This is a genomic window from Bacillus sp. UNC437CL72CviS29 (genome assembly GCF_000482345.1).
GTDB classification, from domain to species: domain Bacteria; phylum Bacillota; class Bacilli; order Bacillales; family Bacillaceae_G; genus Bacillus_A; species Bacillus_A arachidis.
The window spans coordinates 190,021-303,417 of the sequence record NZ_KI535304.1 but is presented as its reverse complement, the minus strand read 5'-3'; the positions used below and the strand labels follow the sequence as shown (position 1 = coordinate 303,417).

Genomic DNA, 113,397 nt, shown 5'->3' with positions numbered 1-113,397 from the left:
CGTTGCTCCGTCAGACTTTCGTCCATTGCGGAAGATTCCCTACTGCTGCCTCCCGTAGGAGTCTGGGCCGTGTCTCAGTCCCAGTGTGGCCGATCACCCTCTCAGGTCGGCTACGCATCGTTGCCTTGGTGAGCCGTTACCTCACCAACTAGCTAATGCGACGCGGGTCCATCCATAAGTGACAGCCGAAGCCGCCTTTCAATTTCGCGCCATGCGGTGCAAAATGTTATCCGGTATTAGCCCCGGTTTCCCGGAGTTATCCCAGTCTTATGGGCAGGTTACCCACGTGTTACTCACCCGTCCGCCGCTAACTTCATAAGAGCAAGCTCTTAATTCGTTCGCTCGACTTGCATGTATTAGGCACGCCGCCAGCGTTCATCCTGAGCCAGGATCAAACTCTCCAATAAAGTTAGTTTGTCTAGCATCTAAAATAAAAATTGACGTTTCACGTTGTTTGTTTCGTTCAGTTTTCAAAGAACTTGTTCGCCGCTCATTTGCGACTCCCTTATGTTAACACCTTCTTTTGTCGATGTCAACAAAGTTTTTTATTTCTTTTTTTCGCTTTCTGCTGTCTCGCATCGGCGACGGTTATTAATATAGCATGTGGAAAAATGAAATGCAACACCCTTTTAAAACTTTTTTATAAAAAATAGCCAAGTTTCTTTATTTACGCCATATACTTAAATAAAATACCTTTTTATTCCCCACTTCATTCATATCTTTTTCACCATAATCGGCTTCATTACTATCTATCATTCTTTACAAAAAGAATTTCATTGTGCAGGAAGTACCATACCCGCTGATGGAAATTTCATTTATTAAGAAAAACGTTTCTTCTTAACGTTATCATTGCCTTTACAGTAAACCCACTTACAAGGAGGAGTACATATGGACTATACCGATTTATTAATCAAACTAGGTCTCTCTGCTATTTTAGGATTTGCTATCGGTTTAGAACGCGAATTAAAAAGAAAACCACTTGGTTTAAAAACTTGCTTAGTCATTTCAATTATTAGCTGTCTCCTTACTATTGTCTCTATTAAATCTGCCTATAACTTACCTCATACAGATCACATCAACATGGACCCTCTTCGCCTTGCAGCTCAAATTGTTTCAGGAATTGGTTTTCTAGGCGCTGGTGTCATTTTAAGAAGAGGAAACGACAGTATCGCAGGCTTAACTACTGCCGCTATGATTTGGGGAGCATCAGGCATTGGGATTGCTGTGGGAGCTGGTTTTTATCTTGAAGCAATTTTCGGCATGTGTTTTCTTATGATTAGCGTCGAACTCATTCCATTAACAATGAAGATTTTAGGTCCTAGGTCACTCAGGCAGCGAGATATCGCTGTCAAACTTGTTGTAAGTAATATGAACAATATACCTATTGTTATTGAAGAAATAAAAGCAATGGATATAAAAGTTAAAAATATGAAACTCAAAACATTAGAAAACGGATCGCACTTTTTACAACTTAAACTGTCTGTTGATCAAAAAAGACATACAGCTGACGTCTATTATGCGCTGCAACATTTAGAAAGTGTACAACAAACAGAAGTTGAAAGCATATAGCGTTTCTGATGAACCACTAAAAAACTCTCTTACAACATAGAGAGTTTTTCTTTTTTTCATAATGGTAACAATGTAGCTATACAAGGTGAGGAGGAATATAAATTTGAAATCACGCGCTAATCTAGTAGATGTATTTCGTGACTCCATTATTTTCCGCTTAATTAGCTTCATTATCCTACTAATTACTGTTTTTGGTCTTCTCATATATAAATTTGAACCTACTTATTTTTCTACATGGTTTGATGGAATCTGGTGGGCACTTGTTACAACTTTTACTGTCGGTTACGGCGATTACGTCCCGCACACACCTATAGGAAAACTTACAGGCATGCTTCTCATTTTATTAGGAACAGGTTTCTGTTCCTATTATATGGTGTTATTCGCCACCGAAATGATTAGTAAGCAGTATATGAAAATTAAAGGTGAAGAAGCAGCTTCCTGCCATGGACATATGATAATTGTCGGCTGGAATGAACGTGCCAAACAAGTCGTAAGCCAAATGCATGTACTAGAACCGAAGCTTGATATCGTACTCATCGATGAAACCCTTTCTTTGCTTCCGAAATCTTTCCATCACTTAGAGTTTATTAAAGGCTGTCCACATCATGATCAAACTTTACTAAAAGCAAATGTTCGAACAGCCCAAACTATTTTAATCACGGCAGATAAAGAGAAAAATGAAAACTTAGCTGACACACAATCTATTTTAAACATTTTAACTGCTAAAGGACTGAATCCAAATATCCACTGTATCGCTGAAATACTCACTTCTGAACAAGTTCAAAATGCGAGTAGAGCGGGGGCAACAGAAATTATAGAAGGAAATAAATTAACAAGCTACGTCTTTACTGCATCTCTTTTATTCCCTTCCATTTCAGGTGTATTATTTACACTTTATAATGAAATCTCGGAAAATAAATTGCAACTGATGAATGCTCCTACAGTTTATATCGGAAAAACTTTCGAAGCTTGCAGTGGCCTGCTTTTAAAACAAGACGTCCTACTGCTAGGTGTGCAGCGAGATGAACAATATCACATCAATCCCGTCCGCTCCTTCATTATTATTGAAAGCGACATATTTATCGTAATTAAACATGAATAAGATGCTTTTCCAGCTCTTTTACTAAAGCCTTTCCGATATCAATGTATTTTCTTTTTATATTTCCATCTGCATCTTGTGGCTCTGCGAATTGATCTACTCCACTTACTCCAGCTGCTAATGTATTTACTTGATCATCCAGTTCGTCTTGATATACATGCGAAAGAAGATACGGCGTGTCAAGGCGAACTACTACTCCAGGCACATCTAGCTCTCCTTCCGTTGCTGTAAATGGTACTCTTAAAAATTGATATCCCTCTTCCTCATCTATTTTATAATCAAAGCACCCTTTGTCGTAACCCCAATTGCCACCAATACTATAACCAAGCGGTTTTAATGTTTCTTCTAATTTAAAAAGGGCATATGTATGACCTTCTAAATTTGATTGAATTGGAATCAAGCTATTCATCCTTCCTAAACTTTTCCCTTAGCATACCCGATTCTTCTTTGTTCTTGCATGATATATCAATGATTCGACAAGCCCCATCCCAATTTTTCCAATAAAAAAAACTGTGGGGATTATCCCAACAGCTTTTTTCGCTTTTTTATCCAGCTACAATGGCTAGAGTGGTCGGCGGCTTCGCTTTCCCTATTTCAAACGCTCTTCTAATTCTGCTTTTAGTTCTTCGAATCCTGGTTTTCCAAGAAGAGCAAACATGTTTTTCTTGTATGCTTCTACACCTGGTTGATCAAATGGATTTACGCCTAATAAGTAGCCGCTCATCGCACACGCTTTTTCAAAGAAGTATACAAGGTAACCGAATGTGTACTCATTTAATTCTGGAATGTTTACGATTAAGTTTGGTACACCGCCATCGCTATGTGCAAGTAATGTACCTTCGTATGCTTTTGTGTTTACGAAGTCTACTGTTTCACCAGCAAGGTAGTTTAAACCATCTAAATCGTTCTCGTCTAATTCGATTTTTAGTTCATGTGTAGCTTTCCCTACTTTCAGAACTGTTTCAAATAGATCGCGACGTCCTTCTTGAATGTATTGACCTAATGAATGTAAGTCAGTTGAGAAGTTTGCTGAAGATGGGAAAATACCTTTTTGATCTTTCCCTTCACTTTCACCAAATAACTGTTTCCACCACTCAGCAAAGTATTGAAGCGCCGGCTCGTAGTTAACAAGCATTTCAATTGTTTTACCTTTGTTATATAAAGCATTACGCACAACTGCATATTGGTAAGCAGGATTTTCTTCCAGCTCAGATTTCGCAAAGTCATCGTGCCCAGCAGCTGCACCTTGCATCATCTCTTCAATATTTAAACCACTCACTGCAATTGGTAATAAACCAACTGGTGTTAATACAGAGAAACGACCGCCAACATCATCTGGAATTACAAATGTTTCGTATCCTTCTTCATCAGCTAATGTTTTTAAAGCACCACGCGCTTTATCAGTTGTTGCATAAATACGTTTACGTGCTTCTTCTTTTCCATATTTCTCTTCTAATAATTTACGGAAAATGCGGAATGCAATTGCAGGTTCTGTTGTTGTACCTGATTTAGAAATAACGTTAATGGAGAAATCTTTACCTTCTAATACATCCATTAAATCTTTCATGTAAGTGGAGCTAATGTTTTGCCCAACAAATAGCACTTGTGGAGTTTTGCGTTGTTCTTTAGAAAGTGTATTGTAGAAAGAATGATTTAACATTTCAATTGCTGCGCGTGCTCCTAAGTAAGAACCACCAATACCTACAACAAGTAAAATGTCAGAGTCACTTTTAATTTTCTCAGCACATTTTTGAATGCGAGCAAATTCTTCTTTGTCGTATTGAAGTGGAAGCTCTACCCACCCAAGGAAATCGTTCCCAGCTCCAGTTTGTTCATGGATTGCATGGTGCGATACTTTTACTGCATCACGTAAATAAGTTAGTTCACGTTCACTGATGAACGATAACGCTTTAGAATAATCGAACGTTACATGTGTGCTCATCTTTTTCCCTCCAATTATGTATATGTACTTCTGTATTCACTTTAGCGAAACTGAAGTTGTAAATCAAGCAATTGAAGAATTGTAAACGTAACCAATATTTATTTTTAAAAAAAAGTTCATTTTTCGCATAAAAATTCGTATTTCTTAGTATGGATGTATACACATCCTATAATGAAAATTTTTTATGTATAAAAACAACAAAGGAGAGTCATTCTATAAGAGAGTTAAGTTGTATAATGCGTACTCCCATTTTCGGATTTCGCTTTATACCCACCAATTTCATATAGGTGGATTCTTATTACTCGCGAATACTAAAGGCTTGCTTATGCTTCAAATTTAAGGAGGACTATTCAAGATGAGTACTTTACAACGTATTGCATTAGTATTCACTATCATCGGTGCCGTCAACTGGGGACTTATTGGATTCTTTCAATTTGATTTAGTAGCAGCTATCTTCGGTGGACAAGGTTCCGCACTTGCACGAATCATTTACGGTATTGTTGGTATTTCTGGGCTTATTAACCTTGGTTTATTGTTTAAACCATCCGAAAACCTTGGAACACACCCAGAAACACGCGAAGTTCGATAATAAAACATGGCTCCGCACTTCCCATCCGACATACGAATATGATTGCATGCAATCATATTTGCTAATATATATCATAACAAAATAAAAGAGGATTGCTGATTTAGCGATCCTCTTTTATTTTGTTAACTGTGATTCTTCAATCCACTCTGTTAACTTTTCGCGAAGCGTATTGAACCCTTTATCAGATGGTTTGGGTACGATAATTCTTCCTTGCTTTCGCTTTGCTGCTTTTAACGATAAACTCATTTTTTTGTGTTCTTCATCAATTGAAAGTACTTTTACTTCTACCATATCTCCGACCTTTAAAAAGTCATGAATATCCTTTACATATCCATTTGTAATTTCAGATATATGTACAAGTCCTTGCGTTTCGGCGTCCAATGCTACAAACGCACCGTAATCTTGAATTCCAGTCACTTTCCCTTTCACAACCACTCCTGTTGTGTATTGTTCTGACATATGAAACACTCCTATACGCTTACCATTTTCCCTGCTATTTGCAGGTAGCAAGACATCCACCGAGAAAACCAAAAAGATTAGCAGATGCAACTATTCATAAATATCCGATTAGTGAAAGCTCATTCTCAGTAAAAAGATAAATCTCCCTCGCTGAGAAAAGTTTCACTTTATATTAGTAAATTATACCACTAGCTCTCGTTTCATTCAAAATTCATGAAAAACTTTCCTCAAGTAAGTATAATTTTCAAATATTGGGATAGAATACTAACACATGGCTTTCTAGTATTCCCCCCCTTTTATGGACAAAACATATTCTGTTTTGTCCTTTTTTTATTTTCTACAAACCTCTATGTCCTTTTACTTTTTTCCAATCTATATGTGTAACATAGTGAACAATAATTTTACTCTCTCTAACTTCTCCACCATTTCTTTTACTCCTTCTATTTCTACATTTAACATTTCCGCTAAAGTTTCTACGGATAAACGACTGTTTTTCAAGACAAGCTAATAATTCTAATTTTTTCAGTCATCATATTCCTTCCTCCTTCCTTTTATATTTGAAAAGAAGATTTTTTTAGAGAATTATGTAAAAATAGAGTGAAACTTTAATCAGTAGAAATTTTCTTCATCTATCGCTGATTATTAACCATCACCAATTGTGCTTTAACGGATAGCCTGTCTTCACCTTTCTTCCTCACTTCTCTCTAACTATTTAGGTGTGGATTTTACGGCTCGTTAAAGCGGGGAAAAAGAAAAAGGGGCTGAAACCGTGAAACCAAAAGTATATATTGCTGAACGCGTTCCAAAGTCTGTAGAAACATATATCTCTGAGCATTGTGAATATGAAAAATGGGATAGTAATGAGAAGATACCTCGTGAAGTTCTATTAGAAAAAGTAAAAGATAAGCATGGTTTACTTAACTTTGGTGCAAAAATTGATGAGGAATTATTTCAAGCAGCTCCCCAACTAAAAGTTGTGAGCAATATTTCTGTTGGCTATGATAATTTCGATTTAGAAGCGATGCGGGGCAAAAATGTGATTGGTACGAATACCCCATATGTATTAGATGATACAGTAGCCGATCTTGTTTTCGCTCTTATGTTATCAGCGGGACGCCGCGTATGCGAGCTTGATTCTTATGTGAAAGATGGTAATTGGAATTCCGAAATTACAAAGGAGCATTTCGGAATGGATGTACATCATAGTACAATTGGAATTATTGGCATGGGCCGAATTGGAGAGGCTGTTGCTAAACGTGCCAAATTCGGGTTTGATATGAATGTTCTTTACTATAATCGTCGCCGTAAAGAAGACGCTGAACAAAAATTCGAAGCGACGTACTGTGATTTAAACACATTACTAGCGCAATCAGATTTCATTGTTCTTCTAACCCCTTTAACAGAGGAAACATACCATCTTATCGGCGAGAAGGAATTTTCATTAATGAAAGAAACAGCTATTTTCATTAATGCTTCCCGCGGGAAAACAGTCGATGAAAATGCATTAATTGATGCACTGAAACAAAAGAAAATCTTTGCAGCTGGCATTGATACATTCACACAAGAACCAGTGGAAAAAGATAATCCGTTATTATCGTTAACAAACGTCGTTACGCTGCCGCACATCGGATCTGCGACATTAAAAACGAGACACAAAATGGCAATGACAGCTGCCGAAAATCTAGTTGCTGGGTTACAAGGAAAGACACCTCCAAATATTGTACGTGGATAAAAAAGGCAAGATGGCCCTCCATCTTGCCTTTTTTTACTAACATAAACTTTTTTCTACTAGGAAATAATATGAAAAAAATCAATGGAGTGAAAAAAAATGAACCATGAGACAAAACATCCTTACTTCACTTTTTCCACTCGCGGCACTACCGTTCATTACGAGTTATATGAATACCAAAGTAAAGAGGATAGGCCAACTTTCGTACTCGTTCACGGTTTTTTATCGTCCTCATTTAGTTACCGACGACTCATCCCACTGCTTACAAAAGAAGGAACTGTTGTCGCTCTTGATTTACCACCATTTGGAAAAAGTGATAAGTCAAATCACTTTACATATTCCTATCATAATCTAGCAACTATAATTATCGATTTAGTGGAACATTTAGCATTGCAAAATATTGTGCTAGTTGGGCATTCAATGGGCGGACAAATCTCACTCTATGTCAATCGTATACGCCCTGATTTAATTACAAAAACAATCTTACTATGTAGCTCAAGCTACTTAACAAGGGCAAAGTTCCCGCTCATCTATACTTCCTATTTACCGTTCTTCCATTTATACGTAAAAAATTGGATTATACGAAGAGGCATTGTTCATAATTTAATGAATGTCGTTTATGATCACTCTTTAATTGATGATGAAATGATGGAAGGCTACTCAGCTCCCTTTTATGATAACCGTATTTTCCCGGCTTTAACTCGAATGATTCGGGACCGAGAAGGTGATTTATCTTCAGCTGAATTACGTAAAATTGAAACGCCTACCTTGCTTATTTGGGGTGAAAAAGACCGTGTTGTTCCCGTTCATGTTGGGCAACGGTTACACGAAGACTTACCAAACTCTACATTTATTTCATACGAAAATGCTGGACACTTATTGCCAGAAGAGAAGCCACAGCATGTATACGAAGAAATCGTGGCATTTTCAGCACAGTAACATCCATATATCGGCGGCTTCAGCTACTATATCAATCATTTCACGATATACAACATCAAAATTACTACAAAAGCAAAGGCTGTCGGAACACCCGACAGCCTATAATGAACAACTTCCACCTTCTTTTAATATGAGTAATTCCTCTGCTAATTTCTCACATTTCTCAATAGATGGTACTTCTTCAAAAGACATGAAATAAATATGCTGGATTTTTTTCGCAATATACTTCGGATCGTCAAACGCACTTACCACGTACACGACATCACTTGCTTCTGTTTCATAAAATTCCGGTCCCATTTGAAAAGGATCCCAATTCTTCACCATTTCCACCATCTTTTCATATGCGCCCATCTACTTCCCGCCTTTTCCTATTTTTCACTCTTTTCTTTATCGTATCATATCAGCTATGCTAGAAGAAGTGAGGAACTTTCACAAAATCATCGATTCAAGTAAAGGGAGGCAAATAATATGCAGCAATTTCATAAAACTGTAAATCGCCGGGGAACTCATAGCGTAAAGTGGGATACATATAAGAATGAAGAACTGTTACATGCATGGATTGCAGATATGGATTTTCCTATTCCAAAGCCAATTCAATCTGCAATGAAAAAACGCCTTGAACATCCTATTTTCGGTTATACAATGCCACCAGAAGAAATCACAGATACGATTTGTCAGTGGACAAAAAGTCAATACAATTGGGATATAAAAAAAGAATGGATTGTATTTAGTTCAGGAATCGTCCCTGCTCTCAGCACTAGTGTACAAGCTTTCACAACCGAAAATGATGCCGTACTGGTGCAACCACCGATTTATCCTCCATTCTTTGATATGGTCACAAAAAATAACCGTCTTGTATGCGAAAATCCATTACTCTTGCAGGACGGCGTATACACAATGGATTTTGAACATTTGGAATCACAATTCCAACAGGGTGTGAAACTTATGCTCCTTTGTAGTCCACACAACCCTGTCGGTCGCGTTTGGACAAAGGAAGAACTTACAAAACTTGGAGCATTATGTGAACAATATAATGTAATCGTTGTCACGGATGAAATCCATGCAGACATTATTTTCTCAAATCATACCCATACACCATTTGCTTCCTTATCTGAATCATTAGCGGCACGCACAATCACTTGCATGGCACCAAGCAAAACGTTCAACATTGCAGGACTGCAGGCATCTATTATTATTATTCCTAATAAAAAACTTCGCGATGCCTTTACATCTGTACAACACCGTCAAGGTTTTCATGGGTTAAATACATTGGCTTATGTAGCAATGCAAAGTGCCTATACAGAATGTAACGAATGGTTAGCAGACATCCGTTTATATATAGAAGAAAATGCCCGGTTCGCTCGTGAATTTATCAAGCAGCATATTCCTATACTTTCTGTCATTCAATCAGAAGGTACTTTTTTACTATGGGTTGACTGTTCTCGCCTTGATTTGTCTGAAAAAGAAAGAACAAAACAACTTGAAGAAAAAGGGAAGATCATCGTTGAACCAGGTGAAAAATACGGAACCGGCGGAGAGCAATATATTCGTATTAACATCGGTTGTCCAAGAAGACAACTTGAAGAGATACTGCACAGACTCCAGTATACATTTTCATAGTTAACTGAAAGAAGCTATCCTTTCAAAAGGTAGCTTCTACTTTTTCTTAGCGGCTGATGCTTTTTCTACAATAACCCCACAAGCAATTCGGTTCCCTGAATTTCCAGCAGGTTGCGTCATACCATCATCAGCGTTTTCAGTAATAATAATCGTTGCCCCATCTTTTCGATGAAGTGTCGTTTTCCCTTCTTCAAGCGATATATTAGGTGCTTCAATATCCGCCTTAATCGCACCTTTATCATCAGCAATTACATTCGGCAAATCGCCATTCTCTGCTCCCTTTGGATTCATAAGTCCATGTTTCTTTTTCTTATCTAGATTAAAATGATCACCCGCTGATATAAAAAGAGGTGCTTTACATTCCCCAATGTCATGAATATGTAATCCATGTGCTCCTGGCGTAAATCCCTCTGCCTTAATGGATATTTTCACGCCATTTGTTTTTTGAACCACCTTTGCGGTTCCAACTTTATCACCAGAAGCATTATATAACTTTACATCTATTTCTTTCGGTTTCCCTTTATCACAACCTGTCATAAGAAACAGCAAACAAAACCCAAATAAAAGCTGCTTTTTCATCACAATTCCCTCCAAAATACATTCTGCCCTTAGATTGTCCGAGCATAGAGGGAAACATACAAAAGCGAATTAGTGTTTCTTTTCCGCTAACAACTTTTGTTCTACTTTCTGCAAACGTTCTGCCTCTCTCTTCGATACACGAATAAACATACGCCAAGTTGCAATTGCACCGACTATAAATAAAACACAAACAATCCCTGGAATAATATATTCTGTTTTATCTTCTGGAAAATATAAAGGCATCATAAAGATCACACTCCTTTGTTTTTTCTACACTCTTACTCTATTCAGTAAATCCCTGAGCAAAAATACATCTATATCTGTGAATTCATCGAAGCAAACGATGTACACTTTCATCCTTTTGATTCATCAGAATTTTCTGTTACATCTTTTCAAATTATAACATCTCTCTAATCACACGCGCACCTAACTTCTCAAAATCATTCTCTGGCAGATGATTTCTTTGACTCCATCCCACTCTTTCCTTACTATAAAATTGAGGTGAAAAATATGAGCGAAACATTCCAAATTGGTGATATCGTTACTGGCATCTATAAAACAGGAAAATATATCGGTGAAATTACAAACAGCCGTCCTGGAAGCTACGTTGTGAGAGTATTAGCTGTTTTAAAACATCCTACGCAAGGTGATTTACATAATGTAAAGCAAGCTGATGTACCATTTTTCCATGAAAGACGTGCTTTAGCTTTTCGCGAACAAACAAATATTCCGCAACCAATGGTAAAAAAATATGAAGGGAATATCCCGGATTATAAAGAATCTCTGAAAATAGCATTAGACTCACAAGTGAATGCATTTCAAGAAGACGACTCTCCTTTTGCAAAGCGTAGTTTGCAGGTACTAAAGCAATTAAAACAAGATTACAAGCTATAAAAAACAAAGCGACCAAATTACACAGTTTGTAATTTGGTCGCTATTGTGTACTCACTTTCTTTAACACCTTTGAAAAATCAATAAGCTCACCTAAAGTCGGCGGAGATGGTTTTACTAAATATTCTTTGTCCTTTTCAACCAGCTTAAAAATATTATAGGTCGTCATCGCATCATCAAGTGCACAGTGATGCTTCCCTGTTCCTACTTTCCCATACGCTTCAATCGCTTTCCATAGTCCAGTTTGATTCCGCTCTCCAAAGAAACGTTTATACTCGAGCGATAAGTCTCTGCACTGCCCTGAAAAAGGAAACTCGACACCTACAGCCTCACAATTATGCTTCAGTACTTTCATATCCATATTGCCCCACGTTACAATTGTTGTTTGACAGCGTTTTTCATATTGCACAAGCTTCTCGACAAGTTCCAAAAAGGAAATCCCTCTGTCTACTGCTTCTTGATTAATTCCTAAAAATTTTTTACACCGATCTGTTAAACTTGGAAAAGCTTCTGGTCTTACATAAGATGAATACGTATTTTCCACTATACAATCAACAACCGATACGAGTCCTACCTCAATAATCTCTGGAAAAAAACCCTTTGGTTTTTTCCTATTTTGTGGCATTGTGAACTCAAAATCTAAAAACAAAAATTGTTGTTCACCCATACAATCCCTTCCTTATCATTCTATCTACTTTATCCTCCTACACGAACAGGCTCGAATGCTATTACATAAGATACATTCAGATTTGGATGTATCTTATGTATATGTCAAATAACCGCAAATATTTTCAAAAACAAGAAAAATTAACCGAAACAGAAAATAGGACAAAGCAAACCCTTCCATTTACATCCGACATTTTTCTACTTTATAATGGCTTTAAGTGTGTTTGTTCCATACATTTATGACACACTAAGAAAAGTTACCCGAAAGGAGATGGAATTTTTGCACGAAACAACGCAAGAAATTGCAAACTGGCAATATTACTTTGCAATCGCAGTCTTTCTAATTACATATGCCATTATTATTTCAGAAAAACTTAACCGTGCTGTTATCGCACTTCTCGGTGCTGCACTTATGGTGATCTTTGGAGTCGTTGACCTGCACACTGCTTTTACAAAACATATTGAGTGGGGAACTATCACACTACTGATCGGCATGATGATTTTAGTAAACATTACGAGTAAATCAGGTGTATTCCAATATGTCGCAATTAAAGCCGCTAAACAAGCACAAGGAAATCCAATTAAAATCTTAATTTCTCTTTCTTTGCTTACCGCGCTTGGCTCCGCATTTCTAGATAACGTAACAACTGTACTTCTTGTTGTTCCAGTTACTTTATCTATTACGCGTATTTTACAAGTAAATCCTGTCCCATATTTACTTTCCGAAATTATTTTTTCAAATATTGGAGGGACCGCGACATTAATTGGTGATCCACCAAACATTATGATTGGTTCTGCCAATAAACATCTAGATTTTAATGCTTTCTTATTTAACTTAGCTCCAATCGTAATTATCATTATTGCTGTTACCGCTACAATGATTTACTTTATGTATCGCAAGCAGCTAATTGCTGATCCTGTACAAATAAAAAAATTAATGAGTTTAGATGAAAAGAAATACATTAAAGATGCTGTATTAATGAAAAAATCTTTGACAGTACTTGGTCTTACAATTCTAGGGTTCATGACTCATTCTATTTTCCACATTGATGCAGCAGTAATTGCATTAACGGGTGCTACTGTACTTATGCTAATCGGTGTAAAAGAGCATGAAATTGAAGACATATTCGCTCACGTAGAGTGGGTTACAATTTTCTTCTTTGCTGGTCTATTCGTACTCGTTGGTGGACTTATTGATATTGGACTCATCAAAACATTAGCACAAAAAGTAATTGGTTTAACAGGTGGCGATATCTCCTACGCATCTATCCTTATTTTATGGGTATCCGGTATTGCATCCGCAACAATTGATAACATTCCGTTCGTTGCAACAATGATTCCACTCATTAACGATATGGCAGTCGGTCTTGGCCTATCACCTTCCGATGTGCAAATCGATGTACTATGGTGGTCATTGGCACTCGGAGCTTGTCTAGGCGGAAACGGTACATTAATCGGTGCTTCTGCTAACGTAATCGTAGCAGGAATCGCAAGCCGTGAAGGACACCGATTTAGCTACATGGAGTTCCTAAAATTCGGTTTTCCAATTATGATCGTGTCACTTATCATTTCTCACATCTACATTTATCTGCGTTACTTAATGTAGTCATAAAAAGCGACAGTGGCTCGTTCAGAATGTGAGGGGGATGGAGCTTCTTCCGCCGAGGCGCTCTTTGCCTCGGCGGAAGAAGCGAAGCCACCGAACATTCTTGCCACTGGAGCTGGATTCATTAAAAAGCGACAGTGGCTCGTTTAAAGATAAAAGGCTATCGCACGCAGCGATAGCCTTTCATTTTTATAATATACCAATTCTTTCTTCCCATATATCGATCTTCCAACAATACTCAACACGATTATCCCCAGTAAACCCTAATATTTCGTCGGCTCATTTCGAATCAAAAACAAGTGAATCGGAAGAAAAATAGAACATGTTATTACATGAATAATTGTAAATAAAACTGCGTTCGTTCCATATCGCTCTAAAATGGCATATATCAAATAAATCGACAGAACAAGCGATACCCCTGCTGCTAGCACATTTAAAATCGGAACAAAGTTCAAAATAAAACACAAAACATATATTCCGAATATTTTCCATCCTGCCTCTTCTTTCAAAAAGCTAGGTAATTTCTCCTTTGCCAAGTCTCCCCAAACTTTACTATTTAAAAATGGAATAAAAGCAAGAACCCCATCCTCAGCGCCATCATTTTTTGCCATTGTATAAAGTGAAAATGCCGTTAATACATACGCAATGATACCCCAAATTACAATAATCAAAATGAAAGTAAAACTAAGAGCAAAAAAACCTGCTAATATACTTTGATCCTCCATTGCTCTCCCTCCTTTCTATTCTTACCATATTTCTTATATCACTTTCGTATCACTTCTTTATATAATATGAAAGAGAAACCTGAAAGGAGAACAGTTTTATGCGCCCATTTGTAGAAGCATTACAGCAACAATTTATTGCACATCAAAATCCGGAAAAAGCAGAACCCATGGCTCGTTATATGAAAAACCACTTCTCGTTTTTCGGTATTCAAACACCGGAAAGAAGAAAGCTACTACATGAAGTCATACAAGTACATAAGCTCCCAAGCAACGAGGAATTTCAACTCGTCATCCGTGAACTTTGGACTTTGTCCGAACGCGAATTTCAAGCTGCCGCACTCGATCTATTACAAAAATACAAAAGGCACCTCGATGAAACTCATATTCCATTCTTAGAGGAGCTTATTACAACGAAGTCATGGTGGGATTCCGTTGATGGCATTGTCCCAACATTCCTAGGAAGCATTTTCTTGAAACATCCAGAAGCCATTCCTACCTATATTCCAAGATGGATTGCTTCAGAAAATATATGGTTACAACGCTCTGCAATCTTATTTCAGCTGAAATATAAAGAGCAAATGGATGAAAAACTTCTCTTCTCAATCATTGGACAACTCAAATCTTCAAAAGAATTTTTTATCCAAAAGGCAATTGGCTGGGTACTTCGTGAATATGCGAAAACAAGCCCAAATGCTGTATGGGAATACGTTCAAAATAATGAACTTGCTCCTTTAAGCAAACGTGAAGCAATTAAACATATTCGCTCTACTATGAGCATCGTTTCCGAATAAAGAATAGTAAAACAGGCGAAACTCTATCATATATATCGATTTAAGTCCCTGCCATGAAAACAAAAGAAGTGATGCTCTCATTTCCTCCCTTTGTTTTCACTTGGCATGAGGCGAAAAAAGCACTTTCCGCCTCTATCCATCGACGGATACTCTCGTCCATCTAAAAAGAAAGGCTTTTTCCTCTATTGTGATTTAAAAAGGAACATGATAGAATATGGTCATTATTATTAAATATAGTAGCGATGACGGACTTATAAGTACTTGCACAAAAAGCGATTCAGGGATAGTGAAAGCCTGAAAAAGCGAGGAAACGGCAGTCTTGAGCAATACGTGATAAAGTGGTTGTGCGTTTATACGCACATCAACTAGGGTGGAACCGCGGGTATATACAAGCTCGTCCCTAGGCAAAAATGCCTAGAGACGAGCTTTTTTGTATTTAAAAGCGCAAGCGGCTCGTTTAGAACAGGAGGACATTGGAGGCCCTGACGAAGAGGCGCTTTTTGCCTCACAGGAAGGAGCGAAATGACCGACTGTTCTAGCCGCTGGAGCTGGATATCTCTAAAAGCGCAAGCGGCTTGCTCATGAAATTGCTATCCAACAAGTACACCCTGTCATCGCCAATACGTTAACTTTTAAAAGGAGGATTTTATTATGTATTCAATGGAACAAGTTGTAAACTTAGCGAAACATCGCGGTTTTGTTTTCCCTGGTTCTGAAATTTATGGTGGCCTTGCAAATACTTGGGATTACGGTCCACTTGGTATCGAATTAAAAAATAATGTGAAAAAAGCTTGGTGGAAAAAGTTCATTCAAGAATCTCCATACAACGTTGGCTTAGATGCAGCAATTTTAATGAACCCAAAAACTTGGATAGCTTCTGGTCATGTTGGTAACTTTAATGATCCAATGATCGACTGTAAAAAATGTAAAGCGCGTCACCGTGCTGATAAATTAATTGAAGATGCTTTAGATGCAAAAGGTGTCGAAATGATCGTTGATGGTCTTACTTTCGATCAAATGGCTGACTTAATGAAAGAACATGAAGTAAAATGCCCAGATTGCGGCAATCAAGACTTCACAGAAATCCGTCAGTTTAACTTAATGTTTAAAACATTCCAAGGCGTTACTGAATCTAGTACAAACGAAATCTTCCTTCGTCCTGAAACAGCACAAGGTATTTTCGTAAACTTCAAAAACGTACAACGCTCTATGCGTAAAAAACTTCCATTTGGTATTGGTCAAATCGGTAAAAGTTTCCGTAACGAAATCACGCCTGGTAACTTCACATTCCGTACACGTGAATTCGAACAAATGGAACTTGAATTCTTCTGTAAACCAGGTGAAGAACTAGAATGGTTCACATTCTGGCGTAACACTTGTAAAAACTGGTTACTATCACTTGGTATGAACGAAGAAAGCATGCGTCTTCGTGACCACGGTGAAGAAGAATTATCTCACTACAGTAATGCAACAACTGATATTGAATTCAAATTCCCATTCGGTTGGGGCGAACTTTGGGGCGTTGCATCTCGTACAGACTTCGACTTAAAACGTCACATGGAACACTCTAACGAAGACTTTAACTATATCGATCCACAAACGAATGAACGTTACGTACCATACTGCATCGAGCCATCTCTTGGCGCAGACCGCGTAACATTAGCATTCTTATGTGATGCATACGAAGAAGAGCAACTAGAAAACGACTCTCGTACAGTTCTTCGTTTCCATCCTGCTTTAGCACCATACAAAGCAGCGATCTTACCGCTATCTAAAAAGCTATCTGAAGGCGCTGGAGAAGTGTTCGCAGAACTAGCAAAAGACTTCGTGGTAGACTTTGATGAAACTGGTTCTATCGGTAAACGTTACCGTCGCCAAGACGAAATCGGTACACCATTCTGTATCACATATGACTTCGACTCTGTTGAAGACAAAGCTGTTACAGTACGTGACCGTGACACAATGGAGCAAGTTCGTATGCCAATTAGCGAATTGAAAAGCTTCTTGGAGAAGAAAATTCAGTTTTAATACTGACACTGTTAAATAAGAAACTGGATTGGATTTTTCCTATTCAGTTTCTTATTTTTTAGAGTGTTTACTATGCCATATAGCAATAAAATAACACTTCTATCAATGGTAGGAGTGTTGCTGTATGTTAATATGGGATACATAAAGGGGCTTTTACAGAAGGTCTTTCCTACAACTTAGACGCATAGAAAAAGGGGCTTTTTTATGTCTAATTTATTATCGTTTTTTAAAAGATTTGCCTTAACAAAATTAGATTTTATTATTTTTACGGTTTTTTCATTTTGGAAACTCGTTCTCTTTTTTACCTCTCTATCCAATGAACCACAAGATATTGTCGTACGCTTAACGTTTTTCGAAATATTACTTGTACTGCCAATCATACATCTTTTCTCCAATAAATGGAGGATATTTAGCTTGTTCTTAATAGATATTGCGCTTAGCGTCCTATTACTTGCAAATGTGATCTATTATCGATACTTCCAAGATTTACTTTCCATCAGCCTTATTAAGCAATTTGGACAAGTATCTAGTTTAACAGATAGTATTTGGACATTATTTGAATGGAAAGATATTATCTATTTCGCTGACATACCTGTATTAATTGTTGTCTATATCATTATGAACAAATATAACTGGTTCTCCCGTTCGAAACAATTTGTCCGTCACCTTGTTGTGTTTTTAATGATTGTACTTCTCTTTTGCATTCCACTCCGCGAAAAGTATAAATATGTTGTGACGGCTGGAATTGCAGATGCACGTTTTTCAAATATGTGGGTGGCAGACCATCTAGGAATTATAAACTATCATATATTTGATATTTATAAGTACGTTAATAACATGGTCTTAAAAGAGGATATTTCAGACAAAAAAATAAATGAGCTAAAACAATGGTTCCATACTGAGAATGAGCAGGTTATACAGGGAGAGCATTTCGGAAAAGCAAAAGGACAAAACGTCATTCTATTTCAAGCTGAATCTCTCCAAAACTTCGTTGTCGATTTAAGTATTGCAGGGCAGGAGATTACTCCAAACTTAAATCGTTTGAAAAAAGAAAGCATATACTATCCAAATTTCTTTGATCAAACAGATCAGGGAAGAACCTCTGATGGGGAATTTACAACTTTAGTCTCTATGCATCCATCTCGCTTTAATGGAAGTATTTATTTTAACTTCGCAGATAATACATTTGAAGGTTTACCTTTTATTTTAAGTGAGCATGGATATTCAACACTTTCAGCGCACGGTTATGACGGTAATTTTTGGAACAGATCGTTCATGCATCGTAGCTTAGGGTTCGAACAATCTATGTTTTCTAAAGACTTTAAGCCTGCTGAGAATATTGGATGGGGAATATCAGATGTAGATTTCCTAAACCAGATGAAAGATGCGTTACCAACATTAGAACAACCATTTTTAAGCATGTTAATTACGCTATCAAATCATCATCCATATGACTTACCGCCGCACCATCGTGAATTAGAACTTGGAGATTTAGAAGGTTCTTTAATGGGGAATTATCTTCACTCTGTTCATTATTTAGATAAAGCACTTGGGGTTTTTATTGAAGGGTTAAAAGCGAAAGGAATATATGATTCTTCTATATTCGTAATTTATGGTGATCATGACGCTGGATTGCCACTAGAAGAATTAAATAAAATTGGATTAAACCAACAATTCGATCGTCAATTTGATAAAGTACCTTTCCTCATCCATAGTAGCGCACTAACAGAACAACAAGGTCTAGTTGATGAACAAGCCAGTGGTCACTTAGATATTTCACCAACATTATTATATTTATTGGGTATATCACAAAATGATCGCTATTTTTTAGGCAAGCCTTTATTTGACCAAAATACTGACAATCACTACGTTCCATTTCGAGATGGTTCCTTTGCCAAAGGAGATTATATTTTCTTAAATACAACTGGCTCCTTTACTCCAAAGAATGTTTGGAACTTTAAAACCGGAGAACAAGAAAATGGGTTATCCAAGGAAAATTTTGATCAGGTTAATTTTAGGCTACACGTGTCTGACTTATTCCTAGAAGGAGACTTAATTCCCAAAATCAAAAAATAAAAAGGAACCATCCCATAGTGATGTATGAAGCAGGAAGGACAGCCTTCTTACTTCATACACCACCCTAAAGAAGTTCCCCTCATTTTAATTTAGAAGCGTTCTCTTTTAATAGGGGACGCTTCTAATTGTATGACGATCAATTCGTCTATTCGCTATCTTTTTTCTTTAATAGCAACTGTACATCTTGAAATACAAAGCAGGTCATCATTTTCATCAATAATTCGTACATCCCAAACCATTGTTGTTTCTCCTTTATGGATCGGCGTACCAATTGCTGTTACGATTCCATCGCGTTTCGAGCGAATATGATTCGCATTAATTTCAAGTCCAAAACAAATACACTTTTCTTGATCAATTAAATTATACGCTCCTACGCTCGCTACAGTTTCTGCTAATGCAACTGATGCACCACCGTGCAAAAAGCCCAACGGTTGATGTGTGCGTCCATCTACTGGCATAGTTGCTACCACTTTCTCTTCTGTCATTTCTAACAGCTCAATCCCAAGTGCATCCATTAATGTTTTCGACATACTATTTCTCCCTTTTCCTTGTTTAAAAATGTATAATTTTTCCCATTTATTTTCAAACTATCCATAATATTCATCTAAGGAGGTTCCATCTACATGAAAAACAAATTCTGTATTCTATTACTCTTAGTCTCCTTGCTCATTATTGTACCAAATTGTACGAAAGCGGCCCAGCCTTCTAACTTGACAATCGATATAAAGACTGTCACGCAAAAAGGTAAGAAGCCTTATTTAGAGTATCAAATTAGCAGACCTTATTTTAGTAACTTTTACGATGAAAAATTTCAGAGCAAATTGAATACATACTACAAAACAACAACAGATCGCGTTAAAACAACATTAGCAAAAGAAGCAAAAAAATATTATAAAGAGGCTCAGGAATCCAATGCACCTTTTCATCCATATGTTGTAAATGTCGATTATAAAGTGACATTGCAAAATTCTCCTTTATTAAGCTTATACATAAACTATTACCAATATACAGGCGGTGCACATGGTTTATATACGTGGAAAGCAAATACGTTTGATTTAAAAGAAAAGAAGATACTCAGTCTAGCTGATTTATTTCAAAAAGACAGTAACTATAAAGATATTATTCGTACAGAAATCGTTAGACAAATTAAACAAAATGAAAGTATTTATTTTCCAGATGCTGCTGACAAAGTGATGAGTACAAAGAAATTCAACTACTTTTTAGAACCAGATAACCTTGTCATTTACTTCTCTTTATATGAAATCGCACCTTATTCAAGTGGAATCCCGCAATTTCGTATTCCATACACATTACTAAGGGATTCATTGAAGCCTACTTATCAAAACATTTTGATTGACAATAAATAAACGAATTAGCTACGATAATGTTAACTAAACATCAGCGGGAGGTTAACATTATGAAGCAATTACGCGTTTTGGATTTATCACTAGCAGCTATGTTTGTTGCGCTTATGGCAATTGGTGCGAATATCGTATCATGGGCACCCTTTTTACAAGTGGCTGGTGTTCCCCTTTCGATGCAACCATTCTTCGCAATTTTAGCGGGTCTTCTTCTCGGAAGCAGACTTGGGGCCTTATCTATGACTGTTTATATGCTTATTGGGGTTGCAGGAGCACCAATTTTCGCTAAATTCCAAGCTGGATTTGGCGCACTGTTAGATCCTACCGGTGGTTTTATTATCGCATTTATTATTGTTGCTTATGTAACAGGAAAACTAGTAGAACAAAGAGAAAAACCACAACTTGGGACATTTGCAATCGCATCTGCCACTGGGATTATCTTAACTTATATCATTGGTACAACTTATATGTATGCGGCTGTAAACCTCTGGATGGGCGGAAATATGAGTTACAAAGCGGCTTGGACGATTATGATGTGGTTTGCTGTTAAAGATATCATCTTTACAATCATCAGTGCTATCATTGCACCTCGTATATACTATGCGGTTCATAACTCTGTATATCAACGCAATTCTAGTTTCTCTCCAAAATAGAATACGTTGACCCTTAAACCATTTGAAGTAAATCATAAATTTAGAAAATAAGACACAAAAAGGATATCATCGAAATCGATGATATCCTTTTCTTTTAGAAACATCCTTGATTGCACTGATATAAATTTGATTTTTACATATAAATAAATTATGCTTGAAAAGAATTAAAATTGCATAAGGAATTGATTATAAATGGTAGGAACAGCCTCGCAAGACAAGGCAAAAAGATTTCTCATCGTAACATTATTTTTCACACTTGGGACAGCTTTAGGCAAACTACTTGGATTTGCAAAAGAAGTTACACTTGGAGCTTATTTCGGTACAAACTATGCTGTAGATGCATATGTGGTTGCTTTAAATATACCAACAATTGTATTCACTGGTATCACAGGCGCTTTTGCCTTCTCATTCATTCCTATTTTCATGGAACTAAAAGGCAAAGATCCTCTTAAAGCATATCGATTTATGAATAACTTTTTAAATATTATTTTACTCATTTTCTTTATTCCGCTTTTGCTCATTGAACTGCAACCACATTTTTTTATTAAAATGTTTGCACATGGTTTACCCGAGCAAACAGCAGTATTGTCAGCCTATTTGCTGCAAATTATTTTTCCAACTGTATTTTGTACATTTTTTATTGATATCTTCAATGCTTATTTAAACAGTTTACATAAATTTCGAATTACAAGTATACAATGGATTGTGTTAAATGGGATTACACTACTTATCTTTGTTTTGCTCGTACAATGGATTGGAATTTATGCACTTGCATTAGGTGTTATACTTGGAAATATTGTACAAACTATACTTGTCTACGTTGCTTCTAGACGCGAAGGATACCATTATAAATTTTTAATTGATTGGAAAGATCCTTCTTTAAAAAGGATGATGGCCTTAAGTATCCCTGCATTTATTACAAGTGTGTCTATTCAAATTAATTTACTCGTAGATCGAACGTTAGTTTCCGGACTGGAAGAAGGGTCTATTGCAGCTCTTAATTATTCTCAAAAGTTATATTTTATTCCACTTGGATTAATTGCTGCTCCTGTCTTAACTGTCATGTACCCAAAATTCGTTGAATATGTAAACCAGGAGAATTGGAAACCATTCATTCAGCTCATTGAAACGAATATTAAAGTACTGTTATTTTTATTTATCCCAGTCTGTGTTTATTTTACATTCTTTACTGAAGAAATTGTAAAAGTGATTTATAACTACGGTGCATTCGGAAAGGATTCTATTGAGCTAACAGCAACCGCACTACAATTTTATGCAGTCGCTGCTCTTATGCAACCTTTAAAAGATTTACTTGATCGCTTATTGTTTTCACTAAAACTGAATCGTTATATTATGTACGTATCTATCGTTTCTATGGTTGTAAATGTTATATTATGTATCGTACTCGTTCATTATATTGGTTTAGCAGGTGCTGCACTTTCAACCTCTATTGCATCAGTAAGTACAGTATTTCTGTTATTATGGATGTTGCAAAAGTATATGAAAGAGAAAGAACAGATAAATTTGCACTACACTCGCTTTTTATTGAAATGTACCGTTGCATCTTTTGTAAGTTTGTATGCTTCCAAACTACTGCTTCATTTCTCACATGATACAAAATTACTTATCTTATTAGCAATAACAGTCGGTGCTATCATTTACTTACTTATTACTTACATGTTAAGAGTAAAGGAGCTACAACAATTGCTATCGCTATTTTTAGGTAAAAGGAAGGATATAAATGAATAAAATTATGTACCTTTTGAATTATGTCGGGGATGGTGGGTCGGAAAAATATGTCCTCGATTTAATTCAATCTATTGATCCAAAACGTTGTGTTCTTGTATATTCTACTCCTGGCCCTTTCTTACATAAGTTTGAGAAATTAAACATACCCATATATCGTATAGAAATGCACCATCCTTTTGATATACAAGCTGCAAGAAAACTAAAAAAAATAATCGCAAAAGAACAAGTAGATATAGTTCACGCACAATTTTTACGTGAGAACTATATTGCAATTTTAGCAAAACTATTAGGAGCATCCATACGTGTCATCTGGACATATCATGTGGATGTTCCAATGGCACGTCCTTTAAGATGGTGCAATGCTTTTTTTACTCGTTACAATGACACGATTATTTGTATTTCACAGTTTATGAAACAACAGCTTCTTGAAAAAGGGGTTCAAAAGGATAAATTAAAAATGATTTACAATGGTTTAGAAGACCCTTATTCAAATGCATTACCCGCTCTTCATAAACCGATGAAAATCGCTGTAATTGGAAGGTTAAGCGAGGAAAAGGGGCAACCTTTTTTTATAAGAAGCTTACACAAGTTAAAAACACAATATCCGTCTTTACAATGGCAATGTAATATTATTGGAGACGGGCCACTAAAAAGTCAATTAGAAAACTTAATCACGACGTTACAATTAGATGATTCCGTTTCTTTATTAGGTTTTCAAGATAACATTATAAAAGAATACGAAGCACATGATATAATCGTGATTCCGTCAAAAAATGAAGGATTATCCTACGTTGCAATTGAGGCAATTGCCATGAAAAAACCCGTGATTGCGACAAATATTGGTGGGTTACCTGAAGTTATTGTTCCAAATCAATCGGGTATCTCTATACCATATGGAGATGAAGAACAATTAGCAACTGCACTAGCAAGATTATTACAAGATGAAAAACTATACCATTCCTTGGCAGAATGCGGACGCGAATATTATTTACAAAACTTCACTTTCTCTAAAATGCTAACAGAAGTAAACAATATTTATCGCATACCATCATCATGTTAAAGGAGACTATATATGATACACCTTACTCGATTTCATTATATACTGCTCAGCATTTTCTTTGTTACATTAGGGTTGTTATTCCCATCACCTTATACCGGGCTATTCATTTCAGCTTTATTAGCAGTCTCTGCTTTCCGAGATGAAAAGCTCGGTATTGCTTATTTACTATTATTCATTCCGATGCGTCCTTTTCTTACAGCCTATAACGCTGGATTCAAATTGATCGGTTCTCTCATTATTCTCTCTTTGTTATGTAAATTGTTTTTACAATACCGACATAATATTTCAAAGCTATTTTCATTTCATTACTTTGAAATTGCATATTTTGTATTTTGTTTATTCGGATCTATTTTAGGAATAGTAAATGGCGTTTCCCTTACAGCGATTGTAATGCAGCTACATACCCTGTTACTATTTTACTTTGTATTCTATATTGTATCGCGGCTTTCTTTCCATCATGATGATTTGTTATTTTTTGCAAAAATAACTTTCATCGCTTCCATTATCATTTCAATACAAGGTTTAATTGAAAAACTCTCTCTACGAAGTATGTTGCTTCCAGAGGCATGGAAAGAACTCGTATTAGCCCCTACAAATAAAATACGTATATACGGGATGGCCGGCGGTCCAAATGAATTAGCACTTTATTTAATATTAGCATTTCTCATATCACTCTATTTATTGCGAGATGCTTCAACCAAAATGAAATATATCGTCTATATAGGACTCACGCTTATCGCAACGACGTTATTATTAACATATTCACGTGGCGCTTTTTTAACAGTGATGATATTTGTAGTTCTTTATATCATCGTTTATAGACGTATACCGTATTGGAAATCACTACTTTCCGTACTGCTAATATCATCCTTGTGTGCTGCAGGTATCTCTTCTGTGACGAATTATTTAGAAGGAGATGCTCTCGGAGCTAAACGTTTTTCAGAAGCTTTATCCGAAGAAACTGTTGAACTAAGTAAGCAAGATGGACGAATCTATTATGTGAAAAAAGCAGTAGAAATTTTCAAGGACAAACCGATTACAGGATATGGTTTCGGTACATTTGGTGATGCAGCTACTCAAACACATTCTTCACCAATTTATAAGCAGTACAATATTACATGGAATTTTTATTCGGATAACCAGTACATTCAGATCCTTGCTGAAACGGGCCTCATTGGAGTCATCCTATGCGCTATATTTGCATTTGGTTTTTTAAGGCTTTTTTGGGAATATAGAAAAGAAGCACCATTTGGTCCCCTCCTCTTATATTTATGCGTCGGCGCTATCGTCGGAAGTGCTTTTTATAATATCTTAGAGAATGGAATCTTTATGATATATTTCTTTCTCACAGCTGGATGTATATTGAAAAAGAAAGAGGACTACTGATATTTCAGTAGTCCTCTTTCTTTTTATATTATAATTTTTTCTGTTTTCTTGATAACACGAAACCAAGTAACAATGTAACAATTAAACTAATAGAAGAAACGATTGCTCCTATTACAAACCCTGGAGAAGTATATTTTAATTCAACTGTATGTGGTCCTTTTTCTAAATCTAATCCAAGGAACGCATCATTTAATTTCAGTAATTTCGTCTCTTTTCCATCTACAGTCGCCTTCCAGCCCTTATCGTATGGAATCGATAAGAATAAATAATCATCTTCTTTCACATCAATTTTTCCAGATACAGTACGACTTGTGTAGTTTGTTACGTCAAATGGCTGCTGTTTTAATTCATTCACTCGCTGATCCAATGCATCTACATCAAGCCCATAGAATAATTGTTGTTCTAGCTCAATAGACTGATGGTTTACTTTTACTTCAACTTCTACTTTTTCATTTTCAAAATATCCCAAATCAAGGATACCGTTATTCCAATAATAACGCGGATACTCTGTAAATTTCTTACCAAGAGATTTTCCATTTACATATACTTTTGTAACATCAGTTGGCTCTACACGTAATTTCGTATACAACTGTTGTTTACCTTTGACATCAAATACATATTTAATGCTAGCTGTTTTACCATCTTGTTGTTTTATCAATTCAACTGGCTTTTGTTTCGTCTGAGCTATTTTTTTCTTTTCAGCAGCTAATTCTTGCTTCGTTTTTTCCTTCTCTACAACCTCCAAGTTATTATATTCTACAGAACTTGGTTCAAGTGGTTTATAGTAGCTAATATCTTGCCCATTTAATTTGCCAATAAATTTATTTTGTTCTTCAAAGGAATTTACATAGTTAATTTTTTGAACCTTTAACTTATCTTTTCCTTTTATATCAAATTCCTCTTTATTTACCATGTACCCAAATGGAAGAGCATTTTTATTCTCATATACATAGTTCTTACCTACACGATCAATTTCGGACCATCCATACTTGTTAAGTGGTTCATCTGAAATCATATATTTCATTCCGAGCAATGCATCTGTAGAAATAATGCCTTTACCATTTTGTAAAATTAGAGCCTCTAAATAACCATAACCTAACTCCTGCATATATAAGTTTAAATGGCCGTTTGCTACGGAGTTAAAATGCGTCACACCTTTATACCCAAAACGCAATGCGTCATTCCATGTAACGCCTCGCGTCGTTTCCATGCGATAAAGTCCTTTATCCTTTTCAGCGACTTTTTGAATTGTTTCTTCATATCTTGGATATGGTGAAGCATACTCTTGACGATTAATATAACCGTACTCATACCCCATTAACTTAACCATATAGACTGTATTAAGTGCAACATCAAGTGATACCACGGCTACTAAAGCAAATGAGATCATTGCTTTATTTTTTTTCAAGCGTACTTTTGCAATTAACAATAATGCATATACAACAATAAAGAACACATTTGTAATAATTTTATTCGATTGTATATAGCTTGGAGCTAAATTCCCAAGTAATAACAGCATAACTAGGTTAAAAAGAACAACCTTTTTTAAAGCCGGTATTAACTCCTCTTCAAACACCATAAATGTTCGAACTGCAACCAAAATGAGCATGAAAGAGAAAGTGAATGAATAACGATATGGGAAGTTCGTTGGTGGTTCAAAACCGTGCCAAGCTATATTTAAAAATGGAATTTCAAACGATAGAACCAAAAATAGTAAAACTGCTCCATATACAATCTTTTCTTTTAAAGCAATTTTCTTTGTTATAAAGAATAATGGAAGCAATAATAGTGTTAAAACACCAGCGTAAACATTTGGCATACCATTTACTGTTGTATCGACTACTCCGTTAAAGAATCGTGTATAGAATTCTACAAGATCAAAATTAAATGCTGTAGAAAATGGTAGCTTTGCACGTTCCACAAAGTTACTCTTTAAGTCCATATATGTTGGTAAGGTAATAAAAGCAGACATCCCTGCTGCTAAACCTGTTCCCATACAGAACCAAACAAATCTTTGTATGAATAACTTTATATTTCGAACATCGTACAGCACACAAAAACGTGCTACAAAATAGATAAACGTAAATATCCCTACCATAACAGAGATATAAAAGTTTGTAATAAATGTAAGTGCTAAGCTAAACGTAAATAATCCATATTTCTTCTGTGTTAAAAGTTTTTCAACCCCTAACAAAATGAGAGGTAGTAAATAAATCCCGTCTAACCACATTACACAGAATGAATACACAGTTACAAATGACATTAATGCGTAAAAAGTTGAAAATAGTGTAATTGTGATTTCTCGGCGCTTCATCATATGACTTAAATAATACGTCATTGTTACACCAGCTAGTCCAACTTTTAATAACGTCATTAACATAATCGCTTCCGGAATATGTGCACGATCAAAAAAGAGAATTAAAATGGAAAATGGACTTGCTAAATAATAGGCAAATACACCAATAAAATTAAGGCCCATTCCACCTTCCCAACTATAAAATATGCTTTTTCCATCTTTGAAAACATCATATAAGTACGTGTAAAATTGTACATATTGTGTATGTAAATCCGTTACAAGGATTGATTTTGATCCAAATGGCGCCACACCAAGTAACATGAAAACTACACCATAAATAGAAAAAGGAAGTAAGAAAGCAAATGTATATAAAACCTTCTTTTTCTTAAACAAATCTAACAGTGCTTGCATTATACTCCTCCATAACATTCTTTGTTAATAATTTATTACAAAAATATATGTATAAAAAACAATAGCCGGCATAAAGCCAAGCCATTTGTTTTTTAAGCATTTTGACCATTTTCTACATCGGTCTTCTTTCTAAAAATAACATACTTACTTGCAAAATAATTAAAGACAACAACAATAATATTTGCAATAACTTTTGTAATTAAATCATTTATACCTAACCATTCAATAAATGCTATCATCGCAAAGAGATCTATAAAATACGATAGGATACGAAATCCCATAAAATAAAAGAACTCCTTCAACGCATGAGTCAAATTAGCTTGTTGACTATTGAAGACATATTTTTTGTTTGTAATATACGCAAACAATACAGCTACAATCCACGCAATCGTTGTTGCTATTTTATAGTCCATTCCAACTAAAGTTGCACAAATGAAATAAGTTACAATATTAATCAGTGTTGTTAAACCACCAAAAAATAAATAATTAAATATTTCCTTCGTTTTATTATTCACACTTATAATCCCCTAGTGATTGGATTTTACTTTACGATCTTCTACACTATATAATTTTGCCATCTTTTTATCGCCATCTATATTTGTTACTTTGTCATCGTTATATTCATCTACAAAATATAGTGGACGCTGTTTTGTTTCGTTAAAAATACGTCCTAAGTATTCACCAATAATACCAATGGAAATTAATTGTACGCCGCCGATGAATAGAATCGCCGTCATCATGGATGGATATCCACTTACCGACTCACCGTACATAAGCGTCTTAATAATGATCCAAAGCATGTAGACAAATGCTCCGAATGAAACAGTAAATCCCATGAATGATGCAAGACGGAGTGGAGCTGTTGTAAAGGATGTAATCCCTTCAATCGCAAGATCCATTAGTTTAAAATAATTCCACTTTGTTTCGCCTGCAGCACGTGGATCACGGTCAAATAAAATTTCTTTCTTATTATAACCAATCCAGCTAAACATTCCTTTTGTATAACGCTGTGTTTCGCGGATTTTCTTTAATGCTTCTACACAACGGCGATCTAATAAACGGAAATCTCCTGTATTTTCCTGAATAGGGATTCTTGTCGTTTTCTTTAATAAGCCATAAAATTTACCCGCTGTCCATTTTTTCGCCCATGACTCACCTGCACGAGAGCGTCGTTTAGCGTATATATCATCATAGCCTTCTTCCCAGTATTTAATCATTTCAGGAATAAGCTCAGGTGGATCCTGTAAATCTGCATCAATAATAATTACAGCATCACCCATTGCATGATCAAGACCTGCAATCATCGCTGTTTCTTTCCCAAAGTTTCGTGATAAATCCACATATGAAATGCGCTCATCGTGTTCTCTAAATTCTTTAATAATATCTAATGTACGATCTTTACTTCCATCATTCACAAATAAAATTTCAAATTTATAATTTGGAATTCCTTGAAATACACCTGTTAACCGACTATATAATTGATCTAATACTTCTTCTTCATTATATGCCGGCACTAAAATTGTAATGGTCTTCAAAGAAGATACTCCTTTCTTTTTCAAGCTTTCTCATAAAGAATAATTTATAAGCACAGATTAGACATAGTAAACTGGAAGTTTGTCTTAGAATACCTCATTCTCCAATCCACTATGTCTAACCGTACATATTTATAAATGAACTAATTTTTTACAGCGTTTGTTTGTTCAGTTACAAGCTCTTGCATAATTTTTAGTAAATCCTCTTTTAGCTCATCATGCTGTAGGGCCATTTCAATTGTTGTTTGAATAAACCCAAGTTTTTCACCAACATCATAACGTTTGCCTTCAAAATCATATGCGAATACACGTTGAATCTCATTTAAACTTTGAATTGCATCTGTTAATTGAATTTCGCCACCAGCACCTACGTGTTGCTCTTCCAAGAAACGGAAGATTTCTGGTGTCAATATATAACGTCCCATAATTGCTAAGTTTGAAGGTGCTGTACCTTGAGCTGGTTTTTCAACGAATTGCTTTACTTGGTAGCGGCGTCCATCTTTTTCTAATGGGTCGATAATACCGTAGCGATGCGTTTCATCTTCTGGAACAGTTTGTACGCCAATTACAGAAGAAAGTGTTTTTTCATACTCATCGATTAATTGCTTTAAGCAAGGCTTTTCTGCTTGTACAATATCATCTCCAAGTAATACAGCAAATGGTTCATCACCAATAAATTTACGAGCACACCATACTGCATGTCCTAAACCTTTTGGTTCCTTTTGGCGAATATAGTGAATGTCTACCATTTTAGAGGAAGCTTGTACTTTCTCAAGCAACTCGTATTTTTTCTTTTCTAATAAGTTTTGTTCTAGTTCAAACGCATTATCAAAGTGATCTTCAATTGCACGTTTTCCTTTTCCTGTAACGATAATGATATCTTCAATACCAGCTGCTACAGCTTCTTCAACGATATATTGAATTGTTGGTTTATCAACAATTGGTAACATTTCCTTCGGCATTGCTTTTGTTGCTGGTAAAAAACGTGTTCCAAGACCAGCGGCTGGAATAATCGCTTTTCTAACTTTTTTCATGCTTATAACCTCTTTCTTTCGTTCTTGGTTTATATTCGCATTCATCCAAGTAGTATTTATTCTTCTTACTTTTCCCTGCCACATCATATTTATTGGATATATTTTGTTCTTATCCAAATACGCGCAAATTTCCACATTATATATCTAGTAATCTATGTGTCATATTACAAGCTTTACATGTTACTTTCTTCACTAACTGTAAAAAACACTCCGTACAAATTCTACATGATTGCCTCTTTATTCGTCAAGGTCACCTCATGCCCTCTATTTTACATTTGACACTTTATACATGTAATTGATAGTCAAACATTGTGTGACCAATTATGATTAACCATTAATAAAAAAAAGCCATTGATATATACATACTAACGGCTTTTTTCATTCGTTTATTATTCAATCGTTACTTTTTGTTTTTGTTCTTTATCGTTCATTGATTCAAGCTTTTTTTTCATGTTTTCATTTTCATACTGATAAATCGCAACAGTTTGTGTCAATTCTTTAACTCGAATAGAAGACCTTGATACAACTACAGTTAAGAAGAATAACACACATGTAACAAATATAAATCCTAAAAAGAAAAGCGCATTAATCGGCGTAGCAACCCCTAAAGCATGTGAAACAGCATCAATCGATTTAGGGAAAATCCCGATAATTAAAATACCAATTAATACACCATACCATGTTAGTACATATTTCAATTCTAATTTCTCTTTACGAACCAAGTTCGTAAAGATCATTAGTCCTACTATAACACCTAAAATAATTAAAATTTGAAGGCGAATTGTCACGAAACATTCTCCTTTCTCTTTGGTTTCAATCTATCAATTGTAATCGCAAGCGTTACTTTAATCATATAGTAGATCGCTTTGTAATTTACAATTGAAGATGTCCCTCCAATTCGTTCTCGCATAAGCACAGGAACTTCTTCTACTTGATAATTGTTTCTTAATACAGACACGATACTCTCTGGTTCTGGATAATCTTTCGGATAATATTCACAAAACTCATTAATGATCTTTTGATTCACCATTCTAAATCCAGAAGTCGCATCTGTAATTTGTTTTCCAGATACAATTTTAATTAGCTTTTCAAAGAAACGAATTCCTAATCTTCTTGTGAAAGAAGATTGAAAACCCTCTTTATTAATAAATCGTGAACCGATAACCATATCAACCTGCTTCTCCTCCATCGCCTGAAGAAGATCCCCTAAATATGCTGCATCATGTTGACCATCACCATCAAATTGTACAGCGATATCATATCCATAACGCTGGGCATATTTATATCCAGTTTGCATACCTCCACCAATTCCTAAGTTAATTGGCAAACTTACATAGTTAAAATTATTATCTTTACAGATTTGCTCAGTATCATCTTTTGAACAATCGTTAATGATAACATAATCAAAATCTGGAGCATTCTTTTTTATATCCTCTACAACGTGTATTAAGTTTGTCGATTCATTGTAGGCAGGAATAATAATAAGCTTTTTTTTAAACAACGGGAATTCCTCTCCTTGCTTTTCAAATTAGAACAACTTTACAAGCCAAAATACAAACGCATATGTTAAAAATAATATTGCCGCTTTACTTGCAAATATATCGACATCTGGTTTTTCAATCTTAAACTTAAAATGCTGTTGAACCAACAACAAAATAAACGGAATAATAGGAATAAAGTAACGACCTTGTATTCCCAAAATATACGGGCTTCCTACAGTTGTCCATGTCATATACAAGCTTAACATAACTAGCAATATTACACTAGCAATGCAAAATCTTAAACTCCATTTTTTCATCCAATCTAAAGTAGGAACTCCTTCTTTTTGATCAATGATTGCAATTATAACAAACACAATCGGATATAAATATAGAATCCCTTTTAAAGGTGTAGATAAGAAACCAAAGACATTATACATTTCAATCCACTCATCTAATCCATGATCAAATGAACGAATAAATACTTTTAATGCTTCAAGCGGGTGATGCAACATGTAGCTAATTTGCCTTGTCGCAGATACATCTCCACTATTTAATCCGTCACCAACATATTTCATTACAAATATGTTCCAACCCGCAACAAGTATTGCCGCTCCCCCTATTACACCAATATTAAATAACCAATATTTCTTTTTCGTTCCATGTTTGGCTACGCCACCAAATAACATAAGCAGTAGCAGTGGCCAATACGTAAACTTACAAAGTGTCATTATGATTCCTGATACCGCCATTGAGATAAATTCTGCCTTTGTAAGACCTTCATTATGAAACCATAGGCGCATTAGTAATGCGATGAATATAAAGCTAGATCCCATTAATACCGCATCAGCAGACAAACTTGCCGCATGGAACATGATAATTGGTGCTAACATAAAGAACATAAATGTACGTCTCATTACAGGCATTTTATACAATGCATATGCAGACATTGCAATGAATGCAAATAGATTTACTAAACGCCCTAATATATTTGCTGTCCAAATATTTGTATCAGCTAACATAGCTAGTTTAATCCCTATCGCTTGTGGGATATAAGGGATAAAAGTATATACCGCAGTTGTAGCTTGTGGCTCAAATACTTGCTGTTCTTTTGCATCTGGTCTGATACTAAATTGTTTAACATAATCAATTGCATCTGGATTGATTTTTTCATCCCTTTTAACAGGATGAAGATAAGTATCTAATATTTTTTGGGAAACAAAGTACCCTACATTCCCTTCATGTTTTGGTGTAATTAAATTCCCTTGGGCAACGTCCTGACTCTTTAAGAAATGAACCCATTCATCAGAGGTTTGATGAATAGGTGTATAAACAGCAAAAAAGCTCCCAAAAATCATTGCAATTAAAGTATACTCAACGACAATACGTTTTCCTACCCATACAAATAACGTCGCAATTAGTACCGATAGAGTTAAAAGTACACCCCATTTCCAATAAGGCACAGAAGATAACTTATAGTCAACAACTAATACTTTATTGTCTTTTGTTTCACCATTCACATTTAACATTTTACCTTCTATAGGAAAAGCTGTAGTAATATATATCCCTTTATTTTCATCAAATTTAATTTTTTCTAACACTATCCTTAAATCTGTTGCTTCTTTTTGAATTCTTTCAGGAAGAGGAATATAAAGTTCTCCATCTTCTTTAAACATATCTGATGTAACATTAATTTCTTCCGTCTCATTTTTAGTAATCAACTTCAATTCCCCAGTAAAATGGGCTTGTTTCACATCAGAATTCAAATGTAATGAAATTGCCTTTATATCTTTATGACTATTAGATAACTGTTGTGTAATCGTATCTCCCTGTTGCAGTTGAAATCCTTCTTTTGTATTTTTGAAATTGCCACCTTCTGATCTTAAAAGGCTAGATCGAGAACTGGCATACAATAACATTATTGTAAATATGACTAAAAAACTAATTAACCATTTGGTTCTTTTTTTCATCACCATCTTTAAATCTCCTTATGTTTATTGAATGCAAAAAATTGCAATACCCGCGATAATAATAATATTCCCTACTACTTTTCTTTTCGTAATTTTTTCACCAAGAAAATACCAACCGAATATTAAAATAATAACGTAACTAAGCGATTCTATAACAGGCGCTTGCTTTAATGTGACACCTTTCATTGCAATAACATTTAAACCAGCATTAATTACAAATAAAGAGTATCCAACTATTACATATCGGTTCACATATTCTTTCCACTTTGTATCATAAGTGACTAACGTTGCTTTTTTTAGTAAAATTTGGGAGTAGTTTGCTAAAATAACACCAAAAATATAAAGCAAAACAAATTTATTCATCTTTTACCACCACAACAATCCCTATAATAATAACGATCGCACCGAGAACGTTATTCCATCTTATCGTATCCCCAAAGAATACTACAGACCATAAAAGCCCCCATAAAATAATAACACCCCGATGTGAATACGCTTTAGATATTTCAAACGGTTTAATGACTTGTTGCCATATAATTGCATATCCAAACAAAAGGATAACAAGAACCATATAGGCCATAAGAAAAGAAATTGAACCGACTGAAAATTGTGCTGCCCATTTCATATACACCATTATGATAGAGTATAAAAAAAAGGCAACATGTAAAAATACATAATGCTTAATAGATGCTTTCATACACTCAACTCTCTTTTTTAAAAATGATAGTTATATCATCACTTATTTTACTAACTTTCATCCCCAAACTTTATTCATACAAAATAAAATTTTAACATAAATACTTAAAAATTTCATTCTGAACTTATATCGGCGCATTCCTTGCTTGTGTCTAAAATGTGACAATTTCAATTGTATACCCATGAATCATTCATATGAAAATTTCCTATTTCTATCTACTCAATAACAAAAAAGCATGAACATCTCCATGTCCATGCTTCTTTTATTATTGAACGCGATTCATAATATCGCTTTTAATATTCTCAAGCTTTTCTTCACTATGTTGCAGGGAATCCCCTTGCACTCCAAAGTAAAATTTAATTTTCGGCTCTGTTCCAGACGGGCGTAAGCAGAACCAAGAACCATCCTCAAGGTAATACTTTAATACGTTTGATTTTGGTAAATGAATCTCTTCAGTAGCTTCTTCCACAACTTTTGTTCTAACACTCGCTTTATAATCTTCAGCAATTGTAACCTTTAAACCTGCTACTTCTGTTGGTCGATTCTCACGGAAAGATGTCATCATATTTTGAATTTGCTCCGCACCATCTTTTCCTTTCAGTGTTAGAGAAACAAGTCCTTCACGGAAATATCCATACTTCTCAAATACTTCAAGCAATCCATCATATAATGTTTTACCTTGTAATTTATAATATGCCGCTACTTCACATGCAAACAATACCGATTGAACAGCATCTTTATCACGGCAGAACGGGCGAATTAAATATCCATAACTTTCTTCGTAACCGAATTGGAATGCATATTCTCCGCTTTCTTCGTATTGCTTAATCTTTTCACCAATAAATTTAAATCCAGTTAATGTATCAATTGTGTCAAGCCCGTAAGCTTTTGCAATTGTACGTCCTAGTTCTGAAGTAACGATTGTTTTTAAGACAACACCATTCTCTGGTAATATACCTTTTTCTTTCTTTTGAGATAATAAGTATTCCAGCATTAACGCACCTGTTTGATTTCCTGTTAATACTTGATATTCACCAGCATGATTTCGAATTGCAACACCAAGACGATCTGCATCTGGATCTGTCGCAATTAAAACATCAGCCTGCGTTTCTTCACCGTAACGAATTGCTAATTCAAATGCAGCATGCTCTTCTGGGTTTGGTGATTTTACAGTAGAAAAGTTAGGATCCGGCTGTTCTTGTTCTTTTACAACTGTTACATTCTTAAATCCTACTGCTTCTAAACCACGACGAGTAGGAATATTAGAAGTACCATGTAATGGTGTAAAGACAACCTTCAATTCTTCTCCATGTTTTTCCACTAATTCTTTATTAATAATCACTGTTTTTAATTGTTCTAAATATGCATCATCTACATCTTGTCCGATAATTTCTAATAGACCGTTTTGCTTTAATTGCTCAACATCCGCAATCTCTACTACTAACTCATCACTTACCGCATTTACGTACGAAATTAATTCATCCGCTTCTTTTGGAGGTAATTGTCCTCCATCTTCTCCATATACTTTATATCCATTGTATTCTGGTGGATTATGGCTTGCAGTAAGAACGATTCCACTATATGTATGTAAATAACGCACTGCAAATGAAAGTTCCGGTGTTGGGCGTAAACTTTCAAATACATATGTTTTAATGCCATGAGCACCCAGTGTCGCTGCCACTTCCATTGCGAACTCTGGTGATTTATGACGTGAATCATACGCAACGACAACACCGCGCGCTTTTGCTCCATCACCTTGTTTTTCAATAAATTGTGCTAATCCTTCTGTTGCTTTACGTACTGTATATACATTTAAACGGTTTGTTCCCACGCCAAGCTCACCGCGCATACCACCTGTACCAAACTCTAAATTTTTATAGAAACTGTCCTCGATTTTCTTCGGATCTTCCTTCATTTCTTCTAATTGTTGCTTTAACTCTGCATCTAAATTCGCAAAACTACTCCAGCGTTCATATTCTTTTGTCCAATTCATTTTCCTCTCTCCTTTCAGTCAAACATAATCTCATTATATGGCGAAAATAACGCTTTCCTCAATACTATTTTATATCCCTAGAAAATCTTACCTTATATACAAAACTATGTAATCTATGTAAACATTCTTTTCCTTTACGCATACTTTCTGCATGGAACGAAAAACTATACGTAATAAATATATTCTTAAATAGGGTGAATACAATGCAAGAATGGGCACTGACAAAAACAATGAAACAGCATATTCAAGAAACTATTAAAGATATTTCTTTTGCACTTCAAGATATGCAAACTGCACTGGACAATAATAATGAATGTATTTTATGTAAAGTTGAAGATATACAAAAATTATTACTACATATCCAATCAAAAACGGCATCCTACTATGTCAAAACGTATCTATCTCCCTATACAGACTGTTACATTCATCTACTAACAGCAATCAGGCACTTATCTCAAAAACGGCATGGTGCTCTTATTATTGTGGAAAGAGATCAACCGGTAGAATCATTTATCCAATCCGGGATAGAACTACAAGCACACTTAACCGTTCCATTGTTAGAATCTATTTTTTATCCTGGAAACTCTCTTCATGATGGTGCTGTTCTTGTGAAAAATAACCATATTATATCCGCAGCCAATATACTTCCACTATCACATCAAACACTTGCATCGCATCAAAAATTAGGGACACGTCATCGCGCAGCAATTGGGCTTTCCGAAGTAAGTGATGCCCTTATTCTTGTTGTATCTGAAGAAACCGGAAAAACATCTTTTGCCTTAGCTGGAATGTTATATGCATTTTCACTTTAAAATCTTATATTTCTTTTTACATATAAAAGGAATTTTCATTCTGCTAATTGAAGTATATACATTATGAGGATAGAAAGGCGATGTAGGAATCATGAAAAACACATTCTATCTATTTTTCACAATATTTTTTACATGCTTTATACTTGTAGGTTGTATCGATGCGAATAGCTCGAGCAACTCTTCCAATCAACCTCAAGAAACCGAAAAAAGTATTAAAAAGGCCGTTTGGAATCAATTATCCAATCAAGAAAAGCAATATATTATTGGTGATTGGGAAAATGCTACAATGACAAAAACAACATTTCACAAGCATAATAGCCATCAATCAAATGAGGAATATGAAGGAAAGACTGTTTATCTCGTTCATTTCCCATCTGATACATCTGCACCCAAAAACGTTGAAGTATATGTTGATATCGATACAAATGAAATTGTAGGATATAATAAATAACTTAAACAATATTGACCTCTAAAAACGACTTGCTCGTTCTTTTAGAGGTCAATATTGTTTAATACATAAAAAGAACTTTCAAACTTTTAATTATGTATCCGCTTCTAAACATAAGATACGTGATTTTACAATAGAAATGTCTGATAAGATAGAAATACCAAGTCAATTGAGGAGTTACATATATGCACAACAGTCTATTACAAAAAAGACGTTTATACTCTGAACAGCCACACAAAAAAATTTGGTGGTTAAAACCCATTCTAGCTCATTATCTTCTTTTAATTTTGGCCATTTTATTACCCTATTATAATAACTTCCATGAAGGAATGACGTTAGAACACTTCAAGCATGCTCTTATTAATTGGGATAGTCTTTGGTACATTGAAATCGCTGAAAATGGATATGAATCAAGAAAAGCTACTGCGTTTTTTCCATTTGTACCAATACTAATCAAAGTCTTTGGCAACCCCTATACTGTCATTGCAGTGACGCAGGTCGCATTTTTTATTTGCTTATATTTGCTGAAGGAATTTTTCAAGCGCTGTAACATGAATGATTCCCAAATAAAAGCAGGCATTTGGCTTTTCGCAGTTAATCCTTGTGCAATTTATTATGCCACTGTTTATACAGAAGTCTGGATCGTTCTTTTCTCCCTTGCTTCTCTTCACATGGCTATAAAAGAAAAATGGCTTTACGCTTATATATTTGCCGCCATTTTAACATCCACCCGAGCACCAGCTTTATTATTCGGCATTTTTCCATTTACCCTTTTTATTATGTCCATATGGAATAAAAATTGGAAATTGGTAAGAAATTCTCTATTATGGGGACTAAGTTGTACAGTTGGCTTAACAGGATATATGATTTACCTATATCGTGTATTCGGAGATCCGTTGGTTTTCTCAACGACACAAGCCGAAAACTGGGGTCATTACGCCGTTTTACCATGGATTCAAATCATTGAAGGCTTTTATGCAGCATTTACTGTAGACATAAGAGAAATAAGACAAGGGCTATGGATATCAGCAGTATTATTCGCCTTTTTTGGAATTGGATATATTTGGCGTTTGAAATCTCATTTAAAATGGGAAAGTATTAGCGCAATGCTCTTTGTATGTATCACGATTATTTTTATATTTAGTTTTGGTACACGCGGTCTACCGATGCATAGCACGCTCAGATATTTAAGTGTTTTATTCCCAATTTATGCTATCATCCCACTTGTTGTACCTAAATCAATTCAACGGATAATTATTATTTTCTTTGCGATTGTATCGTTTATGAGCGCATGGAATTTCACTCATCATATATGGAACCTGTAAGATAAAAAAAGCCGTCTCCAAAAGGTCTGTACATAACGACCATTTGGGACAGCTTTTTTCCAACTCTCTTATTCTTCTCCAAAACGCTCAACAAGCGTCGCAAGCGTACGAACCATTGCTCCTGTTGCTCCTGCTGGTCCTAAATCATGTGCGCTCGTTGTATCAGATGTTCCAGCGATATCTAAATGTACCCATGGTGTTTCTTCTGCAAACTCACCAAGGAATGTTCCTGCCATTACCGCATGACCTTCACGACCTGGTGAGTTATTTAAATCTGCAAATTTACTGTTACGGACGCGTTCTTTATCACGCTCGAAAATCGGTAATTGCCAAATTGGCTCATCCGTTTCCATTGATGCTTCTAACACTTGTTCAAACAACGTTTCATCATTTGTCATCGCACCCGTTGTATGGTTTCCAAGTGCAACGATGACACCACCTGTTAATGTCGCAACATCAACAAGATAGTTTGCACCAAGTTTCTTCGCATACGTAATCCCGTCTGCTAATGCTAGACGACCTTCTGCATCTGTATTTAATACTTCAATTGTTTTCCCACTCATAGATGTAATCACATCATCTGGTTTGAATGCAGTACCACTAACAACGTTATCAGTGGATGGAATAACAGCGACTATATTTTGCTCAGGACGAAGTTCACCGATAATTTCCATCGCTCCAAGAACAGCTGCAGCACCGCCCATATCACCTTTCATACCAACCATACCTTCGCGTGGTTTTAAAGAATAACCACCTGTATCATATGTAATCCCTTTTCCAACGAGTCCGATCACATCTGTCCACTCTTCTTTTCCTTTATAAATAAGAGCGATCATTTTTGGCGGCTCAGTAGAACCTTGATTCACGGCAAGTAATGCACCCATACCAAGCTCTTCCATTTCTTCTTTCTCAAGCACTTTATAATCCATGTCATATGTCTCAGCTAATTCAACAGCATACTCTGCAAGTTTTGTTGCTGTTAATACGTTAGGCGGCATATTTACAAGTGTACGGGCTGAGTTTGTCGCACGTCCGTGCACATATCCTACTGTTAATGCAGCTTCGATTTCTTTTGCATCTTCTACTGTAATAACCGCAAAGTTTTCTAACTCTACACTTTCTTTTTTATCTGTTTTATAGGTTTGTAAATCATATGTACCTAGGCAATACACTTCCGCTGCAATATGTGCAACATCGATTGCACCTAACTTATCTGTTACGAAAGAATCAAGTAAAATCGCTGCATCTTTTACCTTTGCAGCTTTTAATGTTTTAAATGCTTTACTAAGTGAAGCACGTAACGTTTCTGTTGTGTATGCTTCTTTTTTGCCAAGACCGACAAAATAGTAGCGTTTTGCATTTGTTTTTCCTAGGCTATGTACTTTAGAAATAACTTTTTTCTTTGAACTAAGCTCTTTCTCTTCTAATAAAAGTTGTAATTGTCCTTCAAATGCTTTATCCAGTTCTTGTACAAAACTACTCGTTACCTCTTCTTCAAATAAAGCAACAATTACCGCTTCGTGATTCACTAATTTTTTTTGTACTTGAAACATGCTCAACCCCCCTAAATTTCTCTCTTTTCATTATAACTTTATTTTCGATAAAATGCGACAATTCCAACTCTTTCCGTATTCAAATTCCATCCTGCAACTACTACGAAAGATTTCCCCCCTTCATTTACACCTCTAACACTATCTTAATGAAGAAATACAAATAATCCTTCCAAAACTTTCAACTACAGTCTCCAAAATAAAATAACGTTATATATAGTACTCAACACACTTAACAAAAAATATGGAATTATGATTCTCCTAAAATCACAAACTGATTACACAATGAAGTTTATGATTAGATGGAAAGCAAAAAAGAGTGCATACCTCTTATAGACAGGCACTGCAATCCTTTTTATAAAAATTTCGTATCATCCAATTTAGTCAAACTAATTACATTAAACTGGATATTTCAACACTGCAAATTGATATAAATAAATGATTTTATCTATATTATTTAAAGCAATTATCAGTACAAGTATACTTAGCGTTATAATTTTCAAATGATTTACTTCCTTAAATCCGTATGCTAGAAGTAACGGTAATATAAAAATAATATGTGACCCATAAATAAATGCTTCTGGTAATCCAAATCCAAAAATCCCATGTAGCAAAACATTAAATCCTAAGCACCCTACCAAAAATAGAACAAAACGATCTTTTAATATATTTTTTGCCATAACCCATAAAATCGTTCCATATACAGTTATAATTACAATCCATCCTCTTAATGGATGAGATGGTAACAAATTTAATTGTGGAAAATCTTGGTATGTTCGTAAAGGAACCTCAGAAATATTACCCAAAATTAAAGGTGATCCTAGAAGTGAATGAATAAACATCCCTATTTTAGAGCTTAAATATTCTTTTGAAAATTCTTGTTGAAGAGTAAAACGGGTACTACCTCCTATCGCTTCTTGCAAAGGTACTTGATACGCTAGCATTACCCATACAAATGCCGCAACTACAAGAATGATAGGAATGAATGTCCAAATAAGTTTCCTCTTCGTTCCTTTATATCCCAAAATACTCGCAATAAACCACATAGCTGAATTTGTTATTGTAACTCCAGCTGTAATAAAAGCAAAAAATATATTTAAAATATGAAAATTTTTAGTTGCTATTTTTTCTCTCATAATTAATGGATAGTACACAAAACAAATCGCAACTAAATTTACACTTTTCTATTTCTAGAAAATACTTTATTACCTTTTGAAAAATAATTAGAATTTTTCATACAACTTGTTCAACCTAAAAAATCATATCATAATCTTTTCATGAAAAAAGAGGCTACAAAAAAATATACTGAGCCAACCTAGTAAACATATACAACAAATCAATTTCATTCCAAACACAGTTGACAATACATTCCAAATAATAACCAATATATTTTCGAATAAAAAACAAAGGTAGTCTAGTGTTATTACCACTAGACTACCTTTGTTTTAAATATTGACCACGGAACACTTGCATCGTTTCGTCTTGATTTAACATCGTTAACTCTTCTTCTGTAAACTTACCTTTTCCCATTTTCACTACATATACATTTACTTTTTTCTTACCCCATTGACTATACACATCTTGAACCGTATCATAGTACAAATCGAGTCTATTTCCTTTTATAGCGCCACCTTTATCTGCTACCACACCATATCCATAGCCTGGTACAAAAAGGATGGTCCCAATTGGAAATACACGTAAATCAGCTGCAATTGTAGAATATATGTCCCTTTTAGCCTTTACACCTGAATATGTAATGCCATACTCTGGATGACCAGGGTTTTTACCGGTTGATTCTACACCTGACGTATAACCAGTTGCTGTCATTTCCATTACACGATATTTAGACCAGTCTTTCCCCTGTTCTAAAGCATTTATCACTTCTTTACTCGGAACAACTTGGTGCCCTCTTTCTGCTGCATGTACTTCTTTTACATTGCTTTCTTGATATGTTTTTACAAGCTCCAGTACAGACACTCCAGTGAACGCTTGCCATGTCACACATAATGCGACTACAAGTAAACAAGTCATCATAATGCGAATACCATATCGTTTTAACATTTTTATATTCCACACTCCTTCATCGTTCATCATTCCCTATACGATTAAGAAATATGCAGAAAAAAAATCTCCAGTAAACTGGAGATTAGAACATTTGATAACCACTTTTCCGAAGTTTCTTTATCACAACTCCTGATAAAATCGCCCCTATTAACCCTGTGGATAGAATAAAAAGATCGGCTTGTCCAAGATGCGAGACACTTGTTCCAAATGAGGAAAATGTTTCTTTCGGCTTTGAAAAGTAGTCCCAGACACTTGCTTTATTAATAATCAGCATACAAACAATTGGATAAATGATAACCATTACCCAAGTAGCACGTAAAATCATATTGAGTAAAAATCCAATTCCAAAGAAAAGTATAAAAAATAACATCATTGAAATAAGTAATACTGGAATACTCACTTTTTCCCACTCCTTCTATTTCTTATCTCCTGCCGTAAATACATGATAGGCTGTATATCCAAATTGATCTCCTGGATTTAATGTTGTATCCATCTTCAGAAGTGATTCTGTATGACCTTCCAGTAAATATCGAATTAATATAGAAGCATCTTGATTATATGCAATATCTTTTGGATGTAAAAATGCTACTTCAGACAATTCCTTTTCTTGTACAGTGATTTCTTCTCCTTCTGGTTCGAGTAAAAAAATAATCATATTATCGCTAATCTCATCACGAATAACTCCAGAACGAATTCCAATAACCCCTTTTATATGCGCCCGAATTCCTGTCTCTTCTAAAATTTCACGTTTAACAGCTTCATCAATCGTTTCTCCCTCATTTACAAAACCAGCCGGCAATGACCATTTTCCTTTTAGCCCCCCGTATTTTTTCTTAACGAAGAGCCAGCGACCATCTTTTGTAGTCACTAATCCACTTACAGCTAGCCAAACATTCCCACGCTTTCCCATGATGTAAAACCCCTTTCAGTCAAACGAACAGAATATTCATTCTTTTCTATGTATTATACTATATTTTTCAGTGAGAATAATATAATCTTCCCTTGTTCCTCAGTTACTACATTTCTTTCTACCCTTCTTAATTTCCATATATTTGATATAATGTGAATATAGGGTATTCTTTCCTCTGTAGAAAGACCTCGAATCCCTTCAAAATTCTGCTTTGAATATTACATCACACCTATTCATTGCGAAAGGAGTAAAAAGTAAAATGAGAAATCTATCACAAAAGTCCAGGATTGTATTTGTAACATTAGTTTCCGCATTACTCTTCTGCTCTTTCTTAATTGCCACTTCACTTTCACCACTTGCTGATTTGGGACCTAATGCAAATAAATTTAACTCTCTAGGCATGTGGAAATCAATCGGCATGATTTTACTATTTTATATTGTACCTCTACTTCTTTATATAGGAGGAATACAGGCAATGCGATTCATCATGGCTTTTCTTTGCGGTATGGGGCTATTCATACATCTCGTGATACTTACAGTCGTATTTATTACAATGCGCGTAAGTGACTATAACGCCTCCTCTTTCTTAGGAGTCATCATGCTTTGCGTAGCAGTATCCATCACAAATGTAATTTGGTTTTTTGTTGCTTTTCGTTCAAAAAGAACTTCTACTTATACACTGAATGCACGATAGAAGTTTAAGAAAAGCTTACATAACACAAAGAGCAGAAGCGACTCATAGCCGCTTCTGCTCTTTTCTACTATATATTAAAAGAACTTTAGTTTACCTTTTTTCAGAACTAATAAAGGTCCACCAAGTAAGAATAAGTAACGGTTATCGATTACTTTCTTCATGAAGGAAGCTTTCCATCCCGTTAACTTTTTTCCCATCACAACGCCCATTGCATCGTCATGTCCTAATGAACATACAGATCCTTTGTTATCGAAAACGAATTTCTTCATTTCGCCTTTATCACGAACTAGCACAGCTAAGTTGTGTGCAATGTTGTAACCTTGTTGAATTGCAATTTGTGCTGTCGGTGGATATGGACGGTTAATCTCTTCATTGATGATTAACGCTGCGTCACCAACCATGAATACATCTTCATGACCTGGAGCATGCATATACTCATCAACTTTTACACGTCCACGCATTGCTTCAAAGCCAGACTCTTCCACAATACCGTTACCGCGAACACCGGCAGCCCAAACAACAGTTTCAGATTTAAGTAACTCAGCATCATCACCGTTTGCAACTAGAATACCTTCTTCAGTTGCTTCTTTAATTGCTGTACCGATTCGGAATTCTACACCTTTTTTCTCTAATTGTTTTACCGCATACTCAACTAATTCTGGATCGAAACCAGGAAGCGCTGTTGGAGCAGCTTCTACACAGATAATACGTGCTTTTTCACGTGGAACATCATATTCTTTGCAAAGTTCAGGAATACGATTTGCAAGCTCACCTACATACTCGATACCTGTAAATCCTGCACCACCAACCACAATTGTTACTAGCTCATCACGTTTTTCTGTCGCATATTGAGAGAACTTGTATTCCATATGCTCACGAATTTGACGAGTCGCATTAATGTTAGTAATAGAGAATGCATGCTCTTTCAAACCTTTAATACCGAATGTTTCAGATTCAAAACCAAGGCCGATTACTAAGTAATCATATGTTAACTCACCATTTTTTAAGATAATGCGCTTTTCAGCAGCCTTAATTTCTACAACTGTATCTTGCACAAAGTTTACTTTGTTTGTATCAATAACGTCTTCAATATCGAGACGGATTTTATCATGGTGTAATGTACCAGCTGCACTTTCATGTAACCAAGTTGCTTGGTAGTGATAGCTGTTGTTGTTTACTAACGTAATTTCAGCTTCACTTACAGATAATGTTTTTTGCAGACGAACAGTCGTAATCATCCCGCCATAACCTGCACCTAAAACTACGATTTTTGGAGTTTTCACCGAATCACAACCCTTTTCTTTATATAATAAGTAATCAAAATCAAAAATAAAATCAAAGTGCTAAACACTCAATTTGTCAAGAATGTGGAATTCCTCACATTCTCAAGCATAACAAAACGTATTCAAAAAATCGTACGAAATTTGTCATAAAAAATTAACATAATACTTTCCTATATTAGTCGGTTTTATTTCATAATTCAAGCGCCTAGAGAATTATCAATATTTTAAAATAACATAGCGTTTTCAAGGGTTTTTTAACCTTTTTTTCATCTATTTTCCTACTCGGTATATTTTATACATTTTCATCCTATCTATGCAGAAGCTTACATATAATTCAGTCATTTCTTGCAGTATTCTAAACTGAAATATGTTATCATTTTTATTGTAAATTGCAATATTGTTTGCAGGATTTCCGTATACATATGAACAATATATGGAATCAATATCTAAATTCCATCTATAGGGGGAATAAATAGTGACAGAAAATCAAAAAGTTTACGACATAACGATTATCGGTGGAGGTCCAACAGGATTATTCACAGCGTTTTATGGCGGCATGAGACAGGCAAGTGTAAAAATTATTGAAAGCTTACCGCAACTTGGAGGACAATTATCCGCACTATACCCTGAAAAATATATTTATGACGTAGCCGGATTCCCAAAAGTACGTGCGCAAGAACTTGTTGATAATTTAAAAGAACAAATGAAAAAGTTTGAGCCGACTATTTGCTTAGAAGAAGCAGTTGATACACTTGAAAAACAAGCCGATGGCGTATTTAAGCTTGTAACAAATAAAGCAACACACTATTCTAAATCTGTCATTATTACAGCTGGTAACGGAGCTTTCCAACCACGCCGTTTAGAATTAGAAGGAGTAGAAAAATTCGAGAAAAAAAACCTTCACTACTTCGTTGATGATATGAAAAAATTCACTGGGAAACGCGTCGTTGTATTTGGCGGCGGCGACTCTGCTGTAGACTGGACAATGATGTTAGAACCAATCGCTGAACAAGTAACAATCGTTCATCGTCGTGATAAATTCCGTGCTCATGAGCACAGCGTAGAAAGCTTAATGAACTCTCGAGCAGACGTAAAAACACCTTACGTTCCAATTGAACTAATTGGTGAAGACAAAATTGAACAAGTTGTTCTGCAACATGTGAAAACAGAAGAAAAGGTTGTTATTGACGTTGATGATGTCATCGTAAACTATGGTTTCGTTTCTTCTCTTGGTCCAATTAAAAACTGGGGCTTAGACATTCAAAAGAACAGCATCGTTGTAAACTCTAAAATGGAAACAAACATCTCTGGTATTTACGCAGCTGGTGACATCTGTACATATGAAGGAAAAGTAAAACTAATTGCATGTGGCTTTGGTGAAGCACCAACAGCGGTAAACAATGCCAAAGCTTACTTCGATCCAAATGCAAAACTGCAACCAATGCATAGTTCTAGTATGTTTTAATATATAAAGTGAAGCGGACTCCTTTCATACAGAAGGAGTCTTTTTGAATAAATTAACTCCTAGCCAACCTTCACAAGTAACACTAGCAGTGTATTCAAATTATGAGTCCGATGAAACCGGAGCATATAGATACACAATTGGCATGCCAGTTTCTTCATTGGAAAATATCCCGAAAAATATGACACCTCTTGCAATCCCTGCTTGTACATATGCGTTATTTACAACTCGAAAAGGTCCAATATCAAAAGTTATCGCAGAAGCATGGCAAGATATTTGGAACTGGTCAAAAGAAAACAACCGCGCTTTCACGATAGACTTTGAACGATACGGTGAACATCTATTGATCCAAATGATGCCCAAATTGATATTTATATTGCACTAGCTAAATTCATCGATTTACACTCTTTCCACAAAAAATGCAGCGAATAATCGCTACGTTTTTTGCATGATTACACTACACTTTTATTATATCGGCGCCCTTATATACCCTATCTCATCAAATCTTACAAAACTGTCATGTTTTTGTAAGATAAAACGATAGTGCCTCACTCCATTTGCCTGCATACTAAACGTATAATAACAAACACTAGCTTATGAGGTGACCTACATGAACGGAAACAAATTATTATCCGCCTTTTCCTACTGGAGTATTTTCTTTGCACCGCTTCTTTTCCCAATCATCGTTTGGATTTTCGGTGACAGCGAGACGAAAGCTCATGCAAAAAAAGCTTTATGGACACATATTATTCCAAGTATTGCAGCCTTTATATCGATGATTGTATTAGGAATTATGGGACTTGGTTCCAATGAGCCCGATGTAACACTTGGTATCGGTGCTATTATCACTGTATGTATTTGCGGTATCATTAGCCTGTACTTCTTTATCTGGAATATCATAAAAGGAATCCAAGTTATGAAATCCTAACAAGAAAAACCATCAACTACTCCAAGGGAAGAGAACGTCTGATGGTTTTTTTATTTTCTACCGGAATCACATTCGCTTCTTCTTATCTTGCCTTAAAAAATCCACTGGGCAAATGTGCAATTATTGTCTACAATGAAAAAGTGCAGTATAGAAATATTAAAAACTGTATAAAACGATTGTTAATAGGATTTTATATCCATTCAAAATGGTTACATAGAAAGGAAGCAATATGGAGGAACTACAACAAAACAAACCTGCTCCAGCAGAAAGTGGAACACCTTTATTAAAAAATACAAACTTCCTATTCCTCTGGGCAGCTACTCTATTTTCAAGTTTTGCCTTAGCCTTTTTTACATTTTCTCAAACGTGGTACATAGCAAAAACATTAAATCTTGAGGCCTCACTAGGCGTTGTCTTTGTTGCGCTTAGCGTACCAAGGCTCGTCTTTATGATTGTTGGGGGAGCTGTCGCAGATAAATTCCCGAAAAAAAATATTATGTTTTACTCAAATATCGTTCGTGCACTTCTTGTCGCAACGATTTTAACTTGGTTTATCGTTGGTCATGTGACCTTATATACATTTGCTTTGTTTGCTTTGTTGTTCGGATTAGCTGATGCCTTCTTTTGGTCAGCAGACGGTTCCATTCTCCCTGAACTTGTAGAAAAACATCGCTTAACACAGGCGAATTCACTTACACAAATGACGAACCAAGCATCAGTAATTTTAGGACCTGTACTTGGTGGGATTCTCATTAAGTTTAGTAATTATGAGACCATCTTTTCCATTACCATTCTGCTCCTCATTATTGCTGCTATACTCGTCCAAAAAATACAATTTACAGTACAAGAAAAAACAGATAAAGATAAAGGTATGTTTACATCTATTAAAGAAGGAATTTTATACGTAAAGGAATCGCCTTTTCTTTCAACATTTCTCATCTGTAGTGCCTTTTTAAATCTATTTTTAATCGGTCCAATGCAAGTTGGTTTCCCGCTATTTGTCAAAAACGTTCTTCATGGTGACTCGCTTCAATTTAGTTATTTAGAAGCTGCTGTTGGAGCAGGCATGGCAATCGGTGCCGTCATTGTTGGTCTTAAGAACATTAATCGTAGACGCGGCTTATTTTGTATCATTATGATGCTGTTATCTGGCGTTTTCTTCCTATCTATTAACTTCAGTACAGCACTTTGGCAAGCACTACTCGCAGGCGCCTTCTACGGTATTACAATTGCCATGGCCATCGTTCCATTAATGGCGATGATTCAATCTACCGTCAAAGAAGAAATGATGGGCCGTGTCATGAGCTTAATGATGCTTTCATCCATGGGCTTCATCCCGCTTTCCTATGCATTCACATCACTCGCACTTGCTGCTGGTATTCCGATTGTGACGATTATGAAAAGCGGCGCTATCGCAGTTATTATCTTCGTATTATTTGTTGCGATTCGCGTTCCTGTTGTACGAAAATTTGATTGATTAAGAGGAGTCATGTATTACACGCATGACTCTTTTTTGAATGGATCAAATAACGTCACCTTCGTGTTCCTTCTTATAGCCGCCCCCCATTCTAACTCAATATCTAAAAATAGATCTCGCATCGTACTATACAAAAGAGCCTTAACATCTTTCCGAATTTCCCCTAACTTATACGCTCTGACAACACTTTTCACACGCCAGATAAGCTTTTCCTGAATATCTTCATCAACAAGCAGCTGTTCCAAAAATACACCTTGCTCTAATAATCCGCTCTTTTTATAAGCCAGTTCTACTTTACTCCAAAGCACATTAATTGTTTGTGGATTCCGTGACATTGGTACAATCGCATGTACAAACTTAGCCGGAATATCATGACGACAATATGTCTCATCAAGCTCATACGTTGTTTTTTTCTTTTGTACTTCTTTAGAAGAGTTTTTAAAAAGAATCGTTTCCCTTTCTTCTCGCACCTCTTCCTTCTTACACCCATCTACATTTTCCACATTTTCACATGCGGTCATTTTCATACGGCCATCCATGCGGTCAATGGCAGCTTTACGAAACACATACAAATTTGCACTATATCCCCCGCGCTTATGTCTCTCTTTCGTAGGGATCCTTTCAATAATCCCGAGTTCTTCTAATTTCGCAACAGAGCGACGCACCGTACGAATACTTTTTCCTATTTTAGTCGCAATTGTTTCCATTAACGGACAAGCGACTCCGACTGTTTTTTGTTTTTCATTAATTGCATATCTCCCTAACAAACGAATTACTAAAAAATCTGTTTTATTTATATCAGCTTGATAACGTACGAAAATTTGCTGCTGATATACATTGAATTCTTCTTTACTTTGAAATTCGCTATATGTTTTCATTAAGTTATAGAAAGTTCCCATTTTCATCACCCCATATATACATAGGTCCCATGAAGCAAAATGGGCGTTTTCAAAAAATTTTCTTAATGAACTGAGGTAGAAACCATGATTGTAATTAGTGCCTGTTTAGCTGGTATTGCTTGTCGTTACGACGGAAATGACAATCTAATCTCAAAAATAGAAGAGCTATTGCAGAAAGAAGAAACCGTTCTTGTCTGTCCAGAAGTATTAGGTGGATTACCAACGCCACGCCCCTCAGCAGAAATTATTGGTGGCAATGGTGATGATGTACTAGACGGCAAAGCAAAGGTGATAGATAAAGAGGGGAACGATGTAACAGAAGCCTTTGTCCAAGGCGCTTATAAAGCATTAAAAGAAATAAAAGATCTACATCCCGAATACATCATTTTAAAAGAACGTAGTCCGTCTTGCGGAAGCTCCACCATTTATACGGGCGAATTTAATGGAAACAAACAAGAGGGTTACGGTGTAACAACTGCATTGCTTCGAAGACATGGCTTTACAGTCATTTCAGAAGAAGATTTTGAAAATAAGTAAAGGAGCTGGCCCATACCCCAACTCCTTCTTCATTATTTCACACCTAATTTTTCTTTCACTTTTGCAGGCAGCTCGTCTTTTTTCACTTCTTCCCAAGCTGTCACACCTTTTTTATCGGAGTAGTATACATGTAGAAACGCTTCTTTGCGAAGATTTTTTTGCGCATTAAATTCCATTGTTTTTTCTTTACCCTCTTCATCAAATCCCGCTAATTTATATTGGTAATTTGTATATGGTGTACCATTATCAGATTTTCCCTTGTATTCTTTTCCATCAGCCGTAATTTGAACATAATACGTATCTTTTCCCATACGGTTTAAATCACAACCAACTAACAAGCTAGCAAATACAACTAAAATACTAAAAAGTGCAATATATCTTTTCACGTCTTTCACCTCATGTGTTTTTTATTATACTGCTATCATAATCCCTTTTCATTTAAGGAGAAATTCAAAAACGTGACATGAGCATTACACTTTTGTAAGATTACACACTAAAAAAACAAAAAAGAAGATAACCAACTACTGTACCTAGTCGATTATCTTCTTTTTTGTATATCAACGACGTTTTCGTATCTTAATTAGGAAGCCGATTTATTAATTGTATAACGTTGTTCAATACGTTGTTCAATTTTTTCCATCTCTTGTTTATCATTTAATATCTTTTGTTTATTTTCTTTTACCAATTCTTTAAACGATCTATGAAGTAATTTACAACGTTTGTTCGCCATAATCATTTCTCCTTATTGTCTGTGTAATCACAGATATAAAATAAAATTTTTCGATTACCATAAATTTTTTGTCTTTATTTGTCGAAAAATTATTCTTAATTCAAGAATACTATAACTTCCGAGTTTTTAAACCTATTTGTTTGAACATTATGTGAATTTAATGAAAACAATTATTTCACAACTAGTTTGTAAAATAATAAAAAATAACCTTCTCACTCATTTGTGAGAAGGTTATGATTAACACTCTTCTGGCTTACCAGCATTCGAAGCTGTACGGAAAGATGATCCACATCCACACGATGCGATTGCGTTCGGGTTATCGATTGTAAATCCACCGCCAAGCATCGATTGCTTATAGTCAATTTTTACTCCTTTAACAATCGGAGCACTTTCTTTATCAATAACAAATTCAACACCATAAAACTCAAGAACTGTGTCATCTTCATTTGGTTCTCTTTCAAATCCTAAGCCGTAAGAAAGACCACTACATCCACCGCCATGTACAGCAAGGCGAACGTATTTCTCTCCTTCTTCAGCATCTTTTAACATATCTTTAATTTGAAATGCCGCTTGTTCTGTTACATCAATCATGAAATCCACCTTCCTTTCATCTCTCGTTCTATTATACATCTTTACGCTTCTATCTTGTACTCATACACTCCGCGGCAAATTACTTCCGCTGGACCTTTCATCAAAACGTTCCCTTCTTCTGTCCAGGCAATCATTAAATCTCCGCCCGCTAAATGAACCGTAATTTCTTCACCACGCTTCATTTTTTCATTCAATACTGCTGCCACAACTGCTGCACATGCCCCTGTGCCACACGCCTGCGTCACACCTGATCCACGTTCCCAAACGCGGAAATTCATTTCATTTTCATTTACAACTTCAATGAATTCAACATTCACTCGTTCCGGGAACATCTCATGCGTCTCAAGTACTGGACCTAATGTTGTAAGTGGTGCTTCTTCCACATCATCAACGAAAATAACCGCATGCGGATTCCCCATCGAAACAGCAGTAAACGCATAGCGATGATTATTGTATAGGAAATCTTCACGAATAAAAGGCATTTCTCCCTCTCCAAGCATCGGTAACTCTGCACGAGTTAAACGAGGTGCTCCCATATCAATTTTAGCTAAGGTAACGATACCGTCTTCTACTGTCACTTCAGCCGTTACGATTCCGGCCAATGTTTCTATTGTAAAAACATTCTCCTCTACTAGTTTATGCTCATACGCATATTTCGCTACGCAGCGCAGTCCATTCCCGCAGCTTTTTCCTTCTGAGCCATCATTATTAAACATGCGCATTTTCACTTGTGCTACTTCTGATGGACAAATTAAAATCATTCCATCCGCACCAATTCCAGTGTTGATATTTGATACTTTTTCCGCTACAAGAGATAGTGCCTCTTCTGGAATTTGTTCTTCAAACATATTTACATATATATAACTATTCCCAAGACCATGCATTTTTGTAAAAGAAAATTGGTTCATCCTCATTCACTCCAAAAAAAATTTGTTGTTCTAAGTATAAAATGCATGCTTTTGGAACACAATAAGAACGTCCCCCGTTTCTCATATTTGACAACATTTTGATGGCCTTTATATAAGAGCCGTTCTTACACACATTGTGTAAGAAAAAAGCCCTTCTCGGAAAGGGCCTTTTTTTATTCATACAAACGTCCTTGCAATTGCAGCACTTAATATCCAGCTCAGCTGCAATGACCTCTTCTGTCCATGGTACACCAATGACAAAAGCAAGCAATGAAAACATGTAATCTAATATAAATTGCAGTGACACATCTGGAAAACCGAAAAGACCAGCGAGTACCTAAATAATATTTATTCTGTCACCTCTAAAGCTCAAATTCTTTGTTAGCATTTCCTCTAAAAGAATTTTCACTCTGATGAAACAAATAAAATAGACGTTGCTCAAGTGCAACGCCTTAAAACATTGGGTTTTCATCTAAATAATCATATACATTTTTCACAAGCTCTTCTACCGTTGTCCCTTGTACAACTTCACCATTCACCAGTGCAAAAGGACCTTCAAAACAAATACCACAATACCCCAGACAACCATATTCCATGACATCTAAATTCGGATCTTTTTCTAATTTTTCTAACGCTGCTTGTGATCCACTCGCAAGGTTACCTACACAAAACTCGATTAATGGCTTAATCAAAACTATCCCCCCTGTACCTCAAAAAAATAAATCTATACTAAGAAAACTAAGCTGTTTCTTGTTGTTTCCATTACACCTACTACAATATTTCGTTGCTTCACTACTTCATTTCAAATCGAAAGATCTTCTCTATATCAATTCACTTGGATTTCCCAACATATAAATCACTGCTATGAAATCAGAAAAAGATCTCCACTCATTTCCCTCTTCTGGTTTCACCCGAAGGAAATGGCAGCTTCTATCGTTTTTTCTAACCTATCTGTTGTTTTTCCAACATACAAATCAAAACAGTTTGTCCACTTTTCTTCTTATTGTACAACAGAGTACACATTCATGCATTGTTATTTGTTCACAAATTCGATATAATTTGAGTGAGTAAAGTCAAAATATTTTTTCAATATATAATTGTATGATTAGGGGATATTTCAACAGAAAAGGGGTAATCCATCATGAAACACCTCGTATTACTGGGCGGTGGCTACGGTGGCATGAGAATTCTGCAACGGCTTCTTCCAAGCAATCAACTTCCAGATGATGTCCAAGTGACATTAATCGACAAAGTACCATACCACTGTTTTAAAACAGAATATTACGCATTAGTAGCGGGTACAATTTCAGAAACGCATATTCGCATTCCATTTCCTGAACACCCGCGTCTCAACATTCAATACGGCACTGTAACGAATGTTGACCTTGAAAACAAAGCCGTTCATCTTGATGGAGGCGAAGTTGTCGAATATGATGACTTAATTATTGGTCTTGGCTGCGAAGACAAATATCATAACGTACCAGGTGCGAAAGAATATACACATAGCCTTCAATCAATTGAACAAACTCGTAAAACGTACGAACAATTAAATGGTTTGGAACCGAATGCAACTGTCGCTGTTGTCGGTGCTGGTTTAAGCGGCGTTGAAGTTGCAAGTGAACTTCGGGAAAGTCGTTCTGATTTAAAGATCTACTTATTTGATAGAAAGGATCGCATTTTATTCCCATTCCCAGAAAAATTAAGTAGATACGTAGAAGAGTGGTTCGTAAAGCATAATGTTACGATTATACGAAACTCTGACATTACGAAAGTAGAACCAAATGTTGTGTACAACCATGATGAACCGCTTAAATGCGATGCAATCGTATGGACAGCAGGTATTCAAGCAAACAAAGTTGTTCGAAACCTTCCAGTCGAGCAAGATAGTAGCGGACGGGTTGTATTAACAAAATATCATAATATTCCGAACAATGAGCATGTTTATGTTGTAGGAGATTGCGCTTCTCTTCCACATGCACCATCTGCACAACTTGCTGAAGGCCAAGGTGAACAAATTGTCCAAATATTATTAAAACGTTGGAACAATGAGCCACTTCCTGATGAACTACCTGTTATTAAATTAAAAGGCGTTCTCGGCTCTCTCGGTAAGAAACATGGATTTGGATTATTGGCAAATCAACCATTAATGGGCAGAGTGCCTAGACTTTTAAAGTCCGGTATTCTATGGATGTACAAACATCATAATGGCTAAACAGAAAAACAAGAGCGGGTCGCTCTTGTTTTTTCTATTTTTCTCCTTTTTTGATACGATATGAATATATAAAAACAAATTGAATTTATATAGAATCAGAAAGGAGAAAATTATGTTTTTATTAAAAGACGTAACATATAAAGACATCTTACATATTCCTTACTTAGAGATCCACAAAGAAAAAACCACCTGCATCATCGTTGAAAGTGGCAGCGGAAAAAGTACGTTACTTCGCCTGCTCAATGATCTACAATCACCAACAACTGGCGAAATTAAATATAACGATACCCCCATTTCGTCTTATCCGCCTATTCAATTACGTCGTGAAGTCGTTATGCTAGGACAAACTCCTCCAATATTTGACGGAACAGTAAAAGATAATTTGTTAATAGGGCTTCGCTTTTCGGAGAAATCTTTACCACCTGATGAAGCACTACAAGAAGCTCTCGCAATTGTAAGCTTAGAAAAAGAGTTAACAGATATCGCTTCCTCATTATCCGGTGGTGAAAAACAAAGACTCTCCTTAGCTCGTGTTTTACTTATGGATCCGCCCGTTTATTTATTAGATGAGCCAACATCTGCATTAGATGCTGATACAGAAAAACGCGTCATGAAAAATTTCACTACATTTGCGAAACAAAAAAAGAAAACTGTTATCTTTATTACCCACTCACAACTACTTCCAGAAGAAATAGCAGACGACATTATTGAAATTAATAAAACAAAAGGTGCTATTAGAAGGGAAGTGCACGCATTTGAAGGGCGTTATTGAATTACAACTTTGGCAACTTGCTGCAGCATATATTTTCATTATCATTTTAATCGGCCTTGTAAAATTAAAAGGAATACCACGTGAAAAACAAATTACGATCGCTACATTCCGTATGACCATTCAACTTGTGCTTGTTGCATACGTACTTACATACATATTTGAAAATAGTAATCCATTTTATACAATTGCTATTATTACTTCTATTACTACATTTGCTATTTTTAACATTTATAAGCGAGTTAATATCCCTATGTCAAAAGAGTTAAAACGTGTGGCCGCACTCTCAATGATTGCAGGATCAATCGGGCCACTTTTATTATTTATCTTTGTCATTATTGGACACGACCCTTGGTATGCTCCGCAATATATCGTTCCAATCGCTGGAATGCTCATTGGTAATGCCATGACCGGTGTGTCACTCGGTGCAAATACATTCTTAAAAACTATGAAATCACAACGTGAGCAAATTGAAGGTGCACTGATGCTGGGAGCAACCCCAAAACAAGCAGCTACCCCACTTATAAGCGATGCTTTCGACTCAGCTATTTTGCCAACGATTAATTCTATGGTCGGAATGGGAATCATTAGTCTCCCAGGTATGATGACAGGACAAATTTTATCAGGAATTTCACCGTTTACCGCCATTCAATATCAAATTGTGATTATACTTGGTATTTCCGGAAGTACAGCTTTTTCTGTCATTATCTTTTTACAACTTGGGTATAAAACATTTTTTAATAGGCGGTGTCAGTTAAAAAAGATGGAATCTTAGAGGCGAATTTCATGAAGAAACATAAGAACTGTCAAAGCTGTGGCATGCCATTTTCAAAAGATGAAAATGGTGGCGGTACAGAAAAAAATGGAGAAAAAAGTACAACGTATTGCAGTCATTGCTATGAAAATGAAAAATTCGCCCTTCCGCATATTACAGTAGGCGAGATGAAACAGCTTGTTGAAAATAAATTAGAGCGATGGAAAAATAGTTAATATAAAAGAGTTCACATCTTATTGTGAACTCTTTTATATTAACTATCTCCTTATTGATTACAGTATTTATTTTCATATTTGCATTCTTCATACTTCTATTTAAGATCCCTGATTAACATTCTAAGTATTTTAAACCAATTTATGGATATTATAAGTAATGAATCTTTAAATTTGTATCGTTCTATAATGGAGGTATATATAATGTATTACGTTAAATTAATTCAAGGACAATCATTCTACGCGTTTGATCATCGCTTCTTATTAGATCAAGAAGAGCAAGTTACACAAAGAATTTTTAAATACTTGTGCAAAAATGAGTTTTTTGAAGTACGTAAAGACGAGGATACTTCCACAGCATAATAATGAGTAGCTAAGTAGTGTATAACTTCATCTACAAACCGACCTCTATAGTAACTACTACAGAGGTCTTACTATTTTATATCCGCACCATCTTAATTTTTGAAATAAACTACCCTTCCCACTTCTTCCGACATTCCTCTATCCCACTAAGCAAATACTTCTTCGTCATATCTGCCCGCTTCCAAATGGAAATCGTTCGTTTCTTTCCCTTATTATGACGTATCCGCTCTACCTCTTGTAGCAAAGGCATCCATTTATCAGTGGACGATTTCATCATATATTGTAATCCTTCATCTTTTGAAACAATTGTTTTATGCTCTAACGTATACAAAATACGGCCCATCGTTACAACGGCTGATTCTACCCATTCTTCAATTAAAAACAAATATGTACGTGATGCCTTTTCACCCCAGTATTGCTCTACGTTATATTTCATTGTTTCTACAACCCTATTCCATGAGACCTCAAACGGAAGTTCACTTGCTTCTTCTCCAGTCACAGTAATTCCATGGTTCTTTAACGTCCACCACGTCACAGCATTCACATCCCAGTGACCTACGTTAACTTTCCCATCAGCACAATAGACATACTGCTCTATCTCTTGATTATTCTTTCCTAAATCAGCAAGCGGGATATACATACCGTCCATCCGTCCTCCGAGCTTATTTTTACTCAATTTTTTATGTAAATCACTTATTTGCAACTTCTCAAATTCACTGACTGTCTCCCTCGTTACCGTTACAAAATCAACATCACTCGTCCCCAAATGAAATGCACCTAGAGCGATTGAACCGTATACGTACACCCCAATTAATTTTTCATTTAAGAAAATATCTTGTAATCCCATCACATATTGCTCCATTAGACTCGTTACTTCCTCTGGCAACTCCTGTTTCACTACACCCTTCACATGCATCCTCCTTAATAAAATTACCTTTAATAACTATTTTTTCCATATAGATATATAAGAAAAGCCTTTGCAACCACAAAGGCTTTTATATTATAAATATTTCTCAATTTCTTCGTATACGTCCTTCAAACGAGGATTTCCTTCTCCAACGATTTCACCGTTTACAAGAACAACCGGATAAAATAAATCCTCTTCAATTACCCGCTCTACAAAAGCTTGCTTCTCAGCATCATCTTGCTCTTCTTGAATATCAACGTATTCAAACTTAAATTTATCATCTTGTCCTTCATATTTACGACCAATTGCCGCTTGTAGCCATTCAAATGTTTCAGTCGAAGATGGCATTCCAACGCAGCTCGCACAAATTACTTTTGCCCCATATACTTGAACATTTACCATTCTTTCTCCCCCACTTCTCTGTTCTAACAGTACGCCGAGATGACTTACCTTATAAACACATCTCTTTACAAGCTCATTTCTCATCCCCTATACTGAAAAAACACGTTGTAAACATGATACAATATTTTGACATTAAAACAAGAACAGAAAAAATAGATTTTCCCCTGTATCTTGATTATAATAAAATGGATGAAAGGAGTCGATAAAAATGGAAAACCCAAATATGCAAGAACAAGTATTAGAAGTATTAGATAAATTACGCCCGTTCTTACTTCGTGATGGCGGTGACGTTGAATTAGTAGATATTGAAGAAGGTATTGTAAAACTACGCCTTATGGGTGCATGCGGTAGCTGCCCAAGTTCTACAATCACATTAAAAGCTGGTATCGAACGCGCACTACTTGAAGAAGTACCAGGCGTTATCGAAGTAGAACAAGTATTTTAATCTAAAAGCGGATGCGGCTTGCTTAGAATGTGAGGGGGATGGAGCTTCTGACATAGAGGCGTTTTTGGCCTCGTCGGAAGAAGCGAAGCCACCGAACATTCTAGCCGCTGGAGCGGGATAATCTAAAAGCGGATGCGGCTTGCTTAGAATCGCTGAAACTAAATATCCATAAAAAAGAGACCACCATTGGTCTCTTTTTTATAAATTCCTATTAGGACAACCAATCCAACTTTCGAATCCCGAGCTTCTCAACAGGCAAACGGAGGAATTCATAAAAATGCTTCATAAATTGCTCTGAACGGTTCACATCGTGTAAAATGTCTTCTAAGCGATCTCGGTACATATTTTTTTGTTCTTCATTTCCCGTCAGATAGTACTGTTCCACCGTTTCAAAGTAATGAAGTGGAAAGAGAAGGCGCGCAAATAGTAGGCGCCAGCCAAAAGAAGAGAGGGCATAGTTTTTCTCATAATCCGATACAAACTGGAAAATTGTTTGTTCCCAATCTTTCTTCTTTTCCGTGAATACGTATCGAATCCATTCCGCTAAATCCCTGCTTGGATGATCATATACCCAATCGATGGGGATTTTTAATTTATTGGTTTGCTGCCATAATAAAGGGGTAAAGCGTTCTTGGCAGATCGTTGCTGCGTCGGCAAGCTGAGGTGTATCATCTATTTCTGTATCTACAACATATTGAATTGCATTTTCAGCAACGCCTAAATAATATGGGAAAGACTCGATAAATAGTTGATCAAATACATCTGACGGCTGATTCATAAGTTGTGATTGCCAAAATCGCTCTAATTGATCGAGCCTTTTTTCCCATAATGACTTCCATTCACCAATGCGACTTAATTGTTCTATTTCTTCTGGAAAAAAGGCGCCTCGTTTATGAAATAAAGAAAGCTCGTTACCTAACGAAGTAGCATGTCGATCAAGCAAACGCATACCTTTTAATAAACAGTAATTTTTTTCTTCTATCTCACTTACATAGTAACCGTGCACCGTCGGAACGAAGGTTGCAACAGTAATATCCCCTTGCTGGTTCATATAATCGCTTAATTTTTTCATTTCAACAAGTACATCTTCCTCCATATCCCCAATTGGAAGAAGTACATAAATTTTATTACGAATCCAAAAGCTTTTATAGGGGCCAAGAGGGATTAATTCTTTGACATGCATTTGATAATGCTCATAAATATGCTGAATCATCATAGTCGCCACCTATGGTTTTTCTATATATATATGAGCTTGTGCTCGCCTTTCATTCCTATGCACATGATAAAGCAGTAAAACGTATACAAATAATAAAAAGAAAAAAAGGTGATAACATGAAAGAATCGAATCAACTACAAGAAAGAGCATTACAACTACTACAGGAACGTGGTGTAACAATCGATGATATTGCGGAGCTTGTTCATTTTCTTCAAAAGAAATACCATCCAAATTTAGAAATGTCAGAATGTCGTTACAATGTAGAACGTGTATTATCCAAGCGTGAAGTACAAAATGCGCTCATTACAGGAATCGAGTTAGACGTTCTTGCCGAAAAAGGAATGTTGAGCGAACCATTACAAGACATTGTAAAGCGTGATGAAGGTTTATACGGAGTGGATGAAGTAATCGCCCTTTCCATTGTAAACGTGTACGGCTCTATCGGTTTCACAAACTTTGGATATATCGATAAATTAAAACCAGGTATTTTAGAATACTTAAATGATAAATCATCTGGAAAAGTTCATACATTCCTTGATGATATTGTAGGTGCTATCGCTGCAGCCGCGTCTAGTCGTTTGGCGCATCGTGCCGAGCATGCAGAATAAGGTAAAACCCTAAAAATAAGAACCCACCCCTTTACACAAAGAGGTGGGTTCTTTCATTTACATAAATTGCAATCCTATATACAATTCATGTAAAATATTTCCGAACGTTCAAACAGGGGTGTTCTGATGTTTAAAAAGCAAATCTTTTCTTGGCTTTTTCTACTTTTCGCACTGGTTGCCTCCGTCACATTCTTTCTATGTCTCACATGAACACAGCGCCTTACACCTTCACTAGAAGGCACTATTATGACAAATAGTATCTTATCTATCATTTTAGCACTCATTAGATAAAAAGGGTTGGTTCGTACAATAAGTGGTACATGCTCTATAGCCATGCTCTCTTACATTATGTTTTTCGGTTATGTTATACGTTTAATTTGGACAGGGTCATAACACATTTGTTAACAACGGCATTCATCTAAATCATACTCCATGAGCAGGAACTCTCTCCCCCTGCTCATAAACAAAACATTTTTTTGAAACCCAACGTTCTCATACAACGTAATCGCCCTCTTATTAAAAGCAGCAACGCTTAAACGAATTCTTTTGGGCTGGAACGCTTTTAAAGCAAATTGGAAACCAACTTTCAAGAAAGATTTCCCCATTCCCTGTCCCGTTAGATGTGGCTTCATGCCAAGCCCAATGTCTACAGTATCCTCACCTATATATAACTTCGCATCCCTTCCCCCTGGTACTTGCGCATTTTCTCCAAAACAAAAGTAACCTATCAATTCCCCATATTCATTACAGCAGCCATAATATGTTCCATCTAATAGTTCTTCTATTGTCTCTTCACTTCCTGAAAAATTATATAACGAATACGGTTCTTCATACTGCCATGTATTGATTTCTTTTGCTTCTTCTCCTGTTAGTTTGTGGATATTCATCTTCTTTCTTCATTCCTTTCTAAAAAACTCCTTACTAACAAAGTTCTACATAAATCCTGAAATTCACCTTCCATTTTCGAAAAGTTTGTAAATTTTCAAAATACAAAATTGGAAATCTTTTGTTAGCGTGTTACGATTAAAGTAATTATTCTAAATGAGGTGGAATCGAAATGCCCCTACAGTTATGTAAAGGACAGAAGGTAGATTTAACAAAAACAAATCCTACATTAACTCATATAAAAATAGGTCTCGGCTGGGATCTTCCTACAAATTCACATGCATTCGATTTAGATGCTGCTGCTTTTTTATTGGATTCAAACGGTAGACTAACAACTTCAGAGCATATCGTATTTTACAAACAGCAATCTTCTCTGCAAGGCACGATTATACTTTCAAAAGATAATCGTACAGGTAAGGGTTCTGGAGATGATGAAGAAATCTCCATTTCACTTTCAAAGATTCCATTACATATCGAACGAATTATGTTCACTATTACCATTCACGATGCATTGGCACGCATGCAAACCTTTGGCCAAGTAAAGCAATCCTACGTCCGTATTATCAATACAACGAATAATGAAGAAATGTTTCGTTATAACCTTACAGAACAATTTTCATCTGAAACTGCATTAATCGCCTGTGAAGTTTACCGTTATAAGGGCGAGTGGAAGTTTGGAGCTATCGGTAGAGGAATACAAGGAGGGCTCACAGAACTTTCTCATCAATTCGGATTATCTCATATAACACCTAACCTTTTTGAAAAAACAAATAAACAGATTAAACCTTCTTCTAGTCAAAAACATATTAACCTTTCCAAAATTGAACTAAAAAAATCTGGAGATACGATCAACTTACAAAAAACGGACAAACCTCTTGGCGAAATTGCAGTGAATTTAAATTGGAGTAAGCAAAGTGCTCCAAAACAAAAAGGATTTTTCTCATCTTTAGCGGCAAATCTCTCACCTCAAGTAGATTTAGATTTAGGCTGTTTGTTTGAATTTAAAGATGGTTGGAAAGGCGTTGTACAACCGCTTGGAAATACGTTTGGTTCATTTCATAGTGAGCCTTACATTCATTTAGATCAAGATGATCGCACGGGGGCTTCAAATACAGGAGAAAATTTACGCATTAACGGAAACATGATTCATGAAATAAAAAGAATATTAATTTTCTCTTATATTTACGAAGGCGCAGCCAATTGGTCACAAGTTGACGGTGTTGTTACATTAAAACAAGAAAATGGACCAGACATTGTTGTAAAAATGGATGAACACCGTAATGGCCTGAGTACATGTGCAATTGCAATGCTTGAAAATGTAAATGATGAGACATTCAAAGTACAAAAATTAGTGAAATATTTTAAAGGACACCGAGACATGGATCAACATTATAAATGGAACATGAACTGGGTCGCAGGCTCTAAATAAGGTGGTGACAATATGCAGCATTTTTCCTATCTATCCCTTGAAGAAAAGCAGAACCTTTTCTACCAAGAACCCATTACATTTTCAAAGGATTCCGCGAAAGATCAACTAGCTTACGCATTAGGTGCTACTCTATATACACCTGGAACAAAGAGAACCATTGCAGATGACATCGTTAGAAAAAGGCTCGAAGGTACGACATCGATTGTACTTTGTTTAGAAGATTCTATTAGTGATTGGGATGTGAAACTTGCCGAGCAAAATGTTGTCATACAGATGCAACTACTAGCTCATATGATGGATACCGGCAAGCTTCATCCATCAGACATACCACTACTCTTTATTCGGATTCGTGAACCAAAGCAAATGGATTCGCTCGTTCATGAACTAGGAAGCGCCGTCCATTGTATAAGCGGTTTTGTGTTTCCTAAGTTCACTCCGGCGAACGGAATGTCTTACATTCGTGAACTACAGGATATAAACGAAACCTATTCACTTTCACTTTATGCGATGCCTATTTTAGAGTCTTCTGAAATTATTTATAAAGAAACTCGTATTGATACATTACTAGCAATTAAGGAAATCTTAGATTCTTACCGTGATTTTATTTTGAATGTCCGAATTGGGGCGACCGATTTCTCAGGGCTATTCGGCATTCGTCGTAACAAAGATACGACAATCTATGACATTTCGATTATTCGCGATTGTATTTCTGATATTATTAATATTTTTTCTAGAAAAGCAGATGAATATGTTATATCTGGACCGGTGTGGGAGTACTTCGGAAACAATCCGCGCGTACTCAAACCACAGCTCCGTCAAACACCATTTCGTGAATCATTTGGAAACGCCGGGCTTACAATGCGTGAGAACATGCTTCATCGGTACGAGGACGGATTAATTCATGAAGTCTTGCTCGATCAGGCAAATGGATTAATTGGAAAAACGGTCATTCATCCTTCTCACATTAAACTCATTCAAGCTATGCATGTTGTAACGTTAGAGGATTATTTAGATGCAAAAGCTATTTTCGAAGCGGCCCAGACGTATAACGGCGTGATGAAAAGCAGCTTTTCTAACAAAATGAATGAAGTGAAGCCGCATTATAATTGGGCACGTAAAACACTTCTGAAATCTAATATTTATGGGGTGCTACATGAACAACAAACTTTCATCGATCTCCTTACCGAAGAACCAAAGCAAAACATACACGTACCACATTTTAAATAAAATAACGGTTCATATAGATGTGCTACATAATCCATACTTATTATCGCCAGATCAACTATTCCAAATGGCTGCAAGAATCAATAAAAAACGTGGTTTTTTATTCGTAAGCACCATTTTAGGAAAACATCTTCCCGTTCCACCTGCAATCTCTTTAGCTGGAGGCTGTGCTCTTGCTGCAAGATATATGGAGGTACTGCATCATACAAATCATCCATATCAAAAAGAAATTCTCAATCTGATTTCTTCTAAAGACCGTACGAATCATGAACTGGAAGCAATTTTGCAGTACCAATTCCCTTTAGATAAAGAAGTCTTATTTATCGGATTTGCAGAAACAGCTACCGCATTAGGTCATTCGATGTTTCAATGTTTTCAAAATGCGAAATATGTTCATACAACAAGGGAAACAATCTCACAAATCGATTCTGTCATTACATTTGAAGAAGAACATTCTCATGCGACATCTCATCGTTGTTATGTGGACAAAAGCTATTTTCAAAATGAACAGCCTATCGTCCTGGTAGATGATGAAATAACAACAGGAAAAACCGCCCTTAATATCATCAGATCCATTCAAGAAAAGTTTCCAAGAAAAGAATATATTGTCGCTTCTTTATTAGATTGGCGCTCAGATGCACATCGAAAGCAATTTACAGAGCTCGAGCAAGAACTTGATATTACGATTCATGTAATCTCTCTATTAAGCGGCTCAATTGACGTAATCGGTAGTCCGATCGCTAGTTCTTCTTCGCATGGTGAAATGATTGATAAATCAATAGAGTCCAAGATAAAAAAACATATACTTCCATGCCCTACTTTACCGTATACATCTGTACATCATGATATCAGCTACATAAACTACACCGGGCGCTTTGGCATTTCATCCGATGATCAAAATCATATCCACTCTTTTGCTAGAAAGATTGGATATGATTTAAAGAAAAAACGAAAAGGTAAACAGACACTCTGCTTAGGAACCGGTGAATTTATGTACCTTCCAATGCGGATTGCCGCTGAAATGGGGACAAATATTTCGTATCAATCAACAACGCGTAGTCCGATTCACCCGTACGCAGATGATCTACAATATGCTATTCATAATCGTTTTTCCTATGAAAGCCCCGAAAACAAAGCAGTTACAAATTATTTTTATAACATCCAGCCCGGAGATTACGATGAAATTTTTCTTTTTATAGAGCGTAATTTGCAAGGAGATGCTTTTCATCCTCTTCTTACACAATTACAAACGGTTATTCCGGTCATTCATATCGTTTCATTTAAGAGCTTAACAGAAAGCGAGGGTGAAGAAATATGACTGAGATTAAAACAATACAGCTTATCGGCAGCTATGCGAAAGAAGATGCTATTTTTCTATTAAAAGATATTAGTGATGCCATAGAAGAAAGAACAACAGAAGACAGAGAACAAGCAATTCAATCGGGCACACATTACTCTGAAATGCTTCCGATTGAATATAATCCATCTAAGCCTTATATGGATTTATTTTTTGCTTCACTCGAGCAATACAAACGGAAGCTAGCCATTGCTATCGGCGTTGTAGCTGAGCAAATTATAAAGACGAAAGGAAAGAATCTTGTACTCGTATCACTAGCAAGAGCCGGTACACCAATTGGCGTTTTAATAAAACGGTATATTCGTTATCAATATCATCTCGAATTGCCACATTATTGCGTTTCTATTATTCGGGGACGCGGCATTGATGAGAATGCACTTCACTATATTTTACAGCAGCATCCAAATCAAACGATTCAGTTCATTGATGGCTGGACTGGAAAAGGTGCCATAAAAAAAGAACTGCGCCAAGCAGTACATACATTTAACGAAAAGAACCATGAATATATTTCGGACTGCATGGCTGTACTTGCTGATCCAGGCCATTGTACTTCTATATATGGAACACGAGAAGATTTCCTCATTCCAAGCGCTTGCTTAAATGCGACCGTATCAGGATTAATTAGTCGCACAGTTTTAAATGAAACATATATTGGCCCAAATGATTTTCACGGTGCCAAGTATTATAAAGAACTAGAAACAGAAGATTTATCTAACTTCTTTATTGACGAAATCACAGCGTTATTCCCTTCTATTAGCGCTGATGTAACAAAGCAACTAGAGCACGTTATTACTACCTATACAGAGCCATCTTGGCAAGGTATGCAAGATATTGCCTCTATTCAAAAGTATTTTGGAATAGAGGATATAAATTTAGTGAAGCCAGGAGTTGGAGAAACAACGCGTGTTTTACTAAGACGGATGCCATGGAAAATTTTAATCCAGGGCGAAAACAATCCAGACTTAAAGCACATTTTACTTCTAGCACAAGAAAAAAATGTTCCAGTAGAGCTCTATAAAGATATGACTTATTCGTGCTGTGGGCTCATCACACCTCTTGGGAGGAAAATTTCATGATTTTTGCAAGTGACCTTGATCAAACGCTCATTTATTCTCGGAAATCATTTCGTGCTTCTATAGACGATGAACACATTCAACTGATTGAAACGTTAGACAACAAAGAAATTTCTTTTATGACACATACAGCTATCTCGTTATTAAAAGAACTGCAATTACAAGCTCAATTCATCCCTGTTACAACTCGAACCATTGAACAGTTTCAGCGCATTACACTATTTCAAACAGAAGTCGTTCCGGAATATGCGATTACAAGCAATGGCGGTAATATCCTTCATAACGGTAAGTTAGATGCCACTTGGAAAAACATACAAACGGAGCGCTTAACAACATGTATGGAAAAAGAAGACGTTCTAACAGAATTTCAAAATATTTCTCATGAAGAATGGGTTCTTTCACAAAAAACAGCTGATGATTTATTTCACTACTGCATCATTAAGCGTGACAATATTCCATACGACGAATTACAGTCATTCACAACTTGGCTCGATCAACAAGGATGGACTCATTCATTACAAGGCAGAAAATTATATTTTGTGCCAAAGCCTGTGAACAAATGGGATGCTGTCCAATATGTACAAGAAAAACTTCAGGCAAAAACCGTAATTACTGCTGGTGATTCCTTACTTGATCTATGCATGTTAGAAAGGGCAAATCATGCCATTGCTCCTCTTCACGGTGAACTTGAAACAAAACAAGGAAGTTTATTACCTCACATTGTAAGAACAAATGAAATTGGTATATATGCAGCAGAGGAAATTGTGGATAAAGCACTCCAAATGATCCATAATTCTCTTCCTACTGCGTAATCTATACATGCTTCAAGAACTGGCATCTTTGCTACATAATAAAAAAAGGGGCGATTATACTTGAGTACAATTACATTACGGAAAGAAGCAGTACGCGTTGTATTAGAGAAAAAGAGATTAACAGGCGTTGTCGCAAAAGTTGCGCTCGTATTAGACATTTCTGGGTCTATGCGAACACTTTATAAAAATGGCACTGTACAAGAAGTTGTCGAACGCGTTCTTGCGGTTGCAAGTCAATTTGATGATGATGGCTCACTAGATATTTGGGTATATGATAACGAATTTTCAAGATTACCATCCATTACTGAAAAAGACTTTGCTGGTTATGTTGAAAAACATATTTTAAATAACCCTTCCATTCATAAATTTGGCCGAAATGAAGAGCCACAAGTGATGGAAGATATCATAAAAAAATATACGATTGAAGAGAAAAGCGAAGAGCCTGCCTTTGTTATATTTATTAACGATGGTGGCTGTAAAAAAGGAATTCAAAAACCGGTTGTATTCTCTTCTAACCAACCGATTTTTTGGCAGTTTGTTGGGATTGGAAATGGAAAATTCGACGTTCTTAGAAAGCTAGACGAAATGGAAGGGCGTTTCATTGATAACGCAAACTTCTTCCACATTCGCGATATCGAAAAAACAACAGATGAAACATTGTATAATAACCTGTTGAATGAACTTCCGATGTGGATAAAAGAAGCGAAGGAGAAACGAATTTTATTATAAACATACTAAGAAAGACCGCTGTGAAGGCGGTATGTTTGATTCGATGAAGAAAACAACAGATGCTGGTATTTTTGAATTTACAGGAATTGAAACATTAGAGCACACATTCTATACGCGTGTTCCTTCTGTGGATGAAGACGTGCGAGAAGAATATCTTGAAGAAGTGAAAGCAGTCGTGAATCGCGTATTTTAATAAGACACTCCACCTTATACGAAGGTGGAGTGTTTTTATTTTATGGTGAGCTTAGGAAGATATCTTTGTAAAATGTTTTCTAACTCTCTCATATCCTCTTGCCTAATGAGTAAGTTTACATTGTCATGCCATTTTTCTTGCCCGCGATATAAGAAGATATTTTCTTGCGGATTTTCCCATGTGGATGTTTTATATCCTTTTAATTCTGCATAGGAATAGTAATTCATCCCATCAATCACACCTTTTTCATATACCTTGACGTCTTTAATTAGCTGTATCACAAAAAGGATCATAAAACAAACAGCTACAGTATAAGCTCCTATTTTGAGTAAAAACAGTTCGAAACTATCAATTTCTCCATCTATATAACGAACGTATGTAAGTATAAGTTGTACAAAGAAATAAGCTGGACCAAACAACACGAACCATCGGCTTTTTTTACGTGGGTAAGTAGCAATAATCTCTCCAATATCCTCTTGTACACTTTTTATTTTATGTATTTTCCATATAGCAAAGCCTAAAATACACAACGTTACAAGAAAGATAATAATCGAAATGATATACATTTCTCCCCCTCCAATCTCTATTCTACCAGTAATATTCTCTCCGTATATCCTTATAACATAATTTTACCTTTTATATCCATATACAAAATATGTAATTATGCATATAAAAAATCAGGCAACCTAAACGATTGCCTGCCCACTCTTACATCTTCTCAATCCACTCCGTCAAGTTATGCACAACCGCTGTTGGCTGCACTTCATATTCTGTTAACTTCTCCACAGTTGTGACTCCAGTGTGGACAAGAAGTGTATGCATACCAGCATTTATCCCCGCTAAAATATCAGTATCATAGTTATCCCCAACCATTAGCGCTTCTTCTTTCGCCATACCAAGTACTTTTAGTGCTTGTTCCATAATAATAGATTCTGGTTTTCCGATGAAAATTGGCTCTACACCTGTGGATACTGTAACAACAGATGTTAATGAACCGTTTCCTGGTAGTAAACCCCGCTCAGTTGGAATAGCAATGTCTCCATTTGTTGAAATAAATGTCGCACCATTACGTACTGCTAGACATGCTTTCGCTAACTTTTCATATGTAATTTCGCGATCTAATCCAACAACAACAAAATCAGGATTTTCATCCACAAGCTTGAATCCTTTTTCCACAAGTGCATCATACAATCCTTCTTCTCCAATCATATACACAGACGCATCTTGTTTACGTTCATAAATAAAGTTCGCTGTTGCCATGCTGGTTGTAAATACTTGCTCTGGCTTAGCTGGAATATCGAAACGAACAAGCTTTTCTGCTACTTGTTCTGGTTTACGTGTTGAATTATTTGTTACAAACAAATATGGGAGACCACGCTCCTGTAATGCTTTTACAAAGTCACTAGCTTCTTCAATTTGTTCTTCACCGCGATACATTGTACCATCTAAGTCGATTAAATAGCCTTTATACATCCATCTGTCTCTCCTTTTTGTCTAGCGTTCATACCTTCTTATATTAACCCCTTTTTCCAAAGAAAAAAACGCTTCGTCTAAAAGCGTCCCATAACGTTCATTTTTTCTCTTGTATGTGATACGAACAGTGACAGTCACCATCACACATATTTGATAATACCTTCACATTTCCATCAGAAAACAGTCGCTTATACATATTTTCTTCCTCCACACAAAGCTGTGGATATTTTTCAGCAACAGCCTTTAATGGACAATTTTGTTTTTGTAATATGTATGAGTTTTCTCCCTCCTGCTTCACTTGTACCATATATCCATGCTTCTCTTGAATAACGGCAACTTCCCGAAGCTTCTGCCATACATTTTCTTGACGACTGATTCGCCTTTGTAATTGCTCTTCAATCCGATCCGTCCTGGTCTTTAAAATAGCATCTACAAGGGTTTCACCACCAATTTGCTCTAAATCCTCTAACACACCTAAAGCAAATTGCTTATAATCCTTTGGAAAGGAATCTTCTCCTTTTTGACTTAGGGCGTATACATATGTTGGTCTGCCCACATGTTGACGTACCATTTTCGACTGAATGATTTCTTCTTGCTCCAGCTTACTTAAATGACGACGTACTGCCATCTCTGTAATCTCCAAAGTTTCAGATAATGCTCCAACCGTTTGTTCTCCATTTATTTTTAAAAGCTGTACAATTTCTTCCTTCGTTGTACGTGCTTCCCCCATTTCTCATCCTTCTCCCTTTTTAGCCGTTTCTATCGATAAAAAAGATCCCCAAAAAGGCTAATGGGGATCTTATCCATACACTTATTCTGCTATGAATGCAGATACAGGTCCTAGTTCCTTTTCTAAGTAACGGCGAATATTCGCAGGGTATTTCTGTACCACAGCGATTTGTTTTTGAATCGTCGTATATAATTCTTCATGATTCATTTGAATATAATCTTGCATAAGCATTTTCCGAAGAAGAATCACTTCTTTTATTCCTGCTCCTTCTTCTCCACTTATGACTTTTTCATCCATTAAAATATCAATAATATCTTCATAACTTCCTGGATCACGCATAATAAATCCATCAATCATTGCATTTCCAACATCTAATATGCAATCAATGATAAGATGCGACATACGCTCTAATGCGTAATATTCAAAATCATTTTCATATTTCTTCTTCTCTTGAAATGTATCTACTACTTGTTCTAAACATGTTAATATTTGCTCTATTTTTTTTCTGTCTACAAAGTACATGAATGTCACCTACCTGGAAATTAAAGCATTTACATTTTAATTGTAACCGTTTCTTCTGAAAAAATCGACAATTTTTCGAATTCACCTTTCACGCGTTATTTGTTATAGTTATAACTGTATGATTTTTGAAATTGGAGGAATGCCACCTTGGAACGTGAACTCGCATTAGAAATTGTCCGTGTAACAGAAGCAGCAGCCTTAGCATCCGCACAATGGATGGGCCGCGGAAAGAAAAACGAAGCAGATGATGCAGCAACTACTGCTATGCGTAATATGTTTGATTCAGTAAACATGGCAGGTACTGTTGTAATTGGCGAAGGAGAGCTTGATGAAGCACCAATGTTATATATTGGTGAAAAACTGGGAACAGGTAACGGCCCAGAAGTAGATATCGCCGTTGATCCATTAGAAGGTACAAACATTGTTGCAAAAGGTCTTGCAAACGCAATGGCAGTTATTGCAGTCGCAGATAAAGGAAACCTTCTTCATGCTCCGGATATGTACATGGAAAAAATCGCGGTTGGTCCAAAAGCAGCTGGTAAAATCAGCTTAGATGATCCAATTGAAAAAACAATTGAAATTGTAGCAGAAGCAAATAATAAAAAAATCCGTGACCTAACGGTTATCGTCCAAGAACGTGACCGTCATCAAGAAATTATTGACCGTGTTCGTACAAAAGGTGCACGTGTAAAATTATTCGGTGATGGCGATGTTGGCGCGTCAATCGCAACAGCTCTTCCAGGAACAGGTATCGATTTATTCGTTGGTGTTGGCGGCGCTCCAGAAGGCGTTATCTCTGCAGCAGCATTAAAGTGCCTTGGAGGCGAAATGCAAGCACGCTTAGTACCAATGAACGAAGAAGAAGAAGCACGTTGCCGTAAAATGGGATTAGAAGACCCTCGTCAACTTCTTATGTTAGACGACCTAGTATCTGGTGATGATGCAATCTTCTCAGCAACTGGTGTATCTGCTGGCGAGTTATTAGATGGTGTAAAATTCCTTGGCGGAGACTTAGCAGAAACATATTCTATCGTTATGCGCTATAAAACAAGAACAGTACGCTTTATTAAGACGCATCACCATTTAGATCATAAACCTCACTTAAACTTAGATATTTAAAAAAGGAGCTTTTGTAGTATGGAAGAACGTTTCTTTCTTTACGACGATACAGTCGATACAAAAACGCGTTTCGTTAGCTTTATGGGAGAAAATGAGCGCCACGATTTAGCGCTTTTATACTCCGATCGTCATTACGGTAAAACAATCGTCCTTGATATGCAACGCAATAAATTTGCAATTATTGGCACTGACGATTTAAACGAACCAGGCTACTTAGAGCACGCTTTTTCTGTATCTGAAGAAATTGCAGAAGAACTGCGCTCATTCTTATTCGAACTTATATAGTATTATGCACCAGCTATTATAGTAGCTGGTGTTTTTTTACGTAATTTATTTTGAATTTTCAATCTTTCGTGTTATACTTATGAGCAAATCTATTTGGAAGAAAGGACGTCTACTACGTATGCCAACATTTACTTTGTAATGGAGCAGCAATTGAATAGCATTACTCTCAAAAAAGCTACATGCTTTTTCAAGGGAGTAGTCTGTTCATTTCCCATTACAAAGGAACGTAACGCATCTGTAGTATGATGTTTTACGGAGGTTCCTATAAGGGGAACCTCCTTTTATTTTTGTCTATTTCTTCTTTATTCATACTGCAAGACATCCAAATAGCTGTATTACGTTCCTTTACCCAATATATACGAGGTGAAGGAAAATGCAGAAAGTACAACTTTCTTGGAATTTATATGAGAATGAATTTGAAACGACAGTCGAAAAGCATTGTAAAAATTGCGGGCATACCACCCTTTTTACTGATACGAACATTCGTAGACATAACGCAAACGGAAAGAACATTTACCGCTTTGCGATTTATAAATGCCAAAAAGGGCATACCTGGAATAAGAAACTCCACATTTATAAGTCGTTTTCTGAACATGTCGAAACAATCGATGTGTTTCAACAGAAACAAGCTGAAACAACGACTACCATCTCGATTATGCAATATAAAGAAAATGGCACGACAGAAATAGCCATTGTATTAGAAACAGTCGTGGGCTCTCATCGTATTGATAAAGCACTAGCTGCGTACATTTCAGATTTGAGCCGTACGGCAATTGTAGACAAAATCAAAAACGGATACATCCAGTTGAATGGTCAGAAGATGAAATCAAATACAACACTTTCTGAAGGTGACCTCATTTCAATTTGCTTGTAAAAAAGAATTCCTCTTACGCCTACCGTAAGAGGAATTCTTTTTACTTCTTCACTTTTCGTAACACAAAGTATGCACAACCAAAATTACAGTATTCGTATAAGTACTCCGATAATGTACTAATTTTCGTATCATATGTCGCACGTTGGTTACTATCATCAAAAAATCCGCGCAATCTGAGTTGATCGTAACCCCAGTCACCAACGATATAATCATATTTATTTAAAATTTCTGCATAGCGCTCTTTAAATGCTTCTTCACGAAAACCGTTACGATAGTCTGTAATTACTTCGTACTGAACATTATTTATGTTCATCGTAGCATAACTCTCCTGCTTTTGCTCCATCATAAACTTCCTTTCTAAGCATTCTTCTTTTTATCGTATCACAAAGCATAGCAACCAACAATTTCAAATACAAAAAATTGAAAAGTAGTAAATGCTATGGAGAAGGAGGTGATATCTCGTGAAAAAACAAATTGTACTCTCCCTTCTCACTCTTTCCTTATTTGCAGGCTGCCAAACAGCAAATAAAGCTGAAATGGAACGTGAGGAAGGCAGCCGTGTTCTTGTTTCCAATAAAGATGACATGTATCATACAGAAAATACAAATACGAGGCTTACAAGAGTCGGATACTCTTCTAAGCAAAAGGATGAAGTATCTAACAAACAAGTAGGGGCGATTAACCGTGAGAAAGTAGCAGAAATGATTACAAATATGACTGTAAATCTGCCTGATGTAACAAATGCTGCTACACTTGTCACTGATGATGAAGTATTTGTTGTATATCGTGCCAATACAAGTAATCCCGCACTTGTAACAGATCAAGTGTATAAAACCGCTTTGTCCATCGTTCCTCGCTATTATAAAGGATATGTATCAACAGACCAAAAGTTGATTTCGCAAATTCAAGGACTTCAGTCTGGTACGTTAAATGATAAGGAATATGAACAAAGTCTTGATATGTTAAAGCGTGAAATGAGTAAAAATCCGCATATAAATAACACTCAAAATCCCACGCTAAATGACATGATTAAGAAATAAAAAAGATGGCGGCTGCCTACTTGAGACAGCCCCATCTTTTTTATTTCTTACGATTATCTGCATATACCGCCATAGCATCACACATAAACTGTGCCAATCCTTCTCCAAACTTATCAATATTTTTTGTAAAACGTTCATCATCCACATACATTTGTCCTAATCCTTTGAACGCCTCTAATGAATATTGACCAAAGTCTTGCAAGTACTCATACCATACATGAATTGCTTCTTGTGCTTCTTTAGAATCAGGCGCACCATTCCGAAGCTCCGCTAGCTTTCTATAAATGTTATTAAAGTCTTCTTGCTTTTCCTTAGTCATACCAGCAGCTGTCTTATTTGCTTTATCTATAGCCTTGTCTCCCCATCGTGCGCGAGCTTCCTCTTCATATGGATTATGACTAAAATCGAAGCCTTCAAATTTTTCTTTATTCGTCATTTCAATCTCTCCTTTTGTATGCTTAATTGTCTTATCAATTGTCGCAATCACCTTATCCAGCCTAGCACGCTTCTCAAGCAACATTTTCCGATGCATCTGAAGCGCTTCTTCCCTGTCAAATGAAGGACTACTGATAATTTCTTTAATTTTCTTTAAAGGGAAGCCAAGTTCTTTAAAAAATAAAATTTGCTGCAATCTCTCTAGATTTTCATTGGAGTACAGACGATATCCCGACTCTGTCGTCTCGTCTGGGGTTAGAAGCCCAATTTCATCATAATGATGCAGTGTGCGCACACTAATACCAACTAAATCGGCTACTTCTTTTACCCGCATTTTCATTGTTTCGCCCCCCTCAGTACATACAATAAAGTATTACGCAACGTGAGAGTCAATAGAAAAACTCTTTTTTGATAAAAATAAACGATTTCTTTGATTCGCTGTATAATAGAAGAGTACATACATGAGAAAGTGGTGAAAAATATGATTTCAAATGCTGTAATTGGTAGTATGATTCTTCAACTAGCAATATCGGTTCTCGTTCCAATTATTGTACTGATTTATTTTCGAAAAAAATATCATATAAACTGGAAAGTAGTTGGAGTTGGTATTCTTATTTTTATTGGATTTACCCAAATCCTAGAAACGCCATTCCACCTATTCATGCGCGGAAATCCAGCAACAGCTAAGATTTTAGAAAACCCATTTATCTTTGCGATTTACGGCGGACTTACCGCTGGTATTTTTGAAGAATTAGGACGTTTTGTCGCCTTCTTCTTCCTATTAAAAAAATCCCAAGAATATAAAGATGGTCTTGCGTACGGAATTGGACACGGCGGAATGGAATCCATCTTAATTGGTGGTTTCGCTGGACTCCAAACTCTTACCTTTGCAACATCCATTAACAACGGAAGCTTCGCTCAAATGGTTGAAAAATTACCTGAGCTAAGTCGTGTACAAGATGCTTTAATACAAGCACCTGCTTACTTGTATTTACTCGGCAGCTTAGAAAGAATTATGGCACTTGTCCTGCAAATCGCCTTCACGATGCTTGTCATATACGCAGTAAAACAGAAAAAATATATTTTCCTCGTATATGCTGTGCTATTCCATGCCTTCGTAGACTTCTTTGCAGCTCTTTATCAAAGACAAATAATCAACGTATTTGTTACAGAAGGTATCATCTTTATTTTTACAATTTGCGCTTTCATTCTGATTCGTAAAATGAAGGACAAATTAACAATTGAACCGAAAAAAAGCTAAGTCCATGCGGCTTAGCTTTTTTGTATAGAGGACTTTTTTTCCTATTTGTCGAAGTATGTATGGTCAACTTGAAAAAATGAGGGATAGATTTTGAAAAAACTTATCGTAGTGCGTCACTGCTCAGCAACTGGACAAGAACAAGAGGCTGAATTAACAATTGCAGGAAAAAAACAAGCACACTTCCTTGCTGATTTCCTCATACAAAATAACCTGCAAATAGAGTCCATTGTTTCAAGCCCTTTCACTCGCGCCATTCAATCCATTACGCCATTCGCATCACAGAACAATTTACCAATCAAAGAAGATGAAGGATTAACAGAGCGTATACTGAGCAGTGCTCCAATGAAAGATTGGATACACAAACTAGAATATACCTTTACAAATATAGATATTGCCTTTTCAGGCGGAGAGTCAACAAAACAAGCGATGGAACGTGCCATATCGCTTATTAACGATATTTTAAAACAAGAACATTATGTAACGCTGCTTGTTACACACGGAAACTTGTTAACGCTTATTTTAAAACACTTTGATGAACGTTTTGGTTTTAATGAGTGGAAAAACTTAAGCAATCCTGACGTTTACGAAATTACAATCTCTGAACAAACAACAATTCACAGATTGTGGGGGAAGACCGTTGAAAATCGTTACACATGATAACATTGAACAGGAACATATTTGCTGTGCCATGTCAGACAAAAAAGTAAAACGTGGTGTCGAGCTCAAAAAAGCATGGCTAAAAAATCGATTTGAAGAAGGACTTGTGTTCAAAAAGCTAGATGTGAAAGGAAAAGTGTTCATTGAATACATTCCAGCTGAGTATGCATGGGTGCCTATCTCTGCACCAAAATACACATGTATCAATTGCTTTTGGGTCTCAGGGCGTTTCAAAGGGCAAGGATACGGCGCACAGCTCTTAGAAGAATGTATCCAGGATGCTAAAGCGCAAGGAAAGCATGGAATCGTTGTTATTTCTAGTAAGAAAAATAAACCCTATTTATCAGACGGTGGCTATTTAAAGAAAAAAGGGTTTCAATTATGTGATACAGCACCGCCTTATTTTGAATTACTTGTATACAAATTTGATCCAAGTGCTCCTTCACCCCATTTTACAGCAAGCGCCAAAGATATGAAGATTCCAAATCAAAACGGCTTAGTCGTCTATTATACAAATCAGTGTCCTTATACTGATTATTACATTCATCAAGAATTAACCAATATAACGCAACAATATCAAATCCCTTTTGAATGCATTCAGTTGACATCGCGAGAAGATGCGCAGCATGCTCCTTGTGCCTTTACAACATACGGAGCTTTTTATAACGGAAAATTTTTAACACACGAAATTTTAAGTGCGAAAAAATTTGAAAAGTTGATGATGAACATAGAGCAAATCTAGAAAGGGGTATTAACAAAATATGTACGAAGAAGTAATCTCTTTATTACATAAAACAAATGCTTCCTACGAAAAATTTGAACACGAACCAGTTCTCGATTACGAAACAGATCGTGTCATTCGTGAACGGCTTGGCTTACAAGGAACTCCTAGTAAAAGTTTATTTTTAAAATCAAAATCTGGATCCTATTATGTGTTCTTCACATTAGAAGGAACTCGTCTCGAGAGAAACGAAATGAAGGAAATCACAGGAGAGCGCTTATCAATTTGTTCACCTGATGAACTAAGAGAACAAACGGGTTGTATTCCCGGATGCGTCGCTCCTTTCGGCTATTCACAGGATGTAACGATTATTGTGGATCATTCCGTCTATGCCTACGATAAAATTCTAATTACACCGGGTGTCCCAGAATTTACAATTGAATTATCCACAGAAGAATTGAAAAAGATTTTATCCACATGTCAAAATACTGTTTTAGAATATAAGAAAGAGAGCTGATTTCAGCTCTCTTTCTTAGTGAGCACTAGATCCAGACATATTTAGCACAGCTACTCCGCCTATAATAAGCACTAATCCCACTGCCGTTTGCCACGTAAAGACATCTTTCCATACAAGTACACCAATGAGTGCTGTTAAAGCTGTTCCTACCCCTGACCAAATCGCGTACGCCGTACTAAGTTGTATATGCTGCAATGCTTTAGACAGGAAGAAAAATGCTGAAGCAAACCCTAACACTACTCCTATGCTTGGCAACACTTTTGTAAAACCATTGGATACCTTTAGCATCGTTGTCCCAAATACTTCACTTACAATCGCAATTGCTAAAAATAGAAAAGCCTTCATACTATTTTCCCCCTAAAAAAAGATCCCTCTTAGCAATCTCACTAAGAAGGATTCTTTCTCATTATTTTGCTTCTGCAGTATTTTCCTTCGCAGAACGTACTTGCTCATCTGCATGGTAAGAAGAACGAACAAGCGGGCCAGCTTCACAGTGGCTAAATCCTTTGCTAAGCGCAATTTCTTTTAGCTCTGCAAATTCTGCTGGTGTGTAATATTTAATAACTGGTAAATGCTTTTTAGATGGTTGTAAGTATTGTCCAAGCGTTAAAATATTCACATTGTTCGCACGTAAGTCGTCCATTGCTTCAATTAAATCTTCTCTTGTTTCACCTAGCCCCACCATAATACTAGATTTAGTTGGAATATCAGGTTGCATTTCTTTTGCACGACGTAAAAACTCTAATGAACGATCATATTTTGCTCTTGCGCGAACTCGGTCAGATAATCGACGTACTGTTTCAATGTTATGGTTCAAAATATCTGGTTTTGCATCCATTAACATTTTTAAGTTTTCTTCTACCCCGCCCATATCAGATGGTAACACTTCAATAGACGTGAATGGATTATTACGACGAACAGCGCGTACTGTTTCAGCAAAAACAGCTGCTCCGCCATCCTTTAAATCGTCACGTGCAACCGCTGTTATAACAACGTGTTTTAAACCCATTTGTACAACAGAATCTGCTACGCGTTCTGGCTCTTGTAAATCAAGCTCTGTTGGTAAGCCTGTTTTAACCGCACAAAAACGACAAGCACGTGTACAAACCGCACCTAAAATCATAAATGTTGCTGTTTTTCTTACAGCCCAACATTCGTGAATATTTGGACATTTCGCCTCTTCACAAACGGTATGAAGCTGCTTAGAACGCATCATTTTCTTTAAGCCTGTATAGTTTTCATTTGTATTTAACTTAATTTTCAACCATTCGGGCTTGCGCTTATATTCTGTTTGTTTTGTCATGTTATCAACTCCGCACAATATGAAATAGTTTACCGTGTTCGCTTCTTTCAATGTAACATATCTATTCTAACGTATGAAAGCGATTTGCTCAAATGAAGATTCCAAGAATTTTTACCAATGATTTACTATAATGAAATATCTCGTATATCCCACACTAAAGAGAGTGATGTTGTGAAAGGAGTTTATTTTCATGCTTCGAAAGATTGCCCTATTTCTTTCTATTTACTTTTTTCTTGGACAAGGTATTGCCTATGGTGAAGTGGATCAAAAACAAATATACGAAAAACGCATGACACTGTATAAAGAAACTGAAAAAGATACCAATATTCCATGGTATTATGTAGCTGCAATTGATCAATATGAACGCAATATTCGAAGCGTAAGGAAAGATATTCCGAAAAAGCCTGATGCGATCATTTCGATTTACTTCAAACCAGAAGTGTGGGCTGGCCCTGCCAATAGTTCAACTAATGATACTCTCCCCCATACAATTTCTCTATTTGGCGGTATTGGTTTAGATGGAGATAAAGATGGACTAGCAGATGCAAATAACGACCGAGATCTTTTACACACAATGGCAACTATTATTAAAAAACAAGGTACATCAGAAGATCGTATGAAAATTATGCTATGGGAATATTATAGACGTGCAAAAACGGTTGAATTAATTACCAAGTATGCTCGTATTTATAAGCACTATGGCCGTATTAACTTAGAAGGAAATGCTTTCCCTCTTCCTGTCAATAGCGATAATAGTTACCGTAGCACATTTGGCGCTGGGCGTAGTTTTGGCGGAAGACGTATTCATGAAGGCACCGATATTTTTGCAGGCTATGGCGTACCAGTAAGATCTACTTGCTACGGCATTATTGAAACAAAGGGTTGGAACCGCCTTGGCGGCTGGCGCATCGGCATTCGCGATTTATATAACAATTATCATTATTACGCACATTTAGGCGGGTTTTCAAAAGAAATACAACTTGGACAAATTGTCGAACCAGGAAAAGTCATTGGCTTTGTCGGTAGCACAGGTTACGGTCCCCCTGGCACAGCTGGGAAGTTCCCTCCACACTTACATTTTGGATTATATAAGGACAACGGATATACAGAGTGGGCTTTTGATCCATATATGCATTTAAGTTTGTGGGAGCGAAAAGAACGTGCGAATTTAAAAAACAACCGTAGCTAATCGCTACGGTTGTTTCCTTATAAATCCACGATATCTTTTCAAACTTATTCATCCGCTTTCTTCCCTTTACTATCTGGCACAAAAACTCCGCCGCTTCCATAATAAGATGGTACCTCACCTTGTACGATCCGCGTCGCAATTGGAATATTTTGTTTCACTGTAATTTCTTTTGTACGAAATGGGATAATTACCTGTAGCGTAACATTCACTTCCATAACAACTTCAATCGCCGTATTGTTAATTCCATGTAGTTTTACATTTTGCTTAATATCCGTACTTACATGACCAATTGTTGTAAAATCAATTGGAATATCTGGCCCTAAATTACCAAGAAGTGCATTATCCGTTATGCGTCCAAGAGGAACAGACATCGACACGCCGCTCTCTTCCGGCAGACCGAGCGCCTTCATATCCCCCTTCTCTACTTGATGCAAATATTTTTCTATGTATGCAGTAGTCGATGTCAAAATCTCATTTACTTGTTTTGTATTTAAATCGATTGTAGATACTTTTCCATTCTTATCATTTTGTACTTTCATTAATGAATCGACATCAAATCCTTCATTAATTCGATCCTTTACCGCTTTTGTCATCACAACCGTTGCCATTTTATGTGTCTGCATTTCCCCATACTTAATCAATGTAGGTTGAATACTTTTATTCACAATCCAGAACCCTTGTAAAGTTAACAATAAAAAAAGGATAAACGAAATGAGTAGTACATGCCGAAAAGGAAGCGGTCCTTTTCGAAACCGCGAAGCTTTTGGACGAAATGTACGCATAACAAAACCCTCCTTCTTATATCATTTCTATGCAAGAAAGAGGGACGATATATGCTTATATCATTTTTAATAACGCATCTTTTCCAATTGTTCCTGCTGGAATGCCTAAAGCTTCAGCTCCGGTCGTTACCGATTCAAGCGGCGCTTCAAGAAGCTGTTCAATCGTTCTCACCCCAACTGCGCGGCCAGCAATAATTCCTCGGTCTCCTAACTTCTCGTTTAGTAGACCAACATCTAAAGCACCACACATAATATATCCTTTATCGCTCATAACAGCCAGCAAATTTGTTTTCGGAAGCTTTACACTAACAGCTATAAACGTATAGTTATCAATGATAATTGGTTCAACATTCACCATAGTTCACACACTCCCCTCTTTCTTATCTTTATGAAAAGAGAAAAATGGGTGTTACAAATTAACTAGCCTATAATTTAATTGAAGAATTATGAGTTATCAACATCTCCATTAACACATCTCTTAATAACTCTGGCATATAATATTGCTTTTCAGAAAGTGTGGATAGTTCTGGGTATAAGTACCCAAATGTAAACATGTCAATCGTTCCGACAGTGTATATACGCTCTAGCTCTAAAGATTCTCCATTGATTAATACATCTTCGAGTAAAATTTTATTTCCAGGAATTTTATCTGGGATAACTTCGAGGCCATCATAAATCATTTTTCCCATCACTTTTCCGCGAAAGCCCAGACCTTTCACTTCAAGCTGTTCCATATTTGGACGACGTGCTTTTAAAATAACTTCTCTTAATACTTTACCAGACACTTGCAATGCACATGGATTAATAGGATGTGGACAAATGCGGTGGATATCCCCTCGCGTTACAATCCCTTCTTTTAACCCTTCTAATAATACACCCGCATTCACCATGCCAACTTCAGCATTACACCACTCTTTTAATGCGCTTGCCAGCATACTAGCAAATGGTGTTTCCTTAAACCAATCAATTGGTAATGGCTCCTTCAATTCAATTACAGGCTCTGCCATTATGCTTTTACTTTCTTCTTGTAACATCTCAATTGTGGATAACGGTTTGCTATAAGCACTTAAACGCTCTGTTTTAATCGCTCTACCATCCTTTTTCAACACCTGCCCGGTTTCCTTATCCACAGTAAGCTGCACATGGCCGACGTAACGTCCCCACTTTTCACAACAACAAAGCAAAGTTCCATTCACGAGAACACTACGCTCAAATAGGTGATGTGTATGCGCTCCTAAAATTACATCGATATCATAATTCTTCGCCATATACTCATCGGCACTTTTCCCAAGATGCGAAAGTACAACTGTAATATGCGCTTTATCTTTTACTTCTGCCAAAATGGATTCTAAATGTATCATCGGATCTTCAATATGCCAACCTAGCATTTCATAAAAATCAGGATAAGCTACCGTTAAACCGATAAAAGCTACCATAATTCCTTCTGTAGTTGTATGGAGAGTATACGGTTTCGCCCAATCAGGACGCGTTCCATCTCTTTCAAATAAATTAGCTACAAGTACCTCAAAATTCGCTTCACCATATAAATGTTCAAGATGGTCTTTCGCTAATGTAATTCCTTCATTATTTCCTATCGTTACATAATCATATAACGCCTCGTTTAACAATTTCGTATTGCCTTGTCCATTCGTTGCTTCCGTTATACGATGAAAACGATCCACATGATCGCCAATATCTAATGTAAAAACAGACTCTCCTGCTTTCTGTCTACGCTTTTTCTCTTCTTGTACAAACCGAGAAATCCGCGGCCAGTTTTCAAAATGACTATGTATATCATTTGTATGATAAAGGTGAATGATTGTTTCTTTATTGATATCCAGAGAAAAAACCTCCTCTCAGTTCCTTACTGCCTTTTACGCTATGCGCTTGCGATAATCCTGTAAATACTTTTCGCCTTTTCTTGCTATTTTACATTGTACTCTCATTAAAGGAAAAAGCAAAAGATTCTCCTCGGTCTCATATACAACATAATTATCATAAAAGGATAATAACTATCCATATTGATTTAACGCTACTAATTGTTGTTTATCGTCAATCGATCGATATATTTGCAATCAAGTAAAAAGCGCCCTGTAAACAGGACGCTTCGGACGTATATGTTATCTTTAATTATGACTAATATTAGCGGTTGGGTATAATGTCGTTCCTCCAATTGAAACTTTTATTTCATTTGTTAATGGAACATTTTGTTCATTAATAATTGTTCTCCACCATTCCCATGCAAGACCTGTACATTCTCTCGCTACGACTTTTACATTTTTTGAATTCGGCGGAAGTGGTATGACTGTAGAGTAATGAGCCGTTTTGTCTCTGCCGTTTCCTTCCCAAGTCTTATGTATTAGTACTTCTTTTCCATTTTGATCATATGAGAATTCATCCCAAGATACGTCAAATTGAGCAACATATGCCCCATAATGATCAAGCGTCATTTTAGCACTGGAATATTCTGTAGTTGTAGTCTCAATATAATCTGTATTGTTATGAACAGCAGCAGTTGCGTTATCTTTTAAGAAAGTGCTTGTATATGAAATTGGGTATGCTGGGTTTTTAGGGCTTAATTCTGCATTATCTTTAATAATATTTCGTATTTCATTAAAATCTTTTGTAACAACTTTGTTATGCTCTTTTGCATCTCCGCCTAATACTACAGCGGTAAAGGTACTGTCTTCAAAAATATCTTTGTACTGTCCACTCGTTTCAACACTGTTATCCTTAAGTAAGGCTTTAAAAGCAGCTTGTACATCTTTGCTCTTAGAAGTTGTTTCTAATTTCACATAAACTGTTCTGCCATAAGCTACATTTGACACCATAACAGGCGGAGCCGTATTACTTACCCCTTTACGAGTTAACTCTGGAAAAGTAACGCTATTATCAAAAAGGTCGGATGGATTGTTAGGTAGTTCTGCACTTACGGTATAGAATATTTGCTTATATGCCGCAACCATCACTTTTTTCTCTCCATTTGCAATCGCATTAAAGTCAATGTTCAGCCCATTATCAAGATATTTAGCGTTAACATTAAGAGCACTTGCTATTTGAGATTTACTATAAACCATAGATTCTGTATACTGCATTCTTGCAGGTAACGTATGTGTTGTTGAATACTTTTCATTCCAAGTAGATACTAAATCATCTACTGCTCCAGACACATTACTATATGTTGGATTTTGGACAGTTATTGTATTTTCTTTTCTCATACCAGGTAAGTCTATACTAATATTCAAAGGTTTTCTCTTAGCCACTAATAAACTAGGTTGATTATCTGCAAAAGCTTTATTTGCAAGTTGTACTGCTCCTGGATAAGTACGATTAGCCACAGAATCAATAATCGAAATATCTACTGGTGAAGTTGTAAGTGATTTTTTCTCACGTTCAACTACTACAAATTTACCATTTGAATTTATACTTTCCTTCGGAACAAAACTCTCTACTTTATCACCATTTACTGCTAAAACCTCTTGATTATTATACTTTAGATTTGCTATGCCAGTATCAATGTCACTAGCTTGTTTTGATGTATTAGCTGAGTTACTTTTAGGTGTTTCAGCGAAGGAAATAAACGAATAATTAATAGTGCAAAAGCCGATTAATAAACTTGCTAGTAATTTTGTTCCTTTAGAATTACTTGGAATTTTCACAATAATCCCTCCTTTTTATTATGAAAATTATATCACGCAATTTTAATATTTGTATATTGATAAAATTTTTATTATTCACTCAAAATGGATAGTTTTTCAGTGTCTTCCATGCACCCGATCCTTTTTACTTCTTAACATAAGCCTATAAAGCAAAACCTTTATCATACAATTTCGATATTTTTATATTGATAAAAATTTTTTATTCACTCAAAGTAGACAGTTTTTCAGCCGCTTTTCACATGTCGAACATCATCGCAAAGTCTTTATCCCGCATTAACAAGCAGTAAAGGCTGAAGAAGAGCGGGGAAGAAAACTGCCCGTAAAAGCCCGATCGGTTCAACTAACCCTCAGTAAGAAAAACATCACTGAGGGAAGTTTCACTTTATATCATGTCAAAGCGCCGATATATTTGCTCCAATAAAAAAGCGCCCTGTAAACAGGGCACTTCTACTTTTAAATTAACCGATAGAACCTTCCATCTCAAACTTGATTAGGCGGTTCATTTCAACTGCGTATTCCATTGGAAGTTCGCGAGTGAATGGCTCGATGAAGCCCATTACGATCATTTCTGTAGCTTCTTGCTCAGAAATACCGCGGCTCATTAGATAGAATAATTGTTCTTCTGATACTTTTGATACTTTCGCTTCATGCTCAAGTGAAACGTAATCATTTTTGATTTCGTTGTAAGGAATTGTATCAGATGTAGATTGGTTATCCATGATTAACGTGTCACACTCGATGTTAGAGCGAGAGTTTTTCGCTTTTGGTCCGAAGTGTACGATACCACGGTACGTTACTTTACCACCATGTTTTGCAATCGATTTAGAAACGATTGTTGAAGATGTATTTGGTGCTAAATGAATCATTTTCGCACCAGCATCTTGATGTTGGCCTTTACCAGCAATCGCGATAGATAATGTTAAACCACGAGCGCCTTCGCCTTTTAAGATAACTGCTGGGTATTTCATCGTTAATTTAGATCCGATGTTACCGTCAATCCATTCCATCGTTGCGTTTTCTTCACAAACCGCACGTTTTGTAACTAGGTTATATACGTTGTTCGCCCAGTTTTGGATTGTAGTGTAACGGCAATATGCATCTTTCTTAATGATGATTTCTACTACCGCACTGTGCAGTGAGTTTGTTGTGTAAACAGGAGCTGTACAACCTTCTACATAATGTACATGTGCGCCTTCATCTACGATGATAAGCGTACGTTCGAATTGTCCCATATTTTCAGAGTTAATACGGAAATACGCTTGAAGTGGTGTTTCAACTTTAATACCTTTTGGAACGTAGATGAATGATCCACCAGACCAAACTGCAGAGTTTAATGCTGCGAATTTGTTGTCAGTTGGTGGGATTACTTTTCCGAAATGCTCACGGAAAATATCTTCGTTCTCTTTTAATGCGCTATCTGTATCTTTGAATACGATTCCTAGAGCTTCTAGATCTTCTTTCATGTTGTGGTATACAACTTCAGATTCGTACTGCGCTGATACACCTGCTAAATATTTTTGCTCAGCTTCTGGAATACCTAATTTATCAAATGTCGCTTTAATTTCATCAGGTACTTCGTCCCAAGACTTCTCAGATTTCTCAGATGGTTTTACATAGTACGTAATTTCATCGAAATCTAAGTCGTTTAAGTCGCCGCCCCATTGTGGCATTGGCATTTCATAGAACTTATCCAGTGATTTTAAACGGAAGTCTAACATCCACTGTGGTTCTTCTTTCATACGTGAAATCTCTTCAACGATTTCTTTTGTTAAACCGCGTCCAGCACGGAAAATCGAAACGTCTTTATCCTTGAAACCATATTTGTAATCGCCGATATCTGGCAGTTGCTTCGCCATGTTGGTATGTCCCTCCTTAGATAACCTCGTGTTTAGGACCCTCTTACATTACTTATCCTCGTTTAAGCCTTTTTCTAAAGCTTTCCAAGCTAATGTTGCACATTTAATACGTGCAGGGAACTTGCATACGCCTTGTAATGCTTCAATATCTCCTAAATCTACGCTGTCATCATACTCTTTTCCTAGCATCATGTCAGAGAAAATTTTAGAAAGCTTTAGTGCTTCTTCAATTTTCTTTCCTTTTACTGCTTGTGTCATCATCGAAGCTGAAGACATGGAGATTGAGCATCCTTCTCCTTCAAACTTCGCTTCTTGTACAATTCCATCTTCTACCTTCATCGTAAGTTGAATACGGTCGCCGCAAGTTGGATTGTTTAAGTTAACGGTAACACTATCTTCTAACACGCCATGGTTACGCGGATTTTTATAATGATCCATAATAACTTGACGATATAACGTATCTAAATTATTAAATGACATTTGTGAAATACTCCTTTGTTTTCGTTAGCGCTTCAACAAATGTATCGATTTCTTCTTTTGTATTATATAAATAGAAGCTTGCACGTGCTGTAGAAGAAGCTTTTAGCCACTTCATTAGCGGCTGTGCACAGTGATGACCTGCGCGAACCGCAATACCTTCTACATCTAATACTGTTGCTACATCATGCGGATGTACCTCATCAATATTAAATGTAACAAGACCAGCGCGATGCTTTGGACCATAAATTGTAACGCCATCTACTTCTGATAGTCTTTCTAAAGCGTACTGCGCTAATTCATGTTCATGCTTTTCAATATTATCAAGACCGATTTCTTCTAGAAAATCAATTGCCGCTCCAAGTCCGATCGCATTACCGATAATCGGTGTACCTGCTTCAAACTTCCACGGAAGCTCTTTCCACGTAGAATCTTGTAAGTCTACGAAATCAATCATTTCGCCGCCAAATTCAACTGGCTCCATATTGTCTAGCAATTCTTTCTTACCATATAATACGCCGATACCTGTAGGCCCGCACATTTTATGAGCGGATAATGCGTAGAAATCACAATTTAAATCTTGTACATCTACTTTCATATGAGGTGTACTTTGCGCACCGTCTACGACCATAATTGCACCGTTTTGATGAGCGATTTCTGCAATTTCCTTTACAGGGTTAATCGTTCCAAGTACGTTAGACACATACATGATAGAAACGATTTTTGTATTCGGTGTAATTGTTTGACGAGCATCTTCAATAGAGATTGTTCCGTCTGGTTGAAGCGGAAGATATTTTAAAGTCGCGCCTGTTTTCTTCGCAACTTGTTGCCACGGAATGATGTTACTATGGTGCTCCATGTAAGAGATGACAATCTCATCGCCTTCTTTTACATTTTCCAGGCCATAGCTCGCTGCTACTGTATTTAATGCAGTTGTTGTTCCGCGCGTGAAAATAATTTCTTCCATTGATTTCGCGTTAATAAACTTGCGAACTTTCTCACGTGCACCTTCATACGCATCGGTAGCTTTTGTACCGAGCGTATGAACACCGCGATGCACGTTAGAATTATATTCTTTATAGTAACGTTCTAACGTTTCAATGACTTGAATTGGTTTTTGAGAAGTTGCTGCACTATCGAAATAAACAAGTTGTTTGCCGTTTACTTTTTGATCAAGAATTGGAAACTGTTTGCGTATTTCATGAATATCCATTAGCGAACTTTCCTTTCAATTACCTCAACAAGCTGTGCTTTTACTCCTTCAATTGGAAGCTCATTTACTACAGGTGCTAAGAATCCATGGATGACTAAACGTTCTGCCTCTTTCTTCGGAATACCACGGCTCATTAAGTAGTATAGTTGTACTGGATCTACGCGGCCTACAGAAGCTGCGTGACCTGCCATTACATCGTCCTCATCAATTAGAAGAATTGGGTTTGCATCACCGCGTGCTTTTTCATTTAACATAAGAACACGAGAAGATTGTTGTGCATTTGATTTAGATGCACCGTGTTCAATCTTACCAATTCCGTTAAAGATAGATGTTGCACTATCTGTTTGTACACCGTGTTTTAAGATGAAACCTTCAGAGTGTTTACCGAAATGAACAACTTTTGTTGTAAAGTTTTGCGTTTGGTTACCACGGCCAATTGTTACTGTTTTTGTATCAGCAAATGATCCGTCGCCCATTAAGTTCGTTACGTTCTCTGAAATTGTATTTCCGTCATTCATAAGACCTAATGCCCACTCAAGACGGCCGTCACGACCAACAACGCCGCGGCGATTTACGTAAGATGTTACATCTTTCGCTAATAGATCAACTGCACCAAATTTCACTTGTGCACCTTGTTCTACAATTACTTCAGCCACGATATTTGCAATACCTGTAATATTTTCGTTTGCTACGTAGTTTTCTACGTATGTTGCAGAACTGTTAGCATCAGCTACAAATAATACGTGGTTATATACGTTTGCTTCTTCGCCGTCTACTAAGAATACAGCTTGAAGTGGTGTTTCAAGAACAACGTTTTTCGGAACATATACAAATGCACCGCCGTTGATTAATGCTGCATGAAGTGCTGTTAAACGATGTTCATCCACTTTCACGCCGCCCTGCATTAAGTACTTTTGTACTAGTTCAGCATGCTCAGTTGCAGCTGTTACGATATCTGTGAAAATAACACCTTTTTCTTTTGCTTCATCAGCTAAAGAAACAAATGCAGTTGTACCAGTGCGTTGTACAAGTACACTATTATTTTCATCGATTAAATTTTTCACTGCTTCTGGAAGTTCTGCTAAAGAACTTACAGGCTCTTGCTTAGGAGTAGCGCCTTTTCCGATAAAGTCCCATTTATCAATTTTTGTTTTATCAGGCGTTGGCATTGGAAGTTCAGTTGCTTGTGCAAGAGCTTGTAAGCGGAACTCAGTCAACCAAGCAGCTTCGTTTACTTCGCTTGCGCGCTGACGGATTGTTTCTTGATCGAAAGGTAATGTACCGATTGTCATGTTTATGCTCCTCTCTTACGCTTCTTGCTCTGCTGTTTCGTCTTCAATACCTAATTCTTTTTTGATCCAGTCGTAACCTTCAGCTTCTAAACGTTGTGCAAGCTCAGGGCCACCAGATTTAACAATGCGACCGTTCATCATAACGTGAACGAAGTCTGGAGTGATATAGTTTAATAAACGTTGGTAATGCGTAATCATTAGGCAACCGAACTCTTCGCCGCGCATTTCGTTAATACCTTTAGATACAACTTTTAATGCATCGATATCAAGACCAGAGTCGATCTCATCTAAGATTGCGATTTTTGGCTCAATCATCATTAATTGAAGAATTTCATTACGTTTTTTCTCACCGCCAGAGAAACCTTCGTTTAAGTAACGTTGTGCCATTTCTGGATCCATTTCTAGGAATTCCATATTTTTATCTAATGTACGGATAAATTTCATAAGAGAAATTTCATCGCCCTCTTCGCGTCGTGCGTTAATTGCAGAACGTAAGAAGTCAGCGTTTGTTACTCCGCTAATTTCACTTGGATATTGCATTGCTAGGAATAGACCCGCTTGTGCGCGCTCATCTACTTCCATTTCTAATACATCTTCACCGTCGATTACGATGCTACCTTCTGTTACTTCATATTTTGGGTGACCCATAATTGCAGAAGATAAAGTTGATTTACCCGTTCCGTTAGGTCCCATAATTGCGTGGATTTCTCCACCTTTTACTTCAAGGTTTACACCTTTTAAAATTTCTTTACCATCGATTGATACATGTAAGTCTTTAACCGTTAATGTAGAACCAGCCATCTCAATACCTCCATTAATCCTATATATACATTTTAAAAATTCCTAAAACGTTCACATTCTCATTTTATTCTCATTCTAATTTTATATCAAATAAAATGATATCGCAAACACTGAAAAAAAGTAACAATTTTTTCACAAATGTACATAAGTATTTCCCTCACATCCTACTATGATACACCTTTCTTCTTATTTATATAAAGAAAAAAGGACTGGAAATTTCCTAGCCCTTTCCTACGCCTATTCACTTACTGGAAGTACTGCTCCCTTGTACTCTTTCTTAATAAAATCTTGAATTTCTTTCGAGTGTAACACTTCTACAAGCTCTTTAATTTCTTTTCTATTTTCGTCACCTTTACGAACGGCAATAATATTTGCATAAGGAGACTCTGATCCTTCAATAGCAATTGCATCTTTTGTTGGGTTTAATTTTGCATCAATTGCATAGTTTGAGTTAATAAATAACGCATCACCTTCATTATTTTCGTATAACTTTGGTGAAAGCCCTGGCTCAACATCTGTTTTAAACTTCAAGTTCTTTGGATTCTCGACAATATCTTTGACTGTTGCTTTAACGATATCTACACCATCTTTCAGTTTAATGACGCCGCCTTTTTGCAATAATGCAAGCATACGACCACGTTCTGCTACGTTATTACTCATAATTACCGTTCCGTCATTTGGAAGGTCTTTTAAACTTTTATACTTCTTAGAATAGATTCCCATCGGTTCTAAATGAATTTTTCCTGCACTTACAATTTTATATCCTTTTTCTTGAATCTCTTTATCTAAATAAGGGATATGTTGAAAATAATTCGCATCAATGTCTTTATCAGCTAACGCTTTATTTGGTAATACATAATCTTGGAATTTTTTAATTTTTAATTTAATACCTTTTTTCTCTAAAATAGGCTCTGCTTTTTCTAAAATAACAGCATGTGGTACATTAGATGCTCCCACAACAAGTGTCTTTTCATCTTTCCCGCCGCAAGCAGCTAATGCAAATACAAAGACTGCTATAAAAATGGATAATATAATTTTCTTCATTAGGTTTCACCCTCTTTTTTGTAATTTTTAGAATTTTTATCGTATATGAGTTTTACTAGGTACAAAATAAGAGCTGGCATTTACCAGCCCTTTTTATAACCTATTATTCTTTTACAGGAACAACAGCTCCCTTATATTCTTTATTAATAAAGTCTTCGATTTCTTTAGAATGTAACACTTCTATAAGAGCTTTAATTTCTTTTTTATCTTTATCGCCTTTACGAACGGCAACTACGTTTGCATATGGAGAGTCATTTCCTTCAATTGCAATCGCGTCTTTCTCTGGGTTTAATTTTGCATCAATCGCATAGTTTGAGTTAATTAAAACCGCATCGCCTTCTTTATTGTTATACACTTGTGGTAATAAACCAGGCTCAATATCTGTTTTGAACTTCAAGTTTTTCGGATTTTCTGCAATATCTTTCGTAGTTGCTTTAACAGGATCTAGACCATCTTTAATTTTTAAAATACCTTCTTTTTGTAAGATTGCTAAACCACGTCCATGGTCAGCAACAGAGTTACTCATAATAATTGTTGCTCCGTCTGGAAGGTCTTTTAAGCTTTTATATTTTTGAGAATATACTCCTATTGGCTCTAAGTGAATTTTCCCTGCTACTTCAAAATCATATTTTTTATCTTTTATTTCTTTTTCTAAGTATGGAATGTGCTGGAAGTAGTTTGCATCTAAGTCCTTATCTGCTAATGATTTATTCGGAAGCACGTAGTCTTGGAATTTTTCAATTTTTAATTCAATTCCTTTTTTCTCAAGTAAAGGTTTTGCCTTTTCTAAAATAACAGCATGCGGTACGTTAGAAGCTCCCACAACAAGTGTCTTTTCATCTTTATCTTTCCCACCACAAGCTGCTAGCCCAAAAATTGAAGTTGAAATAAGTGCTGTAAGTAATAATTTTTTCATGATATAAACACCCTTCCCCGTTTTATTTTATCGTTTATCAATTCGAGTTGTAACAAAATCACCAATAAATTGAATCAAGAAAACAACGAGTAATACACAAATTGTTGCTACAATGGTCACATCGTTATTTCCACGCTGGAATCCTTCTAAATATGCCAGTGTACCAAGCCCACCAGCACCTACAACACCAGCCATTGCTGTATAACCTACTAGAGCAATTGTCGTTACCGTAATACCAGATACAAGCGCTGGAAGCGATTCCGGAATCAATACCTTCCAAATAATTGTGCTTGTTTTCGCTCCCATTGCCTTTGAAGCTTCGATCACGCCTTTATCAATTTCACGAAGTGCGATTTCAACCATCCTTGCATAAAACGGTGCTGCTCCAATAATTAAAGCCGGTAGTGCTGCGCTTGCTCCAAGAATTGTTCCAAGAAGAATCTTCGTAAATGGAATTAATAAAATAATTAAAATGATAAATGGAATAGAACGAAAAATATTTACAAATGCTCCAATCCCTGTGTGAATCGCTTTGTTTTCCCACAAATTATCCTTTGCCGTCATGAAAAGTAACAATCCTAAAATAAGACCGAAACCAAATGTCGCAAGTGCTGCGATTGCCGTCATATATAATGTTTCACCTGTCGCTTCTAGCATTTGATTCCAATCTACATTTGCGAGTAACTTATCCATGTGCAATCACCTCCAGCTCTACTTGATCTTGATGTATTCCTTGAATTGCTTGCTGGATCGCTGTTTCCTCACCGTTTAAATGAACGACTAAACTGCCGTAAGAGCCGTTATTCGTTTGTGCGATATTCCCTTGCAAAATGCTAACTTCAATATCACTGCGTTGCATTAGCCTTTGAAGTACGGGACGTTCTACCGCTTCACCAATAAACTGCAAGCGAATTACTTTTCCATCTGGATACTTTTCTATTAAACTCTCAATTGTTTCATTTGTATCTTCTGAATCAGTTAGCTGCTGTACAAATCTTTTTGTAATATCCTGTTTTGGATTACGGAATACGTCAAGTACAGGACCACTTTCTACAATCTTCCCTTTCTCCATTACCGCAACGCGATTACAAATTTTTCGAATTACGTGCATCTCATGTGTAATTAGTACAATTGTCAAACCGAGGCGCTTATTAATATCTAATAGTAAATCTAAAATTTGATCTGTCGTTTCTGGATCAAGAGCCGAAGTTGCTTCATCACATAGAAGAACTTTTGGATTATTCGCTAACGCTCTCGCGATACCGACACGCTGCTTTTGCCCACCGCTCAATTGAGATGGATATGCGTCTCCTCTTCCTTCTAATCCAACAAGACGAATTAACTCTTCCACACGCTTTCTTCTTTCCGCTTTATCAACACCCGCAATTTCAAGTGGAAAAGCGATATTTTCACGTACAGTTCGTGACCAAAGTAAGTTGAAATGTTGAAAAATCATTCCGATTTCTTGTCTTGCCTTGCGAAGTTCATTACCAGTAATTGCTGAAATAACACGATTAGCTATCGTGATCTGTCCGGAAGTTGGTTTCTCTAATTGATTAAACAACCTAATCAAAGAGCTTTTTCCAGCACCACTATATCCAATAACACCAAAGATTTCGCCTTTCTCTATTTGTAAATTGGCATTATCCACAGCAGTGACATCACCGCTTTTTGACTTATATATTTTCTTTACATTTTCTAATAAAATCATGATGTTCACCCCTTTTTTTATTTAAAAAGCGTAAGCGGCTTGCTCAGAACAAGAGGGTGTTGGAACCCCTGACGTAGAGGTGCTTCTTACCTCGCAGGAAGAGGTGAAACGACCGACTGTTCTAGCCGCTGAAGCTGGCGCGGCTCGCTCAGGTTCACTCTACAATTTTTTTATTTTTTCATGTGAGTAATCTTTCGCTCTAGCTCCTCTTATTATTCGAATGTCCTCCTCATTCAAACAACAAAAAAACCTTTCTGCCCCTAGAATGAGCAGAAAGGTTTATATGCATATATCAACATGATCCCTTCCTCTCATCTCTCAAAGCATTTGCTTTGCAGGAATTGGCACCATTTCAACATAAAAGTTGACGGTTGCCGGGCTTCATAGGGCACAGTCCCTCCACCTCTCTTGATAAGAGAAATCAGATTAAATTTTCGTCTGATTTGAAATTTATTAAATTGTCTATATTTTATGACTTGAATTGTATCAACATACAATCACTATGTCAACAAAAAAAATCGCAAAAAGTAAAACTTCAGAATATTAAGCACCTACTCGCATTGGTTTACATATGTGAAATACTGATTCTAATAATAGCATCGTACGATACGTTCCGTTATATTGAACACATCCGCTATTCACCAATGTTTGTAACCTAATATTCCCAGTAACTAACCTCCGTAAGTTTTCTTCCTGAAAGCAAATCAATTGTTCTGTTCCGCGCGCCTCTTTCAAAACTTGTATATACTCTCTTGAAATCTGAAGTGAGCACCTCTCGTCTCCTAAACGAAAATTGATTGTTTTTTCCCCTTGCCGAAGAAGCGGTTCTAAATGGTATTGTGCATTAGCATATGTTACAAATGATTGAAGCAACGAATATAATCCCATTCTAGTCACATCCTTCATATCACTTTCTACTAATACCATTCCATCTTCTCAAAGAGCAATCCTGTTACTTTCTCTCGACAAATAACGTACTACTTCTATCTTTCAGGCATATTTCCCAAGAAATATGTCGAGGCGGCAAAAACTTTGCCGCCTACTGTAATTCTTTATATAAATATTCAACCGAATGAAATGCATATATTTTCTTTATAAGTGTTCCCCGCTCAAATACGAGTAAACAAGGTACACTTTCTACTTCATACTCTTGCGCTAAATGAGGTGCATAGTTTAAATCTAACATTCCTATTTCCAATTCAGATATAGTAGCTTCTACCACTGTTAACATCTTCTTTGCTAATTGGCATGTTCCACACATCGGTGTATATACATATAATACTGTTTTTTCTTGGTCTGCTATTAGAGCTGTTACTTCAACACCTGTCCAGTCAATCACTTCTATCATTCCTTACCGTAAATATTCTGTATAAACGTCAATGTCAGCTCCCCATAATACGTTCGCTAAATGATTAGAAGGAGCAGTTGCCACTTCACGATACGAACGATCAATGTAAATATGCTCAGCTTGCGGGAATTCTTTCCGAAATTGTTTTCTAAGCTTCTCTCCTGCGGCATCAGCATCCACTAGTACATATACATCTTTATCAAAAAACTGATCAATGAGTTCATCCATTTTCGACAAACCAATTGTACCATTTGTACAAACAATTTCCACTGGTTCCCGAATAATAGATTCAATCTTTCTTCTATCTGATTTTCCTTCGACAATAATGACTTTCTCTACATAGACCATATGTCATCACCCGATCACCATATACTATAAAAACAACCTTACTTTAGTATATAGTATATTCGATATTTTCATGTTGTTTCCTGTTTATTTTTGCAAAGAAAAGCGGAAGCGGCTCGCTCAGAACAGGAAGACGTTGGCGCTTCTGACGAAGAGGCGCCCTTTGCCTCACAGGAAGGAGCGAAACGACTGACTGTTCTTGCCGCTGAAGCTAGACATCAAGAAAAGCGGAAGCAGCTCGCTCACAGTGCAAAATAAAAGGGACAGCACATAGGCTGTCCCTTTTATTTCGATTAAAATTAGTCTTGGTTTGTCATTTCTGCGTATTGTTCTGCAGATAATAACTTCTCTACTTCACTTGCATCAGAAAGTTCAACTTTAACCATCCATGCACCTTCGTACGGAGATTCGTTAACAAGTTCTGGTTGATCGCTTAATTCTTCGTTTACTGCCACAACTTTACCACTTACAGGTGCGTATAATTCAGAAACTGTTTTAACAGATTCTACGCTGCCGAATGGCTCGTCAGCCTCAATTGTTGCACCTACTTCAGGAAGTTCAACGAATACGATATCGCCTAACTCACTTTGTGCGAAATGAGTAATACCGATAACAACTTGGTTGCCTTCAGTTTTTACCCATTCGTGTTCTTCAGAGTAACGTAAATGATTTGGAATGCTCATGACTGTACCTCCAGTGAATGTATTAATTATGTAAAAATACCTTATTGGTACTTTTTCCACACACTTTCAAACTGCTCTTCGTTAAAACCAAGTGTTACATTCGTACCATCTGTTACGATTGGACGTTTAATCAACATGCCATCAGATGCTAAAAGCTCAAACAATTCGTCTTCACTTGCTTCCTTTAACTTATCTTTTAAGCCAAGTTCACGGTAACGCATTCCACTTGTATTAAAGAATTTTTTTAATGGCAATTCACTTTTCGCATGTAAATTACGCAAATCTTCTTTTGACGGTGGATTTCCAACAATATGAATCATTTCATATGCTACATCGTTTGCCTCAAACCATTTTTTCGCTTTTTGACATGTGCCACACTTTGGATATGAATAAAATGTTACTGTCATAAATTCACCTACTTTTTGCTAACCTTTATCTTTATCATATAGAAAACATTCTATTATTTCAAACGATTCTTCTCCAAACTTTAACTTATTTCGTCACAATTTTCTTTTCCCCTGCAAATTTTCCTTATTTTCCGCCATTTTTATATTTAAAATATTTTCCTCTCAATTTATCGTGTATGTTAAACACGAACATATATCTTAAACAAACGTTTATTTGATAGATTAAACACCATAAAGTGAAACTTTAATCAGCGGGGTTTTCTTCATCCTCCACTGATTATTTGCCCTCACTAATTGGGGTTTTACTGGAAGTTTATCTCCCATCTAACCTCTTTGCTTGTGCTGAATGTTGAAGTGGGAGTATGACTGCCCACGAATAGCAGGATAAACACGAACATACATCTTAAACAAACGTTTGATTAAATAAATCAAACAGAAGAAGCTCCTAAATCAAGAGCTTCTTACTGCCTACTCAAATAATCCGCAATCGTTTGAAATACATATATATACATATTATGAATGCTTTGTTCTGAAATCGTATCATTGTATAAATCGGTACCCCAAATTTGTCCCTCACCACTTCCAACGTTTACAAATCCTTGTGTATACATCATTGCTCCATTTCTTGGCGCATTATGATAATCTAAATCTTTTTCAGTAAAAATGAAATAGGGCCGATCCTTTAAACCAATAAAAAACACTGGCTTTTTCAACCCTAAAAATAGATCTGTATATTTTTCTTTTGATGCTTCTTCAAAATGTTCTTTCATAACGAGAAATCCGTCAACTTCTTCAGATCTCTCCTTCATTTCATCTAACTTTATTTTCTCAAACTTTATATTTCTAAACGTATCCTTTGGTACCTCACCCACAACTCCAATAGCCAATGCCCTTCCGCTATACTCTTGAACAGGTGGTATATCCTTATTTTGTGCACACCCCACCCCTATTAGACATAACAATATAAGAAAACAAAAATTCAGCAAACGCTTCATTCTTACTCCCCCCATCTCAAAAGTCAAGTGACAAAAATGTAAGGCAAATTCAAAAAAATGTAAGTAAAATCGATAGCTCATTTTGATTTTCTATATTATAATCAATTGGATTTACTTACATTACTAAACACTAGGAGATTTTCATGAAAAAATATAAACTTTCATCTTTTCTTCCCTTAAGTTATATACTTCTACTCGTACTCGTAAGTCCGCTTTACGATGTACTAAATAAATCTGGCGTTCATGCCGTCGACGTTACGACTATAGTTGATGATTGGATTCCGTTTGTAAAAGTATTTATTATTCCGTATTTACTTTGGTTCCCATACTTATATGGAGCACTCATTTACTATTGTTTCGCTGATCGTAAACAATATTATGTAACATTAAGCAGCGTTATCCTTGGAAAACTAACATGCTTTTCGATTTACTATTTGTGGCAAACAACAGTACCCCGCCCTACAGTAGTAGGGACAGATGTATTTTCTGACTTAGTTCGTTATATTTATAGTATTGATCAACCTGTAAACTGTTTCCCTAGCATCCACGTTCTCACAACATTTGTCATTATGTTAGCTGCTTATAAGCGAAGAGAGCAGCATAAGTGGGAATATTGGATCCTTACGTTCTTTGGTACACTCATTATTTTATCGACATTATTCACAAAACAGCATGCCTTCTTAGATGCAGTTTCTGGCATGGCATTGGCGAGCACATTGTACCTCGGTGTGCAATTATTATTAGTTAACAGAAAAGAAACTGTTACAATCCCAGTAAAACAAACCTATAAAATGTAACAAAAAAGCAGACTGTGGCTTCTTCAGTCTGCTTTTATCTATATAAAGGAGATTTTCAATGTAATATGTTGTTTGGCAATTAAGATTGTGGCACAGTCATATCGCCTGAATGAATTCGGCCTGCTTTTTTTAGCGCAATGTAAATGATATAAGAAACAGCTACTGGAATTACAATGTAAGTGATAACCATCGCTGGTACAACATCAAATCCTTGGCTGGAAATTAAATTAATTGGTGCAATCAAAGAACTTAATCCAAGACCTGCAATTTCTTTACCTGCTTCCAAGTGAAAAATTAGTGCAGATACAGGACCCACAATGGCGCTGGCAACGACAGTTGGGACGAGAATCATTGGATTTTTAGTAATGTTCGGCAACTGTACTTTCGGAGTACAAAGCGCTTGTGCTAAAATACCACCCAAATTGTTTTCTTTTGCTGAGATAACAGAGAATCCGATAAATTGAGCTACACATCCTGCAAGTGCTGCACCGCCTGCAACACCGTCTAGGCTAAGCGCAATTGCTAAAGCAGCTGATGATGCTGGAGAAATAAGTAATAGTCCCCAAACAACTGAAAGTACAATAGAAGCAATAAATGGGCTACCAGCTGAGCTATCTTTAATAAACGCTCCAACTATATTTAAAACAGGGCTAATATTTTGAGCTAACCAAATACCAACTATGCCTGAGCCTAGTATTGCCACAAATGGAACGAGCATCATATCTAAAGCAGTTTTCCCGCTTAATCGTTTACCGATATAGACCGCTAGAGTTGCTGTTAATAATGCACCGATCGGTTCACCAGTTTTAATGATTAGACCAGCTTCAGTAATCGAAATCGATCCTGCTCCAATCGCCCCGGCGACCATCGCTGAGAAAATGACAAGCCCGTTTGCTCCAAGCATGAAAGCAATCCCTGCTCCAATTGCTGGTGCCATAAGTGATTTCGCGACAACACCAATTGTAATTAACATCGGAATATCAACAATTCTTCCTATATTTTCTATCAGTAAACCAATTCCAAGTGATACGAAAATACCTTGTGCAATTCCGGCAGAACCTTTAAAAACACGAGACATTATATAGTCCTTCATCTGTTTCACCTTCTCCTAGTTTAGTAACCGATTGTTTTCATATAGTCACGTAAAATATCATTGGATTGTGCAAATCGGCTTTCCTCGGCTTCTGTTAAGTTTAGTTCAACGACTTCTTTCACACCATCTCTTGTAATAATTGCTGGTACACCTGTGCAAATATTATATTCACCGTACTCACCATCTAAAATGGCTGAAACAGCGATTACACAATGATCATCATTAAAGATAGAGCGTGCGATATAAGCTAGTGAATTCCCAATACCGTAATAAGTAGTTCCTTTACGTTTATAAATTTCCCAACCAGCTTTAGCAGTTTTCTCAACAATTTCATCTAAATCAATTTCGCCGAAACGCTCTTTTTGTTCATCTAAAATTTGCAAGATTGGTTTCCCGCCAACTGTAACATGAGACCAGGCAACCATTTGAGAGTCACCATGCTCACCTAATGAATAACCGTGAATACTACGAGGATCCACTTCAAGCATTTCAGATAAAATTGTTCTCAAGCGTGAAGAGTCTAAAGATGTTCCTGTACCAAGCACACGGTTTCTTGGTAAACCAGACACTTTCCAAACTTGATAAGTAATAATATCAACTGGATTTGATGCGATTAAGAAGATGCCATCAAATCCACTTGCCATTACACCTTCTACAACACTTTCCATAATCTTCGCGCTTGCTCCCAAAGTATCCAAGCGACTTTGTCCTGGTTTTGGAGCTGGACCTGCTGTAATAATAACAATATCCATATCTTTGCAGTCTTCATAAGTACCTGCATATACTTTTGTTCTTGTATTTGTAAAGTTAATGCAGTGTGATAAATCCATCGCTTCTCCAACTGCACGTTCATAATTTATATCAATTAATGCTAGTTCTTCACAGATACCTTGATTCACAATTGAATATGCGCAGCTTGATCCAACTAATCCAGTGCCAATAATTGCGATTTTTCTTGTGTTTCTATTCATAAGAACCTCTCCTAAATCATTATGTAATGTTTTTGTTCTTTACACTTTTTATTATAGAGATTCGCACTATAGAAACCATGGATACTTTGTGAAATATTGAACAATCTTTTTGTACTTTTTGTGACATACCCTAAAAATTTTTCGTCATATTTGTTACAACTAGAAAAATATTTCACACATATGCATTGATATATACAAATACGAAAAAGCGAGTGAATGATCATCTGATATTCACTCGCTTTTTCGTATTTTATTATTGTGCATTTAGCTGACTTTTCAATTGCTGAACAACCATTGGATTCGCAGGAGCAGCTGGTTGATAATAATTTTTTTGCTTCGCATATTCATATACCTTACGTTGCCTTAATTCATCTTGATTTCGAATGTGAATCAACGTTTGATGTAACTGTGCGTTATCCGATTGCGCTATGTAATTCGCATAACCCGTTAAACTAGCATTTAACTCCGCTAAATAATCGTTCACCATATCTTTTTCATTCATAGTCTATACACTCCTAACCTAAAAAGGACATTAATTGTTGTCTTGTATTTCTTGCCGCTTGTGCATCTTGCTGTAGCATTTGCTTCAATTGAGGATCTGTACACTGCTGCGCATACTGATCTAATTTATTCGCAACTGTCGCATGCCCTCCAATAATATGACGTAAATTTTCAAGCTCAAGCTCTGTTAAATTTGGCATAATAAAACCCTTCCTTTCTTTGTTCATTCACCATTTAGTATCTATTAATTTTGGGATTGTATGCATGTGAAGTGATGACATAAAATGATGATTCACTAAAAAAAGATGAATGATCACATTCACCTTTTACTTAAAAAATCATAGTCATTTTAGCAAGCTTGTCTTACAAAGATAGTATTGTAAGAACACTTTATCCGAAGTTGATTTAGATGATCGTGTTCATGCGTATATTGATACGATTAATCCAGATATCGATTTTATACAGCGATTACTCACAAAAAAATCCGACAGCCCTTATAGGGTTGCCGGATTCTCAAAACAATTAAACTGTATAACGCTCATCCTCTAATACTTTCGCAGCAATTTCACGCTTCTTCGGAATTACGTTAAGCGGTGTATGACGAGTTAATTTGCGAAGCGCTGATAACATCATGCGCAGCATATCACCGTTTTCAACTGCGATAATTGTTTCTTTCGCATCTGCTTCAATTTGGTTGAAAGCTTCTTGGCAGAATACTTCAGTGTATAATACTTTTTGTTTATTCTTTTCAAGGCCAGTTGCTTTGATTGCTTTTTCTGTACGAAGAACAGCAGACTCCATTGCGTATAAATTGTTTACGATATCTGCAATGTTAACAAGAACTTCTTGTTCTTTATCTAATGCTTTACCGTATTTTTGGGCAGCTAATCCAGCTACCATTAAGCCGATTTTCTTCGCGTTATTTACTAAATATTTTTGAAGTGCTAATGGCTCATCGCCTACTTCTTCTGGCATCATCATCATTAACTCTTCTTGTAATTTTTGTGCCTTTTGAAGAAGCGGTAATTCACCTTTCATTGCTTTACGTAAGAACGTACCCGGTACGATTAAACGGTTAATTTCGTTCGTACCTTCGAAAATACGGTTAATACGAGAGTCGCGGTACATTCTTTCAATTTCGTACTCTGCCATAAATCCGTAACCACCATGAATTTGAACACCTTCGTCTACTACGTAGTCTAATACTTCAGAACCGAATACTTTATTTAAAGAGCACTCAATTGCATATTCAGCAATTGAAGCTGCAACAGCTTTGCCGTCTTTTACTTCTTCTTCTGATAATGTGCTCATACGGCTTTCAAATAAACCAACTGTACGATATACAGAGCTTTCCGCCGCATAAATTTTCGCTGCCATGTTCGCAAGCTTTTCTTGAATTAATGGGAAACGAGCGATCGGTTGTTTAAACTGTTGACGCTGATTTGCATATTGTGCAGAAATTTCTAGTGCACGTTTTGAAGAACCAACTGTACCAACACCTAATTTATAACGACCGATATTTAAAATGTTAAACGCAATGATATGCCCCTTACCAATTTCACCAAGTACATTTTCTTTCGGCACTAATGCGTCTTCTAAAATTAGCGTACGAGTTGAAGAACATTTAATTCCCATTTTCTTTTCTTCAGGGCTTGTAGATACACCTGGATATTCTTTCTCAACGATAAATGCTGTGAAATGCTCTCCATCAACTTTCGCGTATACAACGAATACATCAGCAAAAGCAGAGTTTGTGATCCATTGTTTCTCACCATTTAATACATAGTGTGTACCTTCTGCATTTAAGCGAGCAGTTGTTCTTGCGCCTAATGCATCCGATCCAGATCCTGGCTCAGTTAATGCGTATGCAGCTAATTTTTCACCAGTTGCTAAAGCAGGTAAATATTTTTTCTTTTGCTCTTCATTACCGAATAAAACGATTGGTAATGATCCGATACCAACGTGAGCGCCATGTGTAATTGCAAAGCCACCAGCACGAGAGAATTTCTCTGCGATTAACGCTGAGCTTACTTTATCAAGCCCAATTCCGCCGTACTCTTCTGGTACATCAGCACCTAATAAACCAAGCTCGCCAGCTTCTTTTAATAAGCGAACAGAACGATCAAACTCATGCTGCTCTAAATATTCAAGCTCTGGGAGAACTTCATTTACAATAAAATCCTCTGTCGTTTTCGCTATCATTTTATGCTCATCGCTATAATCCTCTGGTGTAAATACTTGATCAATCGTAATCTCATCAACTAAAAAGCTGCCGCCTTTAACTGCATTTCCCACTGTTTTTTCCATGAAAAATTCCTCCTTCATATTTTCATAGGCCGCTTCTCTCATTTTGAAAGAAGCTGGCTCACCCTTTATTTTTTATACCCTTTTATTGCTTCCACTTTTTTATTTAATCCAGTTCCAGCGGCTAGAATAATCGGTGACTTCGCTTCTTCCTATGAGGCAAAGAACGCCTCCTCGCCAGAAGCTCCATCCCCCTCGCATTCTAAGCAAGCCGCTTCCACTTTTTATTTAATCCAGTTCCAGCGGCTAGAACAATCGGCCATTTTGCCCCTTCCTCCGAGGCAAAAAGCGCCTCTATGTCAGGAGCTCCAATGTCCTCTTGTTCTGGACGAGCCGCCTCCACTTTTTTTATAGTAATTCAAACACTCCGGCAGCTCCCATTCCCCCGCCGATACACATTGTTACAATACCGAATTGCTCATTGCGGCGTTTCATTTCATGAATAAGAGATAATGTTAATTTTGCTCCTGTACAACCAAGTGGATGTCCAAGTGCGATTGCACCACCGTTTACATTTACCTTTTCTTCATCTAAGCCAAGCTCACGAATTACTTGGATCGATTGAGAAGCAAATGCTTCATTTAGTTCAAATAAGCCGATATCAGATAGTTCTAATCCTGCTAATTTTAACGCTTTTGGAATTGCTGCAATTGGGCCAATTCCCATTACTTCTGGTGGTACACCAGCTACTGCAAATGAGCGGAATTTCGCAAGTGGCTTCATGCCATCGCTCACTGCTTTTTCACGATCCATTAAAAGTACGGATGCTGCTCCATCACTCATTTGTGAAGAGTTACCAGCCGTTACAGAACCGCGAACGTTAAATGCTGGACGTAATTTCCCTAAGATATCTAATGTCGTATCTCCTCTTACACCTTCATCTTGTGAGAATGTAATCATTTCTTCTCGGATTTTGTTATTTGCCCCAACGGTACGCAAAGTTACATCTACAGGTACTGTTTCATCAGCAAACTTCCCTTCAGCTAAAGCTTTTGCCGCACGCTGATGACTTCTTACCGCAAATGCATCTTGCTCTTCACGAGAAATTCCATATTTCACAGCAACTTGCTCTGCTGTATGGCCCATGCCCATATAATATTCTGGAGCCGCTTCCACAAGGCGACTATTTGGACGAACAACGTGCCCCATCATTGGAACCAAACTCATCGATTCTGCTCCACCAGATAATACTGCTTCAGAATGACCAAGCATAATGCGTTCTGCACCGTAAGCGATACTTTGTAGCCCTGAAGAACAGTAACGGTTAATTGTAATAGCTGGAACATCGTAAGAAAGTCCCGCTAACCCACCGATATTACGTGCCATATTTAAACCTTGCTCTGCTTCTGGCATCGCACAACCGAAAATTAAATCATCAATTGGTCCTTCATAATTATTCGCACGTTTTAATGTTTCTTTTACTACTAATGCTCCTAAATCATCAGGACGAACTGTTTTTAATGAACCTCTCTTTGCCTTACCAATTGGCGTTCTTGCTCCCGCAACAATGACAGCTTCTCTCATGAACGATATCTCCCCTCGTTATTAGTTACGTAATGGCTTTCCTTTTACAAGCATGTGCTGCATTCTTGCTTGTGATTTCATCTCACTTACTAAGCTAATAAATGCTTCACGTTCCACATCTAATAAGTATTGCTCATCAACTTCTGTTCCGTACGGTACTTTTCCGCCTGCAATTACATATGCAAGTTTCTTCGCAATATGAAGATCATATTCAGAAATGTAACCAGATAAATGCATTGCTTCTGCTCCAAGTGCGAGAGTTGCATATCCCGTTTCACCAACAACTGGTATCTTTTTGCGGATAGGTGCTTTATAACCCGCTTCATATAAAGCAAGTGCTTTTTGTTTCGCATCGTATAGTAAGTGATCACCATTCACACTAATACCATCTTTATCGCCTAAGAAGTTATGAGAAACTGCTTCTTGCGCAGATGTTGAAACTTTCGCCATCGCTACTGTCTCAAATACTTTGTTTGCAACCTTTTGCAGATCAAACTCTACACCGTTTGCCATTTTATTTAAATGTTTAATGTATAACTCTTTGTTACCGCCACCGCCAGGGATTAAACCAACCCCAACTTCTACTAATCCCATGTATGTCTCACTAGAAGCTTGAATGCTCGCTGCTGGTAAGCAAACTTCTGTACCGCCGCCAAGTGTCATACCGTATGGTGCTGCCACGACTGGTTTTGAGCAGTACTTAATTTTCATCATTGCATCTTGGAAGTTTTTCACGACCCACTCAATTTCAAAGTAGTTATCATCTTGTGCTTCCATTAAAATCATCGCAAGGTTTGCACCAACGCAGAAGTTTTTCGATTGGTTCCCGATAACAAGTCCTTTATAATTCTTTTCCACTTCATCAACAGCGTAGTTAATCATTTGCGTAATATCCATACCAATTGCATTGCTCTTTGAATGGAATTCTAAGCAAAGGACGCCATCGCCTAAATCGATTAAGCTCGCACCACTATTTTTCTTTAACACGCCATTTTTCTCTTTTAGTTGTTTAAGCGAAATTGCTTTTTTATTACGTTCAATCAGCTTATATTCACCGTTATCGTAGTAATAGCTTTCACCGTTATCCTGTTTATAGAAAGTACTAAATCCTTTCTCTAACATGTCTTTTACCCATGCCGGAACAACTTTGCCGTTTTCTTCCATCTTTTGAACGGATTTTTCTACGCCAATTGCGTCCCAAATTTCAAATGGGCCTTGTTCCCAGCCAAATCCCCACTTCATCGCTTGGTCAATTGCAACAATATCGTCTGCGATTTCTTTATGAAGCTTCGCTGAATATAAAAGAGTTGGCGTAATAATATTCCATAGCAACTCTCCTGCACGATCTTTCGCATATACAAGCGCTTTCAATTTATTCGCTAATCCTTTTTCTTGTTTGCTTAACTCTACAGAAGCAGCTTTTAATTTTTTACGTGCTTCATATTCCATCGTTTCAGGATTTAACTCTAAAATTTCTTTTCCTTGTTTTAAGAAGAAACCTTGACCTGTTTTACTTCCAAGCCATTTTTTCTCCAGCATGCCATGCATGAAAGCTGGTACTTTAAATACATCTCGTTCTTCTTCCTGTACATTTTCATATACATTGTTCGCAACGTGAACGAATGTGTCTAAACCAACAACATCTAATGTGCGGAACGTTGCGCTCTTTGGACGACCGATTAATGGACCTGTTACAGAATCCACTTCTCCAACGCTATAGCCGCGCTTAATCATTTCTTGCAACGTCACAAGTAAGCCGTACGTACCGATTCTGTTTCCAATAAAGTTTGGTGTATCTTTCGCGATAACGACACCTTTTCCAAGAACATCTTCACCAAATAATTTCATAAAGTTTAACACTTGTGGATCTGTTTCTTTTGTCGGTATAATCTCTAGAAGTTTTAAATAACGTGGTGGGTTAAAAAAGTGCGTTCCTAAGAAGTGTTTTTGGAAGTCATCTGAACGACCTTCTGCCATTTTTTCAACAGAAATACCCGATGTATTTGAGCTCACAATCGAGCCTGGTTTACGAACAGCATCTACTTTTTCAAATAGTTTCTTCTTAATGTCTAAATTTTCAACAACAACTTCAATAATCCAATCTACATCAGCAAGGCGCTCAAGGTCATCCTCTAAATTACCCGCTTCAATTAATGCTAAATTACCTTTCACTGTAAGAGGAGCTGGTTTTTGCTTTACTAATTTTTGCAGTGCCCCGTTACTAAAACGATTTCTTACACTTTTATGTTCTAACGTAAGTCCCTTCGCTTCCTCTTCTTTTGTAAGCGCCTGTGGTACGATATCAAGCAATAATGTTGGTATACCGATATTGGCTAAATGTGCAGCAATTCCTGAGCCCATTATGCCAGAACCGAGAACAGCAGCCTTTTTAATTTGGAACATCCATTTCTCCCCCTATTCTTGAATGAATGCTCATTCAATTTTTCGACATAAGTCGCAATCAATGAGTGAGCCTCTACTAATAAATATATGATACTGTTTAAATTTTCGCAATATATTTATTGATAAAATTTTCTGAAATAAATTATTTTCTTTGATTTGGGAACTCTATAACTGTGTATTTCTTGATAGAATACGCTTTTTCCTTTTTTAGAATTTAACGAAAATGGAGGAATATATATGGCAAGACTTAAGAAAGACCCATCAAAAGCAGGCGTTAGTGCTGCAAGTGTAACAGGAAATGCAGGTCCAGTTGATCGCGGTATTGAAAAAGGCCGTCAAGGTAACAATCAACAATATAAAAAGCACAACATGGGTGAAAAATAAGGATATATGTGCTTGTTCAAAAAGGAGTATAAAGAGAGCCGAGCAGTTCGACGTACGGAAGCTGGGAAGATACGGAGTGTAGGTGGAGCTACATGTGAACCGGACTGGCGATGTAGCGAAGAAAGCGGGCGGCGATCTTTACCGGACTTTTTGAACTTCCGCTATATTTTTGGGCAGAGAACGTGGCATAATGAGTATTGGGCCACTTTTCTGCCCAATTTATTTGTACATAAGGAAAAACAAAAGAGGGAACGATGATGAAACGAACAATACTCATGATTGTGATGATCGCTACACTGTTTACAAGTATGATTTTCTTCTCTTATGCAAACCAGAAAAAAGACGTGAGAGAGAATCAGCCTGCTATCACTGGGAAATACGCCGTTACAATCGATGCTGATACTGGTGAAATTCTATATGGAAAACGGGAACAAGAACGTTCGTATCCAGCTAGCATAGCAAAAATGATGACAACTCTTCTTTTACTAGAGAATGTGAAAAAAGATGAAGAAATTACAGTCACTAAAAACGCAATAACAACGGAGAGTCAAAGCAAAAAAATTAAACTTCATGCTGGTGAAAAATTAAAAAGAGATGAAGCATTGAAACTCATGCTAATCATCAGTGCCGATCCAATCTCTGAATCCATTGCCGAACATATTGCAGGATCAAAAGAAGAGTTTATCAAAATGATGAATAGACGAGCGAAAGAACTCGGGACAAAGCATGCAACGTTTAAAAACGCGAGCGGAGCTGACGCATTAGGTAATAAAGTATCACCTTATGACATCGCCATCATTACGAAAGAAGCATTAAAATACCCAATTGTGCTAGATTATATGAATACAACGCGCTCAACATTACATACTTCACAGCGCGCCCCAAAAATTGCAAACTATGGCCGCGAGGAACTTTACGATGATCCATATGCAATTGGAAGTAAAAGCGGTTTATCTGCGCTTGGGAAATACACTGTCGTCACAGTCGATGAAAAAGACGGCAAACGAGTTATTAACGTTGTACTGTCTTCTACTCGTACGCAGTTATATCCAGATACGAAAAAGATGGCAAATTATGCATTCAAGCAATTAAAATAACCAAGGAGTATTTTAGCTCCTTGGTTATTTTTTCACCATTCCTTTTAAAACGAACGCAACGTTTGCTGGGCGTTCTGCTAGGCGGCGCATGAAATAGCCATACCAGTCATTTCCATACGGCACATAAACACGCATTTTGTAGCCTTCTTTTACAAGCTCAAGCTGACGTTCTGTACGAATACCATATAGCATTTGGAATTCGAATTGATCGCGTGAAATGTTATGTTCTTCGGCAAGTTTCTTCGTATATTCAATAATTGCTTCATCGTGTGAAGCAATAGCTGTATAATTTCCATTTAATAAGTGCATTTTAATAATTTTTTTATAATTTTCATCTACATCTTTCTTGTCCGGGAACGCCACTTCTTCTGGTTCTTTATAAGCCCCTTTTACAAGACGCAAATTAGGATTATATGCATTTAAATCCTCGATGTCTTTTTCTGTACGATATAGGTAAGCTTGAATAACAGTACCGATATTATCGTATTCAGATTTTAATTGCTTAAAGATCTCAATTGTTTTCCCACATCGCGTATAGTCTTCCATATCAATCGTAACAAACACACCGTTTTCTTTTGCAGCCTCTAAAATGCGGCGCATATTATTCATTACAATTTCATCTGAGATGTCTAATCCCATAGAAGTCATTTTTAAAGAAAGCTGTGAATTGAGTTTTTCGCGTCCAATTGCGCGAATTGCTTCAATCGATTGATCTGCCATTTCGTTTGCTTCTGCTTCATTATCAACGAACTCACCTAAATAGTCGATTGTTACACAAAGTCCTTGCTGATTTAATTGTTTAATGGCTGCAGCAGCTAAATCAATTGTCTCCCCTGCGACAAAGCGCCCTGCACCAAAGCGTAAACCGTACTTCTTAGCCAGTTTTGTTAACGCTTTATTTTTTGACAAAAAAAGAAACGAATTGCGCATTAATTGTTCCATGTAATTCACCCCTATGACTGTACTTTGTCTGTTTTTTACCCCTCTTCTAAATTATATCATTGTTTAAAATTATTTGATACAAATAATTATTTAGATAATTTATAAAATACTATAAAAATGTTTAAAAACCTATAATGTCGCTTTCAAATATTCATAAATTTTTTTCGACATTTAGAAAAAACTATAAAAATAGGTGAGAAGGCTCATTTAAAATAAATATTCGACACTACTCGCACACCTCTTACTTCTCCCTATACATTATACAAAGATACTAATATGACTCAAGATGAATACAAATATAAAGCCCTAAGTGCACGTAATTCACTCCTATAAAAATTACGTGTAGAAACATAGGATTCCGTTTCATTTAAATGCGAAACATGTAAAGATATTTGCTCCTACCTCTACATATTGTGTAGGATTTTTTCATAAAGAGGCTATCCCATAAACGATTTCACCGACTTATGGGATAGCCTCTTTCTTCAACATTAAAGTGAATTATATTTTTTTTACTTTTAAAAGAATAATCGGAACTCCTTTACCTTCATCGGCAAATTCCGCCCAAAAAAACTGTTCTGAAACCATCCAAATCCTAAGGACATATAATAATCTACCTTTTCATCGAAGCTATAATAGCTTTTTTTACAATAAAATAAGTAATAGAAAATAATAAACAAGTACCCATTGTACCAAAAACTGCAATTGAAATTTTACCTGCTAATGTTTCATTCGGATCTAATGCATTAGGTAAAACTGTACCAAAAATTGCAATGCAGGCTAATATAATCATAAGATATTTAAAATTTTTCACTTTTTTATTCATAACTAATTATCCCCTTTATTCCTTAATAGCAAGTTTTCCAACAGATTATTCTTTTTTCAAATCCTTTCCGGCATATTGAACCTCTTGTCCATCTGTTGTCACTTCTCCCGCTTTATCTTTCGTTTTCGGATCACCAAAAATAAGCATCAATAACATAAATGTAGTAAAAGCGCCAACTATGACAATTGCGCCCCATCCGACATACTCCCAAATCTTCGACTTCTTTTCAGCATCCACTTTAATCTCTCCCCTTATATGTAAATTTAAATAAACAATATCAAACATATAAATTTTACAATGTCATATTCTGTCGAAAATAATAAAAAACCACTCTATAAGTGGTTTTTTCAGTCTTTATGGTTACGGTGTTCTTCATTTAACTTCTTAATATCAGCTATTAAATGTACCATTTCTTCTTTTCCATCTGGATACGTTTCATTCCAATGCTTGACTAAAGCTGGCATTGTTTTTGCGATGTAAGAGTACAGTGCCCACTTTTGTACCTGCTCTTTCCTCTCTTCACTGCTTTCCCCTAACAATAGTTCTGTATACTTTTCAAGCAAGCCATCAAACTGCTCATTAAATTTTTCACTCATCTCTGCTATCTCTCCTTTATCACGTTTTATTTTGATAATAAAGAAGTTTATAGAAGGATACAAACTTTGTGCCCCATTTATTTAAAGATAGACTTTCATTTCTTAATACTTATTTTATTTTTATAATCCAAACACAGCTTAGATCTATTGTTATATACTGTAATCCCTCTAACACTGCTTCATAGGAGAATATTGCAAAATTCTTATTTTCATCCAATTTCACTAAATGAAATATTGTTGGATTTGAAGCACAAGGAAGACTTAATGCCTTTCCTGTCTCTTTTAAAAGAATAATATATATTGCTTTTCTTGGAAAGGGTGGAATAAAGGTTGGATCTAAGCCAACTGTAACACGAGTTATTTCACCTAACTCCACGTTCACTGTAATTGTCTTTGTTTGAAAAGGTTGTGCCAAAATTATCAGAGTGTAAGAACCGGCAGCAAGAGAAGAAATACTAAAATCCCCAAATCTATCTGTATACACAGTAACTATCGTACCAAAAGAATTTCGCACTTCAACTGTAGCATTTACAACCGGTTCATTCGTAAGTTGGTTATATACGTTCCCTTTAATTTCTCCAAAACTATCCCATTCTAAAATAAAATCTATATTTGTCAACTGCTCACCAGCACGTACCGTTATAAATCGTGTTACACTCTGAAAACCTTTTGCTGAAACAATAACCTGAAGCGTCCCGGATGGCATATTTCCAACAATATACATTCCATTTGCATCCGATACACCAGAATTGATGAATACTCCACTTTGATCTAATACTCGGACAAGAGCATTATTGACTGGATTTCCATTTCGATCAATGATCTCTCCTTGAATAGATGCATGATTTGTAATCAATTGAAAATCAACTTGAGCAGCGGTCCCTGGTGTTAATGAAATATTAAGACTACTTGCGATGTAGCCTTGCGTAATTGCAACAACCGTATGCGTTCCCTCTGCTAATCCTGTTATGCTATACCTTCCTTCTGTATTTGAAATTGCATTGGTAATAAATTGACCATTTGCATTTAGTACTTGAACCACAGCACCAATAAGCGGTGCACTTGAATTCGCGTCAACTACTGTTCCTGCGATAGAAGCTGGATAAGGCTGTAAAGTAACACTTATTATCTTTGTTTCATTTGCTACTAC

Annotated in this window: 123 protein-coding genes, 1 rRNA gene, 4 pseudogenes and 1 riboswitch (1 of these 129 only partly in view); of the genes and pseudogenes, 51 read left to right on the top strand and 77 right to left on the bottom strand. The window is 36.4% G+C overall.

Annotated features, from left to right (window positions below):
• Positions 1-407, bottom strand: a 16S ribosomal RNA gene (locus tag M014_RS0125785); the annotation flags it as partial.
• A 481-nt stretch (positions 408-888) separates the two neighbouring features.
• Here M014_RS0125785 and M014_RS0125780 point away from each other — a divergent pair.
• The gene (locus M014_RS0125780) at positions 889-1,569 is read left to right on the top strand and encodes an MgtC/SapB family protein (protein WP_026594265.1); all 681 of its coding nucleotides are present in this window, start codon (positions 889-891) and stop codon (positions 1,567-1,569) included.
• A gap of 103 nt (positions 1,570-1,672) precedes the next feature.
• Complete coding sequence (locus M014_RS0125775) at positions 1,673-2,671, top strand: potassium channel protein (RefSeq protein ID WP_026594264.1); 999 nt, start codon at positions 1,673-1,675, stop codon at positions 2,669-2,671.
• Here the strand turns inward: M014_RS0125775 and M014_RS0125770 are convergent.
• Both M014_RS0125770 and M014_RS0125765 read right to left on the bottom strand, forming a co-directional pair.
• The gene (locus tag M014_RS0125770; RefSeq protein ID WP_026594263.1) at positions 2,658-3,068 is read right to left on the bottom strand and encodes a YugN-like family protein; all 411 of its coding nucleotides are present in this window, start codon (positions 3,066-3,068) and stop codon (positions 2,658-2,660) included. The genes M014_RS0125775 and M014_RS0125770 overlap by 14 nt on opposite strands.
• A gap of 189 nt (positions 3,069-3,257) precedes the next feature.
• On the bottom strand, positions 3,258-4,610 hold the full coding sequence (locus tag M014_RS0125765) for a glucose-6-phosphate isomerase (protein WP_026594262.1): 1,353 nt from the start codon (positions 4,608-4,610) through the stop codon (positions 3,258-3,260).
• Between the two features lie 355 nt (positions 4,611-4,965).
• Here M014_RS0125765 and M014_RS0125760 point away from each other — a divergent pair, with 355 nt between their 5' ends.
• A complete protein-coding gene (locus M014_RS0125760; protein ID WP_026594261.1) occupies positions 4,966-5,199 on the top strand; it encodes a DUF378 domain-containing protein in 234 nt (77 codons plus the stop codon).
• Between the two features lie 114 nt (positions 5,200-5,313).
• Here the strand turns inward: M014_RS0125760 and yugI are convergent, their stop codons facing one another.
• Together yugI and M014_RS28990 are read right to left on the bottom strand one after the other, a co-directional pair.
• Entirely contained in the window at positions 5,314-5,658 is a 345-nt protein-coding gene (gene yugI / locus M014_RS0125755; RefSeq protein ID WP_026594260.1) for a S1 domain-containing post-transcriptional regulator GSP13, read from the bottom strand.
• 340 nt (positions 5,659-5,998) lie between these two features.
• Positions 5,999-6,184, bottom strand: a pseudogene (locus M014_RS28990) (winged helix-turn-helix transcriptional regulator); the annotation flags it as partial.
• A gap of 243 nt (positions 6,185-6,427) precedes the next feature.
• On the opposite strand from M014_RS28990, the gene M014_RS0125750 reads away from it, so the two are divergent.
• Both M014_RS0125750 and M014_RS0125745 read left to right on the top strand, forming a co-directional pair.
• Complete coding sequence (locus M014_RS0125750) at positions 6,428-7,390, top strand: 2-hydroxyacid dehydrogenase (protein WP_026594259.1); 963 nt, start codon at positions 6,428-6,430, stop codon at positions 7,388-7,390.
• A gap of 96 nt (positions 7,391-7,486) precedes the next feature.
• Positions 7,487-8,326: an alpha/beta fold hydrolase gene (locus M014_RS0125745; RefSeq protein WP_026594258.1), complete on the top strand. Its 840-nt coding sequence runs from the start codon at positions 7,487-7,489 to the stop codon at positions 8,324-8,326.
• Positions 8,327-8,425: 99 nt separating this feature from the next.
• Here the strand turns inward: M014_RS0125745 and M014_RS0125740 are convergent, their stop codons facing one another.
• Positions 8,426-8,677, bottom strand: a complete 252-nt coding sequence (locus tag M014_RS0125740; RefSeq protein ID WP_026594257.1) for a DUF1871 family protein — start codon at positions 8,675-8,677, stop codon at positions 8,426-8,428.
• 117 nt (positions 8,678-8,794) lie between these two features.
• Here M014_RS0125740 and M014_RS0125735 point away from each other — a divergent pair, with 117 nt between their 5' ends.
• Positions 8,795-9,946, top strand: coding sequence for a MalY/PatB family protein (locus M014_RS0125735; protein ID WP_026594256.1), 1,152 nt, complete (start codon positions 8,795-8,797; stop codon positions 9,944-9,946).
• Positions 9,947-9,982: 36 nt separating this feature from the next.
• On the opposite strand, the gene M014_RS0125730 is transcribed toward M014_RS0125735, so the two are convergent.
• The 3 genes and pseudogenes from M014_RS0125730 to M014_RS29465 form a co-directional block, all read right to left on the bottom strand.
• Complete coding sequence (locus M014_RS0125730) at positions 9,983-10,525, bottom strand: superoxide dismutase family protein (protein ID WP_026594255.1); 543 nt, start codon at positions 10,523-10,525, stop codon at positions 9,983-9,985.
• A 69-nt stretch (positions 10,526-10,594) separates the two neighbouring features.
• Positions 10,595-10,771, bottom strand: a complete 177-nt coding sequence (locus M014_RS29830; protein ID WP_170833691.1) for a hypothetical protein — start codon at positions 10,769-10,771, stop codon at positions 10,595-10,597.
• A gap of 27 nt (positions 10,772-10,798) precedes the next feature.
• Positions 10,799-10,882: pseudogene (locus M014_RS29465) on the bottom strand (DJ-1/PfpI family protein); the annotation flags it as partial.
• 153 nt (positions 10,883-11,035) lie between these two features.
• On the opposite strand from M014_RS29465, the gene M014_RS0125720 reads away from it, so the two are divergent.
• Entirely contained in the window at positions 11,036-11,419 is a 384-nt protein-coding gene (locus tag M014_RS0125720) for a kinase-associated lipoprotein B (protein WP_026594254.1), read from the top strand.
• Positions 11,420-11,459: 40 nt separating this feature from the next.
• Here M014_RS0125720 and kapD read toward each other — a convergent pair whose 3' ends face one another.
• Positions 11,460-12,083 (bottom strand): 3'-5' exonuclease KapD, encoded by a 624-nt coding sequence (gene kapD / locus M014_RS0125715; protein ID WP_026594253.1) that lies wholly within the window; start codon positions 12,081-12,083, stop codon positions 11,460-11,462.
• A 279-nt stretch (positions 12,084-12,362) separates the two neighbouring features.
• Here kapD and M014_RS0125710 point away from each other — a divergent pair, with 279 nt between their 5' ends.
• On the top strand, positions 12,363-13,688 hold the full coding sequence (locus tag M014_RS0125710) for an ArsB/NhaD family transporter (protein ID WP_026594252.1): 1,326 nt from the start codon (positions 12,363-12,365) through the stop codon (positions 13,686-13,688).
• 263 nt (positions 13,689-13,951) lie between these two features.
• Here the strand turns inward: M014_RS0125710 and M014_RS0125705 are convergent, their stop codons facing one another.
• Complete coding sequence (locus M014_RS0125705; RefSeq protein WP_026594251.1) at positions 13,952-14,413, bottom strand: hypothetical protein; 462 nt, start codon at positions 14,411-14,413, stop codon at positions 13,952-13,954.
• A gap of 98 nt (positions 14,414-14,511) precedes the next feature.
• On the opposite strand from M014_RS0125705, the gene M014_RS0125700 reads away from it, so the two are divergent.
• From M014_RS0125700 to M014_RS0125680, 3 genes are all read left to right on the top strand, one after another.
• On the top strand, positions 14,512-15,204 hold the full coding sequence (locus M014_RS0125700) for a DNA alkylation repair protein (RefSeq protein WP_026594250.1): 693 nt from the start codon (positions 14,512-14,514) through the stop codon (positions 15,202-15,204).
• 651 nt (positions 15,205-15,855) lie between these two features.
• Positions 15,856-17,232, top strand: coding sequence for a glycine--tRNA ligase (locus M014_RS0125690; RefSeq protein WP_026594249.1), 1,377 nt, complete (start codon positions 15,856-15,858; stop codon positions 17,230-17,232).
• A 204-nt stretch (positions 17,233-17,436) separates the two neighbouring features.
• The gene (locus M014_RS0125680; RefSeq protein WP_081811130.1) at positions 17,437-19,308 is read left to right on the top strand and encodes an LTA synthase family protein; all 1,872 of its coding nucleotides are present in this window, start codon (positions 17,437-17,439) and stop codon (positions 19,306-19,308) included.
• A gap of 152 nt (positions 19,309-19,460) precedes the next feature.
• Here M014_RS0125680 and M014_RS0125675 read toward each other — a convergent pair whose 3' ends face one another.
• Positions 19,461-19,838, bottom strand: coding sequence for a hotdog fold thioesterase (locus M014_RS0125675; protein ID WP_026594246.1), 378 nt, complete (start codon positions 19,836-19,838; stop codon positions 19,461-19,463).
• Positions 19,839-19,931: 93 nt separating this feature from the next.
• Here M014_RS0125675 and M014_RS0125670 point away from each other — a divergent pair, with 93 nt between their 5' ends.
• From M014_RS0125670 to M014_RS0125650, 5 genes are all read left to right on the top strand, one after another.
• Positions 19,932-20,675, top strand: coding sequence for a DUF3298 and DUF4163 domain-containing protein (locus M014_RS0125670; RefSeq protein ID WP_026594245.1), 744 nt, complete (start codon positions 19,932-19,934; stop codon positions 20,673-20,675).
• A gap of 50 nt (positions 20,676-20,725) precedes the next feature.
• Positions 20,726-21,322 carry a biotin transporter BioY gene (locus M014_RS0125665; RefSeq protein ID WP_026594244.1) on the top strand — a complete coding sequence of 199 codons (597 nt, stop codon included), beginning with the start codon at positions 20,726-20,728 and terminating at the stop codon, positions 21,320-21,322.
• Between the two features lie 192 nt (positions 21,323-21,514).
• Positions 21,515-23,071, top strand: coding sequence for a murein biosynthesis integral membrane protein MurJ (gene murJ / locus M014_RS0125660; protein WP_026594243.1), 1,557 nt, complete (start codon positions 21,515-21,517; stop codon positions 23,069-23,071).
• Positions 23,064-24,131: a glycosyltransferase gene (locus tag M014_RS0125655; protein WP_026594242.1), complete on the top strand. Its 1,068-nt coding sequence runs from the start codon at positions 23,064-23,066 to the stop codon at positions 24,129-24,131. Before murJ ends, M014_RS0125655 begins: the two co-directional genes overlap by 8 nt.
• A 12-nt stretch (positions 24,132-24,143) precedes the next feature.
• Complete coding sequence (locus M014_RS0125650; protein ID WP_026594241.1) at positions 24,144-25,517, top strand: O-antigen ligase family protein; 1,374 nt, start codon at positions 24,144-24,146, stop codon at positions 25,515-25,517.
• 28 nt (positions 25,518-25,545) lie between these two features.
• Here M014_RS0125650 and M014_RS0125645 read toward each other — a convergent pair whose 3' ends face one another.
• The 10 genes from M014_RS0125645 to M014_RS0125600 all read right to left on the bottom strand — a co-directional run bounded on the left by M014_RS0125645 (position 25,546) and on the right by M014_RS0125600 (position 36,928).
• Positions 25,546-28,224, bottom strand: a complete 2,679-nt coding sequence (locus M014_RS0125645) for a YfhO family protein (RefSeq protein ID WP_026594240.1) — start codon at positions 28,222-28,224, stop codon at positions 25,546-25,548.
• Between the two features lie 92 nt (positions 28,225-28,316).
• Entirely contained in the window at positions 28,317-28,739 is a 423-nt protein-coding gene (locus tag M014_RS0125640; RefSeq protein WP_026594239.1) for a GtrA family protein, read from the bottom strand.
• 12 nt (positions 28,740-28,751) lie between these two features.
• Positions 28,752-29,759 carry a glycosyltransferase family 2 protein gene (locus M014_RS0125635; protein WP_026594238.1) on the bottom strand — a complete coding sequence of 336 codons (1,008 nt, stop codon included), beginning with the start codon at positions 29,757-29,759 and terminating at the stop codon, positions 28,752-28,754.
• Between the two features lie 140 nt (positions 29,760-29,899).
• Positions 29,900-30,790 (bottom strand): UTP--glucose-1-phosphate uridylyltransferase GalU, encoded by an 891-nt coding sequence (gene galU, locus M014_RS0125630; protein ID WP_026594237.1) that lies wholly within the window; start codon positions 30,788-30,790, stop codon positions 29,900-29,902.
• A 389-nt stretch (positions 30,791-31,179) separates the two neighbouring features.
• The gene (locus tag M014_RS0125625; protein ID WP_026594236.1) at positions 31,180-31,578 is read right to left on the bottom strand and encodes a DUF2304 domain-containing protein; all 399 of its coding nucleotides are present in this window, start codon (positions 31,576-31,578) and stop codon (positions 31,180-31,182) included.
• Positions 31,575-32,291: a glycosyltransferase family 2 protein gene (locus M014_RS0125620; protein ID WP_026594235.1), complete on the bottom strand. Its 717-nt coding sequence runs from the start codon at positions 32,289-32,291 to the stop codon at positions 31,575-31,577. Before M014_RS0125620 ends, M014_RS0125625 begins: the two co-directional genes overlap by 4 nt.
• A 27-nt stretch (positions 32,292-32,318) precedes the next feature.
• On the bottom strand, positions 32,319-34,244 hold the full coding sequence (locus tag M014_RS0125615; RefSeq protein ID WP_026594234.1) for a DUF2142 domain-containing protein: 1,926 nt from the start codon (positions 34,242-34,244) through the stop codon (positions 32,319-32,321).
• Between the two features lie 18 nt (positions 34,245-34,262).
• Positions 34,263-34,601, bottom strand: a complete 339-nt coding sequence (locus M014_RS0125610; RefSeq protein ID WP_026594233.1) for an EamA family transporter — start codon at positions 34,599-34,601, stop codon at positions 34,263-34,265.
• Positions 34,594-34,935 carry a hypothetical protein gene (locus tag M014_RS0125605; protein ID WP_026594232.1) on the bottom strand — a complete coding sequence of 114 codons (342 nt, stop codon included), beginning with the start codon at positions 34,933-34,935 and terminating at the stop codon, positions 34,594-34,596. Before M014_RS0125605 ends, M014_RS0125610 begins: the two co-directional genes overlap by 8 nt.
• A gap of 265 nt (positions 34,936-35,200) precedes the next feature.
• Positions 35,201-36,928 (bottom strand): phospho-sugar mutase, encoded by a 1,728-nt coding sequence (locus M014_RS0125600; protein ID WP_026594231.1) that lies wholly within the window; start codon positions 36,926-36,928, stop codon positions 35,201-35,203.
• A gap of 203 nt (positions 36,929-37,131) precedes the next feature.
• Between M014_RS0125600 and cdaS the strand changes: the two genes are divergently transcribed.
• From cdaS to M014_RS0125585, 3 genes are all read left to right on the top strand, one after another.
• Positions 37,132-37,740, top strand: coding sequence for a sporulation-specific diadenylate cyclase CdaS (cdaS, locus tag M014_RS0125595; protein ID WP_026594230.1), 609 nt, complete (start codon positions 37,132-37,134; stop codon positions 37,738-37,740).
• A gap of 91 nt (positions 37,741-37,831) precedes the next feature.
• Positions 37,832-38,191, top strand: coding sequence for a hypothetical protein (locus tag M014_RS0125590; RefSeq protein ID WP_026594229.1), 360 nt, complete (start codon positions 37,832-37,834; stop codon positions 38,189-38,191).
• Positions 38,192-38,373: 182 nt separating this feature from the next.
• Entirely contained in the window at positions 38,374-39,513 is a 1,140-nt protein-coding gene (locus M014_RS0125585) for a mannosyltransferase family protein (RefSeq protein ID WP_026594228.1), read from the top strand.
• A gap of 68 nt (positions 39,514-39,581) precedes the next feature.
• Here M014_RS0125585 and M014_RS0125580 read toward each other — a convergent pair whose 3' ends face one another.
• The 5 genes from M014_RS0125580 to M014_RS0125560 all read right to left on the bottom strand — a co-directional run bounded on the left by M014_RS0125580 (position 39,582) and on the right by M014_RS0125560 (position 44,037).
• Positions 39,582-41,066, bottom strand: coding sequence for a leucyl aminopeptidase (locus tag M014_RS0125580; RefSeq protein WP_026594227.1), 1,485 nt, complete (start codon positions 41,064-41,066; stop codon positions 39,582-39,584).
• 395 nt (positions 41,067-41,461) lie between these two features.
• A complete protein-coding gene (locus M014_RS27505) occupies positions 41,462-42,217 on the bottom strand; it encodes a DUF6080 domain-containing protein (protein ID WP_051588623.1) in 756 nt (251 codons plus the stop codon).
• Between the two features lie 280 nt (positions 42,218-42,497).
• On the bottom strand, positions 42,498-43,124 hold the full coding sequence (locus M014_RS0125570) for a 3D domain-containing protein (RefSeq protein ID WP_026594226.1): 627 nt from the start codon (positions 43,122-43,124) through the stop codon (positions 42,498-42,500).
• 85 nt (positions 43,125-43,209) lie between these two features.
• Positions 43,210-43,527, bottom strand: coding sequence for a YuiB family protein (locus M014_RS0125565; protein WP_026594225.1), 318 nt, complete (start codon positions 43,525-43,527; stop codon positions 43,210-43,212).
• A 15-nt stretch (positions 43,528-43,542) separates the two neighbouring features.
• On the bottom strand, positions 43,543-44,037 hold the full coding sequence (locus M014_RS0125560; protein ID WP_026594224.1) for an NUDIX domain-containing protein: 495 nt from the start codon (positions 44,035-44,037) through the stop codon (positions 43,543-43,545).
• 259 nt (positions 44,038-44,296) lie between these two features.
• Between M014_RS0125560 and M014_RS0125555 the strand changes: the two genes are divergently transcribed.
• Entirely contained in the window at positions 44,297-44,731 is a 435-nt protein-coding gene (locus tag M014_RS0125555; RefSeq protein WP_026594223.1) for a DUF5391 family protein, read from the top strand.
• A gap of 74 nt (positions 44,732-44,805) precedes the next feature.
• Here the strand turns inward: M014_RS0125555 and M014_RS0125550 are convergent, their stop codons facing one another.
• Positions 44,806-46,014, bottom strand: a complete 1,209-nt coding sequence (locus tag M014_RS0125550) for an NAD(P)/FAD-dependent oxidoreductase (protein WP_026594222.1) — start codon at positions 46,012-46,014, stop codon at positions 44,806-44,808.
• 475 nt (positions 46,015-46,489) lie between these two features.
• Here M014_RS0125550 and M014_RS0125545 point away from each other — a divergent pair, with 475 nt between their 5' ends.
• From M014_RS0125545 to M014_RS0125530, 4 genes and pseudogenes are all read left to right on the top strand, one after another.
• Positions 46,490-47,479, top strand: coding sequence for an NAD(P)/FAD-dependent oxidoreductase (locus M014_RS0125545; protein WP_026594221.1), 990 nt, complete (start codon positions 46,490-46,492; stop codon positions 47,477-47,479).
• 79 nt (positions 47,480-47,558) lie between these two features.
• Positions 47,559-47,908 (top strand): annotated as a pseudogene (locus tag M014_RS27500) (GyrI-like domain-containing protein); the annotation flags it as partial.
• Between the two features lie 178 nt (positions 47,909-48,086).
• Positions 48,087-48,404 carry a DUF4870 domain-containing protein gene (locus tag M014_RS0125535; protein ID WP_026594220.1) on the top strand — a complete coding sequence of 106 codons (318 nt, stop codon included), beginning with the start codon at positions 48,087-48,089 and terminating at the stop codon, positions 48,402-48,404.
• Positions 48,405-48,633: 229 nt separating this feature from the next.
• Entirely contained in the window at positions 48,634-49,881 is a 1,248-nt protein-coding gene (locus tag M014_RS0125530) for an MFS transporter (RefSeq protein WP_026594219.1), read from the top strand.
• A 17-nt stretch (positions 49,882-49,898) separates the two neighbouring features.
• On the opposite strand, the gene M014_RS0125525 is transcribed toward M014_RS0125530, so the two are convergent.
• Positions 49,899-50,780 carry a helix-turn-helix domain-containing protein gene (locus tag M014_RS0125525; protein ID WP_026594218.1) on the bottom strand — a complete coding sequence of 294 codons (882 nt, stop codon included), beginning with the start codon at positions 50,778-50,780 and terminating at the stop codon, positions 49,899-49,901.
• 84 nt (positions 50,781-50,864) lie between these two features.
• Here M014_RS0125525 and M014_RS0125520 point away from each other — a divergent pair, with 84 nt between their 5' ends.
• The gene (locus M014_RS0125520; RefSeq protein WP_026594217.1) at positions 50,865-51,317 is read left to right on the top strand and encodes a DUF523 domain-containing protein; all 453 of its coding nucleotides are present in this window, start codon (positions 50,865-50,867) and stop codon (positions 51,315-51,317) included.
• A gap of 32 nt (positions 51,318-51,349) precedes the next feature.
• Here M014_RS0125520 and M014_RS0125515 read toward each other — a convergent pair whose 3' ends face one another.
• From M014_RS0125515 to M014_RS0125495, 5 genes are all read right to left on the bottom strand, one after another.
• Positions 51,350-51,703 (bottom strand): YxeA family protein, encoded by a 354-nt coding sequence (locus M014_RS0125515; RefSeq protein WP_026594216.1) that lies wholly within the window; start codon positions 51,701-51,703, stop codon positions 51,350-51,352.
• 194 nt (positions 51,704-51,897) lie between these two features.
• On the bottom strand, positions 51,898-52,053 hold the full coding sequence (locus tag M014_RS28985) for an FbpB family small basic protein (RefSeq protein ID WP_081811129.1): 156 nt from the start codon (positions 52,051-52,053) through the stop codon (positions 51,898-51,900).
• 231 nt (positions 52,054-52,284) lie between these two features.
• The gene (locus tag M014_RS0125505; RefSeq protein ID WP_026594215.1) at positions 52,285-52,638 is read right to left on the bottom strand and encodes a HesB/IscA family protein; all 354 of its coding nucleotides are present in this window, start codon (positions 52,636-52,638) and stop codon (positions 52,285-52,287) included.
• A 41-nt stretch (positions 52,639-52,679) separates the two neighbouring features.
• On the bottom strand, positions 52,680-53,546 hold the full coding sequence (dapF, locus tag M014_RS0125500; protein WP_026594214.1) for a diaminopimelate epimerase: 867 nt from the start codon (positions 53,544-53,546) through the stop codon (positions 52,680-52,682).
• A gap of 452 nt (positions 53,547-53,998) precedes the next feature.
• A complete protein-coding gene (locus M014_RS0125495; RefSeq protein ID WP_026594213.1) occupies positions 53,999-54,238 on the bottom strand; it encodes a YuzB family protein in 240 nt (79 codons plus the stop codon).
• 449 nt (positions 54,239-54,687) lie between these two features.
• On the opposite strand from M014_RS0125495, the gene M014_RS0125490 reads away from it, so the two are divergent.
• The 5 genes from M014_RS0125490 (at position 54,688) to M014_RS28980 (ending at position 57,877) form a co-directional block, all read left to right on the top strand.
• Positions 54,688-55,758, top strand: coding sequence for an NAD(P)/FAD-dependent oxidoreductase (locus M014_RS0125490; RefSeq protein ID WP_026594212.1), 1,071 nt, complete (start codon positions 54,688-54,690; stop codon positions 55,756-55,758).
• A 112-nt stretch (positions 55,759-55,870) separates the two neighbouring features.
• A complete protein-coding gene (locus M014_RS0125485) occupies positions 55,871-56,530 on the top strand; it encodes an ABC transporter ATP-binding protein (protein WP_026594211.1) in 660 nt (219 codons plus the stop codon).
• Positions 56,514-57,302: an ABC transporter permease gene (locus tag M014_RS0125480; protein ID WP_026594210.1), complete on the top strand. Its 789-nt coding sequence runs from the start codon at positions 56,514-56,516 to the stop codon at positions 57,300-57,302. Before M014_RS0125485 ends, M014_RS0125480 begins: the two co-directional genes overlap by 17 nt.
• Positions 57,303-57,313: 11 nt before the next feature.
• Positions 57,314-57,517 carry a zinc ribbon domain-containing protein gene (locus tag M014_RS27495; RefSeq protein WP_051588622.1) on the top strand — a complete coding sequence of 68 codons (204 nt, stop codon included), beginning with the start codon at positions 57,314-57,316 and terminating at the stop codon, positions 57,515-57,517.
• A 201-nt stretch (positions 57,518-57,718) separates the two neighbouring features.
• On the top strand, positions 57,719-57,877 hold the full coding sequence (locus tag M014_RS28980; RefSeq protein WP_081811128.1) for a YqbF domain-containing protein: 159 nt from the start codon (positions 57,719-57,721) through the stop codon (positions 57,875-57,877).
• A 109-nt stretch (positions 57,878-57,986) separates the two neighbouring features.
• Here the strand turns inward: M014_RS28980 and M014_RS0125465 are convergent, their stop codons facing one another.
• Both M014_RS0125465 and M014_RS0125460 read right to left on the bottom strand, forming a co-directional pair.
• Positions 57,987-58,793, bottom strand: coding sequence for a nucleotidyltransferase domain-containing protein (locus M014_RS0125465; RefSeq protein WP_243764993.1), 807 nt, complete (start codon positions 58,791-58,793; stop codon positions 57,987-57,989).
• Between the two features lie 84 nt (positions 58,794-58,877).
• On the bottom strand, positions 58,878-59,186 hold the full coding sequence (locus tag M014_RS0125460; protein ID WP_026594208.1) for a YuzD family protein: 309 nt from the start codon (positions 59,184-59,186) through the stop codon (positions 58,878-58,880).
• Between the two features lie 208 nt (positions 59,187-59,394).
• Between M014_RS0125460 and M014_RS0125455 the strand changes: the two genes are divergently transcribed.
• Positions 59,395-59,631 (top strand): NifU family protein, encoded by a 237-nt coding sequence (locus M014_RS0125455; protein ID WP_000431179.1) that lies wholly within the window; start codon positions 59,395-59,397, stop codon positions 59,629-59,631.
• 211 nt (positions 59,632-59,842) lie between these two features.
• On the opposite strand, the gene yutH is transcribed toward M014_RS0125455, so the two are convergent.
• On the bottom strand, positions 59,843-60,844 hold the full coding sequence (yutH, locus tag M014_RS0125450) for a spore coat putative kinase YutH (protein WP_026594207.1): 1,002 nt from the start codon (positions 60,842-60,844) through the stop codon (positions 59,843-59,845).
• 119 nt (positions 60,845-60,963) lie between these two features.
• Between yutH and M014_RS0125445 the strand changes: the two genes are divergently transcribed.
• A complete protein-coding gene (locus M014_RS0125445; RefSeq protein ID WP_026594206.1) occupies positions 60,964-61,455 on the top strand; it encodes a phosphatidylglycerophosphatase A family protein in 492 nt (163 codons plus the stop codon).
• Positions 61,456-61,856: 401 nt separating this feature from the next.
• Here M014_RS0125445 and M014_RS0125440 read toward each other — a convergent pair whose 3' ends face one another.
• A complete protein-coding gene (locus M014_RS0125440; RefSeq protein ID WP_026594205.1) occupies positions 61,857-62,342 on the bottom strand; it encodes a GNAT family N-acetyltransferase in 486 nt (161 codons plus the stop codon).
• Positions 62,343-62,512: 170 nt separating this feature from the next.
• Here M014_RS0125440 and M014_RS0125435 point away from each other — a divergent pair, with 170 nt between their 5' ends.
• The 7 genes and pseudogenes from M014_RS0125435 to M014_RS28975 all read left to right on the top strand — a co-directional run.
• Positions 62,513-63,769, top strand: coding sequence for a TerD family protein (locus tag M014_RS0125435; RefSeq protein WP_026594204.1), 1,257 nt, complete (start codon positions 62,513-62,515; stop codon positions 63,767-63,769).
• Between the two features lie 12 nt (positions 63,770-63,781).
• Positions 63,782-64,996, top strand: a complete 1,215-nt coding sequence (locus tag M014_RS0125430; protein ID WP_026594203.1) for an HpcH/HpaI aldolase/citrate lyase family protein — start codon at positions 63,782-63,784, stop codon at positions 64,994-64,996.
• Positions 64,923-66,311, top strand: coding sequence for a phosphoribosyltransferase family protein (locus M014_RS0125425; protein ID WP_026594202.1), 1,389 nt, complete (start codon positions 64,923-64,925; stop codon positions 66,309-66,311). The genes M014_RS0125430 and M014_RS0125425 overlap by 74 nt, the downstream gene beginning before the upstream one ends.
• Positions 66,308-67,426, top strand: coding sequence for a cysteine protease StiP family protein (locus tag M014_RS0125420; RefSeq protein WP_026594201.1), 1,119 nt, complete (start codon positions 66,308-66,310; stop codon positions 67,424-67,426). The genes M014_RS0125425 and M014_RS0125420 overlap by 4 nt, the downstream gene beginning before the upstream one ends.
• Positions 67,423-68,235 carry an HAD family hydrolase gene (locus M014_RS0125415; RefSeq protein ID WP_026594200.1) on the top strand — a complete coding sequence of 271 codons (813 nt, stop codon included), beginning with the start codon at positions 67,423-67,425 and terminating at the stop codon, positions 68,233-68,235. Before M014_RS0125420 ends, M014_RS0125415 begins: the two co-directional genes overlap by 4 nt.
• Positions 68,236-68,295: 60 nt before the next feature.
• Positions 68,296-68,964, top strand: coding sequence for a vWA domain-containing protein (locus M014_RS0125410; protein WP_026594199.1), 669 nt, complete (start codon positions 68,296-68,298; stop codon positions 68,962-68,964).
• A gap of 22 nt (positions 68,965-68,986) precedes the next feature.
• Positions 68,987-69,157: pseudogene (locus M014_RS28975) on the top strand (NAD(P)H-dependent oxidoreductase); the annotation flags it as partial.
• A 35-nt stretch (positions 69,158-69,192) separates the two neighbouring features.
• On the opposite strand, the gene M014_RS0125400 reads toward M014_RS28975, so the two are convergent.
• The 4 genes from M014_RS0125400 to M014_RS0125385 all read right to left on the bottom strand — a co-directional run bounded on the left by M014_RS0125400 (position 69,193) and on the right by M014_RS0125385 (position 71,882).
• Positions 69,193-69,723, bottom strand: coding sequence for a hypothetical protein (locus tag M014_RS0125400; RefSeq protein WP_026594198.1), 531 nt, complete (start codon positions 69,721-69,723; stop codon positions 69,193-69,195).
• 142 nt (positions 69,724-69,865) lie between these two features.
• A complete protein-coding gene (locus M014_RS0125395; RefSeq protein WP_026594197.1) occupies positions 69,866-70,630 on the bottom strand; it encodes a TIGR01457 family HAD-type hydrolase in 765 nt (254 codons plus the stop codon).
• A 97-nt stretch (positions 70,631-70,727) separates the two neighbouring features.
• Positions 70,728-71,360: a helix-turn-helix transcriptional regulator gene (locus tag M014_RS0125390; protein WP_026594196.1), complete on the bottom strand. Its 633-nt coding sequence runs from the start codon at positions 71,358-71,360 to the stop codon at positions 70,728-70,730.
• A gap of 81 nt (positions 71,361-71,441) precedes the next feature.
• Positions 71,442-71,882: a DUF86 domain-containing protein gene (locus tag M014_RS0125385; protein ID WP_026594195.1), complete on the bottom strand. Its 441-nt coding sequence runs from the start codon at positions 71,880-71,882 to the stop codon at positions 71,442-71,444.
• 147 nt (positions 71,883-72,029) lie between these two features.
• On the opposite strand from M014_RS0125385, the gene glpX reads away from it, so the two are divergent.
• From glpX to M014_RS0125370, 3 genes are all read left to right on the top strand, one after another.
• Positions 72,030-73,001 (top strand): class II fructose-bisphosphatase, encoded by a 972-nt coding sequence (gene glpX / locus M014_RS0125380; RefSeq protein WP_026594194.1) that lies wholly within the window; start codon positions 72,030-72,032, stop codon positions 72,999-73,001.
• An 18-nt stretch (positions 73,002-73,019) separates the two neighbouring features.
• A complete protein-coding gene (locus tag M014_RS0125375) occupies positions 73,020-73,286 on the top strand; it encodes a DUF3055 domain-containing protein (RefSeq protein WP_003208880.1) in 267 nt (88 codons plus the stop codon).
• A 373-nt stretch (positions 73,287-73,659) separates the two neighbouring features.
• On the top strand, positions 73,660-74,160 hold the full coding sequence (locus tag M014_RS0125370; RefSeq protein WP_026594193.1) for a hypothetical protein: 501 nt from the start codon (positions 73,660-73,662) through the stop codon (positions 74,158-74,160).
• Between the two features lie 40 nt (positions 74,161-74,200).
• Here the strand turns inward: M014_RS0125370 and M014_RS0125365 are convergent, their stop codons facing one another.
• Positions 74,201-74,473, bottom strand: a complete 273-nt coding sequence (locus M014_RS0125365) for a YutD family protein (protein ID WP_372440470.1) — start codon at positions 74,471-74,473, stop codon at positions 74,201-74,203.
• Between the two features lie 148 nt (positions 74,474-74,621).
• Here M014_RS0125365 and M014_RS0125360 point away from each other — a divergent pair, with 148 nt between their 5' ends.
• The gene (locus M014_RS0125360) at positions 74,622-75,200 is read left to right on the top strand and encodes a YhcN/YlaJ family sporulation lipoprotein (protein ID WP_026594191.1); all 579 of its coding nucleotides are present in this window, start codon (positions 74,622-74,624) and stop codon (positions 75,198-75,200) included.
• A gap of 40 nt (positions 75,201-75,240) precedes the next feature.
• Here M014_RS0125360 and M014_RS0125355 read toward each other — a convergent pair whose 3' ends face one another.
• Positions 75,241-75,975 carry a MerR family transcriptional regulator gene (locus tag M014_RS0125355; RefSeq protein WP_026594190.1) on the bottom strand — a complete coding sequence of 245 codons (735 nt, stop codon included), beginning with the start codon at positions 75,973-75,975 and terminating at the stop codon, positions 75,241-75,243.
• 141 nt (positions 75,976-76,116) lie between these two features.
• Here M014_RS0125355 and M014_RS0125350 point away from each other — a divergent pair, with 141 nt between their 5' ends.
• From M014_RS0125350 to M014_RS0125335, 4 genes are all read left to right on the top strand, one after another.
• The gene (locus M014_RS0125350; RefSeq protein WP_026594189.1) at positions 76,117-76,896 is read left to right on the top strand and encodes a YhfC family intramembrane metalloprotease; all 780 of its coding nucleotides are present in this window, start codon (positions 76,117-76,119) and stop codon (positions 76,894-76,896) included.
• A gap of 90 nt (positions 76,897-76,986) precedes the next feature.
• On the top strand, positions 76,987-77,553 hold the full coding sequence (locus tag M014_RS0125345) for a histidine phosphatase family protein (RefSeq protein ID WP_026594188.1): 567 nt from the start codon (positions 76,987-76,989) through the stop codon (positions 77,551-77,553).
• Positions 77,554-77,584: 31 nt separating this feature from the next.
• A complete protein-coding gene (locus M014_RS0125340) occupies positions 77,585-78,295 on the top strand; it encodes a GNAT family N-acetyltransferase (protein WP_081811134.1) in 711 nt (236 codons plus the stop codon).
• A gap of 19 nt (positions 78,296-78,314) precedes the next feature.
• Positions 78,315-78,791: a YbaK/EbsC family protein gene (locus M014_RS0125335; protein WP_026594186.1), complete on the top strand. Its 477-nt coding sequence runs from the start codon at positions 78,315-78,317 to the stop codon at positions 78,789-78,791.
• A 15-nt stretch (positions 78,792-78,806) separates the two neighbouring features.
• On the opposite strand, the gene M014_RS0125330 is transcribed toward M014_RS0125335, so the two are convergent.
• Complete coding sequence (locus M014_RS0125330) at positions 78,807-79,136, bottom strand: DMT family transporter (RefSeq protein ID WP_026594185.1); 330 nt, start codon at positions 79,134-79,136, stop codon at positions 78,807-78,809.
• A 61-nt stretch (positions 79,137-79,197) separates the two neighbouring features.
• Positions 79,198-80,094 carry a lipoyl synthase gene (gene lipA / locus M014_RS0125325; protein ID WP_026594184.1) on the bottom strand — a complete coding sequence of 299 codons (897 nt, stop codon included), beginning with the start codon at positions 80,092-80,094 and terminating at the stop codon, positions 79,198-79,200.
• 190 nt (positions 80,095-80,284) lie between these two features.
• Here lipA and M014_RS0125320 point away from each other — a divergent pair, with 190 nt between their 5' ends.
• Positions 80,285-81,283 (top strand): M23 family metallopeptidase, encoded by a 999-nt coding sequence (locus M014_RS0125320; RefSeq protein ID WP_026594183.1) that lies wholly within the window; start codon positions 80,285-80,287, stop codon positions 81,281-81,283.
• Between the two features lie 44 nt (positions 81,284-81,327).
• On the opposite strand, the gene yunB is transcribed toward M014_RS0125320, so the two are convergent.
• The 19 genes from yunB to M014_RS0125215 all read right to left on the bottom strand — a co-directional run bounded on the left by yunB (position 81,328) and on the right by M014_RS0125215 (position 98,812).
• Complete coding sequence (gene yunB, locus M014_RS0125315; RefSeq protein ID WP_026594182.1) at positions 81,328-82,065, bottom strand: sporulation protein YunB; 738 nt, start codon at positions 82,063-82,065, stop codon at positions 81,328-81,330.
• Between the two features lie 55 nt (positions 82,066-82,120).
• Positions 82,121-82,423: a YunC family protein gene (locus M014_RS0125310; RefSeq protein ID WP_026594181.1), complete on the bottom strand. Its 303-nt coding sequence runs from the start codon at positions 82,421-82,423 to the stop codon at positions 82,121-82,123.
• Positions 82,424-82,490: 67 nt separating this feature from the next.
• Positions 82,491-83,882 (bottom strand): bifunctional metallophosphatase/5'-nucleotidase, encoded by a 1,392-nt coding sequence (locus M014_RS0125305; protein ID WP_081811127.1) that lies wholly within the window; start codon positions 83,880-83,882, stop codon positions 82,491-82,493.
• Between the two features lie 309 nt (positions 83,883-84,191).
• Positions 84,192-85,724: a thiol-activated cytolysin family protein gene (locus M014_RS0125300; RefSeq protein ID WP_026594179.1), complete on the bottom strand. Its 1,533-nt coding sequence runs from the start codon at positions 85,722-85,724 to the stop codon at positions 84,192-84,194.
• Between the two features lie 458 nt (positions 85,725-86,182).
• Positions 86,183-87,580 (bottom strand): Fe-S cluster assembly protein SufB, encoded by a 1,398-nt coding sequence (sufB, locus tag M014_RS0125295; protein WP_026594178.1) that lies wholly within the window; start codon positions 87,578-87,580, stop codon positions 86,183-86,185.
• 48 nt (positions 87,581-87,628) lie between these two features.
• On the bottom strand, positions 87,629-88,060 hold the full coding sequence (gene sufU, locus M014_RS0125290) for a Fe-S cluster assembly sulfur transfer protein SufU (protein WP_026594177.1): 432 nt from the start codon (positions 88,058-88,060) through the stop codon (positions 87,629-87,631).
• Entirely contained in the window at positions 88,050-89,270 is a 1,221-nt protein-coding gene (gene sufS, locus M014_RS0125285; protein ID WP_026594176.1) for a cysteine desulfurase SufS, read from the bottom strand. The genes sufU and sufS overlap by 11 nt, the downstream gene beginning before the upstream one ends.
• Positions 89,270-90,562 carry a Fe-S cluster assembly protein SufD gene (gene sufD / locus M014_RS0125280; RefSeq protein ID WP_026594175.1) on the bottom strand — a complete coding sequence of 431 codons (1,293 nt, stop codon included), beginning with the start codon at positions 90,560-90,562 and terminating at the stop codon, positions 89,270-89,272. The genes sufS and sufD overlap by 1 nt, the downstream gene beginning before the upstream one ends.
• 15 nt (positions 90,563-90,577) lie before the next feature.
• Complete coding sequence (gene sufC / locus M014_RS0125275) at positions 90,578-91,363, bottom strand: Fe-S cluster assembly ATPase SufC (RefSeq protein ID WP_026594174.1); 786 nt, start codon at positions 91,361-91,363, stop codon at positions 90,578-90,580.
• A gap of 237 nt (positions 91,364-91,600) precedes the next feature.
• The gene (gene metQ, locus M014_RS0125270) at positions 91,601-92,407 is read right to left on the bottom strand and encodes a methionine ABC transporter substrate-binding lipoprotein MetQ (RefSeq protein ID WP_026594173.1); all 807 of its coding nucleotides are present in this window, start codon (positions 92,405-92,407) and stop codon (positions 91,601-91,603) included.
• Positions 92,408-92,510: 103 nt separating this feature from the next.
• Positions 92,511-93,323: a methionine ABC transporter substrate-binding lipoprotein MetQ gene (gene metQ, locus M014_RS0125265; RefSeq protein ID WP_026594172.1), complete on the bottom strand. Its 813-nt coding sequence runs from the start codon at positions 93,321-93,323 to the stop codon at positions 92,511-92,513.
• 27 nt (positions 93,324-93,350) lie between these two features.
• The gene (locus tag M014_RS0125260) at positions 93,351-94,016 is read right to left on the bottom strand and encodes a methionine ABC transporter permease (RefSeq protein WP_026594171.1); all 666 of its coding nucleotides are present in this window, start codon (positions 94,014-94,016) and stop codon (positions 93,351-93,353) included.
• Entirely contained in the window at positions 94,009-95,034 is a 1,026-nt protein-coding gene (locus M014_RS0125255; protein WP_026594170.1) for a methionine ABC transporter ATP-binding protein, read from the bottom strand. The genes M014_RS0125260 and M014_RS0125255 overlap by 8 nt, the downstream gene beginning before the upstream one ends.
• 308 nt (positions 95,035-95,342) lie before the next feature.
• Positions 95,343-95,452: riboswitch (SAM riboswitch) on the bottom strand.
• A 125-nt stretch (positions 95,453-95,577) separates the two neighbouring features.
• Positions 95,578-95,922, bottom strand: a complete 345-nt coding sequence (locus M014_RS0125250; protein ID WP_026594169.1) for a hypothetical protein — start codon at positions 95,920-95,922, stop codon at positions 95,578-95,580.
• Positions 95,923-96,073: 151 nt separating this feature from the next.
• Complete coding sequence (locus tag M014_RS0125245) at positions 96,074-96,382, bottom strand: thioredoxin family protein (RefSeq protein WP_090695086.1); 309 nt, start codon at positions 96,380-96,382, stop codon at positions 96,074-96,076.
• 3 nt (positions 96,383-96,385) lie between these two features.
• Entirely contained in the window at positions 96,386-96,730 is a 345-nt protein-coding gene (locus M014_RS0125240; protein ID WP_026594167.1) for a toprim domain-containing protein, read from the bottom strand.
• 296 nt (positions 96,731-97,026) lie between these two features.
• Complete coding sequence (gcvH, locus tag M014_RS0125230; RefSeq protein ID WP_026594166.1) at positions 97,027-97,410, bottom strand: glycine cleavage system protein GcvH; 384 nt, start codon at positions 97,408-97,410, stop codon at positions 97,027-97,029.
• A gap of 41 nt (positions 97,411-97,451) precedes the next feature.
• Complete coding sequence (locus M014_RS0125225; RefSeq protein WP_026594165.1) at positions 97,452-97,817, bottom strand: arsenate reductase family protein; 366 nt, start codon at positions 97,815-97,817, stop codon at positions 97,452-97,454.
• 461 nt (positions 97,818-98,278) lie between these two features.
• Positions 98,279-98,812: a hypothetical protein gene (locus M014_RS0125215; RefSeq protein ID WP_026594164.1), complete on the bottom strand. Its 534-nt coding sequence runs from the start codon at positions 98,810-98,812 to the stop codon at positions 98,279-98,281.
• A gap of 143 nt (positions 98,813-98,955) precedes the next feature.
• Between M014_RS0125215 and M014_RS0125210 the strand changes: the two genes are divergently transcribed.
• Positions 98,956-99,609: a phosphatase PAP2 family protein gene (locus M014_RS0125210; RefSeq protein ID WP_026594163.1), complete on the top strand. Its 654-nt coding sequence runs from the start codon at positions 98,956-98,958 to the stop codon at positions 99,607-99,609.
• Positions 99,610-99,688: 79 nt separating this feature from the next.
• On the opposite strand, the gene M014_RS0125205 is transcribed toward M014_RS0125210, so the two are convergent.
• The 7 genes from M014_RS0125205 to M014_RS0125170 all read right to left on the bottom strand — a co-directional run bounded on the left by M014_RS0125205 (position 99,689) and on the right by M014_RS0125170 (position 108,405).
• Positions 99,689-100,702, bottom strand: a complete 1,014-nt coding sequence (locus M014_RS0125205; RefSeq protein ID WP_026594162.1) for a PTS transporter subunit IIC — start codon at positions 100,700-100,702, stop codon at positions 99,689-99,691.
• Positions 100,703-100,722: 20 nt separating this feature from the next.
• Entirely contained in the window at positions 100,723-101,673 is a 951-nt protein-coding gene (locus M014_RS0125200) for an L-lactate dehydrogenase (protein WP_026594161.1), read from the bottom strand.
• Between the two features lie 253 nt (positions 101,674-101,926).
• Positions 101,927-102,175, bottom strand: a complete 249-nt coding sequence (locus tag M014_RS0125195; RefSeq protein ID WP_026594160.1) for a spore coat protein — start codon at positions 102,173-102,175, stop codon at positions 101,927-101,929.
• A gap of 13 nt (positions 102,176-102,188) precedes the next feature.
• The gene (locus M014_RS0125190; protein WP_016112410.1) at positions 102,189-102,374 is read right to left on the bottom strand and encodes a hypothetical protein; all 186 of its coding nucleotides are present in this window, start codon (positions 102,372-102,374) and stop codon (positions 102,189-102,191) included.
• A 322-nt stretch (positions 102,375-102,696) separates the two neighbouring features.
• Positions 102,697-104,481, bottom strand: a complete 1,785-nt coding sequence (locus M014_RS0125185) for an acyl-CoA dehydrogenase family protein (protein WP_026594159.1) — start codon at positions 104,479-104,481, stop codon at positions 102,697-102,699.
• Between the two features lie 345 nt (positions 104,482-104,826).
• Entirely contained in the window at positions 104,827-106,002 is a 1,176-nt protein-coding gene (locus M014_RS0125175) for an acetyl-CoA C-acetyltransferase (protein ID WP_026594158.1), read from the bottom strand.
• Between the two features lie 21 nt (positions 106,003-106,023).
• Positions 106,024-108,405, bottom strand: a complete 2,382-nt coding sequence (locus M014_RS0125170) for a 3-hydroxyacyl-CoA dehydrogenase/enoyl-CoA hydratase family protein (protein ID WP_026594157.1) — start codon at positions 108,403-108,405, stop codon at positions 106,024-106,026.
• A 237-nt stretch (positions 108,406-108,642) separates the two neighbouring features.
• Here M014_RS0125170 and M014_RS28960 point away from each other — a divergent pair, with 237 nt between their 5' ends.
• Together M014_RS28960 and M014_RS0125155 are read left to right on the top strand one after the other, a co-directional pair.
• Complete coding sequence (locus tag M014_RS28960; RefSeq protein ID WP_003201682.1) at positions 108,643-108,789, top strand: YuzL family protein; 147 nt, start codon at positions 108,643-108,645, stop codon at positions 108,787-108,789.
• Positions 108,790-109,046: 257 nt separating this feature from the next.
• Positions 109,047-109,886, top strand: a complete 840-nt coding sequence (locus tag M014_RS0125155) for a D-alanyl-D-alanine carboxypeptidase family protein (protein WP_026594155.1) — start codon at positions 109,047-109,049, stop codon at positions 109,884-109,886.
• Positions 109,887-109,910: 24 nt separating this feature from the next.
• Here the strand turns inward: M014_RS0125155 and M014_RS0125150 are convergent, their stop codons facing one another.
• From M014_RS0125150 to M014_RS29460, 5 genes are all read right to left on the bottom strand, one after another.
• Complete coding sequence (locus M014_RS0125150; RefSeq protein ID WP_026594154.1) at positions 109,911-110,828, bottom strand: proline dehydrogenase family protein; 918 nt, start codon at positions 110,826-110,828, stop codon at positions 109,911-109,913.
• Between the two features lie 610 nt (positions 110,829-111,438).
• Complete coding sequence (locus tag M014_RS0125145; RefSeq protein ID WP_026594153.1) at positions 111,439-111,651, bottom strand: hypothetical protein; 213 nt, start codon at positions 111,649-111,651, stop codon at positions 111,439-111,441.
• Positions 111,652-111,696: 45 nt separating this feature from the next.
• Complete coding sequence (locus M014_RS0125140; protein ID WP_026594152.1) at positions 111,697-111,888, bottom strand: hypothetical protein; 192 nt, start codon at positions 111,886-111,888, stop codon at positions 111,697-111,699.
• 110 nt (positions 111,889-111,998) lie between these two features.
• On the bottom strand, positions 111,999-112,247 hold the full coding sequence (locus tag M014_RS0125135) for a YusU family protein (protein ID WP_026594151.1): 249 nt from the start codon (positions 112,245-112,247) through the stop codon (positions 111,999-112,001).
• Positions 112,248-112,356: 109 nt separating this feature from the next.
• On the bottom strand, positions 112,357-113,397 hold the 3' end of the coding sequence (locus M014_RS29460) for a carboxypeptidase regulatory-like domain-containing protein (protein ID WP_026594150.1). The gene runs 7,188 nt beyond the window's last position; only the last 1,041 of its 8,229 coding nucleotides appear in the window; its start codon lies beyond the right edge, outside the window — the gene reads right to left on this strand; it ends in the stop codon at positions 112,357-112,359.

Excerpts from the sequence above, each read along its gene's own strand:
- M014_RS0125505 (WP_026594215.1), bottom strand. The coding sequence starts at position 52,638 with ATGATTGATGTAACAGAACAAGCGGCATTTCAAATTAAAGATATGTTA.
- M014_RS0125390 (WP_026594196.1), bottom strand. The coding sequence starts at position 71,360 with ATGGGGGAAGCACGTACAACGAAGGAAGAAATTGTACAGCTTTTAAAA.
- yunB (WP_026594182.1), bottom strand. The coding sequence starts at position 82,065 with ATGCGTACATTTCGTCCAAAAGCTTCGCGGTTTCGAAAAGGACCGCTT.
- M014_RS0125670 (WP_026594245.1), top strand. The coding sequence starts at position 19,932 with ATGAAAAACAAATTCTGTATTCTATTACTCTTAGTCTCCTTGCTCATT.
- M014_RS0125570 (WP_026594226.1), bottom strand. The coding sequence starts at position 43,124 with ATGTTAAAACGATATGGTATTCGCATTATGATGACTTGTTTACTTGTA.
- M014_RS0125700 (WP_026594250.1), top strand. The coding sequence starts at position 14,512 with ATGCGCCCATTTGTAGAAGCATTACAGCAACAATTTATTGCACATCAA.
- M014_RS0125655 (WP_026594242.1), top strand. The coding sequence starts at position 23,064 with ATGAATAAAATTATGTACCTTTTGAATTATGTCGGGGATGGTGGGTCG.
- M014_RS0125250 (WP_026594169.1), bottom strand. The coding sequence starts at position 95,922 with ATGGGATTATATTCGTTGCTTCAATCATTTGTAACATATGCTAATGCA.
- M014_RS0125350 (WP_026594189.1), top strand. The coding sequence starts at position 76,117 with ATGATTTCAAATGCTGTAATTGGTAGTATGATTCTTCAACTAGCAATA.
- M014_RS0125690 (WP_026594249.1), top strand. The coding sequence starts at position 15,856 with ATGTATTCAATGGAACAAGTTGTAAACTTAGCGAAACATCGCGGTTTT.
- M014_RS0125605 (WP_026594232.1), bottom strand. The coding sequence starts at position 34,935 with ATGAAAGCATCTATTAAGCATTATGTATTTTTACATGTTGCCTTTTTT.
- M014_RS28985 (WP_081811129.1), bottom strand. The coding sequence starts at position 52,053 with ATGATTATGGCGAACAAACGTTGTAAATTACTTCATAGATCGTTTAAA.
- M014_RS0125330 (WP_026594185.1), bottom strand. The coding sequence starts at position 79,136 with ATGAAGGCTTTTCTATTTTTAGCAATTGCGATTGTAAGTGAAGTATTT.
- M014_RS0125375 (WP_003208880.1), top strand. The coding sequence starts at position 73,020 with ATGGAAGAACGTTTCTTTCTTTACGACGATACAGTCGATACAAAAACG.
- M014_RS0125395 (WP_026594197.1), bottom strand. The coding sequence starts at position 70,630 with ATGTATAAAGGCTATTTAATCGACTTAGATGGTACAATGTATCGCGGT.
- M014_RS0125665 (WP_026594244.1), top strand. The coding sequence starts at position 20,726 with ATGAAGCAATTACGCGTTTTGGATTTATCACTAGCAGCTATGTTTGTT.
- M014_RS0125310 (WP_026594181.1), bottom strand. The coding sequence starts at position 82,423 with ATGGTGAATGTTGAACCAATTATCATTGATAACTATACGTTTATAGCT.
- M014_RS0125585 (WP_026594228.1), top strand. The coding sequence starts at position 38,374 with ATGCACAACAGTCTATTACAAAAAAGACGTTTATACTCTGAACAGCCA.
- M014_RS0125245 (WP_090695086.1), bottom strand. The coding sequence starts at position 96,382 with ATGATAGAAGTGATTGACTGGACAGGTGTTGAAGTAACAGCTCTAATA.
- M014_RS0125650 (WP_026594241.1), top strand. The coding sequence starts at position 24,144 with ATGATACACCTTACTCGATTTCATTATATACTGCTCAGCATTTTCTTT.
- M014_RS0125190 (WP_016112410.1), bottom strand. The coding sequence starts at position 102,374 with ATGCCAAATTTAACAGAGCTTGAGCTTGAAAATTTACGTCATATTATT.
- sufC (WP_026594174.1), bottom strand. The coding sequence starts at position 91,363 with ATGGCTGGTTCTACATTAACGGTTAAAGACTTACATGTATCAATCGAT.
- M014_RS0125735 (WP_026594256.1), top strand. The coding sequence starts at position 8,795 with ATGCAGCAATTTCATAAAACTGTAAATCGCCGGGGAACTCATAGCGTA.
- sufU (WP_026594177.1), bottom strand. The coding sequence starts at position 88,060 with ATGTCATTTAATAATTTAGATACGTTATATCGTCAAGTTATTATGGAT.
- M014_RS0125240 (WP_026594167.1), bottom strand. The coding sequence starts at position 96,730 with ATGGTCTATGTAGAGAAAGTCATTATTGTCGAAGGAAAATCAGATAGA.
- M014_RS29830 (WP_170833691.1), bottom strand. The coding sequence starts at position 10,771 with ATGATGCCTTTATATTTTCCAGAAGATAAAACAGAATATATTATTCCA.
- M014_RS28960 (WP_003201682.1), top strand. The coding sequence starts at position 108,643 with ATGGCAAGACTTAAGAAAGACCCATCAAAAGCAGGCGTTAGTGCTGCA.
- M014_RS0125185 (WP_026594159.1), bottom strand. The coding sequence starts at position 104,481 with ATGGAAAAAACAGTGGGAAATGCAGTTAAAGGCGGCAGCTTTTTAGTT.
- M014_RS0125740 (WP_026594257.1), bottom strand. The coding sequence starts at position 8,677 with ATGGGCGCATATGAAAAGATGGTGGAAATGGTGAAGAATTGGGATCCT.
- M014_RS0125445 (WP_026594206.1), top strand. The coding sequence starts at position 60,964 with ATGAAAGAATCGAATCAACTACAAGAAAGAGCATTACAACTACTACAG.
- lipA (WP_026594184.1), bottom strand. The coding sequence starts at position 80,094 with ATGACAAAACAAACAGAATATAAGCGCAAGCCCGAATGGTTGAAAATT.
- M014_RS0125760 (WP_026594261.1), top strand. The coding sequence starts at position 4,966 with ATGAGTACTTTACAACGTATTGCATTAGTATTCACTATCATCGGTGCC.
- M014_RS0125705 (WP_026594251.1), bottom strand. The coding sequence starts at position 14,413 with ATGGAGGATCAAAGTATATTAGCAGGTTTTTTTGCTCTTAGTTTTACT.
- M014_RS0125780 (WP_026594265.1), top strand. The coding sequence starts at position 889 with ATGGACTATACCGATTTATTAATCAAACTAGGTCTCTCTGCTATTTTA.
- M014_RS0125680 (WP_081811130.1), top strand. The coding sequence starts at position 17,437 with ATGTCTAATTTATTATCGTTTTTTAAAAGATTTGCCTTAACAAAATTA.
- M014_RS0125150 (WP_026594154.1), bottom strand. The coding sequence starts at position 110,828 with ATGGAACAATTAATGCGCAATTCGTTTCTTTTTTTGTCAAAAAATAAA.
- M014_RS0125195 (WP_026594160.1), bottom strand. The coding sequence starts at position 102,175 with ATGAATGAAAAAGATATGGTGAACGATTATTTAGCGGAGTTAAATGCT.
- M014_RS0125580 (WP_026594227.1), bottom strand. The coding sequence starts at position 41,066 with ATGTTTCAAGTACAAAAAAAATTAGTGAATCACGAAGCGGTAATTGTT.
- M014_RS0125440 (WP_026594205.1), bottom strand. The coding sequence starts at position 62,342 with ATGAATATCCACAAACTAACAGGAGAAGAAGCAAAAGAAATCAATACA.
- M014_RS0125365 (WP_372440470.1), bottom strand. The coding sequence starts at position 74,473 with ATGAACATAAATAATGTTCAGTACGAAGTAATTACAGACTATCGTAAC.
- M014_RS0125340 (WP_081811134.1), top strand. The coding sequence starts at position 77,585 with ATGTCAGACAAAAAAGTAAAACGTGGTGTCGAGCTCAAAAAAGCATGG.
- M014_RS0125525 (WP_026594218.1), bottom strand. The coding sequence starts at position 50,780 with ATGGGAACTTTCTATAACTTAATGAAAACATATAGCGAATTTCAAAGT.
- M014_RS0125320 (WP_026594183.1), top strand. The coding sequence starts at position 80,285 with ATGCTTCGAAAGATTGCCCTATTTCTTTCTATTTACTTTTTTCTTGGA.
- M014_RS0125720 (WP_026594254.1), top strand. The coding sequence starts at position 11,036 with ATGAGCGAAACATTCCAAATTGGTGATATCGTTACTGGCATCTATAAA.
- M014_RS0125200 (WP_026594161.1), bottom strand. The coding sequence starts at position 101,673 with ATGAATAGAAACACAAGAAAAATCGCAATTATTGGCACTGGATTAGTT.
- M014_RS0125430 (WP_026594203.1), top strand. The coding sequence starts at position 63,782 with ATGCAGCATTTTTCCTATCTATCCCTTGAAGAAAAGCAGAACCTTTTC.
- M014_RS0125435 (WP_026594204.1), top strand. The coding sequence starts at position 62,513 with ATGCCCCTACAGTTATGTAAAGGACAGAAGGTAGATTTAACAAAAACA.
- M014_RS0125145 (WP_026594153.1), bottom strand. The coding sequence starts at position 111,651 with ATGAATAAAAAAGTGAAAAATTTTAAATATCTTATGATTATATTAGCC.
- M014_RS0125205 (WP_026594162.1), bottom strand. The coding sequence starts at position 100,702 with ATGAAGGACTATATAATGTCTCGTGTTTTTAAAGGTTCTGCCGGAATT.
- M014_RS28980 (WP_081811128.1), top strand. The coding sequence starts at position 57,719 with ATGTATTACGTTAAATTAATTCAAGGACAATCATTCTACGCGTTTGAT.
- metQ (WP_026594172.1), bottom strand. The coding sequence starts at position 93,323 with ATGAAAAAATTATTACTTACAGCACTTATTTCAACTTCAATTTTTGGG.
- M014_RS0125370 (WP_026594193.1), top strand. The coding sequence starts at position 73,660 with ATGCAGAAAGTACAACTTTCTTGGAATTTATATGAGAATGAATTTGAA.
- M014_RS0125615 (WP_026594234.1), bottom strand. The coding sequence starts at position 34,244 with ATGGTGATGAAAAAAAGAACCAAATGGTTAATTAGTTTTTTAGTCATA.
- M014_RS0125555 (WP_026594223.1), top strand. The coding sequence starts at position 44,297 with ATGAGAAATCTATCACAAAAGTCCAGGATTGTATTTGTAACATTAGTT.
- M014_RS0125765 (WP_026594262.1), bottom strand. The coding sequence starts at position 4,610 with ATGAGCACACATGTAACGTTCGATTATTCTAAAGCGTTATCGTTCATC.
- M014_RS0125455 (WP_000431179.1), top strand. The coding sequence starts at position 59,395 with ATGGAAAACCCAAATATGCAAGAACAAGTATTAGAAGTATTAGATAAA.
- M014_RS0125135 (WP_026594151.1), bottom strand. The coding sequence starts at position 112,247 with ATGAGTGAAAAATTTAATGAGCAGTTTGATGGCTTGCTTGAAAAGTAT.
- M014_RS0125745 (WP_026594258.1), top strand. The coding sequence starts at position 7,487 with ATGAACCATGAGACAAAACATCCTTACTTCACTTTTTCCACTCGCGGC.
- M014_RS0125645 (WP_026594240.1), bottom strand. The coding sequence starts at position 28,224 with ATGCAAGCACTGTTAGATTTGTTTAAGAAAAAGAAGGTTTTATATACA.
- dapF (WP_026594214.1), bottom strand. The coding sequence starts at position 53,546 with ATGAACCAATTTTCTTTTACAAAAATGCATGGTCTTGGGAATAGTTAT.
- M014_RS0125425 (WP_026594202.1), top strand. The coding sequence starts at position 64,923 with ATGAACAACAAACTTTCATCGATCTCCTTACCGAAGAACCAAAGCAAA.
- M014_RS0125610 (WP_026594233.1), bottom strand. The coding sequence starts at position 34,601 with ATGAATAAATTTGTTTTGCTTTATATTTTTGGTGTTATTTTAGCAAAC.
- M014_RS0125530 (WP_026594219.1), top strand. The coding sequence starts at position 48,634 with ATGGAGGAACTACAACAAAACAAACCTGCTCCAGCAGAAAGTGGAACA.
- M014_RS0125420 (WP_026594201.1), top strand. The coding sequence starts at position 66,308 with ATGACTGAGATTAAAACAATACAGCTTATCGGCAGCTATGCGAAAGAA.
- M014_RS0125520 (WP_026594217.1), top strand. The coding sequence starts at position 50,865 with ATGATTGTAATTAGTGCCTGTTTAGCTGGTATTGCTTGTCGTTACGAC.
- M014_RS0125335 (WP_026594186.1), top strand. The coding sequence starts at position 78,315 with ATGTACGAAGAAGTAATCTCTTTATTACATAAAACAAATGCTTCCTAC.
- M014_RS0125485 (WP_026594211.1), top strand. The coding sequence starts at position 55,871 with ATGTTTTTATTAAAAGACGTAACATATAAAGACATCTTACATATTCCT.
- cdaS (WP_026594230.1), top strand. The coding sequence starts at position 37,132 with ATGCAAGAATGGGCACTGACAAAAACAATGAAACAGCATATTCAAGAA.
- M014_RS0125170 (WP_026594157.1), bottom strand. The coding sequence starts at position 108,405 with ATGTTCCAAATTAAAAAGGCTGCTGTTCTCGGTTCTGGCATAATGGGC.
- M014_RS0125385 (WP_026594195.1), bottom strand. The coding sequence starts at position 71,882 with ATGTACTTTGTAGACAGAAAAAAAATAGAGCAAATATTAACATGTTTA.
- M014_RS0125400 (WP_026594198.1), bottom strand. The coding sequence starts at position 69,723 with ATGTATATCATTTCGATTATTATCTTTCTTGTAACGTTGTGTATTTTA.
- M014_RS0125560 (WP_026594224.1), bottom strand. The coding sequence starts at position 44,037 with ATGGGAAAGCGTGGGAATGTTTGGCTAGCTGTAAGTGGATTAGTGACT.
- M014_RS0125535 (WP_026594220.1), top strand. The coding sequence starts at position 48,087 with ATGAACGGAAACAAATTATTATCCGCCTTTTCCTACTGGAGTATTTTC.
- M014_RS0125175 (WP_026594158.1), bottom strand. The coding sequence starts at position 106,002 with ATGAGAGAAGCTGTCATTGTTGCGGGAGCAAGAACGCCAATTGGTAAG.
- M014_RS0125600 (WP_026594231.1), bottom strand. The coding sequence starts at position 36,928 with ATGAATTGGACAAAAGAATATGAACGCTGGAGTAGTTTTGCGAATTTA.
- M014_RS0125465 (WP_243764993.1), bottom strand. The coding sequence starts at position 58,793 with ATGCATGTGAAGGGTGTAGTGAAACAGGAGTTGCCAGAGGAAGTAACG.
- M014_RS0125260 (WP_026594171.1), bottom strand. The coding sequence starts at position 94,016 with ATGGATAAGTTACTCGCAAATGTAGATTGGAATCAAATGCTAGAAGCG.
- murJ (WP_026594243.1), top strand. The coding sequence starts at position 21,515 with ATGGTAGGAACAGCCTCGCAAGACAAGGCAAAAAGATTTCTCATCGTA.
- metQ (WP_026594173.1), bottom strand. The coding sequence starts at position 92,407 with ATGAAGAAAATTATATTATCCATTTTTATAGCAGTCTTTGTATTTGCA.
- sufB (WP_026594178.1), bottom strand. The coding sequence starts at position 87,580 with ATGGCGAAGCAACTGCCAGATATCGGCGATTACAAATATGGTTTCAAG.
- M014_RS0125590 (WP_026594229.1), top strand. The coding sequence starts at position 37,832 with ATGAAAAACACATTCTATCTATTTTTCACAATATTTTTTACATGCTTT.
- yugI (WP_026594260.1), bottom strand. The coding sequence starts at position 5,658 with ATGTCAGAACAATACACAACAGGAGTGGTTGTGAAAGGGAAAGTGACT.
- M014_RS0125490 (WP_026594212.1), top strand. The coding sequence starts at position 54,688 with ATGAAACACCTCGTATTACTGGGCGGTGGCTACGGTGGCATGAGAATT.
- M014_RS0125355 (WP_026594190.1), bottom strand. The coding sequence starts at position 75,975 with ATGAAAATGCGGGTAAAAGAAGTAGCCGATTTAGTTGGTATTAGTGTG.
- kapD (WP_026594253.1), bottom strand. The coding sequence starts at position 12,083 with ATGGGTGAACAACAATTTTTGTTTTTAGATTTTGAGTTCACAATGCCA.
- gcvH (WP_026594166.1), bottom strand. The coding sequence starts at position 97,410 with ATGAGCATTCCAAATCATTTACGTTACTCTGAAGAACACGAATGGGTA.
- M014_RS0125460 (WP_026594208.1), bottom strand. The coding sequence starts at position 59,186 with ATGGTAAATGTTCAAGTATATGGGGCAAAAGTAATTTGTGCGAGCTGC.
- sufD (WP_026594175.1), bottom strand. The coding sequence starts at position 90,562 with ATGACAATCGGTACATTACCTTTCGATCAAGAAACAATCCGTCAGCGC.
- M014_RS0125215 (WP_026594164.1), bottom strand. The coding sequence starts at position 98,812 with ATGAAGCGTTTGCTGAATTTTTGTTTTCTTATATTGTTATGTCTAATA.
- M014_RS0125255 (WP_026594170.1), bottom strand. The coding sequence starts at position 95,034 with ATGATTTTATTAGAAAATGTAAAGAAAATATATAAGTCAAAAAGCGGT.
- M014_RS0125225 (WP_026594165.1), bottom strand. The coding sequence starts at position 97,817 with ATGACAGTAACATTTTATTCATATCCAAAGTGTGGCACATGTCAAAAA.
- yutH (WP_026594207.1), bottom strand. The coding sequence starts at position 60,844 with ATGATTCAGCATATTTATGAGCATTATCAAATGCATGTCAAAGAATTA.
- galU (WP_026594237.1), bottom strand. The coding sequence starts at position 30,790 with ATGAAAAAAGTTAGAAAAGCGATTATTCCAGCCGCTGGTCTTGGAACA.
- M014_RS0125210 (WP_026594163.1), top strand. The coding sequence starts at position 98,956 with ATGAAAAAATATAAACTTTCATCTTTTCTTCCCTTAAGTTATATACTT.
- M014_RS0125730 (WP_026594255.1), bottom strand. The coding sequence starts at position 10,525 with ATGAAAAAGCAGCTTTTATTTGGGTTTTGTTTGCTGTTTCTTATGACA.
- sufS (WP_026594176.1), bottom strand. The coding sequence starts at position 89,270 with ATGGATATTCATGAAATACGCAAACAGTTTCCAATTCTTGATCAAAAA.
- M014_RS0125675 (WP_026594246.1), bottom strand. The coding sequence starts at position 19,838 with ATGTCGAAAACATTAATGGATGCACTTGGGATTGAGCTGTTAGAAATG.
- M014_RS0125415 (WP_026594200.1), top strand. The coding sequence starts at position 67,423 with ATGATTTTTGCAAGTGACCTTGATCAAACGCTCATTTATTCTCGGAAA.
- M014_RS27495 (WP_051588622.1), top strand. The coding sequence starts at position 57,314 with ATGAAGAAACATAAGAACTGTCAAAGCTGTGGCATGCCATTTTCAAAA.
- M014_RS0125155 (WP_026594155.1), top strand. The coding sequence starts at position 109,047 with ATGAAACGAACAATACTCATGATTGTGATGATCGCTACACTGTTTACA.